This is a genomic window from Natronococcus sp. A-GB7, from assembly GCF_029688865.1.
Taxonomy (GTDB): Archaea; Halobacteriota; Halobacteria; order Halobacteriales; family Natrialbaceae; genus Natronococcus.
Genome location: NZ_JARUKV010000008.1, coordinates 1 through 110,427, shown reverse-complemented (window position 1 = coordinate 110,427; position 110,427 = coordinate 1). Strand labels below are relative to the sequence as shown.

117 protein-coding genes, 1 tRNA gene and 1 pseudogene (1 of these 119 only partly in view) are annotated in these 110,427 nt (G+C 66.0%); 53 read left to right on the top strand and 66 right to left on the bottom strand.

Going from position 1 to position 110,427, the window contains the following annotated elements:
* The 3 genes from acnA to QA609_RS09240 all read left to right on the top strand — a co-directional run.
* Positions 1-772: the 3' end of an aconitate hydratase AcnA gene (gene acnA / locus QA609_RS09250; protein ID WP_278302312.1), read on the top strand. It extends 1,991 nt beyond the left edge of the window; 772 of the gene's 2,763 nt are visible here — the last part of the coding sequence; the start codon falls outside the window, past its left edge; it ends in the stop codon at positions 770-772.
* 125 nt (positions 773-897) lie between these two features.
* On the top strand, positions 898-1,626 hold the full coding sequence (locus QA609_RS09245) for an alanyl-tRNA editing protein (RefSeq protein WP_278302311.1): 729 nt from the start codon (positions 898-900) through the stop codon (positions 1,624-1,626).
* 112 nt (positions 1,627-1,738) lie between these two features.
* Positions 1,739-3,952: a thioredoxin domain-containing protein gene (locus QA609_RS09240; protein WP_278302310.1), complete on the top strand. Its 2,214-nt coding sequence runs from the start codon at positions 1,739-1,741 to the stop codon at positions 3,950-3,952.
* 4 nt (positions 3,953-3,956) lie between these two features.
* Here the strand turns inward: QA609_RS09240 and QA609_RS09235 are convergent, their stop codons facing one another.
* Positions 3,957-4,343 carry a thioredoxin family protein gene (locus QA609_RS09235; RefSeq protein ID WP_278302309.1) on the bottom strand — a complete coding sequence of 129 codons (387 nt, stop codon included), beginning with the start codon at positions 4,341-4,343 and terminating at the stop codon, positions 3,957-3,959.
* 90 nt (positions 4,344-4,433) lie between these two features.
* Between QA609_RS09235 and QA609_RS09230 the strand changes: the two genes are divergently transcribed.
* The 3 genes from QA609_RS09230 (at position 4,434) to QA609_RS09220 (ending at position 7,307) form a co-directional block, all read left to right on the top strand.
* Positions 4,434-5,492: a Glu/Leu/Phe/Val dehydrogenase dimerization domain-containing protein gene (locus QA609_RS09230; RefSeq protein ID WP_278302308.1), complete on the top strand. Its 1,059-nt coding sequence runs from the start codon at positions 4,434-4,436 to the stop codon at positions 5,490-5,492.
* Between the two features lie 94 nt (positions 5,493-5,586).
* Entirely contained in the window at positions 5,587-6,564 is a 978-nt protein-coding gene (locus tag QA609_RS09225) for a pyridoxal-phosphate dependent enzyme (protein WP_278302307.1), read from the top strand.
* 62 nt (positions 6,565-6,626) lie between these two features.
* Positions 6,627-7,307: a hypothetical protein gene (locus QA609_RS09220; protein WP_278302306.1), complete on the top strand. Its 681-nt coding sequence runs from the start codon at positions 6,627-6,629 to the stop codon at positions 7,305-7,307.
* A gap of 30 nt (positions 7,308-7,337) precedes the next feature.
* Here the strand turns inward: QA609_RS09220 and QA609_RS09215 are convergent, their stop codons facing one another.
* The 8 genes from QA609_RS09215 to QA609_RS09180 form a co-directional block, all read right to left on the bottom strand.
* Complete coding sequence (locus QA609_RS09215; protein WP_278302305.1) at positions 7,338-7,859, bottom strand: DUF5804 family protein; 522 nt, start codon at positions 7,857-7,859, stop codon at positions 7,338-7,340.
* Between the two features lie 107 nt (positions 7,860-7,966).
* The gene (locus QA609_RS09210) at positions 7,967-9,202 is read right to left on the bottom strand and encodes a hypothetical protein (RefSeq protein WP_278302304.1); all 1,236 of its coding nucleotides are present in this window, start codon (positions 9,200-9,202) and stop codon (positions 7,967-7,969) included.
* Positions 9,203-9,437: 235 nt separating this feature from the next.
* Positions 9,438-10,616 (bottom strand): tRNA sulfurtransferase, encoded by a 1,179-nt coding sequence (locus QA609_RS09205; protein ID WP_278302303.1) that lies wholly within the window; start codon positions 10,614-10,616, stop codon positions 9,438-9,440.
* Positions 10,617-10,665: 49 nt separating this feature from the next.
* Complete coding sequence (locus QA609_RS09200; RefSeq protein WP_278302302.1) at positions 10,666-11,556, bottom strand: dihydrodipicolinate synthase family protein; 891 nt, start codon at positions 11,554-11,556, stop codon at positions 10,666-10,668.
* 58 nt (positions 11,557-11,614) lie between these two features.
* Positions 11,615-12,919 carry an MFS transporter gene (locus tag QA609_RS09195; RefSeq protein ID WP_278302301.1) on the bottom strand — a complete coding sequence of 435 codons (1,305 nt, stop codon included), beginning with the start codon at positions 12,917-12,919 and terminating at the stop codon, positions 11,615-11,617.
* Positions 12,920-13,032: 113 nt separating this feature from the next.
* Positions 13,033-14,238: a methionine adenosyltransferase gene (locus QA609_RS09190; RefSeq protein ID WP_278302300.1), complete on the bottom strand. Its 1,206-nt coding sequence runs from the start codon at positions 14,236-14,238 to the stop codon at positions 13,033-13,035.
* A gap of 98 nt (positions 14,239-14,336) precedes the next feature.
* On the bottom strand, positions 14,337-15,068 hold the full coding sequence (locus tag QA609_RS09185) for a DUF547 domain-containing protein (protein ID WP_278302299.1): 732 nt from the start codon (positions 15,066-15,068) through the stop codon (positions 14,337-14,339).
* 70 nt (positions 15,069-15,138) lie between these two features.
* Positions 15,139-16,089, bottom strand: a complete 951-nt coding sequence (locus tag QA609_RS09180) for a prenyltransferase (RefSeq protein WP_278302298.1) — start codon at positions 16,087-16,089, stop codon at positions 15,139-15,141.
* Positions 16,090-16,169: 80 nt separating this feature from the next.
* On the opposite strand from QA609_RS09180, the gene QA609_RS09175 reads away from it, so the two are divergent.
* Entirely contained in the window at positions 16,170-16,871 is a 702-nt protein-coding gene (locus tag QA609_RS09175) for a hypothetical protein (protein ID WP_278302297.1), read from the top strand.
* 56 nt (positions 16,872-16,927) lie between these two features.
* Positions 16,928-17,449 (top strand): peroxiredoxin family protein, encoded by a 522-nt coding sequence (locus QA609_RS09170; protein ID WP_278302296.1) that lies wholly within the window; start codon positions 16,928-16,930, stop codon positions 17,447-17,449.
* A 15-nt stretch (positions 17,450-17,464) separates the two neighbouring features.
* Here QA609_RS09170 and cyaB read toward each other — a convergent pair whose 3' ends face one another.
* Positions 17,465-18,013 carry a class IV adenylate cyclase gene (gene cyaB, locus QA609_RS09165; RefSeq protein WP_278302295.1) on the bottom strand — a complete coding sequence of 183 codons (549 nt, stop codon included), beginning with the start codon at positions 18,011-18,013 and terminating at the stop codon, positions 17,465-17,467.
* A gap of 88 nt (positions 18,014-18,101) precedes the next feature.
* Here cyaB and QA609_RS09160 point away from each other — a divergent pair, with 88 nt between their 5' ends.
* Positions 18,102-19,082 carry an FKBP-type peptidyl-prolyl cis-trans isomerase gene (locus QA609_RS09160; RefSeq protein ID WP_278302294.1) on the top strand — a complete coding sequence of 327 codons (981 nt, stop codon included), beginning with the start codon at positions 18,102-18,104 and terminating at the stop codon, positions 19,080-19,082.
* Positions 19,083-19,408: 326 nt separating this feature from the next.
* On the opposite strand, the gene QA609_RS09155 is transcribed toward QA609_RS09160, so the two are convergent.
* A complete protein-coding gene (locus QA609_RS09155) occupies positions 19,409-20,239 on the bottom strand; it encodes an alpha/beta hydrolase (RefSeq protein WP_278302293.1) in 831 nt (276 codons plus the stop codon).
* Between the two features lie 343 nt (positions 20,240-20,582).
* On the opposite strand from QA609_RS09155, the gene QA609_RS09150 reads away from it, so the two are divergent.
* Positions 20,583-21,356 carry an SDR family oxidoreductase gene (locus QA609_RS09150; protein ID WP_278302292.1) on the top strand — a complete coding sequence of 258 codons (774 nt, stop codon included), beginning with the start codon at positions 20,583-20,585 and terminating at the stop codon, positions 21,354-21,356.
* A 261-nt stretch (positions 21,357-21,617) separates the two neighbouring features.
* Here the strand turns inward: QA609_RS09150 and QA609_RS09145 are convergent, their stop codons facing one another.
* Both QA609_RS09145 and QA609_RS09140 read right to left on the bottom strand, forming a co-directional pair.
* Positions 21,618-22,613: a linear amide C-N hydrolase gene (locus QA609_RS09145; protein ID WP_278302291.1), complete on the bottom strand. Its 996-nt coding sequence runs from the start codon at positions 22,611-22,613 to the stop codon at positions 21,618-21,620.
* A 315-nt stretch (positions 22,614-22,928) separates the two neighbouring features.
* Complete coding sequence (locus QA609_RS09140) at positions 22,929-23,765, bottom strand: alpha/beta hydrolase (RefSeq protein ID WP_278302290.1); 837 nt, start codon at positions 23,763-23,765, stop codon at positions 22,929-22,931.
* Positions 23,766-24,201: 436 nt separating this feature from the next.
* Here QA609_RS09140 and QA609_RS09135 point away from each other — a divergent pair, with 436 nt between their 5' ends.
* The 6 genes from QA609_RS09135 to QA609_RS09110 all read left to right on the top strand — a co-directional run bounded on the left by QA609_RS09135 (position 24,202) and on the right by QA609_RS09110 (position 27,611).
* Positions 24,202-25,161 (top strand): CPBP family intramembrane glutamic endopeptidase, encoded by a 960-nt coding sequence (locus tag QA609_RS09135; RefSeq protein ID WP_278302289.1) that lies wholly within the window; start codon positions 24,202-24,204, stop codon positions 25,159-25,161.
* A gap of 272 nt (positions 25,162-25,433) precedes the next feature.
* A complete protein-coding gene (locus QA609_RS09130) occupies positions 25,434-25,607 on the top strand; it encodes a hypothetical protein (protein ID WP_278302288.1) in 174 nt (57 codons plus the stop codon).
* Between the two features lie 78 nt (positions 25,608-25,685).
* A complete protein-coding gene (locus tag QA609_RS09125; protein ID WP_278302287.1) occupies positions 25,686-25,913 on the top strand; it encodes a hypothetical protein in 228 nt (75 codons plus the stop codon).
* Between the two features lie 66 nt (positions 25,914-25,979).
* Positions 25,980-26,645 (top strand): DUF3267 domain-containing protein, encoded by a 666-nt coding sequence (locus QA609_RS09120; RefSeq protein ID WP_278302286.1) that lies wholly within the window; start codon positions 25,980-25,982, stop codon positions 26,643-26,645.
* 346 nt (positions 26,646-26,991) lie between these two features.
* Complete coding sequence (locus tag QA609_RS09115) at positions 26,992-27,396, top strand: DUF2178 domain-containing protein (protein ID WP_278302285.1); 405 nt, start codon at positions 26,992-26,994, stop codon at positions 27,394-27,396.
* Positions 27,397-27,398: 2 nt separating this feature from the next.
* Positions 27,399-27,611, top strand: a complete 213-nt coding sequence (locus QA609_RS09110; protein ID WP_278302284.1) for a helix-turn-helix transcriptional regulator — start codon at positions 27,399-27,401, stop codon at positions 27,609-27,611.
* 150 nt (positions 27,612-27,761) lie between these two features.
* Here QA609_RS09110 and QA609_RS09105 read toward each other — a convergent pair whose 3' ends face one another.
* The 4 genes from QA609_RS09105 to QA609_RS09090 all read right to left on the bottom strand — a co-directional run bounded on the left by QA609_RS09105 (position 27,762) and on the right by QA609_RS09090 (position 33,098).
* Positions 27,762-28,031, bottom strand: a complete 270-nt coding sequence (locus QA609_RS09105; protein ID WP_278302282.1) for a hypothetical protein — start codon at positions 28,029-28,031, stop codon at positions 27,762-27,764.
* A 240-nt stretch (positions 28,032-28,271) separates the two neighbouring features.
* Positions 28,272-31,148, bottom strand: coding sequence for an ATP-binding cassette domain-containing protein (locus QA609_RS09100; protein WP_278302281.1), 2,877 nt, complete (start codon positions 31,146-31,148; stop codon positions 28,272-28,274).
* A gap of 18 nt (positions 31,149-31,166) precedes the next feature.
* Positions 31,167-32,267 carry an extracellular solute-binding protein gene (locus QA609_RS09095; RefSeq protein ID WP_278302280.1) on the bottom strand — a complete coding sequence of 367 codons (1,101 nt, stop codon included), beginning with the start codon at positions 32,265-32,267 and terminating at the stop codon, positions 31,167-31,169.
* A 210-nt stretch (positions 32,268-32,477) separates the two neighbouring features.
* Positions 32,478-33,098, bottom strand: a complete 621-nt coding sequence (locus tag QA609_RS09090) for a transcriptional regulator (protein WP_278302279.1) — start codon at positions 33,096-33,098, stop codon at positions 32,478-32,480.
* A 90-nt stretch (positions 33,099-33,188) separates the two neighbouring features.
* On the opposite strand from QA609_RS09090, the gene pyrB reads away from it, so the two are divergent.
* From pyrB to QA609_RS09070, 4 genes are all read left to right on the top strand, one after another.
* Positions 33,189-34,127, top strand: a complete 939-nt coding sequence (pyrB, locus tag QA609_RS09085) for an aspartate carbamoyltransferase (RefSeq protein ID WP_278302278.1) — start codon at positions 33,189-33,191, stop codon at positions 34,125-34,127.
* Positions 34,120-34,599, top strand: coding sequence for an aspartate carbamoyltransferase regulatory subunit (pyrI, locus tag QA609_RS09080; protein ID WP_278302277.1), 480 nt, complete (start codon positions 34,120-34,122; stop codon positions 34,597-34,599). The genes pyrB and pyrI overlap by 8 nt, the downstream gene beginning before the upstream one ends.
* A 227-nt stretch (positions 34,600-34,826) precedes the next feature.
* Positions 34,827-35,663, top strand: coding sequence for a hypothetical protein (locus QA609_RS09075; RefSeq protein ID WP_278302276.1), 837 nt, complete (start codon positions 34,827-34,829; stop codon positions 35,661-35,663).
* Between the two features lie 67 nt (positions 35,664-35,730).
* Positions 35,731-36,213 (top strand): universal stress protein, encoded by a 483-nt coding sequence (locus tag QA609_RS09070; protein WP_278302275.1) that lies wholly within the window; start codon positions 35,731-35,733, stop codon positions 36,211-36,213.
* A 209-nt stretch (positions 36,214-36,422) separates the two neighbouring features.
* Here the strand turns inward: QA609_RS09070 and QA609_RS09065 are convergent, their stop codons facing one another.
* From QA609_RS09065 to QA609_RS09040, 6 genes and pseudogenes are all read right to left on the bottom strand, one after another.
* Positions 36,423-37,031 carry a PRC-barrel domain containing protein gene (locus QA609_RS09065; RefSeq protein ID WP_278302274.1) on the bottom strand — a complete coding sequence of 203 codons (609 nt, stop codon included), beginning with the start codon at positions 37,029-37,031 and terminating at the stop codon, positions 36,423-36,425.
* 95 nt (positions 37,032-37,126) lie between these two features.
* A complete protein-coding gene (locus QA609_RS09060; protein WP_278302273.1) occupies positions 37,127-37,894 on the bottom strand; it encodes an enoyl-CoA hydratase/isomerase family protein in 768 nt (255 codons plus the stop codon).
* Between the two features lie 134 nt (positions 37,895-38,028).
* Positions 38,029-38,697 (bottom strand): helix-turn-helix domain-containing protein, encoded by a 669-nt coding sequence (locus QA609_RS09055; RefSeq protein WP_278302272.1) that lies wholly within the window; start codon positions 38,695-38,697, stop codon positions 38,029-38,031.
* A 168-nt stretch (positions 38,698-38,865) separates the two neighbouring features.
* Positions 38,866-39,378, bottom strand: coding sequence for a molybdopterin-guanine dinucleotide biosynthesis protein B (gene mobB / locus QA609_RS09050; protein ID WP_278302271.1), 513 nt, complete (start codon positions 39,376-39,378; stop codon positions 38,866-38,868).
* Positions 39,379-39,538: 160 nt separating this feature from the next.
* Positions 39,539-40,231 (bottom strand): annotated as a pseudogene (locus QA609_RS09045) (ATP-binding protein); the annotation flags it as partial.
* Positions 40,232-40,842: 611 nt separating this feature from the next.
* On the bottom strand, positions 40,843-41,505 hold the full coding sequence (locus tag QA609_RS09040; protein WP_278302270.1) for a helix-turn-helix domain-containing protein: 663 nt from the start codon (positions 41,503-41,505) through the stop codon (positions 40,843-40,845).
* A gap of 538 nt (positions 41,506-42,043) precedes the next feature.
* On the opposite strand from QA609_RS09040, the gene QA609_RS09035 reads away from it, so the two are divergent.
* Positions 42,044-42,544 (top strand): hypothetical protein, encoded by a 501-nt coding sequence (locus QA609_RS09035; RefSeq protein WP_278302269.1) that lies wholly within the window; start codon positions 42,044-42,046, stop codon positions 42,542-42,544.
* 325 nt (positions 42,545-42,869) lie between these two features.
* On the opposite strand, the gene QA609_RS09030 is transcribed toward QA609_RS09035, so the two are convergent.
* A tRNA-Lys gene (locus QA609_RS09030) sits at positions 42,870-42,943 on the bottom strand.
* 147 nt (positions 42,944-43,090) lie between these two features.
* Here QA609_RS09030 and QA609_RS09025 point away from each other — a divergent pair.
* Positions 43,091-44,542 carry a DHH family phosphoesterase gene (locus tag QA609_RS09025; RefSeq protein ID WP_278302268.1) on the top strand — a complete coding sequence of 484 codons (1,452 nt, stop codon included), beginning with the start codon at positions 43,091-43,093 and terminating at the stop codon, positions 44,540-44,542.
* On the opposite strand, the gene QA609_RS09020 is transcribed toward QA609_RS09025, so the two are convergent.
* The 11 genes from QA609_RS09020 to QA609_RS08970 all read right to left on the bottom strand — a co-directional run bounded on the left by QA609_RS09020 (position 44,543) and on the right by QA609_RS08970 (position 55,254).
* Complete coding sequence (locus QA609_RS09020; RefSeq protein ID WP_278302267.1) at positions 44,543-44,839, bottom strand: PRC-barrel domain-containing protein; 297 nt, start codon at positions 44,837-44,839, stop codon at positions 44,543-44,545.
* Between the two features lie 78 nt (positions 44,840-44,917).
* A complete protein-coding gene (locus QA609_RS09015; protein ID WP_278302266.1) occupies positions 44,918-46,033 on the bottom strand; it encodes a phosphotransacetylase family protein in 1,116 nt (371 codons plus the stop codon).
* Positions 46,030-48,126 (bottom strand): acetate--CoA ligase, encoded by a 2,097-nt coding sequence (locus QA609_RS09010; protein WP_278302265.1) that lies wholly within the window; start codon positions 48,124-48,126, stop codon positions 46,030-46,032. Before QA609_RS09010 ends, QA609_RS09015 begins: the two co-directional genes overlap by 4 nt.
* Positions 48,127-48,186: 60 nt before the next feature.
* Positions 48,187-49,203 (bottom strand): metal ABC transporter permease, encoded by a 1,017-nt coding sequence (locus QA609_RS09005; RefSeq protein WP_278302264.1) that lies wholly within the window; start codon positions 49,201-49,203, stop codon positions 48,187-48,189.
* Positions 49,203-49,943, bottom strand: coding sequence for a metal ABC transporter ATP-binding protein (locus QA609_RS09000; RefSeq protein WP_278302263.1), 741 nt, complete (start codon positions 49,941-49,943; stop codon positions 49,203-49,205). The genes QA609_RS09005 and QA609_RS09000 overlap by 1 nt, the downstream gene beginning before the upstream one ends.
* A 55-nt stretch (positions 49,944-49,998) precedes the next feature.
* Positions 49,999-51,387, bottom strand: a complete 1,389-nt coding sequence (locus QA609_RS08995) for a zinc ABC transporter substrate-binding protein (RefSeq protein ID WP_278302262.1) — start codon at positions 51,385-51,387, stop codon at positions 49,999-50,001.
* A 192-nt stretch (positions 51,388-51,579) separates the two neighbouring features.
* The gene (locus QA609_RS08990) at positions 51,580-52,329 is read right to left on the bottom strand and encodes a hypothetical protein (protein ID WP_278302261.1); all 750 of its coding nucleotides are present in this window, start codon (positions 52,327-52,329) and stop codon (positions 51,580-51,582) included.
* A 181-nt stretch (positions 52,330-52,510) separates the two neighbouring features.
* Positions 52,511-53,005 carry a hypothetical protein gene (locus QA609_RS08985; RefSeq protein ID WP_278302260.1) on the bottom strand — a complete coding sequence of 165 codons (495 nt, stop codon included), beginning with the start codon at positions 53,003-53,005 and terminating at the stop codon, positions 52,511-52,513.
* Positions 53,006-53,150: 145 nt separating this feature from the next.
* Positions 53,151-53,627, bottom strand: coding sequence for a YbaK/EbsC family protein (locus QA609_RS08980; protein WP_278302259.1), 477 nt, complete (start codon positions 53,625-53,627; stop codon positions 53,151-53,153).
* Positions 53,628-53,676: 49 nt separating this feature from the next.
* Complete coding sequence (locus QA609_RS08975; RefSeq protein ID WP_278302258.1) at positions 53,677-54,087, bottom strand: hypothetical protein; 411 nt, start codon at positions 54,085-54,087, stop codon at positions 53,677-53,679.
* 48 nt (positions 54,088-54,135) lie between these two features.
* Positions 54,136-55,254, bottom strand: coding sequence for a YhjD/YihY/BrkB family envelope integrity protein (locus QA609_RS08970; protein ID WP_278302257.1), 1,119 nt, complete (start codon positions 55,252-55,254; stop codon positions 54,136-54,138).
* 212 nt (positions 55,255-55,466) lie between these two features.
* Between QA609_RS08970 and dpsA the strand changes: the two genes are divergently transcribed.
* Positions 55,467-56,012, top strand: coding sequence for a DNA starvation/stationary phase protection protein DpsA (gene dpsA, locus QA609_RS08965; protein ID WP_278291614.1), 546 nt, complete (start codon positions 55,467-55,469; stop codon positions 56,010-56,012).
* Positions 56,013-56,123: 111 nt separating this feature from the next.
* On the opposite strand, the gene QA609_RS08960 is transcribed toward dpsA, so the two are convergent.
* Positions 56,124-56,291 (bottom strand): hypothetical protein, encoded by a 168-nt coding sequence (locus tag QA609_RS08960; RefSeq protein ID WP_278302256.1) that lies wholly within the window; start codon positions 56,289-56,291, stop codon positions 56,124-56,126.
* A gap of 129 nt (positions 56,292-56,420) precedes the next feature.
* Between QA609_RS08960 and QA609_RS08955 the strand changes: the two genes are divergently transcribed.
* Both QA609_RS08955 and QA609_RS08950 read left to right on the top strand, forming a co-directional pair.
* Positions 56,421-56,915: a macro domain-containing protein gene (locus tag QA609_RS08955; protein ID WP_278302255.1), complete on the top strand. Its 495-nt coding sequence runs from the start codon at positions 56,421-56,423 to the stop codon at positions 56,913-56,915.
* Between the two features lie 118 nt (positions 56,916-57,033).
* The gene (locus QA609_RS08950) at positions 57,034-57,456 is read left to right on the top strand and encodes a universal stress protein (RefSeq protein ID WP_343233794.1); all 423 of its coding nucleotides are present in this window, start codon (positions 57,034-57,036) and stop codon (positions 57,454-57,456) included.
* Positions 57,457-57,528: 72 nt separating this feature from the next.
* Here QA609_RS08950 and purM read toward each other — a convergent pair whose 3' ends face one another.
* Genes purM through QA609_RS08935 form a run of 3 tightly spaced genes read right to left on the bottom strand, consistent with a single transcriptional unit; the run spans position 57,529 to position 60,965 of the window.
* Positions 57,529-58,524, bottom strand: a complete 996-nt coding sequence (gene purM, locus QA609_RS08945) for a phosphoribosylformylglycinamidine cyclo-ligase (protein WP_278302253.1) — start codon at positions 58,522-58,524, stop codon at positions 57,529-57,531.
* A gap of 45 nt (positions 58,525-58,569) precedes the next feature.
* Complete coding sequence (locus tag QA609_RS08940; protein WP_278302252.1) at positions 58,570-59,196, bottom strand: metalloprotease; 627 nt, start codon at positions 59,194-59,196, stop codon at positions 58,570-58,572.
* Positions 59,193-60,965, bottom strand: a complete 1,773-nt coding sequence (locus tag QA609_RS08935; RefSeq protein ID WP_278302251.1) for a TraB/GumN family protein — start codon at positions 60,963-60,965, stop codon at positions 59,193-59,195. The genes QA609_RS08940 and QA609_RS08935 overlap by 4 nt, the downstream gene beginning before the upstream one ends.
* Before the next feature lie 117 nt (positions 60,966-61,082).
* On the opposite strand from QA609_RS08935, the gene QA609_RS08930 reads away from it, so the two are divergent.
* Positions 61,083-61,541, top strand: a complete 459-nt coding sequence (locus tag QA609_RS08930) for an acyl-CoA thioesterase (protein WP_278302250.1) — start codon at positions 61,083-61,085, stop codon at positions 61,539-61,541.
* 24 nt (positions 61,542-61,565) lie between these two features.
* The gene (locus tag QA609_RS08925; protein WP_278302249.1) at positions 61,566-61,898 is read left to right on the top strand and encodes a hypothetical protein; all 333 of its coding nucleotides are present in this window, start codon (positions 61,566-61,568) and stop codon (positions 61,896-61,898) included.
* A gap of 1 nt (position 61,899) precedes the next feature.
* Here QA609_RS08925 and QA609_RS08920 read toward each other — a convergent pair whose 3' ends face one another.
* Positions 61,900-62,679, bottom strand: a complete 780-nt coding sequence (locus QA609_RS08920; protein ID WP_278302248.1) for an HAD-IIA family hydrolase — start codon at positions 62,677-62,679, stop codon at positions 61,900-61,902.
* Positions 62,680-62,823: 144 nt separating this feature from the next.
* On the opposite strand from QA609_RS08920, the gene QA609_RS08915 reads away from it, so the two are divergent.
* Both QA609_RS08915 and QA609_RS08910 read left to right on the top strand, forming a co-directional pair.
* Positions 62,824-63,318, top strand: a complete 495-nt coding sequence (locus tag QA609_RS08915; RefSeq protein ID WP_278302247.1) for a small multi-drug export protein — start codon at positions 62,824-62,826, stop codon at positions 63,316-63,318.
* Positions 63,319-63,362: 44 nt separating this feature from the next.
* Positions 63,363-63,833 (top strand): hypothetical protein, encoded by a 471-nt coding sequence (locus QA609_RS08910; protein ID WP_278302246.1) that lies wholly within the window; start codon positions 63,363-63,365, stop codon positions 63,831-63,833.
* Between the two features lie 6 nt (positions 63,834-63,839).
* Here QA609_RS08910 and QA609_RS08905 read toward each other — a convergent pair whose 3' ends face one another.
* From QA609_RS08905 to QA609_RS08895, 3 genes are all read right to left on the bottom strand, one after another.
* Positions 63,840-63,977, bottom strand: coding sequence for a rubrerythrin-like domain-containing protein (locus QA609_RS08905; RefSeq protein ID WP_278302245.1), 138 nt, complete (start codon positions 63,975-63,977; stop codon positions 63,840-63,842).
* A 132-nt stretch (positions 63,978-64,109) separates the two neighbouring features.
* Positions 64,110-64,685 (bottom strand): class I SAM-dependent methyltransferase, encoded by a 576-nt coding sequence (locus QA609_RS08900; RefSeq protein ID WP_278302244.1) that lies wholly within the window; start codon positions 64,683-64,685, stop codon positions 64,110-64,112.
* A gap of 46 nt (positions 64,686-64,731) precedes the next feature.
* A complete protein-coding gene (locus QA609_RS08895; RefSeq protein WP_278302243.1) occupies positions 64,732-64,968 on the bottom strand; it encodes a hypothetical protein in 237 nt (78 codons plus the stop codon).
* Positions 64,969-65,121: 153 nt separating this feature from the next.
* On the opposite strand from QA609_RS08895, the gene QA609_RS08890 reads away from it, so the two are divergent.
* The 6 genes from QA609_RS08890 (at position 65,122) to QA609_RS08865 (ending at position 70,625) form a co-directional block, all read left to right on the top strand.
* On the top strand, positions 65,122-65,487 hold the full coding sequence (locus QA609_RS08890; protein ID WP_278302242.1) for a cupin domain-containing protein: 366 nt from the start codon (positions 65,122-65,124) through the stop codon (positions 65,485-65,487).
* Between the two features lie 295 nt (positions 65,488-65,782).
* Positions 65,783-67,294 (top strand): phosphoenolpyruvate carboxykinase (ATP), encoded by a 1,512-nt coding sequence (locus tag QA609_RS08885; protein WP_278302241.1) that lies wholly within the window; start codon positions 65,783-65,785, stop codon positions 67,292-67,294.
* Between the two features lie 301 nt (positions 67,295-67,595).
* Positions 67,596-69,293, top strand: coding sequence for a hypothetical protein (locus QA609_RS08880; RefSeq protein WP_278302240.1), 1,698 nt, complete (start codon positions 67,596-67,598; stop codon positions 69,291-69,293).
* A gap of 207 nt (positions 69,294-69,500) precedes the next feature.
* Positions 69,501-69,695 (top strand): HEWD family protein, encoded by a 195-nt coding sequence (locus QA609_RS08875; protein ID WP_278302239.1) that lies wholly within the window; start codon positions 69,501-69,503, stop codon positions 69,693-69,695.
* Positions 69,696-69,771: 76 nt separating this feature from the next.
* A complete protein-coding gene (gene cutA, locus QA609_RS08870; protein WP_278302238.1) occupies positions 69,772-70,074 on the top strand; it encodes a divalent-cation tolerance protein CutA in 303 nt (100 codons plus the stop codon).
* Positions 70,075-70,148: 74 nt separating this feature from the next.
* A complete protein-coding gene (locus tag QA609_RS08865) occupies positions 70,149-70,625 on the top strand; it encodes a 50S ribosomal protein L11 (protein WP_278302237.1) in 477 nt (158 codons plus the stop codon).
* Between the two features lie 58 nt (positions 70,626-70,683).
* On the opposite strand, the gene QA609_RS08860 is transcribed toward QA609_RS08865, so the two are convergent.
* The 7 genes from QA609_RS08860 to QA609_RS08830 all read right to left on the bottom strand — a co-directional run bounded on the left by QA609_RS08860 (position 70,684) and on the right by QA609_RS08830 (position 75,603).
* Positions 70,684-71,637: a class I SAM-dependent methyltransferase gene (locus QA609_RS08860; RefSeq protein ID WP_278302236.1), complete on the bottom strand. Its 954-nt coding sequence runs from the start codon at positions 71,635-71,637 to the stop codon at positions 70,684-70,686.
* Positions 71,634-72,710, bottom strand: coding sequence for a glycosyltransferase family 4 protein (locus tag QA609_RS08855; RefSeq protein ID WP_278302235.1), 1,077 nt, complete (start codon positions 72,708-72,710; stop codon positions 71,634-71,636). Before QA609_RS08855 ends, QA609_RS08860 begins: the two co-directional genes overlap by 4 nt.
* Complete coding sequence (locus tag QA609_RS08850; protein WP_278302234.1) at positions 72,711-73,088, bottom strand: 6-carboxytetrahydropterin synthase; 378 nt, start codon at positions 73,086-73,088, stop codon at positions 72,711-72,713. It abuts the gene before it with no gap.
* A 45-nt stretch (positions 73,089-73,133) separates the two neighbouring features.
* Complete coding sequence (locus QA609_RS08845; RefSeq protein WP_278302233.1) at positions 73,134-73,283, bottom strand: hypothetical protein; 150 nt, start codon at positions 73,281-73,283, stop codon at positions 73,134-73,136.
* Positions 73,284-73,359: 76 nt separating this feature from the next.
* Positions 73,360-74,373 carry a zinc-binding alcohol dehydrogenase gene (locus QA609_RS08840; RefSeq protein WP_278302232.1) on the bottom strand — a complete coding sequence of 338 codons (1,014 nt, stop codon included), beginning with the start codon at positions 74,371-74,373 and terminating at the stop codon, positions 73,360-73,362.
* A gap of 103 nt (positions 74,374-74,476) precedes the next feature.
* Entirely contained in the window at positions 74,477-75,226 is a 750-nt protein-coding gene (locus tag QA609_RS08835; protein WP_278302231.1) for a CDP-alcohol phosphatidyltransferase family protein, read from the bottom strand.
* Positions 75,223-75,603 carry a hypothetical protein gene (locus QA609_RS08830; RefSeq protein WP_278302230.1) on the bottom strand — a complete coding sequence of 127 codons (381 nt, stop codon included), beginning with the start codon at positions 75,601-75,603 and terminating at the stop codon, positions 75,223-75,225. Before QA609_RS08830 ends, QA609_RS08835 begins: the two co-directional genes overlap by 4 nt.
* A gap of 189 nt (positions 75,604-75,792) precedes the next feature.
* Here QA609_RS08830 and QA609_RS08825 point away from each other — a divergent pair, with 189 nt between their 5' ends.
* The 6 genes from QA609_RS08825 (at position 75,793) to QA609_RS08800 (ending at position 81,411) form a co-directional block, all read left to right on the top strand.
* Positions 75,793-76,425, top strand: a complete 633-nt coding sequence (locus tag QA609_RS08825; protein WP_278302229.1) for a 50S ribosomal protein L1 — start codon at positions 75,793-75,795, stop codon at positions 76,423-76,425.
* A 1-nt stretch (position 76,426) separates the two neighbouring features.
* Complete coding sequence (locus tag QA609_RS08820; RefSeq protein WP_278302228.1) at positions 76,427-77,470, top strand: 50S ribosomal protein L10; 1,044 nt, start codon at positions 76,427-76,429, stop codon at positions 77,468-77,470.
* Positions 77,471-77,489: 19 nt separating this feature from the next.
* A complete protein-coding gene (gene rpl12p / locus QA609_RS08815) occupies positions 77,490-77,831 on the top strand; it encodes a 50S ribosomal protein P1 (RefSeq protein ID WP_005555396.1) in 342 nt (113 codons plus the stop codon).
* Between the two features lie 118 nt (positions 77,832-77,949).
* Positions 77,950-79,179 carry a tripartite tricarboxylate transporter permease gene (locus QA609_RS08810; protein ID WP_278302227.1) on the top strand — a complete coding sequence of 410 codons (1,230 nt, stop codon included), beginning with the start codon at positions 77,950-77,952 and terminating at the stop codon, positions 79,177-79,179.
* A 103-nt stretch (positions 79,180-79,282) separates the two neighbouring features.
* Positions 79,283-80,089, top strand: a complete 807-nt coding sequence (locus tag QA609_RS08805; protein WP_278302226.1) for an N-acyl homoserine lactonase family protein — start codon at positions 79,283-79,285, stop codon at positions 80,087-80,089.
* Positions 80,086-81,411 carry a hydroxyacid-oxoacid transhydrogenase gene (locus tag QA609_RS08800; protein ID WP_278302225.1) on the top strand — a complete coding sequence of 442 codons (1,326 nt, stop codon included), beginning with the start codon at positions 80,086-80,088 and terminating at the stop codon, positions 81,409-81,411. The genes QA609_RS08805 and QA609_RS08800 overlap by 4 nt, the downstream gene beginning before the upstream one ends.
* Before the next feature lie 15 nt (positions 81,412-81,426).
* On the opposite strand, the gene QA609_RS08795 is transcribed toward QA609_RS08800, so the two are convergent.
* Entirely contained in the window at positions 81,427-82,257 is an 831-nt protein-coding gene (locus QA609_RS08795; RefSeq protein WP_278302224.1) for a BtpA/SgcQ family protein, read from the bottom strand.
* A 108-nt stretch (positions 82,258-82,365) separates the two neighbouring features.
* Between QA609_RS08795 and QA609_RS08790 the strand changes: the two genes are divergently transcribed.
* Positions 82,366-83,457, top strand: a complete 1,092-nt coding sequence (locus QA609_RS08790) for an NADH:flavin oxidoreductase/NADH oxidase (protein ID WP_278302223.1) — start codon at positions 82,366-82,368, stop codon at positions 83,455-83,457.
* 94 nt (positions 83,458-83,551) lie between these two features.
* Positions 83,552-84,016 (top strand): hypothetical protein, encoded by a 465-nt coding sequence (locus QA609_RS08785; RefSeq protein ID WP_278302222.1) that lies wholly within the window; start codon positions 83,552-83,554, stop codon positions 84,014-84,016.
* A 116-nt stretch (positions 84,017-84,132) separates the two neighbouring features.
* Here the strand turns inward: QA609_RS08785 and QA609_RS08780 are convergent, their stop codons facing one another.
* Complete coding sequence (locus tag QA609_RS08780) at positions 84,133-85,299, bottom strand: mechanosensitive ion channel domain-containing protein (RefSeq protein WP_278302221.1); 1,167 nt, start codon at positions 85,297-85,299, stop codon at positions 84,133-84,135.
* A gap of 99 nt (positions 85,300-85,398) precedes the next feature.
* Positions 85,399-85,962: a thioredoxin family protein gene (locus QA609_RS08775; RefSeq protein ID WP_278302220.1), complete on the bottom strand. Its 564-nt coding sequence runs from the start codon at positions 85,960-85,962 to the stop codon at positions 85,399-85,401.
* 169 nt (positions 85,963-86,131) lie between these two features.
* Here QA609_RS08775 and QA609_RS08770 point away from each other — a divergent pair, with 169 nt between their 5' ends.
* The 4 genes from QA609_RS08770 to QA609_RS08755 all read left to right on the top strand — a co-directional run bounded on the left by QA609_RS08770 (position 86,132) and on the right by QA609_RS08755 (position 89,897).
* A complete protein-coding gene (locus QA609_RS08770) occupies positions 86,132-86,806 on the top strand; it encodes a hypothetical protein (RefSeq protein ID WP_278302219.1) in 675 nt (224 codons plus the stop codon).
* 195 nt (positions 86,807-87,001) lie between these two features.
* Positions 87,002-87,487 (top strand): Lrp/AsnC family transcriptional regulator, encoded by a 486-nt coding sequence (locus QA609_RS08765; RefSeq protein ID WP_278302218.1) that lies wholly within the window; start codon positions 87,002-87,004, stop codon positions 87,485-87,487.
* Positions 87,484-88,659 carry an aminotransferase class I/II-fold pyridoxal phosphate-dependent enzyme gene (locus QA609_RS08760; protein WP_278302216.1) on the top strand — a complete coding sequence of 392 codons (1,176 nt, stop codon included), beginning with the start codon at positions 87,484-87,486 and terminating at the stop codon, positions 88,657-88,659. The genes QA609_RS08765 and QA609_RS08760 overlap by 4 nt, the downstream gene beginning before the upstream one ends.
* A gap of 41 nt (positions 88,660-88,700) precedes the next feature.
* Positions 88,701-89,897 (top strand): GNAT family N-acetyltransferase, encoded by a 1,197-nt coding sequence (locus tag QA609_RS08755; protein WP_278302214.1) that lies wholly within the window; start codon positions 88,701-88,703, stop codon positions 89,895-89,897.
* Here the strand turns inward: QA609_RS08755 and QA609_RS08750 are convergent.
* From QA609_RS08750 to QA609_RS08740, 3 genes are all read right to left on the bottom strand, one after another.
* Entirely contained in the window at positions 89,894-90,226 is a 333-nt protein-coding gene (locus QA609_RS08750) for a 2Fe-2S iron-sulfur cluster binding domain-containing protein (RefSeq protein WP_278302212.1), read from the bottom strand. The genes QA609_RS08755 and QA609_RS08750 overlap by 4 nt on opposite strands.
* Before the next feature lie 377 nt (positions 90,227-90,603).
* Positions 90,604-91,758, bottom strand: a complete 1,155-nt coding sequence (locus QA609_RS08745) for an FAD-dependent oxidoreductase (RefSeq protein WP_278302211.1) — start codon at positions 91,756-91,758, stop codon at positions 90,604-90,606.
* Positions 91,759-91,797: 39 nt separating this feature from the next.
* Entirely contained in the window at positions 91,798-92,889 is a 1,092-nt protein-coding gene (locus QA609_RS08740) for an FAD-dependent oxidoreductase (protein WP_278302210.1), read from the bottom strand.
* A gap of 165 nt (positions 92,890-93,054) precedes the next feature.
* On the opposite strand from QA609_RS08740, the gene QA609_RS08735 reads away from it, so the two are divergent.
* Complete coding sequence (locus QA609_RS08735) at positions 93,055-94,041, top strand: ornithine cyclodeaminase family protein (RefSeq protein ID WP_278302209.1); 987 nt, start codon at positions 93,055-93,057, stop codon at positions 94,039-94,041.
* A 133-nt stretch (positions 94,042-94,174) separates the two neighbouring features.
* Positions 94,175-96,013, top strand: a complete 1,839-nt coding sequence (locus QA609_RS08730) for a PAS domain S-box protein (protein WP_278302208.1) — start codon at positions 94,175-94,177, stop codon at positions 96,011-96,013.
* On the opposite strand, the gene QA609_RS08725 is transcribed toward QA609_RS08730, so the two are convergent.
* Entirely contained in the window at positions 95,983-96,564 is a 582-nt protein-coding gene (locus tag QA609_RS08725; protein WP_278302207.1) for a HalX domain-containing protein, read from the bottom strand. The genes QA609_RS08730 and QA609_RS08725 overlap by 31 nt on opposite strands.
* Before the next feature lie 131 nt (positions 96,565-96,695).
* The gene (gene purL, locus QA609_RS08720; RefSeq protein WP_278302206.1) at positions 96,696-98,903 is read right to left on the bottom strand and encodes a phosphoribosylformylglycinamidine synthase subunit PurL; all 2,208 of its coding nucleotides are present in this window, start codon (positions 98,901-98,903) and stop codon (positions 96,696-96,698) included.
* Positions 98,904-99,177: 274 nt separating this feature from the next.
* Here purL and QA609_RS08715 point away from each other — a divergent pair, with 274 nt between their 5' ends.
* The 3 genes from QA609_RS08715 (at position 99,178) to QA609_RS08705 (ending at position 101,222) form a co-directional block, all read left to right on the top strand.
* Positions 99,178-99,864, top strand: a complete 687-nt coding sequence (locus QA609_RS08715) for a PHP domain-containing protein (protein WP_278302370.1) — start codon at positions 99,178-99,180, stop codon at positions 99,862-99,864.
* Positions 99,861-100,943 carry an asparagine synthetase B gene (locus QA609_RS08710; RefSeq protein ID WP_278302205.1) on the top strand — a complete coding sequence of 361 codons (1,083 nt, stop codon included), beginning with the start codon at positions 99,861-99,863 and terminating at the stop codon, positions 100,941-100,943. The genes QA609_RS08715 and QA609_RS08710 overlap by 4 nt, the downstream gene beginning before the upstream one ends.
* 84 nt (positions 100,944-101,027) lie before the next feature.
* Positions 101,028-101,222, top strand: a complete 195-nt coding sequence (locus QA609_RS08705) for a cold shock domain-containing protein (RefSeq protein ID WP_005555336.1) — start codon at positions 101,028-101,030, stop codon at positions 101,220-101,222.
* A gap of 148 nt (positions 101,223-101,370) precedes the next feature.
* On the opposite strand, the gene QA609_RS08700 is transcribed toward QA609_RS08705, so the two are convergent.
* The 7 genes from QA609_RS08700 to QA609_RS08670 form a co-directional block, all read right to left on the bottom strand.
* Entirely contained in the window at positions 101,371-101,700 is a 330-nt protein-coding gene (locus QA609_RS08700; RefSeq protein WP_278302204.1) for a cupin domain-containing protein, read from the bottom strand.
* Between the two features lie 132 nt (positions 101,701-101,832).
* Entirely contained in the window at positions 101,833-102,924 is a 1,092-nt protein-coding gene (locus QA609_RS08695) for a P-loop NTPase (RefSeq protein WP_278302203.1), read from the bottom strand.
* 167 nt (positions 102,925-103,091) lie between these two features.
* Positions 103,092-103,406 (bottom strand): hypothetical protein, encoded by a 315-nt coding sequence (locus QA609_RS08690; RefSeq protein ID WP_278302202.1) that lies wholly within the window; start codon positions 103,404-103,406, stop codon positions 103,092-103,094.
* On the bottom strand, positions 103,403-104,782 hold the full coding sequence (nrfD, locus tag QA609_RS08685) for an NrfD/PsrC family molybdoenzyme membrane anchor subunit (RefSeq protein ID WP_278302201.1): 1,380 nt from the start codon (positions 104,780-104,782) through the stop codon (positions 103,403-103,405). Before nrfD ends, QA609_RS08690 begins: the two co-directional genes overlap by 4 nt.
* Positions 104,779-106,596, bottom strand: a complete 1,818-nt coding sequence (locus QA609_RS08680; RefSeq protein WP_278302200.1) for a 4Fe-4S ferredoxin N-terminal domain-containing protein — start codon at positions 106,594-106,596, stop codon at positions 104,779-104,781. The genes nrfD and QA609_RS08680 overlap by 4 nt, the downstream gene beginning before the upstream one ends.
* A gap of 268 nt (positions 106,597-106,864) precedes the next feature.
* Positions 106,865-107,536, bottom strand: coding sequence for a helix-turn-helix domain-containing protein (locus QA609_RS08675; protein ID WP_278302199.1), 672 nt, complete (start codon positions 107,534-107,536; stop codon positions 106,865-106,867).
* Between the two features lie 137 nt (positions 107,537-107,673).
* Positions 107,674-108,588 (bottom strand): alpha/beta hydrolase, encoded by a 915-nt coding sequence (locus tag QA609_RS08670; RefSeq protein WP_278302198.1) that lies wholly within the window; start codon positions 108,586-108,588, stop codon positions 107,674-107,676.
* A gap of 165 nt (positions 108,589-108,753) precedes the next feature.
* Between QA609_RS08670 and nirK the strand changes: the two genes are divergently transcribed.
* Entirely contained in the window at positions 108,754-109,863 is a 1,110-nt protein-coding gene (gene nirK / locus QA609_RS08665) for a copper-containing nitrite reductase (RefSeq protein ID WP_278302197.1), read from the top strand.
* Positions 109,864-109,910: 47 nt separating this feature from the next.
* On the opposite strand, the gene QA609_RS08660 is transcribed toward nirK, so the two are convergent.
* Positions 109,911-110,427, bottom strand: a 517-nt coding sequence (locus QA609_RS08660) for a transcription initiation factor IIB family protein (protein WP_278302196.1), incomplete at its 5' end; no start/stop codon positions are given.

Here is a 110,427-nt window from a genome sequence, read left to right as displayed (position 1 = left end):
CCGCGAGCCGCCGTTCTTCCAGGAGTTCCCGCTCGAGAAACCCGGCGTCGGTAACGTCGACGGTGCTCGCGCGCTGTTGACCCTCGGCGACACTGTCACGACCGACCACATCAGCCCCGCCGGCCCGTTCAGCGAGGGACTGCCCGCGGGCCGCTGGCTCGCCGCACAGGGCGTCGAACCCTACGAGTTCAACACCTACGGCTCTCGCCGCGGGAACCACGAGGTCATGATGCGGGGGACGTTCGCCAACGTCCGGATCGAAAACGAGATGCTCGACGGAAAGGAGGGCGGGTACACGATCCACCACCCGACCGGCGAGGAAACCACGGTCTTCGAGGCCTCCGAACGCTACCGCGAGGAGGACACCCCGCTGATCGTCATGGCCGGGATCGAACTCGGCACCGGCTCGAGCCGGGACTGGGCTGCGAAAGGCACGGACCTGCTCGGAATCCGCGCGACCATCGGCAAGAGCTACGAGCGGATCTACCGCGACAACCTCATCGGGATGGGCGTCCTCCCGCTGCAGTTCGACGACGGCGAGGGCTGGGAAGAGCTCGGCCTCGCAGGCGACGAACAGTACACGATCGAGGGGCTCGAGGACGGTCTCGAGCCCAACGCCGAGCTGACCGTCACCGCCACCGACGACGACGGCGAGACGACGGAGTTTACGGTGACCGCGCAGGTCGACACGCCGATGGCGGTCGAGTACGTCGAGAACGGCGGCGTCTTGCATCTCGTGTTGCGGCGGCTGCTACAGGACGAGATGAACTGAGCTCGACCGACACCGATTCTTTTGGCGGCTCGCCCGAACCCGACGAGCGCGAGGGAGAGGGGCGTCCCGTCGGAGAGTGAGCGTGAGCGTCAGCGTCTTTGGCGTTCCGTGCACAACGTCGATCGATGACCGATCTGCGATACCTCCCCGACGCGGACGACGTGACAGCGTTCACCGCGACGATCACGGAGACGGGCCAGGACAGCGTCTTCCTCGACGGAACCTACTTCTATCCCGAGGGCGGCGGCCAGCCCGCCGACCGCGGCGTCCTCGAGTGGGACGGCGGCCGCGCGGACGTGGTCGACGTCCGGAAGGATCACGGCGACGTGCGCCACGACGTCGAGCTTCGAGCGGGCGAACTCCCGCCCGAGGGAACGACGGTCGAGGGTCGGATCGACGAGGACCGTCGCCGCAAACTGAGCCGGATGCACACCGCCCAACACGTCGTCTCCCGCGTCGTCCTCGAGGAGTACGGGGCGGGCACCGCCGGCAACCAGGTCTATCCGGACCGGTCGCGGATCGACTTCGAGCCCGCGTCGTTCGACAAGGAGGATCTCGAGCGCATCGAACGACGGTCGAACGAGGCGATCGAGCGCGACCACCCAGTTACCAAGGAGAACCGTCCGCGGCCGGCCGTCGAGGAGGCGGTCGACGAGGGTCGCGCGCTGCTGGATCTGATCCCGGACTCCGTCGACCCGCTCCGCGTGGTCGAGATCGAGGCGTTCGACCTCTGTCCCTGCGGCGGTACCCACGTCTCGCGACTCGGCGAGATCGGCCGAATAACCGTTACCGACCACGTGTCGAAGGGCGAGGACGTAGCGCGGATCGAGTTCGAACTCGAGGAGCCGGCCTGAACGACGGGCCGCGTCCCAGTTACGAGGAGCGCGGGCTCGAGCGCGCCGTCACGCCTGTGGTCGCGTTCGCGGGTACGTCGGGCTTTTCCGGTGTCCGGCCGTAGGGCGTCCCATGACCACCCCGACCGAGCGCAATCGGCTCGACGAGGAGGAGAGCCCCTACCTGCGCCAGCACGCGGACAACCCCGTCAACTGGCAGCCCTGGGACGAGCGGGCCCTCGAGACCGCGCGCGAACAGGACAAACCGATCTTCCTCTCGATCGGCTACTCGGCGTGTCACTGGTGTCACGTCATGGAGGAGGAGAGCTTCGCGGACGAGGAGGTCGCCGAACTCCTCAACGAGGAGTTCGTCCCGATCAAGGTCGACCGCGAGGAGCGACCCGACGTCGACAGCATCTACATGACCGTCTGTCAGCTGGTCAGCGGCGGGGGCGGCTGGCCGCTGTCGGCCTGGCTCACCCCCGAAGGAAAGCCGTTCTACGTCGGCACGTACTTCCCGAAGCACTCGAAGCGGGGCCAGCCGGGCTTTCTGGACCTGCTCGAGGGACTGGCCGACTCCTGGGAGACCGACCGCGAGGAGATCGAGAACCGGGCCGACGAGTGGACCGCGGCCGCGAGGGATCAACTCGAGGAGACGCCCGACTCGGTCGGCGCCGCCGAACCGCCCTCGAGCGACGTCCTCGAGCGGGCGGCCGACGCCGCCCTCCGGAGCGCGGACCGCCAGAACGGCGGGTTCGGCTCGGGCGGGCCGAAGTTCCCCCAGCCCGCCCGGCTGCGAGTCCTCGCCCGGGCGTACGACCGCACCGGACGCGACAAGTACCGCGAGGTCCTCGAGGGGTCGCTCACCGCGATGATCGAGAGCGGGCTCTACGACCACGTCGGCGGCGGCTTCCACCGGTACTGCGTCGACGCCGACTGGACGGTCCCTCACTTCGAGAAGATGCTGTACGACAACGCCGAGATTCCTCGGGCGCTGCTCGCGGGCTACCGGCTCACCGGCGACGAACGGTACGCCGACGCCGTCCGGGAGACCCTCGAGTTCGTCTCCCGGGAGCTGACCCACGACGAGGGCGGCTTCTTCTCGACGCTGGACGCCCAGAGCGAGGACCCCGAAACCGGCGAGCGCGAGGAGGGCGCCTTCTTCGTCTGGACGCCCGACGAAGTGCGGGCGGCCGTCGAAGACGATCTCGACGCCGACCTCTTCTGTGCCCGCTACGATATCACGGAGTCGGGCAACTTCGAGGGGCAGAGCCAGCCCAACCTCGCGGCCTCGATTTCCGAACTCGCCGATCGGTTCGATCTCGAGGAACGCGAGGTCGAAGAGCGGCTCGAGAGCGCACGCGAGAAACTGTTCGAGGCTCGCGAGGAGCGCCCGCGTCCCAACCGCGACGAGAAGGTGCTCGCAGGGTGGAACGGTCTGATGATCTCGACCTGCGCCGAGGCCGCCCTCGCGCTGGGCGAGGATCGCTATACGGGGATGGCGGTCGACGCCCTCGAGTTCGTCCGGGATCGGCTCTGGGACGCCGACAAGGGACGGCTCTCGCGGCGGTACAAGGACGTCTCCGAGCCACGCTCGGAGGCTCGTGAGACGGAGTCTCACGGTGGGGACGTGGCGGTCGATGGCTACCTCGAGGACTACGCCTTCCTCGCGCGCGGCGCGCTCGGCTGTTACGAGGCCACCGGCGAGGTCGACCACCTCGCCTTCGCGCTCGAGCTGGCCCGCGGCATCGAGGCCGAGTTCTACGACGCCGAGCGCGAGACGCTGTACTTCACGCCGGAAAGCGGCGAGTCGCTCGTGACTCGGCCCCAGGAATTAACCGACCAGTCGACGCCCGCCGCTGCGGGCGTCGCGGTCGAGACCCTGCTCGCGCTCGAGGGCTTTGCCGGCGAGGACGACGAGTTCGAGGGGATCGCCGCGTCGGTCCTGGGGACCCACGCCGGCCGCCTCGAGTCGAATTCGCTCCAGCATGTGACGCTGTGTCTCGCCGCCGACCGCCTCGAGTCGGGCGCCCTCGAGATCACGGTCGCGGCCGACGAACTGCCCGACGAGTGGCGCGAGGCGTTCGGCTCGCGGTACCTGCCCGATCGGCAGTTCGCGCTCCGACCGCCGACGGCCGAGGGGCTCGAGGAATGGCTCGACCGCCTGGGACTCGCGGACGCACCACCGATCTGGGCCGGACGCGAGGCTCGCGACGGCGAGCCGACGCTGTACGTCTGCAGAAATCGAACCTGCTCGCCGCCGACCCACGACGTCGAGGAGGCCCTCGACTGGCTCGCGGAGCCGGAGACGGGCGGAGAGCTGGACGACGGGGACGTTCCCTTCTAGAAGCTCAGGCCGTTTCGGTCCCGAGTTCCTGCTCGAGCTGGCCCGCGATCCAGACGGCCGGTGGGACGCGTTCTTCCTCGACGAATCGGGTGATCTCCTCGCCGTCGTCGTCCTCGACGACGATCGTCGGGATGTACTCGACGTCGTAGGCGTCGACCTTCGGTCCCTCCTTGTTCTCGTCGAGGCCGATCTCCTCGATTCGCTCGTCGGGTATCTCGGCCGCCTCGAGCGCCGCACCGAAATCGGGCAGTAGGGCGCGACAGTCCTTACACCAGTCGCCGCCCCAGATCCTGTAGGTCAGCTCGTCGCGGTGGGCCGCGAGCGTGTCGACGGCGTCTTCGTAGGAGGCGGCGTCCCACGTCGGGTTCGGTCGCATGGTTTCGAGACTCATACCCGCGAGTTTCAGGCGCGGCGGCTTAACGGCCGCGCTTCGCCGAGCAGACCGGTGGTATTTTTACGGGAAACAAAACCATTATTATGCATGGTATTCGACGCGATCGGCGACGCCGGCCACGAACAGGTATCGTACGTCACCGACCCCGAGACGGGGCTGCAAGCGATCGTCGCGATCCACGACACGACGCTCGGTCCCTCGCTGGGCGGCACGCGAATCCTCGACTACGACTCCGAGGACGCGGCCCTCGAGGACGTGCTCCGGCTCTCGAAGGCGATGACGTACAAGGCGGCCGCAGCCGACCTCCCGCTGGGTGGCGGGAAGGCGGTGATCCTCGGCGACCCTGACGAGGTCAAAACTGAGGCGACCCTCGAGGCCTACGGCCGCGCGGTCGACCGCCTGGGCGGACGGTACATCACGTCGGTCGATATCAACTCGAGCGCCGCGGAGATGGACGTCGTCGCCCGTCAGACCGACCACGTCGTCGGCGCGAGCGACGGGTTAGAGAACCCGTCGGGAGTGACCGCACACGGGGTGTTCTGCGGGATCCGGGCCTGCGTCGATCACGTCCACGGCGATGACGACCTCGAGGGCCTCGAGGTCGTCGTCCAGGGGCTGGGGAAGGTCGGGCGGGCGCTGGCCGAGGAGCTGCTCGAGGCCGGGGCCGAAGTGACGGTCTCGGACGTAAGCCGGGAGGCCCTCGAGGCGTTCGCGACCGAGCACGGCGCCGACACCGTCGAACCCGACGCGGTGTACGCCCAGTCCTGTGACGTCTTCGCGCCGTGTGCAATCGGCGGGATTCTCGACGACGAGACGATCCCCACGCTCGAGTGTGACATCGTCGCGGGCGCCGCGAACAACGTGCTGGCCGAACGCCGCCACGCCGAGGCGCTTCGCGAGCGCGGGATCCTGTACGCGCCCGACTACGTGATCAACGCTGGCGGCCTGATCACCGTCGCCAAGGACCACTTCGGCGGCAGCTACGAGGAGGCCTACGCGGAAGCCGAGACGATCGAGGGACGGCTGCGCGGAATGATCGAGCGCGCCGACGACGAGGGAACGACCGTCCTCGAGGCGGCCGAGGCTTACGCCAAAGAGCGGATCGCGGGCGCGGACGGCGAGTCGCAGTCGCTGCCACAGCCGTAGTCCGTCGAGCCCGTTCGCTCGCTCCGGCCGCCGACACCGGCACGTCCTGCGAGGGCCAGTACGGGTTTACGTCTCCGCTTCCTACGCGCTCGCAATGAAGGGAAGCATCCTGGACACGATCGGCTCGCCGCTCGTCCAGGTCGACTCGCCGGAGGGAGCGACCGTCGCCGCCAAGGTCGAATCCTTCAACCCCGGAGGGTCGGCCAAGGATCGGCCGGCCCTCGAGATGATCCGAACGGCCGAGCAGGAGGGGCTGATCGAGCCCGGCGACTGGCTCGTCGAGCCCACCAGCGGCAACACCGGGATCGGTCTCTCGCTGGTCGCGGCCGCTCGCGGCTACGACCTCACGATCGTGATGCCGGCCTCGAAGTCCGAGGAGCGACGGCGGATCATGGCCGCCTACGGCGCCGAACTCGAACTTGTCGAGGGCGAGATGACGGAAGCCCGCGAGCGCGCCGACGAGCTCGAGGAACAAGGGGCGGTCCAGCTCGGCCAGTTCGAGAACCCCGCCAACCCGCAGGCCCACTACCGGACGACCGGCGAGGAGATCGTCGAGCAGGTCGGCGACCGCGAGGTCGACGCCTTCGTCGCCGGCGTCGGCACCGGCGGCACCCTCTCCGGGACGGGGCGACGACTCCGCGAGGAGTTTCCCGAGATGGATATCATCGCCGTCGAGCCGGCCGAGAACGCAGTCCTCTCGACGGGCGAACCCGGCAACGACGGCTTTCAGGGGATGGGGCCCGGTTTCGTCAGCGACAACCTCGATGTCGATCTGATCGACCGCGTCGAGACGGTTCGCCTCGAGGACGCCGAAGACGAGTGTCGCCGACTCGCCCGCGAGGAGGGGATCCTCGTCGGCCAGTCCAGCGGCGCGACGAGCCTCGTCTCGAACCTGATCGCCGAGGAGATCGCCGAGCCCGAGGCCGACTGCCCGGAGGTGCCGGACGTCTTCGACCGACAGCCCCAGGCGACCCCCGAGCCCGACGGCGGGACCCTCGAGGACTGCCCGCTGGTCGTCACCGTCTTCTGGGACAGCGGCGAGCGCTACCTCTCGACCGGGCTGTTCGACTGAGGCTACAGTCGCTCTTTCACCTTGGCGAACCCTCTTTATCTCACGCATCATCGGTCGGATGTATGAAACGTCGATCCAGACGTGAGTTGTTGACCGGGACGGCCGGCGCAATCGCCCTCCTCGCCGGCTGTATCGGGGACGATCCGTCGGGCGCTGACGATGGGACGAACGACGACGGAACCGCTGACGACGGGACGTCGACCAACGACGACGACCGAGAGGACGAGGACGATGCGGACGACGGCGAGAACGACGATACCGAGGCGGACGACGGCAAAGAAACCGACGACGACGAGAACGGGGACGGGGATGAGGACGGGAGTCCGTCGATCGAGGACGCGGCGTTTACCACCACCGAGCCGCGCTCGGAGCCGGCGGCGGTGCTGCTGACCAACCGAGAGGACGCCGACGCGTGGCTCGCCGAGCGGGACGTCGATGAGGATGCCGCGGCGTTCCTCGAGGAGACCGCGTTCGACGAGGCCTCGCTCGTCGCGCTCGAGGCTCGCGGGCCGAACCTGTGTTACGAACTCGGTCTCGAGGCGGCGGAACTCGAAGCGGGAGCGATCCGACTCGAGGCGGTCGCCGACGACGGCGACGACGTCGGTGGCTGCGCACAACAGGAGGTAACTATGGGGCGGCTGGTACGCGTCTCCGAGGGCGGCGACCCGGTCGATGAGGGCTCAGTAACGATCGTCGACCACGACGGCGACATCCACGAGTTCGACCTCGCTGCCGACGAGTAGCGTCGACCGGGCGGCGAGCGAGACCGTCGGCTACGGCGAGTACTCCGATTCGGTCAGTCGGACGACCAGCGTGTCCGCGACGTCCCGGAGGTCGTACTCGGGGAGTTCGCCGTCCGTGCGGCGAACGTACAGCGGCTCGACGAGCCGCGGTCTCGTCGGACGGTCCTCGAGGTCGCTTCCCTCCTCGCCGTCGTCGTGGTCCGCCTCGGGTTCGTCGGAGCGCTCGAGTCCGTAGATCTTGCAGAACTCCCCGGTGTCGTCGGCCTCGAGGGCGCCGTTTCGCAGCTCGGCGGCCAGCGACCGCGAGAGCCACTCCGTCTCGCTGACGGAGGGCTCCTGGACGAGCGCCTCGTCGACGAACCGGGTGAGGTACCAGTCCAGGTCGTTCAGCAACGAGACCGCCGCGCCGACGCTGACCGTACGAACGGCGAGGGCGTTCTCGAACGGTCGCTCGAGGTCGTAGGTCGCAAGCGCCTCGCGGGAGGTCTCCCTCGAGAGCAGTTCGTACTGGAGGTTCACCTCGGAGTCGCCGACGAGACAGACGCGAGTCACTGTTCGGAGGTGGGCGAGTCGGAATAATGGGCGTTTCCCTTCCGCTCGAGCGGAACTACCGGTGTGTCCGGACGTCGAAACCCCGAACGGGCGACGGTCCGGTGTCGTCAGTATCCCTCGAGCTCGAGGACGTAGAATCCGGTGGTGGCGTCAGCCGCGTAGACGCGCCCGCTGTCTCCCGCGAGCTGACTTTCCGCACCCCAGGTGAACGGGACGTGATCGAGCAGGTCCGAACGGACAGGATCTTCTCGTCGGACCTCGCCGACGCCCTCGGTCGGCATGTACTGGGAAATACGCACCGGGTCTTCAGGATCGGAGACGTCGAACGCCTGGACGCCGGCCTTGTAGTCGCCGCTGAAAACGACGTCCTCCTGATCGCCGACGCCCCAGTCCGAGAAGTGACCGGTCCACCAGTACGTCGTGGAGTCGGTCTGGGTTGCGTGCTGGGGGAACTGGAACGAGGAGAGTAGTTCGGTCTCGCCGGTATCGAGATCGAACTCGACGGTGTGCTTGTACCCGGGCTCTTCGCTTCCGACCTCCTCGCCGAGTAAAACGATATCCTTCGAGGGGTGGGGAACGGCGTGGTGGCAGTTTCGGAGCGGGACGTCGGCCTCTTCCTCCCGATAATCGAACCTGGCGACTTCCTCCGGATTTTCAGGATCGCTCATGTCGAGGACGTAGAGACCCGCGTTCCAGTGGGCGAGGAAGACGTGCTCGCCATGGACGTGTGCGGCGTGGACCATGTGGTCGTCGACCTGGAACTCCGAAACCTCCTCAGGATCTTCGGGATCGGTGATGTCGTAGACGACGATCCCACGGTCTCCGTGGTGGAGCGCACAGATGAGATAGTCCTCGCCGAAGGTCTGGACGTTGTGAACGCCGGCGCTGGCGCCCTCGACGCTGACATGGGTGACGAGTTCCGGGTTCTCCTTGTCGCTGGCGTCGACGATCGCCCAGCCGGCATCCGAGCCGCCCTCGTTGGCGGTGAACACCCATGGCTCCGTGGGGTGAATGTCAGCGTTCCGGATGTCACCGCCCGGCCCCGTCTCGACCCATCCTGTCATCTCCGGGTTCGTGTGGTCCGAGATGTCCACGATTCGAACTTCAGGATCGACTGAGACGAACGATCCGACCGCTGCGAGGTCGAGGTCCTCGTTCACCGCGGCGTGGGTGTTCGCTCCGTCGCGCGGACCGAGCGTCGAATGACCGACCAACTCCAGTTTCGGACTGCGATTGCCCCGTCCGTTCGCCGAGGCGACGCCGCTCGCGCTCCCGATCACACCGACCGCACCGATCGTTTTCAGTACCGTTCGCCGTCGAACTGCCTCTCTGTTGACCACCATGACAGTAATCCAGATCGATGCGTTCTGTATTGGTTCTTGTGATCGCTTGCATTAGTTGAAAGATTATAGATTCTAAAATAGAATCTCGAGGCGCAGCAGCGAATCGGGGATCGACCTCTCCAGTTCGGCAATCGTCTCCCAGCGGAGAACTGTTCGGCTCGGAAACGCTCGAAGCAGCCGTAACGACGCTGGAGCGGGATCAACCGTCCCTTCGAGCAAACGCGCTGGCAAACGGCTACGGCTCGACCAGTTCCGCGTTCCGCGCGGCCTCCTCGGCCCGTTCGAAGAGGTCGTCCGGTTCCGCCTTGAGCAGAGGTTTCAGTCGGGCGTTGGTTTCTGCCCTGTCAGGTGCGACGCGGTTGCAGCCGGCGTCGATCGTCGACTCCGCGAACGTGCCGATCTCGCGGGCTTGGGCCACGATCTCGTTTTTGTCCCGGGTCAGGAGCGGCCGGTGGACCGGCAGGCGGGTCGCGCGGCTCGTGACGCCGAGGTTCTGGACCGTCTGGCTCGACTTCTGGCCGGCAGCCTCCCCGGTGACGATCCCGTGGGCGTCGACGCGCTCGGCCAGCACCTCCGCAGCCCGGTAGAAAAACCGCCGCATCGAGAGCATCCGTCCTTCCTCCATCTCCTCGACGAGGACCGAGAGGGCCTCTCCGCCGGGAACCCTGTAGACCTGCATGTCGAAGTTCGGGGCGTACCGGGAGAGAACCCGAACCGTCTCCATCGCACGGGCCTCGTGGTCGACCCCGCCGAACTGACCCAGATCGACGTACGCCGGAACGATCGGGCTCCCGCGTTTCATCATCTCGTAGGCGGCGACGGGCGAGTCGATCCCGCCGCTGACCATCGCGATGACCGGCTCCTGGGCGCCGAGCGGGAGCCCGCCCGGGCCGGACCGCTCCTCGAGGGAGAGGAACGCCCCCTCCCGGCGAACCTCGACGCCGAAGGTGAGGTCGGGATCGTCGAGGTCGACCTCGGGTTCGAACTCGTCGGCGACGGCCGCCCAGATCGTCGATCCGCCCTCCCGGGCGAGGTCCTCGCTGTCGTAAGGGAGCTCCTTGTCGGCCCGTCGCGCGTCGACGGCGAAGCTGCCGCCGTCGTAGCGGGCGCGTGCGATCTCCTCGAGCGCCTCGAGGATCGCCGCCTGCTCGGTACTGACCGTCAGACACGGGCTGGCGGAGACGACCCCGAACGTGTCGGCCGCGGCCGCCGTCGCGTCCGCGACGGCCTCCTCGGTCGTGTGAATCAGCAGTCGGCTCCACCGGCGTTCGACCGAACCGGGAATCGAGCGGTCCTCGAGGATCGCCCGGAGGTTCTCCGCGAGGAGCTCCTCCATGTACCGCCTGACGGTATTGCTCTTGGTGTTGATGTCCCCGTGGCGGACGAGGACGGTGTCGGCTCCCGGCGGGTGCATACCGAACCGTAGCCGGGTGCGAGTATAAGGGGATTACGAGCCGGGCGCGTCAGCGCTCGGCGACCGTGAGCGCCCGCTCGAGGGCCGTTCGAATCTCGTCGGCCGCCGCCTCGTCGGTCGAGACCAGCGGGGGTCGGACCTCGTCGGAGGGGAGTACGTCGCGCTGGACCAGTCCGGTCTTCGTCGCCTGGGCGAACCCGTGGCTCGCGCAGGTCTCGAACAGCGGAGCGATCGCCTCCGACTGCAGTTCCTGCCCGCGGTCGGTTTCGGCTGCGTCGACCGTCTCGCTGAACGTTCGCGGAACGACGTTCGACAGCGCGTTGATCCCGCCGTCCCCGCCCAGCCGGATCGACGGCACGAGCAGGGAGTCGTAGCCCATCAGACACAGGAACTCCGCGGGGGTCTCGCGGACGAGCGACTGGAAGTAGGTCAGATCCCCGCTCGAGTCCTTGATTCCGACGAACGCCTCCCGTTCGGCGAGGGCCGCGACCGTCTCGGGCTCGATCCGCTGGCCCGTGTACTGGGGAATGTTGTAGAGGACGATCGGCAGGGTCGTCTCCTCGGCGACCCGCTCGAAGAACCGCTCGTTTCCGCTGGGGGCGTTCGCCGGGGTGAAATAGGGTGGCACCAGCGCGGCCGCGTCCGCGCCGGCGTCGGCGGCGTTACCGACGTGGGTGACGGCCTCGTCGACGCTGGTCGCGCCCGCACAGGCGATCACCGGGCCGTCGGCGTGGTCGACGGTCAGCTCGATCACGCGACGGCGTTCCTCGGGGCCGAGACTCGGGAACTCCCCGGAGGTGCCACAGGCGAAGACGCTATCGATCCCGCCCTCCCGAAGGTGTGCGAGCAGGTCGAGGAGCGCGGCTTCGTCGATCTCGCCGCCGTCGAACGGCGTGACGGTCGGACAGGTGATCCCGCTGAGTGCGTCGTGAAGGTCCATAGAGGAGGCAGTATCGCTCGCGTGAAAATCGTTGCTCTCGCGGCGATACCGCGGGCAATCAGGCCGCCGACTCCTCGACGGTCGGGCTCAGGCTCCCGGTGTGGCTGTAGACGCCGGCGACGAGGACGACGCCGGCCAGCAGAGGAACGACGGTGCTCACCGCGTACATCACCTCGAACCCGATCGTCTCCGCGAACGGCACCGCGATCATCGGGCCGAGTCCGCCGCCGACGTCGCCGAGAACGTTGTTCGTCCCCATCGCTCGTCCCATCCGATCCTCTTCCGTGAGATCCGCCAGTAAGGCGGTCAGCGGACCGCCGACGCCACCCTGTCCCGCCCCGATCAGCGCACAGGCGAGCACGACGGCGGGTAGCGAGGGCGCCACCGTCAGGACCGCGAAGCCGACGCAGGCCGTAACCAGAAAGAGGACGAGAATCGGAACCCGTGCGCCGACGGAGTCGCTCAGCGCACCCCCGACGATCGTAAACACCGCACCCGCCAGCACCGAAACCGCCATCAGCATCCCCGACGTTCCCTGCGCGCCGTACTCGAGATCGTAGCCGAACGCCGTCGCCGAGATCGTCAGCGCCTCGACCTGCAGGTAGATCACGAGCGTCGAGAACAGGACGCCGACGTACGCGAAGTAGAGCCCGAAGTTGACCAGGCCGACGGTGAGCGCGGGGACGGTTAGCTCGAGGTCCCACGGTTTGACCGAGGAGTCGTGCTCCTCGACGTGGGTTTCGGGGACAACGAAGTAGGCGATGATACTCGCCAGCCCGGCGAAGGCGGCCGCGAGGACGAACGCCTCGGCGTTGCCGTAGGTCTCGCTGACGACTCCGCCGAGCACGAGTCCCGCGGGGAAGCCGAAGGTGATCCCCGCGCGGACGATCCCCATGCTCGTTCCCCGGGAGCCGGAGTCGCTGACGTCGGCGGTAATCGTGTACGCCGTCGCGAACACGAGCGCGCTACCGATCCCCCAGAGGATCCGAGCGATCATGAACCAGGCCTCGGGGACGTCCGGGAGGAACCACAGCGACGGATGGGCGGCGAGCAGGGCGACGACGTAGCCGAAGGTTGCGACGCCTTCGATCGCCAGCCCCGCGATGAACGGTTTCCGGGTGCCGATCCGGTCGACGAGTACGCCAGCGGGCGCGTTCGCGACCAGCCTGGTCCAGCGGTTGGCCGCGAGGATCGCTCCGACCATGAACGCGGAGATGCCCAGGACTTCCCCCAGGTTCGGCAGAATCGGGAAGATGACGCCGCCGCCGAAGCCGACGAAGAAGGTACTCGCGACGACGGCGAGGACGACCGATCGGGGGGAGACGTCGAGCGGCTCGCTCGAGTCTGGGGACGGTTCGGGCATGCCAGTGTTTCGATTCGTAACCCGATAGGCCGGACCGGTTCTTGACTATTCCGAAGCCCGGAGCTCGTGCCGGTATCGGATCGCCGAGAACGGAGACCGAACGCGAAGCGGCGCTAGAAGGTGGTCAACTCGCCGTCGATCACCTGGCGGGTGATCTCGGTGACGTCGCCGAGTTCGGCGTCGACGATGGCCTCGACGTCGCCCCGGACGTCCTCGAGGGCGACATCTTCCTCGGTGACGACGTGGACGTCGGCGACGTGGGGCTGGTCGATCGGACGACCGATCTGGGAGAGCAGCCGAACGCGCAGGTCGCGGATCCCGTCGACGTCGTCGACGACCGATTCGGCGATCGACGTCGAGAGCAGGTTGTAGATCTTCCCGATGTGGTTGACGGGGTTCTTTCCGCTGGTGGCCTCCATCGACATCGACCGGTTGGGGGTGATGAGGCCGTTCGCGCGGTTGCCCCGACCGACGGAGCCGTCGTCGCCCTGCTCGGCGGAGGTGCCAGTCACGGTGAGGTAGATCGAGCCCTCCTCGTAGTCGTCGGCGGTGTTGACGTGGACGTCGACCTCGCGGTCGGTGTGGTCGTCCGCGACCTCGCCGACGAACTCCCGGACCGACTCGACCGCGTCGGCGTACTCGTCGATGTCGGCGATGTACTCGTCGACCATCGCCGCCGCGACGGTGACGTCGATCCGATCACCCTCCCGTTTGCCCATGATCTTCACGTCGGGGCCGAGCTCGGGGTGGGTGCTCGCGTACTCGCCGTTAAGCCGCCGTTCGGCCTCGAGGACGATCTGCTCGGTCTCTGTGAGGGGTGCGTGGCCGACGCCGAAGCTGGTGTCGTTGGCCATCGGGACGCTGACCTCGTCCTCGCCGAAGACCTCCTGGAGGTCGCCGCTGCCCTCGCCGAGCTTGACGTCGACGACGATGTCCTCGCCGTAGGTGAGCTGAGGGATCGTCTCCTCGAGATACTCGCGGGCGGCCCGCAGCGCGATCGTTTCGGCGGGGATCGCCTGGCCCTCGTAGCGTTTGGTCGCGCGGCCGACGATCAGCAGATAGATGGGGTCGACGACCTCGCCGCCGCCGAAGGCTGGCGCGGCCTCGCCGGCGACCAGCTGGGTCTCGTCGGTGTTGAAGTGGAGCACCTCGCCGACGCGGTCGATATACTCGCGGGCGAGCGCCCCGGCGACGCTCTCGGCGACGCCGTCACAGATCGAGTCGGGGTGACCGATCCCCTTTCGCTCGACGATTTCGACCTCCTGGTCCTCTACTGCCTGGCGGTCGATCGGCTCGACCCGGATATTCCGCTGACTCATTACTTCGAGTTGTCCGAGCGTGGTTCTATAACTTGCGGAAACAGCCCGGGGTGAGAAAATGCGCCACGGTAATCTAGAACGGAGCTGATCGCTCCGGACTACGTGGCGAACTTGCGAGACGCTCTGGTCCAGTCGTACGACCGGAATCGGAGCGACGGTGACGCCCCCGGTGGGATCTGCTCGAACGCCCGGAGGAACGACCGGAGCCCGGAACGGCCGCCGAAGTCACCGACGAACCAGAGACAGACTCGCGGGAGCTGGACTCGGTTTCGCTCGGCGTCGTAGGTGACGGTTCGGTCCAGATAATTCTTCGTCGCCCGGTCGAGCGTCTCGTCGATCGTGTCGGGCTCGTAGGCGAGGACGGCCGGACAGCTCGCGGCGCCGCAGTTGAGGGCGAAGTGAATCCGAGGGTCGGGCTCGAGCCGGTACGCCTTCGGAAGTCCAGCAGTCGAAAGCCGAGGAAGGTAGCCGAGTCCGTACTTCGAGCGTCGACCGCGGAGCACGCCGTGCTCGATGTCGTCCAGGCTCAGCTCGGCCCCGGCGACGGTGATCGACGGCACGCGAAAGAACCGCCACCGGGAGTCGAACAGCTCGGGACGAGCCTCGAGCAGCAGCTGGGCCGCCGCGTTGTAGACGTTGAGCCAGAAGGCCAGTCCATGGTGGCGATCCTCCCGTACCGACTCGAGCGAGCCGTGGGAGGCGTCAGCGAGCGTTCGGAGCGGGTCCGTCGGCAGTTCCTGGCGTCTGACTCGCTCGAGGAGGCCGCGAGCCGCAGCCACGGGGTCCGGAGCGGACGTACCGTCACCGACGTCCGACGCGGGATCGCTCATCGTCTTCCCCCAGGGAGCCCCGATACTAAAAGGGCCCGCGGCCGGAGACGGTCCGTGCAGGGCCGGCGGCTCACGGGCCGAGGCCGACCCACCACCACGCGACCGTCGATGCGACGGCGAGGACGACCATCGCCACCACCGAGGGAGACGGGTCACGTTGGCGCGTCAGAGTCGTCCACCCCCACACGAGAATCGACAGCGAAGCGAGCGTGGCGACCCCGACGGCGGTCGGAACCGCGGCCGCAGCCCACAGGCCGGTCGTGACCGCGACGGCCCCGAGCCCGAGGACGGCGTAGGCCCGTCGGATCCCGCGTGGTGACCACCGGACGACGAGCGTCCGCTTCCCGACGGCCGCGTCGGCCTCCCGGTCCGGCCAGTGGGTCGCAAACAGGTTACAGCCGACGACGAGCACGAACGGGACGACTGCGAGCCCGGCGATTCCGGTCGGGGTCGCCACGACGGTGACACCGTACAGCGGGAGCAACAGTCCGCCGAGGACCGCGTTGACGAACTCTCCCAATCCGCGCCGGATCAACGCGACGGGCGGGAGCGAGTAGCCGAGCCCCGCGAGCAGGATCGCGACGAGCACCCCGACGGCGTCGAGCGGGAGCGTCGCGGCCGCGAGGACGACGCCACAGCCCGAGACGACGGTGACGCCGACCGTCGCCCGCCGGAGAAACCCCGCCGACAATCCCGTGGCCTCGAGTGCTCCGCTCCCGCTCGAGAAGGGGGTGCGCTCGGTCAGGGCGTCGGTCTCGATGTCCGCGTACTCGTTGGCGTAGTGGATCGCGACCGCGACCGGGAGCACGGCGAGCGCGCCCGCGAGGGCCGACAGCCGAAACGACGTCGAGCCGACGTCGGCCCCGTCGACGACGACCGGGGGGCCCGCCGTCGCCATCCCGACTCCGAGCGCGTAGACGAGCAAAATGAGCGCGAGCTGGCTCGGTCGGCTCGCCGCCCACAGCGTCCAGAGTCGGGGCGTGCGCTCCCGGAGTCGAACCCGGATCGGCTCTCCGATCACGCCGTTCGGTCATCGTCCGCCGATGGTAGCTCTGTCGATGCCCGAAGGTTCATCGCCACCGAGCGCCGAGAACGCGAGGTATGAGTCGTGAAGCCGCCAGAGCCGGGTTCGAGACGTTCGTCGACCGAACGATCGACGCGACCCGCCGGGAGTTCAGCGTCGGCCGAGCGCTGCGGGGTAGCGGGCTCGGGCTCGGCGGGACGGCCGTCGATCTGCTCCGGAAAAACGCCGACGGCCTCGAGCGGGCGGTCGTCGAACCGGAGCTCGCGACGTACCGCCGACGCTCGCTCGAGCAGTTCGACATCGTCCTTGAGTACGTCGACGGCGACGCGCCGATCGAGGAGTTCGCGGACGAGCTGCTCGCGCGCGATAGCTACGTCGAGGCGCTCCGTCCGGACGTTCCGCCGGCCAGGCGACGGGCCGTCCGCGAGGAGGTTCTCGAGCGACTGGCGCGTCTCGGCGACGGGATCGAACCCATCGTCGAGCGACCGGAGACGGGGTTCTGGCCGGCGGTTCGGGCTGCGTTCGATCGCGACGACGCGCTCGAACTCGTCGAGGAGGCGTTCCCGTTTACCGGCCCGCTCGGGCGACACCGGGACGCGTTCGTCTTCGCGGTCGAGCTCGATCCCGGCGAGTTCGTCGGCGGGCCGTTCGCCGCCGGGCTGCCGACGGGATCGATCGAGTACACCGACGAGGCGATCCGGGCGATGGAGGCCGCGGAGCGCCGAATCGTGCGCGAGACGAGAGCCGAGGTCGGGCGGCGATTCGACGGCGCCCCGTAGCCGACGAGACCGACTGTCGGAGTAATGCCTTTGCGGCGGGAGCGGAAACGATTCGTATGGCTCCCGACGCTCCCGATGCACCCGATTTCTCGCTCCCGAACACGGCCGCCGGTCCCGACCCGTTCTCGCTCGCCGCGCTCCCCGACGACGTCGCCTTCGTCGTCCTGTTCTTCCAGCGTGATCACTACTGTACGAACTGTCGGGATCAGGTTCGATCGCTCGCCGAGCACGTCGAGGCGTTCAGAGAGCGCAACGCGGAGATCGTCTCGATCGTTCCGGAACCCCTCGAGCGCGTCGAGGAGTGGCAATCGGCCTACGAGCTGCCGTACCCGCTGCTTGCGGATCCGGAGACTCGGGTCGGCGACGCCTACGACCAGCCCGTCCGGTTCGGCGTGCTCGGCAACGTCAGCGACTTCTTCGGTCGGATGCCGTCGGTCGTCGTCGTCGACCGCCGCGGCGATCGGCCGACGGTCGGGGCCGTCTACAAGGGCAACTCGACGTTCGATCGGCCGGAGATCGACGACCTGCTCGAGAAGGTAGACGAGGTGGCCGCCGAGAGCGAGACGGCCGAGCGGTGAGTCGCCGACGATCGCTTACGAGTCGGACTCGAGCAACAGTTCGAGATACGAGGTCCGGAGCTGCTCGTCCGGATCGAGCCCGAGTTCCTCGAGGACGTCGAACGCGCCCTCGCGGGCGGGCTCGAGGTCGGTCTCGTCGTCGACTTCCGTCTCGACCTCGACGTACTCGCCGACGTCCGCGACCGAGTCGAGGGTGACCGTGTACCCCTCGAGTTCGAATCGGTCGCGCTCTTTGCGGACCGTCGCGGCGGGCTCGAACCCCAACTTCGTCAGGACGGTGTCGACCTTCTCGCCGCTGCCGATCGCGGTCTCGACCTCCTCGCGGCTCTTCGAGGCGTCGTCGACGAGGGGTCCCTTGTACGTGAGGCGGGTCTCGTCGGGGTCGTCCTCGGGCCGCTCGGTACGGATGCGCAGCGCCTCGTCGGTCTCGGGAAACGATCGGTGAGGCGCGTCGTAGTAGGTGTCCTCCTGGACGACGGCGCCGATCGGCGTTGCCTCGAGTTCGTCCAGTCGAGCGCGGACAACCTCGAGATCGGCGGGCACTTTGACCTCGACCTCGTACATGCCTCGGAAAAGGTCGACGGGTCCTAAGTAACAGTCGCTCTCGGGAGAAAACGTCGTACTTAAATGTAGACGGGCGGACGTACAACGTATGACCGAGGAAGAGGAAGCCGAAGCCGAAGCGCAGGCCGATGACGTCGACGAGAACGAAGACGCCGATGAAGCCGAGGGGCTTCAGGCCGGCGACTTCGTAACGCTCGCCTACACCGCCTACACCACCGAGGACGACCAGCTGGTCGACACGACCGACCCCGAGGTCGCCGAGGAGGAGGGCGTCGCCGACCAGGCCGAGGAGTTCGAGCCGCGCACGCTCGTCCTCGGCGAGGGCCACATCTTCGACGAGGTCGAGGAGGCCATCATCGGCGGCGAGGTCGGCGACTCCGGCACCGTCACGATCGAGGCCGCGGAGGCCTTCGGCGAGTACGATCCGGACGACGTCCAGACCGTCAGCGCCGAGAAGATCGACGAGGACGACCGCTACCCCGGCGCGAACGTCCAGATCGACGGCAAGCAGGGCTACATCAGCACGATCGTCGGCGGCCGCGCCCGCGTCGACTTCAACCACCCGCTCGCGGGTGAGGACGTCGAGTACGAGTACGAGGTCGTCGAGGAGGTCGACGACGTCGAACAGCAGGCCGCCGGCCTGTTCGAGATGTACCTCGGGATGGAGCCCGACCTCTGGATCGAGACCGACGAGGTCGAGGAGGAGGTCCCCGTCGAGTCCGACGAGGACGACGAGGACGACGAGGACGACGAGGATGCCGAGCCCGAGTTCGAGACCGAGGTCGTCGAGAAGGAGACGCTCTACCTCGAGGCCACGCCCCAGATGACGATGAACCAGCAGTGGATGATGGGCAAACAGCAGATCGGTCAGGACGTCATCGACAAGCTGGGCGTCGACCGCGTTATCGTCCAGGAGGTCATCGACGGCATGGGCGGCATGGGCATGCCCGGCATGATGGGCGGCATGGGCGGCGGCGCAGGCGGCGAGGCCGACATCGAGGAAGCCCTCGAGGAGGCCGACGTCGACGCCGACGAGATCGTCGAGGAGCTCGAAGGCGCCGAGGAGTAACGGTTCCGCTTTTGCGGTTTTCGTAAACCCCGTCCAGACACGTCGCTGTCCGTCCGCTTCGGACGCCTCGAGCCGTCTCTACCAGTAGATAGTAGCACGATTTCGTTATTGAGAGTGGGGAGTGAAACTCGCGCTACGTGCAGGTCAAGTGGATAACGGCACAGCAATCGATCCCTCCGATAGCTGCCAAGAGAAGGCCGCTGAATATAGAGGATGTATGCAGCACGACGGCTTTGTTTGTTTCTCCCTCGGATTCAATGAACCGGCTGTTCAGTAGATCTGCATACTGAACAGGTCCTGGGCTGTCGGAGCTAGCCGCTGATCCATTAGTTCGATTCACGGACGACTGCGAGTACTTCATCGATGAACCGATCTTGTGTGGTGACCATTGCAAAGTGGCCGTGTCCATCGAAGGTCACGGTTCGGCAATTCGGGACCGCGTTGCTGACCGCTTCCTTCGTATCGTTATGAATTTCGGAACTCTCACTCCCGGACAACAACAGCGTCGGCGTGGTCATCCCAGCGAACCGGGGCGCATCGAAATCGTTCTCGGTGATCGCTTGCAACTCGCGGAGGATCGTATCGGCGGCATCCACGAGTTCTCGCCAGTTCGGAGTCGAACGAGCCTCGTCGATGAGCGGTTGTGGGACCCCCGCCGCTTGCCAGATGAACACCAACGCCTGCTCGGGTTGGCCATCGGCTAGTAGCGATGTTAGTTCACCAACTAATGCGTCGCCGTCGGGATAGTCGTCGCCAACGGGTATGACTGGATCGTTGAGAATGAGGTCAGAGAGATGATTAGTTTGCCGGGCAGCCTCCAGCGATATATTAGCGCCATAGGAATGTCCAAGCAGGGTTACTGGGTCGTCAATCGGCTCGACGACTGCGAGCACGTCCTTGACCTCCCGTTCCAGCTTGTATTCCTCGGCGTCGCCACTCTCGCCGCGCCCACGACGGTTGATTGCGTAGACCGTGCAATGGTCTGCAAGTGCAGGACTAACTCCGGAGAGGTCCCACCACGTATAATCAACGCCAGTACCGTGGACGAACACGAGCGGCGGCCCACTCCCTGTTCGCTCGAACGCGATCTCGGTTCCATCTGCGGACGTGACGGTTTCCATCATCTCGCCTTCGTCCGGTGAGGATGCTTCAGCCATGTGTTCGCTCACCGTTATTCGACTGTGTTGGGCCGTCACATAGCGTCAACGGGTACCAAATCTGCACTGCCCGAAGAGAGTGCAGTCGGTGACCGATTCGCGCTCTGTATTCAGCAGGAGCTGAATGTCTTATTCCGATCCTGTCAGAAAGTGTCTACTGAATATAGAGCATGAGTTCAGCACATTAAACCCGATTCATTCGTTGGGATATTAATAAAATATGTTCGCTGGTGGGAGGGAGAGAACAGACTCCTGTACGCTACTCAGCCAAACATTGGTCACTGCGCCTGGGGTATGTCACTCGCGCTAAAGCTATATCCTCACCCGACCTAGATTGTGTGTCATGTCTCCATTACTCACGGACGACGTAGCAGTTGTTACGGGTGGTTCAAGCGGAAACGGACGCGCGATCGCTCGTCGGTTCGCTGCAGAGGGGGCCGACATCGTTGTCGCGGACATTCAGGAGTCGCCTCGAGAGGGCGGGAAACCAACGCACGAACTGATCGAGGCCGAAACGGACGCGAAGGCGACGTTCGTCGAGTGTGACGTCACAAAGGTCGCTGACCTCGAAGCGGCGGTCGAGGCTGCCGAGGAGTTCGGCGGCGTCACCGTAATGGTGAACAACGCGGGCATCTTCCACGGCGAGGAATTCCTCGAAGTCGACGAGGACGCGTTCGGCCGAATGATGGACATCAACGTCAAAGGTGTCTTTTTCGGCGCGCAAGCGGCGGCAAAGCGGATGGTCGAAGGCGATGGTGGTCGGATCATCAACCTCGCGTCGGTCGCCGGTCTCGAGGGGTCGGGTGAGTTCGTCACCTACTGCGGGACGAAAGGTGCTGTGCGGCTGTTCACATACGCCATGGCAGGGAAACTGGGGCCAGATGGCATTCGAGTAAACGCGATCCATCCGGGGCTGATCGAGACGGCGATGACGACCGACGACTACCCGATCATGGGCACAGATGCCGAAGCGGACTTCTTGCAGGCGATCCCGTCCCGGCGGGCGGGCCAACCTGAAGACGTTGCGGATGCGGCGCTGTACCTCGCAAGCGATCTCTCGGACTACGTAACCGGTGAATCGCTCGTCGTTGACGGCGGGATGACGAACACCCAGTAGGTACCGAACGGCGGTCACAGGAGAAGTCACGGTCGGACTCTCTTTCATATTGTATCGGCCACATAGCGCTCTTTACATTGACAACGTGTATCGCCGGTCGCTGCTTGCCGTCGATCGACAGATTTTGATCGGCCATCGCTGGTCGGAACCCAGTGACTGATACGCGCTGTCTATTCAGCAATGGCTGAACGTTCTACCCAGATTCTGTCAAAAACTGTGTGCTGAATATAGAGCGTGAGCCTTGTTTAGACGCAGCGGAGATTAGCTCGCAGGTTCGGGGATGCCGAGAAATTCGAACGGTTCGGTTTCGACGAGGTCATCGGCGACGTCCCCAGCGAAAATGTTTGCCTGGTTCTCGCCGAGTGACAACGATCGAACACCAGCATCGGGGGCGAAGTCGATGCCGTCGAGATCTAGCCAGAAGACGTTCGGTGACAGTGCCGACTCGAAGTAGTAGCGTCGGCTCTCGTGATCGGCGACCGTCCGCCAGCGCGTCGAGGAAATCTCTGGCTGGTCCGGCGTACTGATCCCGTACGGTACGGAGACGTTACGAATCGCACCGAAGACACTCGCCGTCGCAATACGACGATCCTGCGTCTGCGGGATCGCGTCCACGAAGAAACTCGCTCGGACGAATCGGTCGGATGGTCGGTTCGTTCCCGGCAACATGACGGTGCCGCCGATCTCCGACCAGTACTCGGCGAGTGCGAGTTGTCGGTCGAACGGCGGGGAGTTCGTCATGACCTGATACTCCCGATCATGGTGGATCGTCAACTCGCCGTCGAGGTATTCGAAGATCGCGCTGTCACCCGTCGCATCCGACAGCGATAGGTGTAGCGTGGCGAATCGGTCCTCTGTCGGGATTTCGTCGGAGACGACGACGAACTCCTCGTTCCGGTGGTGATCGACTGCTTCGGCGACCGTCGCGAAGTTGTCGAGGACGTACTGCGTCCACACCGAAATCGAGAGCCCGGGCGTCTCGCCGTCCCACTCGGGATAGTCGGATTCGGTGAGCCACAGGAGGTTCGTGACCAGCCCCGCCTCGTTCATCCCGTCGCTCGTCGCGATGTCGTACGCGGAGGCGGTGACGCTGCCGTACTCGGCGGTCCACTCCATCGAGTTCGGACCGACTTCGCCCGATCGTTCCATCCCTCGTGGAAATACCCAGAGGTTCGTGCCGATCTCGCCGTGCCAGTCCATCGATCGGCCGGTGAGAACGAGATTCTCGGGCCCGATGTAGACCAACCGCGTACACATTTAGGCTCTCCCTCTCTCTATCGGCAGTCGTTTATTCATTTCCAAACACGAATTCACGATCCCTCGAGCAAGAGAATAAATCTCATACGGTCTGGACCAAACGATCACTGCTTTTTGTAGATCGAGTCAGATGACATGCCACGTTCGCGCTGTCTATTCAGCAGTGGCTGAACGTTCTACCCAGATTCTGTTAAAAACTGTGTGCTGGATATAGAGCATATATTCAGCACGGGGAGATGACTATCTCTATCGAGCTGTCTGCTCGGTTTTGATGCCCATCGAAGGACTGCCAGAGATGGTGTGAGTGATCGCCGGTCAGATCGATACCTGCTCGTCGGCGAGAAACTCGTCTATCTGGTCGGCCAGGGGCTCCGGCGCGACCGTGGCGGCCTCATGCCCGACATCGGCGATCTCGCGTACGTGGGCCTCAGCGACATGCTCGGCCACGTAGGTCACACCGGCATGTAGTAAGGGCCTCGACCGGTCCCCTTTTAAGAGAAGGACTGGCACGGTGATCGTGGCAAGGCTCGACGGGTCGGTTGGGCGGTTTTCGGTCTGCTCGACACCTTTGAAGAGCAGCGGGACGGTCGGTGCCAGTTTCTCGAACTCGTCTGATTCCTCCATGGCGGCCATTTCCTCGTCGGTCGCGACGCCCTCGAGGAACGTCCGGGCCGCATCGGACAGGTTACCTTCTGCAGCAACCGTGGCCATCCGTTCGAACAGTTCGTCAAACTCTGCGGTCTCCTCCTCGTCGAGTGCCCCGTACGTGAACGGCTCGTGGACGATGACGGAGTTGACCGCTGTGGTGTGCTGTGCCGCACCGAGTACCAGTATACCGCTGCCAGACACTCCCACGAGGCTCACGGGTTCACCGATGCTCTCGGCGAACGCGACGACGTCCTGTACGTGCCGTTCGGTCGATTGATTGGGGTGGTCCCCGCTCGGCCCGCGACCTCGAAGGCTCATCGTATAACAGGTGAACTGATCGCTCAAGAACGGCACGATGGGCTCCCAGTTTGCCTCGACGCCCAGCGGACTGGGCACGAACACCAACGCCGGCCCCGCTCCGTACACGTGGCCGGCGATCTCGGTGCCGTCGTCGGACGTGACTCGGTGAATACGCTCCTCGTTCGTCGGGGTTTCTGTACTCATTGGGCTATTCTCTCTATCCAAATTCGATTGCAATTTTAGTTCTATCTGCCGGCGTGACAGTTTCCATTTCAGTCGCTTCATCTGGTGGTGTTGCTTCAGGCATGCCTGAGTTCCCCGGTGGTTCCGTATTCGTCCCAGTTGCATGACAGCAACCACTGCGAGATCTGCAGACGTCGAAAGAGACGCAACGGGTGACGAATCAGGCGTGACCGATTTGCGCCCTGTATTCAGCACAGCCTCTGAAACCTATCACCGTCTGAGGGTTTCAACGAGGCCGTCAGGCTACATCTCTATGCTCTATCCTGACGCGAGCCCCGTCCCACCTGCCTTCCGATCGAGAAGGTGGCCTTCCATCACAACAAACAGTCACTATGATTACCGCCAATAACATGTGAGCCCCTCAACTACTATCAGCCTGCTCATCCCGAAGCTATATATGAGATTTCTGACCAGAATAACGCGAGGCAACGGCGATGATCCACGACCACGGGCTACATGGCGCGTTCTCTTCCCAATTCTGTTTACGATTCTTCTTGGCGGTATGCTCTTCCCGCTAATAGCGTTGCAAGTGACCCCTTTGGGAGAGTTTGGACTTCAGATCCTAACAGACGTTCTATTATTAATCGGATTCGCTCTCGTCCTCTATGTGTCTGCCAAATACCTCGACCGTCGCCCGGTCAGCGCGTATGGATTTCATCTATCACGTGACTGGGCTATTGATTTTGCCGGTGGAGCCTTGCTCGGGATTGTACTCGTCGGCACCACATTCGGGATTGGGTACGCGGCCGGGTTGATTGAAATCACTGCAGTCTGGTCCGCTGGCGATGCGCCTTCTGTACTCGCCTGGCTCCTGTTATTTGGCGTTGGTTGGTTCACAGTCGGGATATGGGAGGAAGGATTATTTCGCGGCGTATTCATCCTGAACGGGATTGAAGGACTCGCCGCACGACTTGCGTCACCACAACAGGTGTTCATCGGTGCGTGGGCGGTGAGCACGATCACGTTTGGAGTGATTCACGTGCCCCTCAGCAGGGTTCCAGAAGGTGTGTCTCTGTTGGGGTTACTTGCCGTATGGACGTTACTGGGCGGCGTGCTCGGCCTTTCCTACCTCTTCTCAGGGGAGTTAGCGTTCCCGATTGGCCTTCACTTCACATTTAATTTCGCCGTGAACAACGTGTTCCTAGGGATTGCCGAACCCGGACAGATAGCACTGCCGACCGTGATCCGCCCTGAACTAACCGCCTCCGAACTCTGGTATCCGTTAGCCGGTCTTCCGATGATTCTGACGGTTCTTGCCGGGTATCCCCTCGTGGTTGGCTGGTTTTATTTCCGTCATGGAGAACTCACGGTCGCAAACTCCCTTGCCACCATCACAGATTACGGTACAGAGCAGTAGCACGGAACCGACACTCTGCGGTCGCTCGCACTGGAATCGTTCGCAGTCTATTCGTCCATCTGTTAGCAAGACTCTCGTGGCACAGTCGCGCTGTGGGTTCAGCAGGAGTTGGACGAACTACTCATCATCTGTCAGGAATAGGGTGACCGACTCAGAGGTTCTATGCAGCACGGTGATCTCGTTCATTCCGGCTCTGATCTACTGAACCAGCCGTGCTATCTGATGTGCATATTGGTCGAGAATACTATATGACGGGGTTACGATGATGTACTATGCGAGAGAACAAGGTAATTGCTGGCTTCGTAGTCGTAGCAATAGGCCTTTATTTCGCTCTGCTATCTTTCACGGCGCTTCAATTTGAGATCGTGCTGGGGATCTCCATGCTGATCGGTGTAATCGCACCGATGATGGTAAATAACTACCTCGACAATCAAAGCGAACAGTAAGCCCTGCGAGTTCCTTGAGATGAAATATGGGATGCTGTATGTCGGAAAAGTTATTGAGGAAATCACCTAACGCGGCCTATGGAGAACCTGAACGCGTATCACTACGCTGGACTCGCACTCATGGGTGCAGGCGTTGGACACTATGCCGTGAACGCGACCTCACTGGGAATCTTCGCCGAACAAGACCCAGCCGTCGCATTCGCAATCATTGCTGGCGAGTTGCTCCAGTTAGCGGTGTTTCTCGGGGTGGGGTTCTACGCCTATCGCCGGGGAACGCGACTTGCAGAAGCGACCCACGCAGAGTAGTTCCTACGTTGCATTTGTCGTTGATCCACAAAGAGTAATGAGTAACTGGTTCACAAGTGAGACACGTTGACCGACAAAGACCCCATTGAAGCGGCTGAAGCGAAGGCCCGAGGGGTTTCTCCACCACCGACGCCAGAGGGGTACAGCGAACCCTATCAATTTGAGTACCCCAAACTGCTCGTGACAGTAGCTGCGATGGCAGTCACAGTTGTCTCCACCGTCGTCTACGGCTGGCTGTTAGTGCAGTTGCAGGGTCCGGAGATTCTCCCCGTCGTGTTCGAAGTCGGCGCAGAGGAGGAAATCACGATTCTGTTCAATCTTACGGGAACGGCGATTCCCTTATTGTTCGCGTTTCTGACCGTTGCCGTCGTCCACGAACTGCTCCACGGCGTTGTCTACCAGCGGTACGGCTACGAGGTGAGTTATGGCGTGTACTGGAGGTTCGGGGCGGTATACGCGGCGGTGTTTCATCAGTTCCACTCTCGGGAGCATAACCTTCGGGTCGGCATCGCACCGTTAGCGATTATTACGCTTATTTGTCTGCCGTTGCTTGCGGTCCCCCAGCCGGTGATCGCCACGACCGCGTTTTTTGTTCTCGTGTTGAATACGGGCGGAGCGATGGGAGATGCCTACGCGCTCTGGCGGTTCTACCGTATGCCCCGCGGAACAGTCTTCTATGATATTAATGCGGATAACATGTACGTGTTCGAACCGATGGATCGACCCGAGTAGCTGGCTTTCTGTAAGCCTCCCGTGGAAGATACGCGCGCCATATCCAGCAGCGACTAACGAAACTACCAGATCTCGAGAAAGAAGGTCGTGCTGAATATAAAGCATTAGTGCAGCACGACGACTCTGTTTGTTTCGCACCGGGAGCCGTGAACCATCCGTTCACTACATCTGCATAATCAGCAGGGGCTGAACGTTCTACTCAGATTCTGTCAGAAACCCCCGTGCTGAATCGAGAGGGCGTAGTCAATGGATGGTTCGCACGAACTGAACCCGGAGTTTTATGTAAGTGTATAAAGTACGCTTTACTGTAAAGCAGACTTTACGGAAAGCGAGGTTGACACTAGTCATGTCAGAACTAGCATCCACCAACATACAATCCCGACCGCCGGAAGCGTACAAACGACTGATGGTAGCCTGTTTCGTGTTTGCAGGAATTGCCCTTGGTGTAGGAACCGCGCTCGAGTTCCCGCTAGTTGCCGTTGGGCTCTACGTTCTCGGAATGGCTGGGGGCATGATGATCCCCTATACAACGAACTACACCTTGTTCGACGAGCGAGACGACACGATCCATCAGCGTGCGAGCGGCGTCACGCTCGCCGTGTTCGGGTGGCTTGCAGCCATCGTGTTCCCATCGCTGGTGGCGCTATCGACGACCCCGCACTTCGAGTGGGGGCCAGTGACGATGACTCTCTCGATCACGACCGCAGTCGTGTACATCACCTACGGGCTTCTCCTCGGGTACTACCGATAGCGATGGACTCGAAGATCCGCGAGAAACGGCAAGCACGCGACGAGAGCCAGGCAAACCTCGCAGAGGCTGTTGGCGTCTCTCGTCAAACGATCAACGCCATCGAACGTGACCGGTACGATCCCTCGTTGGAACTCGCGTTCAAACTCGCAGATCACTTCGATTGTACAATCGAAGACCTGTTCGATCCCGACCTCACCGACACCAAAGAGTGCTGAATACCGCACCCAGTAGCGACTGTCGAGCCATTGCGCTTTGACTCGTCGTCGTGCAAGACATGCGCCTTGTATCTTGCACGACTCACTCAATCTATTCATCAAATGTTACAAACGGTGTGCGAGAGACAGAAGACGACCGTCGCAAATGCGCTACGGTTTTAACGGGAGGCTCGTTCTGCCGTTTGAGCGCATGACTTCTCTGTTGCGGTCGGGCCATTCCAGTAACCGATCACGTAGTAACTCCCCATCGGCTGTCTTCGGATCATAGCCACTGATTTTGGCGGTGAACGTCAACACAATCCAACCACCGTATCCAAGAATAACAGTCACGCCAGTCAGTATAACGATTGAGACGCACACCCTCGCAAGTCGCTTCCTGAACTGCACATCTGCATTATTCGATTCTTCTAGTGGTGCCATATTTGCAACCACTATGGTTGGTGTCAAAAAGCTAATGTCACTTCTCTCGATGACATAGTGCTGCATTCGCGCGCTGTATTCAGCATGACTTCCTCAAAAACTCTATTAGTTGATGAAAGAGACGGTATTTACGTAACGATTCGCGCGGTTCAGATACACAGACCGGACTGAATAACGAAACCGTATTACCGACTACTGACACGGTCGCCGGTTCTCCGATCGGGTCGTCCGATACTGTGGCTACGCCCTGGGAAACGCCGGCAGCGCGTGGGTCGCCGTCACCGAGACGTCGACCGACGTCCCCACGTCGTACCAGTCGTCGTGAGACTGGCGACTCGAGACGCGCTCGCCGCCCTCGAGTTCGATCCGGTAGCGGACCGTCTCCCCGTTGAACTGGCGGCCGACGATCCGTCCGTCGCCGGTCGCCGACGGCGTTATCGCGACGTCGTCGGGGCGGACGAGGACCTCGACCGCCCGTTCGGTCTCGGGCAGGGAGACGCGGTCGGCGTCGAACGCTCCGAGGGGCGTCTCGACGGCTCCCCCCTCGAGACGGCCGGGGAGGTAGTCGCCCCGGCCGAGGAAGTCGGCGACCATCCGCGAGTCGGGCTCCATGTACAGCGCCCGCGGCGACGCGAGCTGTTCGATTCGCCCGGCGTTCATCACCGCCGTGCGATCGCCAACCGAGAGCGCCTCCTCCTGATTGTGCGTGACCCAGACGGCGGTGACGTCGACCTCCTCTAAGATCCGCTGGACGCTGTTTCGCATTCGGGCCCGGAGCCCGGCGTCGAGGTTCGAGAGCGGCTCGTCGAGCAGCAGTACCTCGGGACGGGGCGCGAGCGACCGAGCCAGCGCGACCCGCTGTTTCTGTCCGCCCGAGAGCTCGTCGGGGTAGCTGTCGCGGTACGCCGAGAGGCCGACCAGCTCGAGCAGCTCCGCGACCACGTCGGCTCGCTCCTCGTCGTCGTCGTCATCGAGCCCGAAGGCGACGTTCTCGGCGACCGTCTTGTGGGGAAAGAGCGCGAACTCCTGGAAGACGATGCCGACGTCGCGCTCCTCGGCGGGACGGTAGGTCTCCCCGTCCGCGAGCGTCTCCCCGTCGATCCGGATCGTCCCGCCATCGGGACGGTCGAGCCCGTCGATCAGCCGCAGCGTCGTCGTCTTCCCGCAGCCCGACGGCCCGAGGAGGGTGAGGATCTCGCCGCGGCGCACCGACAGCGAGATCCCGTCGACCGCTGGTCGACCCTCGTAGCGCTTCCGAACGTCCTCGAGTTCGAGGACGACCTCTCGCTCCCCGGAGTCGGCCTCGTCGTCCGCACTGCCTGCGCTCGAGCCGATTCTCGAGGCGTCCACGGTCGTCCCGCCGTCCATCACGGCTCGGTCTCCCGTCCCGTCGGGACCGGGAGACGGCTCCTCTCCGACGTCCGTGGCGTCGCTGCGGTTCCGGCGCCACTTCCGGAGGGCCGCCAGCGCCTCGGGGTACTCCCGGGAGACCACCGCGAGGATCGAGAGCCCGGAGATGAAGACGAGCACCAGCGCCGGCACGGCGGCGTAGCCGTAGTAGGCGTTTCGCTCGGCGGCCCAGATGAATGTGGCGAGCGTGTCGAATCCGATCGGCCGGAGCAACAGCGTCGCCGGCAGCTCCTTCATCCCGTGTAAGAAGACGAGCGCCGCGCCGGCGACCACCCCCGGAAACACGAGCGGGAGCGTGATCCGGCGAAACGCCTGGAACGGCGTGTTGCCAAGCGAGCGAGCCGCCTCGACGAACTGCGGGTTGACGTAGAGGATCGCCGCTCGAGTCGAGCCGACGGCCAGTGGCAGGTAGAGCACGACGTAGGCGAAGACCACGAGCGGCACCGTCTGGTAGGCCGCAGGGAGGTAGCGGGTGGCGAAGTAGACGAGGCTGAGGCCGATGACGACCCCGGGAACGGCGAAGCCGATGTAGGTCGCCCGCTCGAGGGTCCCCGAAAGTGGCGAACGGTGTCGCGCGGCGAGATAGGCTACCGGGAGCGCGAGGCAGGCGGCGACGACCGCGGCCAGCGCGGAGACGTAGACGGAGTTGATCGCGTACCCCGGCTCGAACCCGAAGCTGCCGGCGTAGGCGTCCGGCCCCGTGAGCAGCCAGGAGAAGAGAAAGCCGATCGGTACGAGGATCGCGAGCGCGACGATCGCGGCGGGGACGATAAGCGCGGGCCAGCGCCAGCGACCGAGCCGAATCGTGTACGGTCCCGAGTTCCCCCGGGCGCTGCCGTGGATCCGCTCGTGGCTGCGGACCTGGGACTCGACGAGGAGGATCACGAGCGTGATCGCGACCAGGTGCAGGGAGAGCATCGCGGCGTAGTCGTGGGCGAGGGCGTTGTACTCGAGGTAGATCTGCCGGGTGAACACGCTGAGCCGGAGGATCGCGGGGACGCCGAAGTCACCGGCGGTCTCGAGGGCGGTGAGCAACGCCCCGGCCGCGACGGCCGGTTTCACCATCGGGAGGACGATACGGAGGAACACGCCCCGAATCCCGGTCTCGAGGCTCCGGGCGGCGTCGACGTAGGTCTTGTCCAGCGCCCGAAGGCCCGCGATCGTCGTGAGGTAGACGAACGGGTAGTTGTACAGCGTGAGGACGAACACGGTCCCCGGCATGCCGTAGATCTCGGGGAGGGAGTCGACGCCGAGGGGTGCGAGTACCGACTGTAATCGGCCCTGGGGCCCCCAGACGGAGACGAAGGAGAACGCGGAGACGAAGCTGGGGACGACGAGCGGCAGGGAGAGCGCGACGATCCAGAACCGTTTGAACGGGAGGTCGGTGAGGACGGTGAGGAAGGCAAGCGGCACCGCGATCAGAACCGACAGCGTCGTCACCGCGACGATCAGGACGACCGTGTTGAGCAACACGTCGAGCATTCCCCGCCGAAGGACGATGGAGGCGGCCCGATCGAAGTCGACGCTGAGCGCGACGACGCCGATCCAGACCACCGGAATTACGACCGTCGCGGCGACCGCACCGGCCAGAAGCGTGAGGCCGACCGGCATCCGCTCGTCGCCGTCGTCGTCCGCGTCGTCCTCGCGGCGCTGGCGCTTCTCGTCCGGATAGTCGTCGACGGCCTCGAAGGGTGGAAGCGAGGACATTGGTGTGGACGGAGCCGCTCAGAACGGCACGCCCACGTCCCGCAGGATCTCCTGGGCCGGTTCGGGGTCGGCCAGCTCGTTGAGGTCGAACTCCGGAGGCTCGAACTCGTCGGTCCCCGGCACCTCCTCGATGGGGTCGACGCCGTCGATCGTCGGATACTCCCAGGTCGTCGTCGCGAAGTACTCCTGGGCCTCCGCCGAGACGAGGTGTTCGACGAACGCCTCCGCCGTCGACCGGTCGTCGCTGTCGGCCATGACCGTCCCGCCGGTAACGTTGTACATCGCACCGGCGTCGTCGCTCGTGAACGTGATGTCGTAGGTATCACCGGGGCCGTCGGCGAGCGTGTAGTGGTTGGTGAGTCCGACGCTGACCTCGCCGTCGGTGACCGCCTGCGCCAGCCCGCTGTCTCCGCCCGGAGAGATCTCGGCGTCCTGGCCGTTCGTCAGCGTCTCGACCCACTCCCGGGCCTCGTCCTCGCCGTGAATGGCGATCATCGCAGTCAGGAACGCCTGCGTCGAGCCCTGGTCCGGAGGCCACATGATGTCGCCGGCGAAGCGGTCGTCCTCGGCGTAGGCGAAGATGTCTTCGGGCAGGTCGTCGGCGTCGTAGGCCTCGGTATTGTACGCGACCGCACGGTACCGCCTCGTGAACCCGACCCAGTGGCCGTCCGAATCTCGGGACCCCTCGTCGACGCGGTCGAGAACGTCCCCCGAGAGTTCGACCGTGTGTCCGTCGTCCTTGAGGTCGGTCATCGACTGGCTTTCGCTCCCGTAGAAGACGTCCGCCGGCGTCTCGTCCTCGGCCTCGATCGCGCCGACGAGGTCGGCGGTGTCGTCGTAACGCACCTCGAGCGAGAACTCGTCGTACTCCGACTCGATGTACTCCATCAGTTCCCCGATTCGGGGCTCGCTCCGCCCGGAGTACACCGTGAGCTCCCCGCTCAGGTCGGGTAGTTCCTCCATCGAGACACCACCGGGGTCCGAACGCCCCTCCACGTACTCCGGATCCCCGAGAACGTCCTCGTCGTCGGTTCCGCCGAGACAGCCGGCCGTCAGTCCGATCGCGGTTCCCCCGATCGTCGCGAGTGTGGCGCGTCGAGTGACCACCCTTCGATCCATGTTACCGTGCCTGTATGAGAGGGGTAATAAACCCACGTTTCCGGGTACGTTGGTTCGTTGAACAACCGTACACGCGTGACCGTTCTCCGAACGGACGGATCCCGCGCTCGTCTCGACCCGACTGCGCCACCCCGAGGAGGAGCGCGAACTCCGACCGGCCGCGGCGACGGCCCTGCCTCGAAAGTGAGGAGCGGGCGCGTTAGCGGGCGGTCAGGCGATATCTCGACTGGTGTCGATCGCGACCCCCTCTGTCAGCTCGAGGGTGATCGACTCGGTAGGCTGGCCGCCGTACCTGAACGTCGGCACCGTGAGGACGGTCTCGAGGCGACCCCCGACGCGGTCGGTGTGGAGCTCGAAGACGGCGTCGGCGGCGTGGAGGGTTCGGGCCCGGTTACGGGGTTCCGCGCCGCGCAGACAGTGGAGGACGGCGACGCTGTCGGTCTCGAGCAGCGCCCCCTTCAGCTCGTTCAAAAAGGCGACGTAGTCGTCCGGATCGGATCGCTCGAGTCGATCGGCCGTGTCGACGATCAGGAGCGTCTGTTCGGACAGGTCGGCAACGGTCCGGGTCGCGTCCTCGAGCCCGTCCGCCGGGAGCCGTTCGACCGCCGGTTCGCCGACCGCCGCGGGGGCGGCCTCGAGTGCCGACCGGACGGCCCGGACCGACCGCTCGGTAGAGAGGTACTGCGTCTCGCGTGCGGCCGTCAGCTCGTACAGCAGGCGTTCGGACTGGCTGGCCGGTTCGGCCGTGTAGGCGACGAGCGCCCCCGTCGGCAGGCCGCCCTCGAGCTTGCGATCCAGCGCGTCGATCCCGGTCGGGAGCCGATCGGCCATGCGGTCGGCGAGGTTGTGACAGCGACGGTATAGCTTTTCTCCCCGCGAACAGGGAGATTCAAGGGGTTCGCAGGCCCCCTATCCAACGAGATGCGCCACGACCACGTGATCACGAGCAAACACCTCTCGCGAGCGGACGTCGAGACCGTCCTCGACCGGGCGGCCGAGATCGCCGCCGATCCGTCAGCCGTCGCGGATCGCCACGCCGGGGCGTTGCTCGGGCTGCTCTTTTTCGAACCGAGCACGCGAACGAAGATGAGCTTCGAGACGGCGATGAAACGCCTCGGCGGAGACGTCGTCGACATGGGATCGGTCGAGTCCTCGAGCGTCACGAAGGGCGAGACGCTCGCCGACACCGTCCGAGTGATCGAGGGGTACACCGACGCGCTCGTCCTGCGCCACCCCAAGGAGGGCGCCGCGACGATGGCCAGCGAGTTCGTCGACGTGCCGCTACTGAACGCCGGCGACGGGGCCGGACAGCACCCGACACAGACCCTGCTCGATCTGTACACGATCCGGGAGAACGCCGGGCTCGACGATATCACGATCGGGATCATGGGCGATCTGAAGTACGGCCGAACCGTCCACTCGCTGGCTTACGCGCTGTCGAACTTCGACACCCGCCAGCACTTCATCAGTCCGGAGAGCCTGCAGCTCCCCCGGGAGGTCGTCTACGACCTCCACCAGCAACAGGGCGGCCGGACGGGGATTCGCGAACACGAGAGCCTCGAGGCGGTGCTTGGCGATCTGGACGTCCTCTACGTGACCCGGATCCAGCGCGAGCGGTTCCCCGACGAGTCGGAGTATCGGGAGGTCGCGGGGGAGTACCAGATCGACGCGGAGACGCTCGAGGCTGCGAGCGACGAGCTGACGGTGATGCACCCGCTGCCGCGGGTCGACGAGATCGCGCCCGAGGTCGACGACACCGAGTACGCCGCGTACTTCGAGCAGGCCCACAACGGGGTGCCGGTTCGGATGGCGCTGCTCGATCTCCTGTTGAGCGAGGACGGAGGTGGAAGCGATGAGTAACGGGGGCGACGACCGCAGCGAGCACGAGCTGCGGGTTAGCAAGATTCGGAACGGCACCGTCATCGACCACATCAACGGCGGGCAGGCGCTGAACGTCCTTGCGATCCTCGGCATCGACGGCAGCCAGGGCGAGGAGATCTCGGTCGGGATGAACGTTCCCTCCGATCGGCTCGCGCGCAAGGACATCGTCAAGGTCGAGGGTCGGGAGCTGAGCCAGGACGAGGTCGACGTGCTCTCGCTGATCGCGCCCGACGCGACGATCAACATCGTCCGGGAGTACGACGTCATCGAGAAACACCGCGTCGAGCGCCCCGATGTCGTCGTGGGCGTCCTCTCCTGTCCCAACGACGGCTGCATCTCGACCGGCGAAGAGCCCGTCGACTCGCGGTTCGAGGTCGTCGACGACGGGGTTCGGTGTTCGTACTGCGGGACGATCGTCCGTGAGGGGATCGCGTCGCTGATCGAGACCTGATCGGCCGACTGATACGGACTTCCGAAAGAGCCCATAATTGATAAGTACGAGCCACGCGACGTCTCGAGCGGACATGTCCCGCGTACGCACCATCCTGATCGCTACGTTCGTCATCGCGCTCGTCTGGAAGGTTACCCTCGGTGGCTCCTCGGACGTCGAGTACGAGTACGAACCGGAGCAGTAGTCGATCCGAACGGCTTACGGCCCCGTAGCCGTACACCGTTCGTATGTACGGCGTCGTCACCCGAAACGAGGACGAGGTACGGTGGCCGGAGTTCGACCGCGGCTTCTACGAGGTCAAAGACGTCACCGGCAGATCCGCCGAACCGATCGAAGACGCGGTGAACATGGTCTCCTGTTTCGGCGACAACGCCGCGGCCGACGCCGATCCGTCGCTGGTCCCGGTCGACGATCTGGGTCGGCCCGCCACGCGGGATCGGAAGTACTTCGACTGGGCGTACGTCTGTCCCTCTCGCGAGGACTACCGCGATGGACTGTTCGAAATCATCGACGACTGCGCCGAGGCGAACGCGGACGTCCGTCTCGACGATATCGGCTTCCCCCGCGAGGAGTACTGTCGCTGTGGCGTCTGCGAGCAGAACTTCCAGGAGAGCGAGTACGACGACCGCCTCGAGTGGCGCGCCAGCGTCATCACCGAGTTCGTCGCGGAGGCGGTCGAACACATCCCCGGTCGGGTCTACATGACGCTGTATCCGGACCCCTACCCCGGCCATCTCTACGAGCGGGCCGGGATCGATCTCGAGGCCCTCGAGGAGTACGTCGACGAGTTCGTCGTCCCGCTGTACGACACGGCCTACGAGACGACCTACTGGCTCGAGACGATCGCGAAGGGCTTCGAGAGCGCGCTCGAGACGCCCTTCAGTATCGAGCTGTACGCCGTCGACGTCGACGTCGACAACCTGATCCACGCGACGGAGGTCGCGGAAGCCTACGGGACGAACGTCTTCTTTGGCTACCAGGCGTCGAACGCCCGGGCCGCGTTGCGCCGCCGCAGCGCGGACGAGCGCGACGGCGTCACCCACGGGGATCCCGACGGCGCCTGAGCGGGATCGGGCGCGAAGTCGCCGCCCGGCGTCGGTAACCGACGTTCGGTTCCACCGTTGCACAGTGGTGACAGCTGACACACAACTTTTGGTCCTCGGGGTCGAACCCGAGTTCGTGTACGAGCGCGTGCTGTTCCCGACCGACGTTGGCGACCCCCCGGAGCGGGCGCTCGAGACCGCGCTCGACCTCGCCGAGCAGTACGACGCGGAACTCCACGTCCTCACCGTCGTCGACACGACGAGGGTCGCCACGGACGTCGAAACCGGACCCGCGCTCGAGCAGGCCGAGCGAACGGGATCGGCGACCGTCGAGAACCTCGTCGAACGACTCCGCGAGCGGGGCCACGAGCGGGCCGTCGGCACGGTCGTCCACGGCCGGCCCCACGACGGCATTCTCTCCTACGCGGAGAACCACGACGTCGACCTGATCGTAATGGGGACGCACGGTCGAACCGGGCTGGACCGGTATCTGGTCGGGAGTGTCACTGAGAAAGTCGTTCGGCTCTCGGACGTTCCGGTGTTGACGGTTCGACACCGTCTCGAGGCGTGACACGGATTACTGTCAGTCATTTCCGGAGCGACCGCGAGCGGTCCTGCAGTCGCTTCGGGAAATCATTACAGCAGGCCGTACGAGACGGCCCTCCGTCCTCGGAACGCGGTTCTCGAGTTCGAAACGTCCCCTGTGGTGCTGGTCGGTTATCCGAACGGCGATAGATCGGGAAGGCGTGCTTCGCTCGGACGAGGATCGTGGCTGCGACGTTATCGCGTGTCGTGACGATCGTCGTCATCGCCGATCAGGTCGTCGTCATCGTCGTCACCGATCAGGTCATCGTCATCGTCGCCGACGAGGTCATCATCGTCGTCGCCGATCAGGTCGTCATCGTCGTCGTCACCGATCAGGTCGTCATCGTCATCGTCGCCGATGAGGTCGTCGTCATCATCGTCGCCAATGAGGTCATCGTCATCGTCGCCGATCAGGTCGTCGTCGTCGTCGACGAACTCGTCATCGTCGTCACCGATGAGGTCGTCGTCGCCTCGATCCGCCGTGTCGGTGGCGCCGGTCGCCGATTCGGCACCCGCCGTCGTCCCGGCACCGGCCGCGCCGGTGTCCGCTCCGGAGCCGGAGTCGAGGTCGCGCTCGAGGTGAATCTCGTCGTCGGTTACCTCGGCGACCGCTGGCTCCTGTAGGGGGTAGGCGTCCCCGTCGGAGTCCCCCCAGCCGAGTTTGGCCTTGATCGTGTCCGTGATTCCGGGGTCCGGCTCCACGTGTGCGGTGCCGTGTTCGACGTCGGCGACGAGACCGACCTCCTCGCCGTCGGCGTTGATCACTGTCTTTCCGATGTCGTCGTCGGTAAACTCTGGGGACATTGCGATTTGAAACACGACGGAGAACCGTACAATGGTGTTGCTTGCGGTGGCTTGCGACTCGAGTGTTCTCGCGGGCGATATCGGACGTCCGTCAACTACTCATTGAACTCCGGTTCACGCCCCTCGAGGAAGGCCGCGACCCCCTCCTCGTGAGAGTCAGAGCCGCGCGCCTGGACCTGCAGCGTGTTCTCGTAGTCGGCGGCCTCCCGCCAGTGGCGGGCCATGTTCTCGTGGAGGGCCTGCTTGGTCATCCCGATCACGTCCGTCGGTCGGCGTCCGAGTCGCTCGACCGTCTCTCGGACCCGATCGTCGAGTTCGTCCGCGGGAACGGCCTCGTTGACCAGCTCGAGGTCGGCCGCCCGATCGGCGTCGAAGAACTCCCCGGTAAACGCGAGCTTCTTTGCGGCCCGCAGGCCGACGATGTGGGGAAGCATGAACGTCCCACCGGTGTCGGGGATGAGCCCGACCCTGACGAACGCACAGGAGAAGGTGGCGTCCGCGCTAGCGTAGGCGATATCGGAGAGGGCGACGACGGCCAGCCCCGCCCCGATGGCGTCACCGTTTACCTTCGCGACGATCGGAACCGGCGACTCGAGCATCGCCTCGACCACCCGGCCGAACGTCTCGGTGACCTCCTCGTAGGACTCGCGGGGCGGGCTGGGCGGTTCGGCCATCGCCTCGATGTCGCCGCCGGCGCTGAACGCGTCGCCTTCTCCTGAGACGACGATCGCGTGGTGGTCGTCGGGGTCGGCCCGCTCGATCGTCTCGGCCAGCTCCGTCGCGACCGCCTGGCTCATCGCGTTGAGAACGCCCGGTCGATCGAACCTGATCTCGAGAACGCCGTCGTCGGTATCGACGTGCATACGCCAACACGTCGCGGACGGCTAATAACAGTACGCGGTGTGGTCGGTTCAGTAGGCAGCGTGGTCAGTTGCGCGGCCGTTACGGCAAAACGCGAGGAGTAGAACTCGAGAGCGGGCTGGGGACGGAGCTGTCGTCAGTCGGACGGGACCGGCGGGGCGGTCGCCTCCTCCTCGGCGACGTTGAGTTCGGAGGTGACCAGCGCCCGGTAGGCCCGGCGCAGGCGCTCGGAGAGCGCCTGGTGGGAGATGTCGAGCTCCTCGGAGAGCTCCTGCATCGAGACCTCGCGGGGGATCTCGAAGTAGCCGTGGTCGATCGCTGCGACCAGCGTCTCGTACTGGCGCTGCGTGAGACCGCACTGGGAGTGACTCTCGTCGGCGACGTCGAACAGGCGCACGATCGTCGGCGTCACGTCGTTGTCGACGAGACGATCGTACAGCGAGCTGACGTCCTCGCGCTCGAGGACGCGCACGCTCAGGAGCCAGGAGCCGCCCGAGGCCGACGCGCTGAGGACGGTGCCACCCTCCTCGAGGACGAGCTCGAGGGGGTCGACCGTCTCGGGGTCGAACTCGATGTCGTACAGCCAGCGGTCGTCGTCGCTGCTGATCAGCGAGTAGTCCTCGATCGCGGCGGCGTCCGCCATCGCGGCTTCGATCTCCTCCTTCGACGGCCCGGACAGCCACAGTCCGTGGCCGCTCGAGGCGATGACCTGCTCCATCTCGCAGGTGAGCGATGGGACGGCGTCGAACAGCTCGGCCAGTCCGGTTCCGTCGCCCGGAATCTCGAGGTCTGCAATGGATGTCATTGTTCTCACTCACGAATACAGGAGGAAACACAATAACCGCACTTCCAAACTGATCAGAACCCACTGACCTGAAAATCAATCATTCTTTACACTCAATTAAAATTATATTATTTGTAGCGGAGGATATCCGGGTGTCAGCCCGAGAAACGGCCGAAACGGGCCGTGCGATCAGTTCTCGTCCGCCATCGACGTCGGGAACGGCTCGAGTTCCAGTATCGTTTCGACGAGATCGGCGGGATCCTCGCTTCCCCTGCCGACGATCTCACCGCTGACCGTCTCGGGATCGCGATCGCCGACGAGGATTGTCGGCAGCGGCGCCTCGGAGAACCCCTCGACGACGACGACGTCGTAACCGCGGCGCTCGAGGCGGGCGAGGGGACTCGAGAGCGCCCGGAGCTCGGGGTCGTCCGTCCGGAAGAACTCGTCGTCGGGCTCGTCGGGCGGATCGCGCTTCCCGCAGGCGGTGATGTCGAAGGTGAGCTCGGGCGTGACGCCGACGACCGTTTCGGCGCCCGCGGTTCGGTGACGGTGGGTGTCGGCGCCCGGAGTGTCGATCTCGATATCGTGGTGGATCGACTTGACGGTCGCGACTCGCCCCTCCTCGGCCAGTCGTGGGACGAGCTCCTCGACGAGCGTCGTCTTGCCCGAGTCGCTCGGCCCCGCGAGAGAGACGACTCTCATAGCGGTCTCGTCGGCGCGGGTCGTTCGAGAGCACTCACGGTGTTCACGCGCGGACGTGGACCCCGTTCGACAATAGCCGTTCGGGTTCGGTCCCGCCGCGCGGTCGACTCGAGGGCGGTCGGTTCGATCTCACGCGATCACGACTCGGCCGAGAACCCGGTCACGGACGGTTCCCCAGTGTCGGCAGCGTCAGCACGAACGCCGATCCCTCGCCGGGCTCGGAGTCGACTCGAATCTCGCCGCCGTGGCGCTCGACGATCCGCTCGCAGATCGCGAGTCCGATCCCCGTCCCCCGCCGTTCGTGGTAGCCGTGAAGCCGCTCAAAGACGTCGAAGATCCGCTTCTGGTTCTGCGGTTCGATCCCGATTCCCTCGTCACGAACCGAGACGTGCCACTCCGAACCCTTGCGTTCGGCCTCGACTCGAACGACCGGGCGTTCGTCGCCGCCGTACTCGAGGGCGTTCGAGAGGAGGTTCTGAAAGAGCTGTCGCAGCTGCGTCTCGTCGCCCTCGACGCGGGGCAGCGGTTCGATCGTCACGTCCGCGTCCGTCTCCTCGATCCGAACCTCCAGGTCCTTGCACACGTCCTCGAGCACCGCTTCGAGCGCGACCGGTTCGAACGGGGTTCCCTGCGTCTCGACCCTCGAGTACGCGAGCAGCCCGTCGATCATCGCTCGCATCCGGTCGGCGCCGTCGACCGCGTACGCCAGGAACTCCTCTCCGTCGGCGTCGAGTTCGTCCCCGTAGCGCCCCTCGATCAGCCGGAGGTAGCTCGAGACCATCCGCAGGGGCTCCTGGAGGTCGTGACTGGCGGCGTAGGCGAACTGCTCTAAGCGCTCGTTCGAGGCCTCGAGCGCCCGTTCACGATCGTTTCGGTCACCGGAACCGGGCCGGCTCGGTTCGGAACCGCCGGACCGCCTTTCGGGTCGCCACTCGAGCGGGAGCGTCTCATTACGTCCGCAGTCGTGACACTCGAGTTCGAGGCCGGCTCCGACGCGAACGCGAGTCACGTCGCGGCGGCCACAGTTCGGACAGCACAGCCACGCCTCGAACTGCTGCCCGTCGCGGGACCGACCGTGGTTTCGATCCGTGTCGTCCCCGTCGTCGTCACACTCTCGAGGATCCGCCGCCCGGACTATCCGACGTTCGCGATCCCACTCCACGCGCCCGGAATCCGCCAGCTTCGGGAGGTGAACGTGAACGAGGGCGACTCGCACTCGCTCGCACGTTCCGTTCTCGAGTTCGCGCGACGACTCCTTCGCGGCGAGACGCGTCGCGAGGTCGGCCACGGACAGCGGTTCGTCACTCGAGCGAAGGAGTCGGAGTATCCGTCGGCGAGAGCGGGAGACGGACGGTTCGACGCCGACATCGGCGGGGTGGGTGCCACTCATTCCGTACGAAGGCGTCCGGCACAAATCGAAATAGTATGTGGGGTAGTCCGAACAACGGAATTATATCCGGGCGGCTATCTCGGCGCTCGCTCGACCGAATCGAGCAACACCGTCGTGAGGACCTGCTTGGTCCCGCCCCGAATCCGTTTGGACATCGCCTGCTGGGTAATTCCGAGTTCGGCGCCGAGCTCCGACAGGGAGGCCTCGCTCGGCGTATCGAAGTAGCCCCGGTTGAGCGCCAGTACGAGCGCCGTTCGCTGTTCCGGCGTCAGCCCCAGCTGTCGCCCCGAGTTGACGTGTTCGGACAGCGAGTAGACCCGCTCGAGGTGAACCGAGATCTCGTGGTCCGTACAGAAGTTGTAAAACTCCGCGAGCGCGTCGTGGTTCGGAAACCGCAGCCGAAAGAACCAGCTGTCGGTGCTGTAGGCCTCGAGGATCACCCCGTCGGCCTCGCCGATTCCGTACAGCAGGTCGTGGACGTCGCCGTCCCAGGTCGCCCGGTAGAGGGCGTAGTCGTTGACCGAATCCAGACGCATCAGATCGTGAACCGCCGGATGCGCTCGGATCGCCCGTTCGACCTCCTCCGGGTCGTCACACCGAACCCAGAAGTACGGCATCATCGACCCCGTCGCCGGGACGATGCGCTCGAGTTCGATGGTGGTGTCTGGCGCCTCGGTGAAGACGTCGCCGAAAACGAACTCCGAGGACGGGACGGTAAACTCCGCGATGATACTCATTCGTCCGTTACTCCGCCGGAACCGATATCGATCTTGCGGAGCGCTCGAGGGATAGTTCTCGAGGGTAGCGGGTCGGACACGGTTGTGAACTACGCCCAGAAACGCTCGCTACGCTGGGCCTTTCTGGTCCAGTGGAGCACCCGGTAGTAGTCCCTCAAATCGCGCTGGCCGGTTTGCTCCGCACGAAGTTGTTCGTCGTAAAAGCGCGCCGGGCGCGATAGGCGCTCTGCGCGGTGGCGCAGCGCGGTCCGCGGATCCCAGCAGGAGTTCGCTCCGAGTTGCCCAAGACCACAGGAATAGGTCTTGACAACGATAGCGCGCTCTGTGAACGGATCAACGAATTCGGGGCCCACGATATCATTGAGAAGTGTTTCGATTGTAATAGAAGAGGTGATTCATGAGCTCAGATAATGGCCATTACATATATTTGAATTAGATAGAAAGTCTTTCGTGGTGATAGCAATTGGTTTACTGCAGTGAATGCGGTGCTGAAGCAGATGTTAGCGCAAAATTCTGCCGAGAGTGCGGGACTGAACTCTTGGATAGAAGCCAATCGGAATCGACTACCATTCCAGATGAAACAGAATCGCTTGATGAAGAATCTGAATTACCTCCTAGGGGTGAGCCAGACTCAAGTATCAAGAACGATGAGGACGGAATCGACACGATATTAGCGGTAGTTTCCGTCGGAATGGGACTAATCGTTGGAATGTTGGTTGCACTCGCATTTGCCGAGATTGGTGGATTTGCCTTCTGGTTTCTCGTAACTATTGTAGGGGTGAGTTATTATTTGTACTCACGAAAGGAGTCCCCACGTAGTGCGATTGGAAGCGGATTGTATATTACTGCAATCTGGCTCATTCTCGCACCGTTGTTATTCTACATGGGACTAGCAGGAGGGGCAGATCCTGATACGGCTGCAGGAACGGGACAAGCCGTGGGCAGTATCCTTGGTATGGTTGTCTGGGGATTCATCGGACTATTACTTGCGATCGTTGTCGGGGCTGTTGGATACTTCGTAAATAGGAGTACAGATTAGTCTTCCAACAACTAAGGAAAACTGGCTTCTAAAATCATCTATACGTTTCTAACCCTGCTGCCTCGAGTGCTCGACCCCACGTCCCCCATCGACTTTATGTGAACTTTTAGCTGTAATCAAATAACGAGAGGTCATCTTTGACGGGAGAGGTGGATGGTAACAACCAACAGAATGAAGGCTGCGCGCGAGAACTACGGTGTAGATGCCAGACGTCGTCGGGTGCCGCTCACTGAGTGACTCAAATCAAGCTGAGATAACATCGGCGCGGAGCCTATCGCCTCGCCGTCTGCTGGTTAGCATGACTCAAAGTCGTGAAAGAAGGAAGCGGGCCGGGCGCGATTTGAACACGCGACCGTCTGATTAAGAGTCAGACGCTCTGCCGGACTGAGCTACCGGCCCTGTACCTCCGACTTTCGGACCTGGATAAATATACGTTTCCCTTGGGAGGCGCCGTGTCAGGCGTCTCCAAACGGCTTCTCCTCGAGCGTACGCCGACGTTCCAATCTTCGGGACCGTTAAGTACGGTCGGTTCGACCACACTCTCACATGAGCACGGGGGTTACTATCTCGTCGATCTCGGACTATGCGATTCTCGGCTGCGGGAGCGTCGGCTACGCCGTCGCCGAGGAACTCGTCGAGCAGGGGAAAGACGTCGTGATCATCGATCGCGACGAGAGCCGCGTCGAATCCCTGCGCGACCAGGATCTGGATGCCCGAACCGCCGACATCCGCGAACCCGAGGCCGCCGACCTCGTTGCCGAGCGGGACGTCGTCCTGATTCTCGCCTCCGACGTCGAAGCGAACAAGGCCGCCGTCGAGCACATCCGCACGAAAAACGACGAGAGTCAGTTCCTCGTCGCGCGCGCGAGCGACCCCGTCTCGGGCGACGAGCTCTCCGATCTCGGCGCCGACATCGTTATCAACCCCTCCTCGGTGATCGCCGAGTCCGCCCTGCGGGCGCTCGAGTCGGGCGAACTCGAGTACAACGCGGGCAAACTCGCTCGGCTGGTCGAGGAGACCGACTCGCGGATGGCGATCCTCACTCAGGACAGCCCGGATCCGGACTCGATCGCCAGCGCCGCGGCCCTGCAGGCGATCGCCGATCACCTCGAGGTCGAGGCCGACATCATCTACCTGGGTGACGTCGGTCACCAGGAAAACAGGGCGTTCGTCAACCTGTTGGGGATCGATCTGGTTCAGTGGGACGAGATCGAGGACCCCAGCGAGTACGACACCGTCGCGCTGGTCGATCACGCCACCTCCTCCGAGATGAGCCTCGATATCGATATCGTCATCGACCACCACGAGGCCGAGGAGACCTACGACCCCGGGTTCGTCGACATCCGCCCGAACATGTCCTCGACGTCGACGATCATGACGAAGTACATCCAGGAGTTCGACATGAACGTCTCCGAGGAGGTGGCCACCGCCTTGCTGTACGGGATCCGCGCGGAGACCCTGGATTTCAAACGCGACACGACCCCCGCCGACCTCACCGCCGCCGCCTACCTCTACCCCTTCGCGAACCACGACACCTTAGAGCAGGTGGAGTCGCCGTCGATGTCACCCGAGACGCTCGACGTCCTCGCCGAAGCGATCACCAACCGGGACGTCCAGGGCAGCCATCTCGTCTCGAACGCCGGCTTCGTTCGGGACCGCGAGGCGCTGACCCAGGCTGCGGGCCACCTGCTCGACCTTGAGGGCGTGACGACGACCGCCGTGTTCGGTATCGCCGACGAGACGATCTTCCTCGCGGGCCGCTCGAAGGATATCCGTATCAACATCGGAAAGGTCCTCGACGACGCCTACGGCGAGATGGGCGAGACCGCGGGCCACTCGACGCAGGCCAGCGCGGAGATCCCGCTGGGCATCTTCACCGGGATCGAAATCTCGGAGGGGACTCGAGACACCCTGCTTCAGCTCACCGAAGAAGCGGTCAAGCGGACGCTGTTCGACGCGATGGGCGTCGACGGCAGCGAGGGATCGAACGGAAACTGATCAGGCGACGATCTCGTCCTCTTCCTCGTCGTCGGGGTCGCGGACGCGCTCGACGACGTCGTTGATCAGGATGACGTCGCCGACCGACCGAACCCAGCGGTAGGGGACGATGACGCCCTTCCTGGCGCGAGCCTCCTCCCGGAACAGCTCCTCGTTCAGGTTGCCAAGCGCGAGTCCTTCGATCGTCTCCTCGCTGATGTTGAGCTGGAGATCCTCGACCTCGCCGACGAAAACGCCGTTGTTCGAGTACACCTCGCGACCGACGAGCGAGGTGACCTCCTGGTGCGTGTCGTCCATGGTAGGTGGCATGCAGGGGTGACTCTTAACTCTTGGTCAGACGGGGCGGGCGACGCCGATCGGCTCCGACCGAGCGCGTTACTCTTCGAGGAGTTCGTCGACGGTCGCGTGATCGGCCAGCAGCTCCGCCATCCGCTCGACCGTCCCGGCGTCGCGGGTGCGCCCGCTCCTGACGACGTCCTCGGCTCGTTCGACCGTCGTCAGCGTGTCCGTCTGGACCGAGAGGATCGGCATCCCCTTCTCGGTCGCCTGACCGACGATCGCGCCCGAGGGGCGGTGCCCGCCCGTGAGGATGAGACAGCGGACGCCGGGCGCCTCGAGCGCGGCCGTGTGGATCTCGGCTCGGTCACCGCCGGTGATGACCGCGGCGTCTTTCGTCCGGCGGAAGTGTCGCAGGGCGCTGTCGGCACCCATCGCGCCGACGGTGAAGCGCTCGACGTAGGCGTCGTCGCCCGCATCGACCAGCGTCGACGCCCCGAGTTCGTTCGCCAGTTCAGCGACGGTCACGCCCGCGAGCGTCTGCTCGCTTGGGATTACGCCGTGGACCGGGATCCCTCGGCCCTCGAGGAAGGGGACGACGTCGGTCTCGAGCCCGTCGTAGGCCGCGTCGGAAACGTTGTTGAAGACGACGCCTGCGAGGCGGTCGCCGAACGTCCGGGCCGCCGCGAGCACGTCGTCGGCGTCGCCGGGGACCTCGTAGGAGGCGACCAGCAACACTCGGGCGTCGAGCAGCGCCGCCAGATCGGCGTCGGCGAGTTCGACGATCTCGCCCACGTCGTAGCTGCCGCCACCCTCGAGGATCATTCGATCGTGGTCGGCCGCGAGCGCGTCGAACGCCTCCCGGACGCGCTCGCGGATCTCCTCCGGTTGTTCGCGGCCGCGGATCGCCTGCTCGACGAACGTCGGCGAGTAGACCACGGGTTCGAGGTCGTGGATCTCGGCCTCGAGCTCGAGCAGCTCCTTGGCGAGCATCGGATCCTCGTCCAGGGTCTTCCCGACGTTGCTCTGCAGGCGGGTGCCCTTAGGTTTCATGTAGCCGACGCCCTCGCCGCGCTCGCGAGCGAGGCTGGCGAGCGCCAGCGCGATCGCCGTCTTCCCGGTGCTCTCCTCGAGCGAGGCGACGAGGATCGGTTGCGGTGAGCTGTCGGCGGTCGGTTCGCTGTCCGTGTCGGTGTCGGTGTCGGTGTCAGTCATAGTTCGTCGGTGTCGACGGTGAGTCGGAGGTCGATCGCCTGTACGCCATCGGGGCCGGCCACGAGCGGATTCACGTCGAGTTCGAGGATCGACGGGAACTCTGTCACGAGCTGGGAGAGCCGCTGGATCGTCTCGACGACGGCGTCGACGTCGGCCGGCTCGCGCCCGCGGGCGCCGCGCAACAGCGGCGCCGCCCGGATCCCGTCGACCATCTCGCGGGCCTGGCCGTCACCGATCGGGGCGACCCGGACCGAGGTGTCCTCCAGGATCTCGACGAAGATTCCGCCCAGGCCAAAGAGCAGCAGGGGACCGAACTGCGGATCGCGGTTCATGCCGACGATCGTTTCGGTCGACTCGTCGAGATCGAGCAGTTCCTGGACCTGGACGCCGAGAATCGTCGCGTCGGGCTGGTAGTTACGAGCCCGGGCGACGACGTCCTCGTAGGCGTCGTAGACGTCGTCGTCGCTGACCCCGACCTTCACGCCACCGATGTCGGACTTGTGGGAGATGTCGGGGCTGACGATCTTCATCACGACGTCGCCCTCGATCGATTCGGCGACGTCGCGGGCCCGGTCGGGGCCGTCGACGATCTCTCCCTCCGGCGTCGGGATCCCGTAGGCTTCGAGTAGATCCATCGACTCGACGCCGAGGCGGTTGTCGTCGCGGTCGCGGGCCCGCTCCAGGATCTTCCGGGCGCGCTCGCGGTCGACGTCGAACTCGGTCGGCTCGTCGATCGGCCGATCGCTGATGTCGCGGTGGCGAGCCAGCGCGTCGAGTCCCGCGACCGCGCGGGAGGGGTCGAAGTAGTTCGGAATGCCGAACTCCCGCAGGACCTCTTCGGCGGCCCGCGCGCGGTCGCCACCCATCATGCAGGTGACGACCGGCTTGCCGTGTTCCTCCCGTTTTTCGATCACGACCTCGGCGAGCTTGTCGTAGGCGAGCACTGCGGTCGGCGCGCTGACGACGACCGCGCTTCCGACGTTCGGATCCTCGAGCGCGATGTCCAGCGCCTCGCGGAAGCGCTCGATGTCGGCGTCGCCGATGGCGTCGATCGGGTTGTAGACGTTGGCCTCGTCGGGCATCGCCTCGGCGAGCGCGCCGATCGTCTCGTCGGTGAAGTCGGCCATCCGGAGCGAGGAGTCCCCGACCGCGTCGGTCGTGAGCACGCCGGGGCCGCCGGCGTTGGTGACGACGGCGACGCCGTCGGTCTCGGGCTCGGGCAGCCCCGACAGCGCTCGAGCGTAGTCGAACAGCTCTTGGACCGACGTCGCCCGTACGACGCCCGCCTGCTCGAGGCCGGCCTCGTAGGCGCGTTCGCTGCCGGCGATCGCCCCGGTGTGCGAGGAGGCGGCCTGCGCGCCAGCGTCGGTGCGGCCGGACTTGACGAGCACGATCGGGGTGTCGTCGGTCACCTCGCGGGCCGCCCGGACGAACCCCTGTCCGTCGTCGATATCCTCGAGGTAGCCGATGATGACGTCCGTGTCGGGGTCCTGGCCCCACTCGCGGACGAAGTCGGTCTCGTCGAGGACCGTCTTGTTGCCCAGCGAGACGACGTCCTGGAAGCCGATCCCCTGCTCGTTGGCCCAGTCGAGTACGGCCGTGATGAACGCCCCCGACTGGCTCATAAAGGAGATCGAGCCCTCGAGGGCGCTCTCGGGGCCGAAGGTCGCGTTCATCCCGTTCGGGGTCGACATCACGCCGAGGCTGTTCGGGCCGACGACGTTGAGGTCGTGCTTCGCGGCGAGTTCGCGGAGGCGCCGTTCGCGCTCGGCGCCCTCACCCCCGGTCTCCGAGAACCCGGCGGTGATGACGACGACGTCGTCGGTACCCGCCTCGGCGACGTCCTCGATGGCGTCGATCACGACCGTCGGCGGAACGACGACCACCGCCAGATCGATCGACGGTGCGTCCTGTACGTCGCGGTAACACTCGAGTCCGAGGACCTCGTCGCGGTTGGGGTTGATCGGGATCACCTCGCCTGCGAACTCGTCTCGCAGGTTCTCGAGGATCGCCCGACCGACGGCGCCCTCGCGGTCGGTGGCGCCGACCACGGCGACGGTCTCGGGTGCAAAGAGGTCGGATAACCGTCCCATCACTCGAGTGTTTGCCGGGCAGCGGGTTAAACGTGTAGCGTGCTCCCGCAGTCCGGGAACCTAATGCATCGAAATCGCACTGCCGGCCCTGCTCGAGGCGAGGATCGCCAGCGCGTAGATCGCGATCGCGACGACGACGATCGAACCGCCGGGAGGGAGCCCCTGCGAGATCGCGAAGCCAAAGCCGCCGAGCACCGAGGCCTGCCCGAACAGGATCGACAGCGAGAGCGTCTCGCGGAACCCGTGGGCGACCTGGGAGGCCGCCGCGACCGGGATGACGAGCATCGCGGCGACGAGGATCACGCCCATGATCTGCATGGCGCCGACGACGACGACGGCGGTCATCACGATCAACAGCGTGTTGTACCAGGTGACGTTGAGGCGGGCGACCCGGGCGGCCTGCTCGTCGAACGTAATGAAGAGCAGCTGCTTGTAGGTGAGCGCGACGACGGCGACGACCGCGACGGTCAGGATCGCGACCAGCCGTGCGCCCTCGGCAGGGATGACGGCCGCGCTCCCGAACAGGTAGTCCTCGATGCTGACTCCCGAGAAACCGCCCCGACCGTAGCTGATAATCAGCGTCCCGACGGCGAAGCTCCCGGTGAGCATGATCGCGATCGGCACGTCGCCGTAGGTGTTCGTCCGCTCGGACAGAAACTGGACGAGTAACGCACCGACCACGGCGACGACGAGTGCGGAGACGAGCAGGGAGCCGTCCCAGTCCGTCGTTGCGCTAAACAGCAGCCCGATAGCGACCCCCGCGAACGCGGTGTGGGCGAGCGTCTCCCCGATCAGGGCCATCTCCCGGTGGACGAGGTAGGTGCCGACCAGCGGGGCGGCGATCCCGACGAGCACGCCCGTCGCGATCGACCGCAACATAAACGAGTAGCCGAAGACGCTCGTGCCGAGGTAGTAGTCGAGCCACATTCCGGCGACCGTATACTGCTCGTACAGCGTCCCCGCGTAGGGGTACTCCTGGAGCCACTCGAGGGCCAGAAAGCCCATCATCACGACCGCGAACACCCCTGTGAGCGCGATTCCGATCCGCTCGAGGTGGCGTCTGGTTGTCCGCTCCATCAGTGGTGGTGGTGGACGACTTGCCCGGTCGTTCCGTACGCCTGCTCTAAGGCGTCGCTCTCGACGAACGATTCCGTGTCCCCGTGGTGGAACAGCTCCGTGTTGATGCAAGCGATCCGATCGGCGCGATCGGTGACGACGCCGATGTCGTGTTCGATCAGGACGATCGTGATTCCGGCGTTGTTGAGCGAGTCCAGCAGCTTGTAGAACGCGTCTCGGGATTCGGCGTCGACTCCGACGGTGGGTTCGTCCAGCGCCAGCAGGTCGGCCTCGGAGGCCAGCGCTCGCGCGATGTAGGCGCGCTGGCGCTGTCCGCCCGAGAGTGCGTTGATCCGTCGGTCGGAGAGGTCGGTAATACCGACCGTCTCGAGGGCGTCGTCGACGATTTCGCGGTCGGCGTCGGTCAGCCGCGAGTGGCCGGCATGGGCGAACCGTCCCATCGTCACCGCCTCGCGGACGGTGACGGGCATCGTTCCGCCCCGGCTGGTGGCCTTCTGGGAGACGTAGCCGATGCGCCCGCCCTGGTCGAACTCGTCGACGGGCTGGCCGAAGAGTTCGATCCGTCCGCTGTCGGGGCTGTGCAGGCCGAGCATCAGGTGCAACAGGGTCGTCTTCCCCGACCCGTTCGGCCCGACCAGCCCGAGGAAGTCTCCCGCGTCGATCGTCAGCGAGACGTCTCTAACGGCGACGGTTTCGCCGTAGGAAAACGTCACGTGCTCCATGTCGACGATCGAACTCACGGGACTCTCACTCGCGTATCGAACGCGGATATTCTTATGTCTTCCATTTCGCCGTCTACTCGGCACCGAGTGCTTTCGCGAGCGATGGGATAGTGATCTCTTCTAACTGCTCGGCCCAGCCGTACCCCTGCTCGTTCCACTCCTCGGTCGTCCCCTCCGCGGGCGTGACGGGTTCGGCGTCCGTCGCGTCGGTCTCGTCGAGCAACACCTCGACCATCTGTGGGACGTCCTCGTCTGGATCGGGCGTCTCGAATGGATCGTAGAGGATCGTATCGATGTCCTCGTCCTCGATCACCTCGATCAGCTCGGAGACGTCCTCGCTCGATTCGACGGCGTCGGGCGAGACGCCGACGGGGGTTCGGATCTCGAAGTCGTAGCGCTCCTCGAGGTAGCCGAACGACTGGTGGCCTGCGAGGACCGCCACCTCGCGGGAGGCGTTCTCGGCGACCTCCTCGAACCCTTGATGGACCTCGTCCATCCGTTCGGCGTAGTCGGCGGCGTTCTCCTCGTACAGCTCCGCGTTGTCCGGGTCGATCTCGCCCAGCTCGGCGGCGATCGCCTCGACCATCTCCTGGGCGAGGACGGGATCGACCCAGACGTGGGGATCGGCGAACTCCGTCGATTCCTCGTCGTCGCTATCCTCGACGACTGCGACCGAGAGATTGTCCGCGCTCGTATCCCAGACGACCTCGCCGTCCGCGACGAGTTCGAAGACGACCATCGTCCGTCCCTCCTCGAGACCGTGGAACTCGACGCGATCGCCCTGCGGTTCGATCTCGATAGCGTCGGCGTCAGCGCCGTCGGGAACCTTGGCCTCGAGCGCGAACGGTTCGTCCTCGCCCAGCGGAAGGACGCGTCCCTCCGCGTCCTCGAAGACGCCCTCGATCGTGATCTGTCCGTCGAGCGGAACGTCGGGAACGCCGCCGTGCCAGTGGTCGTCGTGCCAGTAGGCGACCTCTTCGCCGGTGCGCCCGTCGTAGAGTTCGAACTCGGCGACCTCGACGGCCGTCGGATCGTCGTCGTACTCCTCGACGGGGTCGCGATCCTCGTCGGTCTCGCGGTCCATCGGGATTAACTGTCCCTCGACGGCCTCGAGCGCGTCGATCAGCTCGACGTCCTCGGACTCGAGGTCGGCGGCGACGTCCTGGGCCCAGGCGAACTCGGGGCTGTCGAGGTAGACGAAAAACGCCGACTCCGTGATCTCGCGCTGGAGGTCGACCGGCGGCTCCCAGCCGTGGCCCATCTCTCCGGTTTCGATCGGGTTCTCGATCGCCAGCTCGTCGCCGACGACCTGTTCCGTCCAGTCGGCGAGCGTGAAGAAGGCGGCGTACCCCTCGTCCGCGTCCCCGCCCTCGCCGTCGGGCTCGCTCAGACAGCCCGCGAGAACGCCGAGGGAGAGCGCGCCGGCGCTCGACCGCAACACTGCGCGGCGTGATCGTGTCATACGGAGAGATACGAGCGGGTGGGTAAAAGGGTTATTATGTAGGTGTGGTTAGTTAATAACTCGTTGCAGCAATCGGCTGTGTGATAACAACGAACGACGGCCTCGAGCACAGCCGGCAAAAGGGGACCGTCGGCGGGCGGAACGGGGAGACACGAGAGTCGGGTACGGGTGTGGAAGGGCGGAGCCGAGTCGCTAGTGGCCGTCGTCGTGGTCGTGGTCGTCGTCGTGGTCGTGATCGTCGTCGTGGTCGTGATCGTCGTCGTGGTCGTCGTGATCGTGGTCGTGATCGTCGTGATTGTGGTCGTGATCGTCGTCGTGGTAGTCGCCGTCGGCGTAGTTCTCTTCGGCGTCGAAGTCCTCGACGACTTCGACCTCGAGCTCCGGCGAATCCCAGTCGGAGTGGTCGTCGTGCCAGACCTGGAAGATGACCTCGGTGATCCCCTCCGCCTCGCCGGTTAGCTCGACGTGGTCGCCGTGGGACTCGATCTCGACGTTCTCCTCGGCACCCTCGACGACTTCGGCCTCGAGCTGGTACTCCTCGTCCTCGCCGAAGGCGATCTCCTCGCCGTCGGCGTCCTCGGCGTGGGCCTCGACGGCGATGGCGTCCTCGAGCGGAACGTACAGCGGGCCGTGATCCCAGTGGTCATCGTGGACGTACGCGAGCTGTTCGCCAGACTCGTGGTCGATCAGCTCGAACTCCTCGACGTCCATGTGGTGATCATCGTCGTCGTGATCGTCATCATGGTCGTCGTCGTGATCGTCATCATGGTCGTCGTCGTGATCGTCATCATGGCCGTCATCGTGGTCGTCGTCGCCGTCATCAGCGCCTGCCTCGTCGTCCTCGTCGTCGTCGCCGACACAGCCGGCGAGACCGAGTGCCGCGAGGGAACCGGACGCCGCGAGCAACTTCCGACGGGTCGAGCTGGTTCGATCGATCGTCATTGTTAGATACCACTCGTAGAGTACGAGTGGTTAGTAATGAAGCTGACGATGTTATTAATCGTTGCGGCGACGATCGAACGATAGTGGTAGAGCGGAGTAAAAGACGTAACGGGTCCACGGAGCGGGACGGGACGCCCTTCGGTCGGTCTCGAGGGGGAGACGGCGCCGATAAGCTGAATCGCTAGTCGCTGGTGTGGTTCACCGGTCCCTCGAAGTCGTCGACGACCTCGACCTCGAGCGGCGGGGAGTCCCACCCGAACCGATCGCCGTCCCAGAGCTCGAGGGCGATCTCGGTGGTTCCCGCCGAGCGACCGACCAGACCGACGCGGTCGCCGTCGGGTTCGATCGCGACGGTCTCGTCTCCCTCCTCGACGGCGACGGCACCGAGGTGGTAGCCTCCGTCCTCGCCGAGCGGCAGCTCGCCGTCGGCGTCCTCGACCCGAGCACCGACGGAGAGCCGTCCCTCGAGCGGAACGAGGAGCGGCCCGACCTCCCACCCGTCCCCGTCGACCGTCGTGAGCGACTCCCCGGTCTCGGGATCCGTGAGGCCGAACGCCTCGACGGTCACGTACTCTTCGGACTCCTCGTCGTCGTCGCCGAAACAGCCGGCGAGGCCGAACGTCGCGAGAGAGCCGGACGCCGCGAGCACCGCTCGTCGGGTCCGTTCAGTCGCCATCGCTCGAGGGGTCCCGAAGCGGGCGATCGAGAGGACGATCAACGAGCGACGAATCCAGATACATTACTAGATCTCTGAACTACCAGAATAAAGTGCTTTTGGGCGCGGCGGCTTCGAAAACCGCCGGAGTCGACCGATCGACGGCTCAGTCGGCGACGGCGGCCGGCTCGGCGTCGGCGTACCGGTGCAGTCGGTCGGGATCGATCGGGAAGACCGCCGTCGGCGTCCCCGCTGCCGCCCAGACGGTGTCGAACTCGAGCAGCGTCTCGTCTACGACGACCGGGACCACGGTGTCGTGACAGAAGGGCGGGACGCCGCCGATCGACCAGCCGAGGGTCTCCCTGATCCGTTCGGGGTCGGCCATCTCGACGTCCTCGGCCGATGCGTCGAAGGCGGCGCCGAGGGCCGACTCGTTGACGCGGTTCGCGCCGCTGGTGACGCAGACGACCAGCGAGCCGTCGACGTCGAAAGCCAGCGAGCTGGCGATCTGGGCGACGTCACAGCCGACGGCGTCGGCCGCGTCCTCCGCAGTCTTCGTCCCTTCCGGAAACTCCTCGACGTCGGGCTCGAACCCATAAGCCTCGCGAGCCCGTTCGGCGAACGTCGCTGCGCGCGGGTGCATGGACTACACCACCGAGACGCGCGACAAAAAGTCGTCGGACGGGGACCCGCTACTCGAGCGAGACGTCGAGGCGAACGCCGTCGAGCCGTCGGTAGGCGGGACCCGGGTCGCGGACGACCTCGAACGCGTCGAACCGGATCACGAGGCGTCCAGGATCGATCGTCGCCCGGAGGATCGGGCCCCGACTGGTGACGGTGACGTAGGGCGGGGCGGGAACCGGGCTCGCGCCGAGTTCGCAGCCAGCCGCGTCGACGGCGTCGACCAGCAGGGCCGACAGCTGCTCGAGCAGCCCGGCCGACTCGAGGGCGGCTCGCAGCGGAACGACGACCCGGTCGGCGTTCGTCGTCCGGGAGGTATCCCAGGGTTCGGCGACCAGATCCGCACAGTGATCGACGCCTTCGACGACGGCTCCCCACTCGCGCTGGATCCGGCGTCGCGTCGCCCGGACGGGGTGAGACACGACCGTCACTGCCACGGGCTTCCACTAAGCTCTCACGACTTTCGTGTGCTACCGTCGTCGCTCGCGAACCGTTCCGACGTTGATCGTCTCGATTTGGGACGCCGCCGCCCGAACCGCCTGCTTCCACTCGGGCTCCTCGCGCACTTCGAGCTCCGCCCGGAGCCGCTCGTTCTCGTCCTCGAGCGTCCGACTACGGCTCTCGAGGTCGTCGACCCGATCCTCGAGGTCGTACCGTCGGCTCCGGTGGGCCTCGAGGTCCTGGCGGAGCTTGTTTCGTTCGCGACGGAGCTCCTCGAGCTCCGCTCGGAGCCGCTCGTTGGTGCGTTGGCTCCGGTCGAACTTCCGCTTCTGGACGGTGACCTCGTCGTCGTCTTCGGCGAGGGCGACCTCGTTCGATCGGGTCGCGTTGACGACGGCGCCCACGAGCAGGATCATGCCCCCGAAGTACAGCCAGGTGAGCAACAGCAGGATGGCGCCGATCGCGCCCGCCGACTCGGAGTCGGCCGCCAGCGAGACGTACACCTGAAAGAGCGACTGGAGCGCGGCCCAGCCGACCGCGGCGACGGCGACCCCGGGGAGGATCTCGCGGACGGTGACCTCCATCTTGGGGAAGAAGTAGTACATCGGCATGAACGCGATCGAGAGCCCCACGATCAACAGGAGCGGGTTTATGAGCCCGAGAAACGGCACGTCCGGCAGGATCGCGAAGGCGATCGTCGCCGCCGACGCGGCCACCAGCGCCAGGGTGATCGCACCGAGGACGATGATCCCGTCACGAACCTCGCCGAGCAGGGAGCTCTCCGCAGTCGTCCCGTAGATCTCTGAGAACGCGGTGTCGAGCCCGCGGAAGATCTTCAGCGACCCCCAGACGAGCGTGACGAGCCCGATGATCGACGCGCCGGCCGTCGCCGGCGACTCCGTGAGGGCGTCCTCGAGCATGATCTGGCCGCTCTCGGGGAGGACGCCCTCGGTCGTCGCGGCGACGTCGGCCGCGAGCTGTTCGTCGCCGAGCAGCGAAACGAGAAAGAACAGGAGGACGAGCAGCGGAATCAACGAGATGAACGCGTGGTACGCGATGCTCGCGGCCATGAACGGAACGTTTTTCTCCTGGATTCCCGCCACGACCGATTTCGCGAACGGGACGGCACCCTGAGTGTCGCCGGACATACGGAACGAATTCGCTCGAGGGGTGAAAGATCACCCGCTTGCACTGACCGCTCGCGGTGTACGTAAGAGCCGCACACACCCTCACCGACTCGACCCGGGCCGTTCGGACCCTCCGTATGGAGGGGGAATTGGGAAGTTATCTTTCCTCATTCGCAAAAAATATTTTTGCATGGGAAAGGTTTAAGAGCGAGGCGCCTGTATCGTGTAGTACGATGAGCACCCAGAAGACCGTCCGTCAGCAGGCAGACGTCGTCGAGGAGAACGAGCTTCGGCTCGACCAGGAGAAGGCCGAGCAGGTCGTCGAGGCGCTGAACACGGAGCTGGCGAACGCGTACGTACTGTACCACCAGCTCAAAAAGCACCACTGGGTCGTCGAGGGTGCAGAGTTCCTCCCGCTCCACGAGTTCCTCGAGGAAGCCTACGAACACGTCGAGGAGGGCGCCGACGTCATCGCCGAGCGCGCACAGGCGCTGGGCGGCGTCCCCGTCTCTGGACCGTCGAACCAGGAGGCCCGCGCGACCGTCGAGTTCGAGGGCGAGGACGTCTACGACGTTCGGACGATGTTCCAGAACGACCTCGAGATGTACGGTGACATCATCGAGTCGATGCGCGACAGCATCGAACTCGCCGAGAACCTCGGCGACTACGCGACCGCCGAGATCCTCCGGGAGATTCTCGTGACCCTGGAGGACGACGGCCACCACTTCGAGCACTACCTCGAGGACGACACGCTCGTCCTCGAAGAGGCGACGAAGTAACGGTCGACCGACGGCACGGCGGCGGTACTCGCGCTCGCTTTGGCTTTTTTGTGCCCGTCAGAAGGAGAGAGCCCGCTCTCGACAGCTCGGTCGACGAGGGAGTCGGAGCCGTTACGGTTCGAGATCGACGGCGCAGTCGGTCGCGATCCAGCCGTCCTTGTTGTCGCGTTCGGTGATTACGAGCTTGCCTGGGCGGGGTTCGTGACTGGAAACGACTGCGGCCGGCTCTTCGGTCGGTTCCTCGGTGTCCGTCTCCTCCCTACGGGCGGGTACGTCCATTACGAGGGATTAGGTAGACCTAAATATAAAAGGTTTTGGTCGACCTAAGACCCTGGGAACGACGACGATTGGGAGGGGTTCTCCCCCGTCGGGCGTACTTTCAAGCCCGGTACCGTCGTAACCGCGCGTATGGAGTTCGACGTCGTTCAGGGCGACATCGCCGAACAGTCCGCCGACGCGCTCGTCAACGCCGCCGGCACGAGCCTCGAGATGGGCTCGGGCGTCGCCGGGGCGCTCCGACGCGGAGCCGGCCGAGAGATCAACGAGGAGGCGACCGAGAAGGGCCCGGTCGACCTCGGGGAAGCCGCGGTCACCGACGCCTACGACCTCGACGCCGAGTACGTGATCCACGCGGCGGCGATGCCCCACTACGGTGACGGCCAGGCGACCGCCGAGAGCATCCGCGACGCCACGCGGAACGCCCTCGAGACGGCCGACGAGCTGGGCTGTCGGTCGCTCGTGATGCCGGCGCTGGGCTGTGGCGTCGCCGGCTTCGACCTCGAGGACGGCGCCGAGATCATCGGCGAGGAGATCGACGGCTACGATCCCGAGTCGCTCGAGGACGTTCGACTCATCGGTTACAGCGACGAGGAGTACGACGCGATCCGGGCAGCGACCGGGTAGGCGATCGAGTCGCAGCAGGGTGAGAGCGAAGCCGACTGGTGACCGGATTCCTCCTCGCTGAGAACCGTTGTCAGTCTTTACCTGACAGGCCGTCGGAGTCGTACACGGGTGAATGGAGATGTACGACACGATCCTCGTTCCGACGGATGGTAGTGAACAGGCGTCCCGTGGCGTTGATCACGGGCTGAACCTCGCCGAGCAGTACAACGCATCGGTAGTGTGTCTCTACGTCGTCGACGAACGGCGTCACGGACGACCGCCGGCGCTCGGCAGCGTCGAGGCCGAACACGAGAAAGTCGAGGACGAGGCCGTCGAGATGCTCGAGGAGATCGCCGACCGCGCCCGCGAGGTCGGGCTCGAAGCGGAGTGTGAGTGTTGCCGCGGGCTACCCTGGGAGGAGATCGTCGACTACGCGGAGCGGGATAACGCCGACCTGATCGTGATGGGACGGCGAGGGGCGACCAACGATCGTCGAACGCCGCTTGGCAGCGTCACTGAACGAGTCGTGCGCCAGACCGAGATCCCAGTACAGGCGGTCTGAGAGATCGACGCGATCGTATCGCGGCCGACTCGGTATCTCAAGCCTCGAAGCGCCCGTCGAGAGCGGTTGTGTTCAGGACAGCGAGAGGCCACGGATCTCGACAGTGTCGCCCTCTTCGACGCGTCCGATGAGCTGCCCGTCGGTTTCGGCGACCAGCGATTCGGCTCGTTCTTCGGGGAGCGCGACGACGAACCCCGTACCCATATTGAACGTGCGATGCATCTCCTCGTCGGAGACGTCACCCTCCGACTGGACGAACTCGAAGATCGGCTGGGCCGGCAGCGGATCGTCGACCACGTACCGGCGCTCGCCCATCCGCGAGAGGTTGGTCCAGCCGCCGCCGGTGACGTGGGCCGCCGCGCGAGCGTCGTGGGCGCGCATCGGCTCGAGCAGGTCGGTGTAGATCCGTGTCGGTCGCAACAGCTCCTCGCCGATCGAGACCTCGGGGTTCAGTGGGAACGGGTCCGTATACTCGTGGTCTCGGGTGACGGCCTCCCGAGCGAGGGTCAGCCCGTTCGAATGGATCCCGTTCGAGGGGAAGCCGACGAGCGCGTCGCCGACCTGCGCCTCGCCCGCGAGGATCTCGTCTTTCCCGGCGAGGCCAGCGCACGTGCCGGCGAGGTCGAAGCCGGTGACGACCTCGGGCATCACGGCCGTCTCACCGCCCAGCAGGGTGAGGTCGGCCTCCTCGAGGCCGACGGCCAGCCCCTCGCCGATCTCGTTGGTCAGCGCGTCGTCGGGCTCGTCGACCGCGAGGTAGTCGACGAAGGCGACGGGCTCGACCCCCGCCGCGACCAGATCGTTGACGTTCATCGCGATGCAGTCGATCCCGATCGTCGAGAAGTCCTCGATCGCCTCGGCGACCAGCAGCTTGGTGCCGACGCCGTCGGTCGCGAGTGCGAGGTAGCGGTCGCCGATGTCCAGCAGGCCGGCGTACTCGGTCGTCAGGTCGCTGCCGAACGCCTCGAGCAGAGCGGCGGTGGCGTCCTCGCTGGCCTCGATGTCGACGCCGGTGTCGGCGTAGGTCAGTCCCTCTTCGTCGGTCCCCTCGTCCGCGTGGTCTGGCATACCTCAACGACTGCCAGGGCCGAGCAAAAGGTCACCGGTCGGCGTTCAGAACGGGAAGCCGAAGACGACGTAAAACCCGATCAGCAGGACCAGGCTCAGTCCGAAGACGGCCCCGAAGAGCGGCTTACTCCACTCGAGGACCGACTTCCCGTCGAGCGGGCCGAAGGGGATCATGTTGAACGCGGCCAGGAAGAGGTTGATCAACACGCCGAGGTGGCCGACGAGGCCGATAAGTCCCGGAAACAGCATTAGTGGGAAGAACAACAGCGCGAGCAGGTGGTTGGTCACCGGCCCCGCGAGCGCGATCAGGCCGTTCTCCCGGACCGTGATCCGGCCGCGGTGGTAGACCGCACCCGGCGCGGCGAAGAGGAAGCCGACCAGGGCGCTCATGATCGCCAGGAACAGCATCTGGTAGTCCGCCCGGAACTCCGCGGTCTGACCGTGCTCGATCGCGACGACCTTGTGGGCGAGTTCGTGCAACAGGAAGGCGACGCCGACGGTGACGAAGCTCAGCCCGATCATCGTGAGGAACCAGCCGAGTTCGATATCGAAGCGGTGGATCGGCGCCAGCAACAGCGCGAACGCGACGCTCAGAGCGACCCACGCCACGGCGAGGTCGAACAGCTCCTTGTCGCTGAACGTGAGCTCCGACGTTCGACTCGAGTAGCTCACGCCACCACCCCCCTGATCAGCTCAAGGCTGTTCTCGGCGCCCCGGATCAGCTCGCTCATCAGGGCGTCGACGCCGCCGATCTCGGGTGCGAGCCACGGGATGACGACGATGAAAAACAGGAACGTAGCGATCATGCTCCCGATGTTCGTCAGCGCGACGATCATGATCAGCCGGAACAGCGGGACGTCGAACATCTCCTCGATCGCCTCGCCCATCGGGCGGTCGGCGTCGCCGATGATCTCGTTGAGCTGCTGGACGTCCCGGACGTTGACCGGGCGGTACTTGAGCTCGACGTAGCCGGCGAACCAGCCCGGCGCCAGTAGCGGGTTGATGCTCGTGAGCCAGGCGACCGACCCCCCGACGCCGGCGCTGATCCAGCGCGCGCCTGCCAGCCGGGCCAGCGCGAACGCGAAGATCCCGTTGAACGCGAACCACGCCAGGAACAGCTGCAGGAGGAACGTGTTCTGGACCCCCGCCATGATCAGCAGGAAGAAGAAGCCGACGAAGGCGACCATCGCCAGGTAGCCGACGATCTTCACCGGCGAGAACCGCCGTCCCGACGCGGTGCCGGTCAGCGACTCCATCGGCGGCAGTTCCCCGGGACGTTCGAGGTAGCGTTCGATGCCGGCCTTGTGGCCCGCGCCGACGACGGCGACGACGTGGTACCCCTGCTCGCGGAGCCCGTGGAGCTTGTGGGCGATGTAGGCGTCCCGTTCGTCGATCAGGGCTTCGGCCCCGCGGGGACTGAACCGGCGGAACTCCTCCATCATCGCGGCGACGACGTCGCCGTCGGTCATCTCCTCGATGTCGATCTCGTCTAACTCCTCGGTGTCCTCGGCGAGGCCGTCGAGGACGAAGCCGACGACGGCGCCGAGAGAGACGCCGATTCCCAGTCCCGCAACCGCGCCGACGCCGCCGCGAACGGCGTAGCCGCCCCAGTTCTCGAAACTCCCCGGTGAGAGCGGGCCGATCCCGGTTCCGGTCGCGACCAGCGCGAGACAGCCGACGAGCCCGAGGACGGCTCCGGCGAGCAAGCGAAGCGAAAAGCCGCTGAGGAGCCCGCCGGCGGAGCGGCCGGCCGACTCGAGCGAGGGCAGGAAGATCAGCCCGACGAGCAGTCCGCCGAGGATCCCGACCCCGCCCGCGCCGACGTACTGCAGGGTCGCGGAATCGGTGATACCCAGGGCTAGCAGGTCACCGAGACCGAAAATCGGTGCGAGAAAGGCTCCGAAAACCAGTCCGAAGAAGGCGCCGAGCGCCGCGCCGAAGGTGAGCCCGATCGTCCGCGGATCGGTGACACCGAGCGCGAGTCCGCCGACCATCTTGAGCTTCTCGGCGAACGACAGGCGCGTCCAGAACCGCTGGATCGTGATCTGGATGTCCCGATCGACCAGCGCGACGCCGCTGCCGTTCCGTTCGGCGGCCTCGATCGCGGCCCGCATGTCCGCGCCGGGCTCGATATCGAACCGGCTACCGAGCCGCGACTGAACGTACGACAGCATCCAGTAGGCCAGAAACTGAAAAACGGTGTTGCCCGAGAGCAGATCCTTCGCCTCGATATCGTCGGGGGCGCCGCCCTGCATCTGGCGATACCGGTTCTCGTCCAGTTCGACGGCAACGACGTCCGGCTCCCGCTCGTCGACGGTCTCGTGGACCTCGTCGACGCTCGCCTTCGAGACGTGAGCGGTCCCGAGGACGTCGACGGAGCCACGACCCTCGCCGCCGGGGGTAGGTGGCTCCGGGACGTCGGCGTCGCCTGCATCACTCATTAGGAGTGCCAACTCGTCGCCGACTTTTACCAGTATCGAAGGCTCGAACGGGGCGCGTTCACAGCCGGCGCAACGCTCCCGGCACCCCTAACTGCGGACGCGGATAACCCCTCGTCGATGACCGATCTACTGGAGACGCTGATCGAGAACCGCGAGATGGTCCAGCCCAACCACGCGAACATGCTCGAGGTCGCCCACGGAGGCAACGTGATGAAGTGGATGGACGAGGTGGGCGCGATGTCGGCGATGCGCTTTTCGGGCGAGACCTGCGTCACGGCCCGGGTCGATCGGATGAACTTCGAGCGACCGATCCCGGTCGGCGACACTGCCTACATTACCGCCTACGTCTACGACGCCGGCACCTCGAGCGTGAAGGTCCGACTGGTCACCGAGCGTGAGGATCTGCGAACCCGCGAGCGCGAGAAGACCACCGAATCGTACTTCGTCTACGTCGCCATCGACGACGAGAACCGACCGACGACCGTCCCGGAGCTAACCGTCGATAGCGAGGCGGGCGAACGTCTCCGTCAGGAGGCTCTCCAGGGAGAAACCGACGGAAATAGCGAGAAGAGCTAAATCGCTACTGCGCCAACAGATCCCATGGTCGAGCTGGAGACGGTCTTCGAGCTTCTGCAGGAGGAACGCCGCAGGTACGCGCTGTATTACCTCTACGAACGGAACGGCCCCGTCTCGGTCGCCGAGGTCGTCGAAACCATCGAGAAGTGGGAAGACGATACCGCGGAGACGAGTCCCGAGCTCGGTTCTCTCGACGAGATCGCCCTGGAGCTCCAGCACGTCCACCTGCCGAAGTCGGCGGAGGTGGAGTTCATCCAGTACGACCCCTCCCGAGACGTCGTTCAGATCACCGGCTCACCCCCCGAGTTCGACGCGTTCGTCACGGTCGCGAAGCTCCTCGAGAGCCCGGAGGAGTAGGTTACAGCAGCCGTTCGACCTCGGCGAGCGACTCGAGGACGTGGTCGGGTTCGACGGTCGCGGATTCGACGGTCGCCTCGTCGGTGATTCCGGTGAGCACGAGCGCGGTCTCCATCCCGGCGCGCTCGCCCAGCGCGATGTCGGTGTCGAGGCGATCGCCCACGACGAGCACGTCCGCCGGGTCGACGCCGAGCCGGTCGATCGCCGCCTCGGCCGCGACGCTCGAGGGCTTGCCCAGGATCGCGTCCGGTTTGCGGCCGGCGACGGCGCCCATCGCCGCGAGGATCGCCCCCGAGCCCGGCATCAGCCCGTCGTCGACCGGGATCGTCGTGTCCGGATCGGTCCCGTAGAAGTCGATTCCGTCCTCGAGGGCCCGCAGCGACTCCCAGAGCGTCCCGTAGGAGAAGTCGCTGTCGAACGAGCCCACGACGACGTCTGCCGACTCGGGATCGTCGGCGAGCGCGACGTTCGCGTCGGCCAGGATCGACTCGAGGCGGTCGTCGCCGACCAGGTACACCGTCGCGTCGGGGTGGGTCGCGGCGAGGTACTCCGCCGAGACCGTCGCCGACGTCAGGACGTTTTCGGGTTCGACCGCGATTCCGTGTGGCTCGAGTTTCTCCCGGTAGTGGGCGCTGCCCCGCGTCGGGTTGTTCGAGAACAGCAGTCGGTCGCAGCCGGCCCGGTCGAGGGCCGCCAGCCCGTCGGTCGCGCCCGGAAGGAGCCGTTCCCCCCGAACGATCGTCCCGTCGACGTCGAGGATCGCCGCCTCGTAGCCTGTCATCACCGGGCGTACGGGAAGAGTGGGGTTGAGTGTTCGGATCCGCGACCCGTAGTAGCCACCGAACGTCGGTGGGTATCGTTTCGATTGGTCCTCTAACGGCAGGTATTTGATCGAAACCGGCCTACCTCCAAGGAGAGACGCTCGATGACCGTTACACCGCTGCTCGTCGACGTCGGGACGGCCCTCGAGGAAGCGACGGGTATCGTCCAGTACGCGCTCGTGTTCCTGTTCGCGGCGATCCCGGTGGTCGAAATCCTCGTCGTCGTCCCGGTCGCCGTCGGGCTCGGGCTCAACCCGGTGACGACCGCTATCGTCGCGTTCGCGGGCAACGTCGGCTCGGTGTACGCGCTGATCCTGGGCTACCGACGGCTGCTGGAGTGGTGGCAGAGCCGTACCGAGAGCGACGGACCCAGCGACCGCTACGCGCGAGCCCGTCGGCTCTGGGATCGGTACGGGCTGCCCGGCGTCTCCCTCGCTGGTCCGGTGATGACCGGGGTCCACATCGCCGCGCTCGTGGCCCTGCTCGCCGGCAGTCGGGGTCGGCTCGTCGCGGTCTGGATGACCGCGGGGATCGCCGTCTGGACCGTCGTGCTGACGGTCGCCTCGGTCGCCGGCTTCTCGGCGCTCGGCATCGTCTGACCGCTGTGGGAATCCTTATCCGAGGACCGGCCGTACGACCCGCTATGGGACTCGAGGTCGACCCGCCGAAGCCGCCGGAGCTGTCGTTCGTCGATCCAAACGAGTACGACGACGCGACCATCAGCGCTGACGATCCGACCGAGATCGATTACCGACGCGAGGAGCTACAGGACTTCCTCCACGAGGGCGCCTGGGAGGAGGCCTTCGAGGAGTGGCTCGAGGACACGGACCTCGACGATCGCGAGTACGGGATCGCCCGGGATCTCGACCTCTTCGCCGAGTTCGACTTCTTCTGGGACGACTTCGCCGACCGGGTCGGTTACCACGCTCCCGGCATCCCCGAGGACTGGCAGGAGCGGGAGTACCACCCCGAGCTCGACACCTGGGGCACCGTCTCGGCCATCAACGCCGAGCTGACCGAGTTCGGCCAGATCGTCTCGGTGATCCTCAAGGAGGAGTACATCGACTGGGAGGCCGAGTACGAACCCCCCGAGGACCTGCCGGACTTCGACTGAACCGCGCTACTCCCGGGCGACCGCGATGTTTCTGAGCTGGCCGCCGCAGTCGGGACACAGCTCGCTCGAGTCGGGGCTGCCCCTGTAGCCACAGCCGGCACATTCGTAGTGCGGTTCGTCCGGGGTGTACGGATCTACGACCATACGGTCATGCCAGCAAGTGACACGAAAGGCTGTTTCGTATGAACACTCGAAGGCGATATTCGAACACTGTTATCGGAGCGATACCCTTTAATTCTGGATGATCGTCCAGATTGGGTGGTGGTAACGTCCGGGCTACCGGACCGCGACCAGCGCGAACGTCTCGGGGCGGTCCCGAGCGATCTCGACCGCGAATCCGGCGGCCTCGAGCCCGTCGACGGCCTCCTCGACCGAGAACCGCTCCTCGAGGGACGGGCCGTCCTCGCCGTCGCCGTCACCCGACCAGTCGACGATGACGAGGCGACCGCCGGGCCGGAGGACCCGCGCGAGTTCCTCGAGCGCGTCGTCGGACGACGCCGATCCGGGCGGGGTCGCGTACTCGTGGTGGGTCATCGTCGAGAACGCGCCGTCGAGTTCGTCCTCGGCGAACGGCAGCGTCGACACCCCGCTGGTCACGAACTCGACGTTCTCGGGTGCGCCCTTCTCTCGGTACCGGTCGTGCATCGCCGACTGGACGTCGACCGCGTACACCGTTCCGGCAAACGGCGCGACGTCGTCGGTGTAGAAGCCGGTCCCCGATCCGAGATCCGCGAGGACGTCGTCGTCGGACGGATCGAGCAACTCGAGCAGCTCCTCGCGCGAGCAGTACCGGTACCGCGAGGGATCCTCGAGTTCGTCGGCGCGTTCGAGCGGAAACGTGTGAAAACCCATAGGCGGTCGTTTGCGCCGCCGGCACTTCCCGGTTCCCCCTTTCCGGTCAGTCGTAGAGAACGTCACGGACGTCGGCCTCGTGTGTGACGTCCGGGTGGATCGGCTCCTCGTTCATCACGGCGACACAGCAGGACAGACACAGCAGCTGGTAGTAGTTCGGCCCCTGCCACTGTCGGCGCTCGAGCCACCACCCCTCCGTTTCGTCGCCGTCGACGCGCGTCTCACACCGCTGGCACGGCTTCGGGGCGCAGGGTGGGTTCGGACTGGGGAAGTACGGGTCCATACTCGGTCTTCGACCCGAGAGGATATTGGTAACGTGGTCGCTACTCGAGCGGAGCTTCGACTCGGCCCTCGGGGGAACCGTCGACCCGAACGGCACAGGCACGCGTCTTCCGCCGGCATCGGTTTTTTGCGGTCAGTTCCCGAACCGACGGCCATGTACTCGCTGGTCGACATCGAGAACGCCGACGCTCGCGAACTCGACGGAGAGGCGCCGACGCTGCTCGACATCGGGTCCGAACTCGCCACCGAGCGGATGCGGCCGAGTGTCTGGCACTACGAGAAGGGCGAGGAGAACGCCTACCACCGCCAGGACGAACAGGAGGAGCTGTACGTCGTCCTCGAGGGAACTGTCGACGTCACAGTCGAGCGCGACGACCGACGCGACGTCGTCGAACTCACTTCCGGCGAGGTCCTCGTCGTTCCGCCGGAATCGTGGCGACAGCTCAGAGCCGCCGAGGAGAGCCGAGTGCTGGTCGTCGCCGCACCGAACGTCGAGGACGACGGGATCCTCGAGGAGTAGCCGAACGGCGACCTCGCAGTCACCGACCGACGGGATCTTTCGACCGTCACTCCGCCGAGCCGTCGCTCTCGTCTCCGCGAGAGTACCCCGTTCGGAATCGAATCAGAATTACTTCTGATGCGAGTTTACTTCTACAATTGTCTGGAGTGTGACTAGTATCCGGACACACGTTATCCGGCGTATCGGCCAGCAATGCGTAGGTTTTGCCTATCCCACTCAGGCGTACGATAGAAACTGACACGCTCGAATCAAAGGCCACCATGTTTATACATAAGGAAGATGATGACCGAACCGTATGTCCGAAACCGGGGCGGAGCCGCGTCCGCCGAGCCGAGCGCTTCCCGACCCAGCGACCGCATCGAACGTCCGGTACGATCCGTCGCTCGAGGAGCTGCGCGAGCTCGCCGACCACGAGGAGACGACGACGGAGTTCGGCTCCCCGTCGTACGTCAGCGACGTTCGCTCGCGCAGCTCCGATCGAACGAAAAACGCCGTCGACCACGGGTTCGGCGAGCGCGACCACGAACTGGTCGAGACCGCGGTCGAAGCCACCGAAACCCGCGAGCTGCTCTGCGTGGACCGCCTGATGGGACGCCACCCTGAGGCGACCTTCTGCTGCCGACTCTACGTTCCCGTCGAACACGCCCGGATCGCGTTCGCCTGGGCGAGCCTGTTCGAGCCAAGTGACGGCCGCGAGCCGGACCTCCAGACGGTACAGCTGCCCGACCACGACGAGACCGCGATCCGGATCCTCCCCGAGGAGGGGTTCACTGCGGTGCTCGGCAGCGACTACACCGGCGAGGCCAAGAAGTCGTTCCTCCGGCTGTTCATGTACCGGATCAAACAGCAGGGCGGACTCGGACTCCACGCCGGGAGCAAACGCGTCCGCGTTCGAGACGCCGACGGCGACCTGCGCGACGTCGGCCAGCTGTTTATGGGACTGTCGGCGACCGGCAAGTCGACGCTGACCGCCCACGGCTGCTGGCTCGAGGACGAGGAGGGCGCGACCATGCTCCAGGACGACGTCTGCGCGCTGCTGCCCGACGGGACGGTTCCCGGCAGCGAGGGACAGGGACTGTTCATCAAGACGATCGGACTCGACGAGGACGAACAGCCCGCCCTCTACGACGCCGCGACTGACGAGTCGGCGATCCTCGAGAACGTCGCGGTCGACGACGACGGAACCGTCGACTTCGACGAGCCTCGGTACACATCGAACGCGCGTGCGACCGTCCAGCGCGACGAGCTCTCGAGTGCGGCCGACGAGATCGACCTCGACCGAGTCGACCAGGTGTTTTTCATCACGCGGAACCCGCTGATGCCGCCCGTCTCGAAGCTCTCGACCGCACAGGCCGCTGCGGCGTTCATGCTCGGCGAGTCCATCGAGACCAGCGCCGGCGATCCCTCGCGGGCCGGCGAGTCGATCCGCGTCGTCGGAACGAACCCCTTCATCGTCGGTCCCGAGGGCGAGGAGGGGAACCTGTTCAAGGACCTCATCGAGGCACTCGACGTCGACTGCTACCTGCTCAACACGGGCTCACTCGGCGACGACGCGAAGGACGTCGGCGTCACCGAGTCGGTGACGATCCTCACCGAAACCGCTCGTGGAACCGTCGAGTGGACCGACGACGCCGCGACCGGACTGACGATTCCCGAGTCGGTTCCCGGTATCGACGTCGAGGACTACTACGTTCCCGACTACGTCGACGACTACGACGCGGCCCTGGCGGAACTCCGACGGGAGCGCCGGGACTACCTCGCCCAGTTCGACGAACTCCGCGCGGAGATCCTCGAGTCGGTGTACTGAGCGCCGAGCCGTCGTTCAGTATCCGTTATCTATGTGGATAGTGATCGACGCGAATCGATGAAGGAAACGGGATCTGAGAGGCCCGCCGGAACGGTCGGCGAGGCGAGACTAGGGACGCCGTTCGACGGTCTACTGCCGAGCAGTCGATCGAATCCGAGCGAGCGAGAAGGGTAATCGTAATTGGTATTTTCTGCCGTCGATGGCGACTAGCGCCCGGGTTACCCTGCGGAACGGAATATTTATCACTGAAATGGCAGTCCCAGTTTAAGCGCCACGACTCCCCGTATCACGAACGCGGGACATGAGCGTACGTAACATACTCGTCGTAGTCGTCGCGCTGATGGTGCTGGGCTCGGGCGGAGCCGCAGCCGTTGCAGCGGGTCCCGCTGTAACCAGCGTCGACGACTACGAGAACGACGAAGCCGACGAGGAACCGACAGACGCTCCTGACGACGGAGCGTTGCAGGTGACGATCGAACAGGCAACTATCTTCGTCCTGATCGAGGACGCCGACGACCTCCCCGACGAGCCGGTTGACGAGGAACCGGTTGACGAGGAGGACGAGCTCGATGAGGACGTCGACGAGACCGACGAAGAGACTGACGCCGTCGACGAGGACGACGACGAACTCGAGGACGACTACGCCGACGACGAGGCCGACGAGAACGATGACGACTACGCCGATGACGAGGCCGACGAGAACGACGAACTCGACGAGAACGACCTCGAGGACAACGGCATCGACGACGCCCACGAGATCTCGATCGGCCAGGCGACCGCGCTCGTCCTCCTCGAGGAGGAACCGGTCATGGATCCGGTTGAGGAGGAACCGGTCGATGAGGAGGACGAACTCGAGGACGAACCGGTTGACGAAGCCGACGACTACGAGAACGACGAAGCCGACGACTACGAGGACGACGAGGCTGACGACTACGAGGACGACGAGGCCGACGACTACGAGAACGACGAGGCTGAGGACGAACTCGAGGACGATGTCGATGAAGAAGACGAACTCGAGGACGAACCTGTCGACGCGCCTGACGACCAGCAGGTGACGATCGATCAGGCGACCATCTTCGTTATCGTCGAAGACGTCGACGAACTCCCCGACGAGATCGACGAGAACGACGTCGAGAACGACTACGCCGACGAGAACGACGTCGAAGACGACGAACTCGAGGACAACGGTGTCGAGGACGACTACGCTGACGAGACCGACGTCGAGGACGACGAACTCGAGGACAACGGTGTCGAGGACGACGACGCCGACGAGAACGACGTCGAAGACGACGAACTCGAGGACAACGGCGTCGAGGACGATTACGCTGACGACGAACACGCCGACGACGGCATGTTCGTCTACCAGGGAACGATCGAAGTGACCATCGAGCAGGCGACCATCGTCGATCTCGGCGTCCACCAGGAGGCACCGATCGAGGAGGAACCGGTTGACGAAGCCGACGACTACGAGAACGACGAGGCTGACGACTACGAGAACGACGAGGCCGACGACTACGAGAACGACGAGGCCGACGACTACGAGAACGACGAGGCCGACGACTACGAGAACGACGAGGCCGTAGAGGAACCGGCTGAGCCCGAAGAACCGGTCGATCCGGAGGAGCCGATGGATGACGATGCCGTCGAGGAACCGACCGACGAGAACGACGTCGATGCGCCCGACGACGACGTGCTACAGGTAACGATCGAGGAGGCGACCATCTTCGTCATGATCGTCGACGCCGACGAACTCCCGGACGAGGAACCGGTCGATGAGGAAGAACCCGTAGAGGAGGAGCCGGTTGAGGAAGAGCCAGTAGAGGAGGAGCCGGTGAATGACGATGCCGTCGAGGAGCCGGTCGATCCGGAGGAACCGGTCAACGATGAGCCCGTAGAGGAGCCGGTGAACGACGACGCCGAGGAACCGATCGACGAGAACGACGACCTCGAGGAGCCCGTCGACGCGGACGACGACGAGAAGGCGGCGGTCGCCTGCTGACAGCACTCGAGATCTATTTTTTCGACAAGACCGGGCTCGAGCTGCGGCTGTTCGCGACCCGCTCGCACTATCCCGTGTTGACTTGCCTCAGTCGTATAGTTACGCGCCTCGTACCGTCACGGCGCCGGTACCGTTCGAGTTCGAAGCAAGTGGCAGCAATTGCCGCGCAGAGACACCGTTATGTGCGTCGAGTTCGCACACCCGGTAATGAACGCACAGGTACGGAAACCGACGATGCGAGTATGCGAGGCGTGCGAACGAGCAGAACGATGGGACGAAGACCTCGGAGCGTGGCAGCTGGGTCTCGAGGACGGGGAAAAACTGGTCGGCAACCCCCACTGTATTCACGAGTGGGATATCACCGGAACGTTCAATCCGGTCGTCGGAAACGGCGACAGCTGAGGGCGCCTCGATCCCCCTCGTCCGGCCGTCTCGCCGATCGACCACGCTTTTGTCCGTCACCGACGTACTCGCGAGCATGCCGACCGTCTACGTTACGGCGCCGCCCGAGGCGGCCGACGAAATCGCCGAAACGCTGCTCGAGGAACGACTAGCCGCCTGCGTCAACGAGCTGTCGACGACCTCCACGTATCGGTGGGAGGGCGAGATCCACCGCGACGAAGAAGCAGTGTTGCTCGCCAAGACGACCGACGACGCCTACGACGACCTCGTCGACCGCGTTCGGGAGTTGCATCCCTACGACGTCCCCTGTATCGAGCGGTTCGACGAGGCCGACGTCCTCGAGTCGTTCGCCGAGTGGCGCGCCGACAGCGTCGAGTAGCGTGCGCCAGTCGGTGACAGGCTCGACTACCCGAAAAAGCAATCCTTAAAACTCGCGCACGGGTTGTGACGGGTATGGCTGGAACCATCGAAGTGCTCGTTCCGGGTGGCCAGGCCAACCCTGGCCCACCGCTCGGTCCCGAGCTCGGACCGACCCCCGTCGACGTGCAGGCGGTCGTACAGGAGATCAACGACCAGACCGAAGCGTTCGACGGCACCGAAGTACCCGTCACCGTCGACTACGACGACGACGGCTCCTTCGAGATCGACGTCGGCGTCCCGCCGACGGCCGCGCTGGTCAAAGACGAGGCCGGCTTCGACACCGGCAGCGGCGAACCCCAGAAGGACTTCGTCGCCGACCTCTCGATCGATCAGGTGAAGACGATCGCCGAGCAGAAACACCCCGACCTGCTCGCCTACGACACGCGAAACGCCGCGAAAGAGGTCGTCGGCACCTGTGCCTCGATGGGTGTCACCATCGAGGGCGACGACGCCCGCGAGTTCAAGGAGAAGGTCGACGCCGGCGAGTACGACGACGCGCTGTCGGCGTAAGTCGCTCGGATTCGTTTTGCGGTTCTTCGTGGACGCTCCGTAGCGTCGGCTCCGTTCGTTACTCGGGCGGACGCGCGAGGACGTCCAGGTTGTGCGCCACGAACACCAGTTCTCCGCTCTCGAGTTCGTTCCGACGCCGCTCGAGCCACCGTCGTCGCTCGGCAGGCTCGAGGTCGCCGATCCCGGATTCGCGCTCGTCGGTCTCGAGTTCGGCGAGCGCGCCGTCGATCGTCTCGAGCAGACCCTCGAGGAACGACCGTTCTCCGTCGGGATACTCCATCTCTGTCTCTGTCTCCGTCCCTGCTCTCGCTCCCTCGGCGCGGGGCCGAACCACCCAGTCCGAGCCGCCGGCCTCAAGCACTGACCAGCCGGCGTCGGGAAGTCGCCACAGCAGCTCGCGGCCGACCCGACTTCCGCCCGCCGATCGCACGGCGTCCATGTGGTGGTGGTAGCGGCGCTCGATCCGGTCGTCGGCCGGGTCCGGCGGCGCGAACGTCGTCCCGCCGTCGAACGTGATCGGGGCGTACAGCAGCCCGTCGGGCTCGAGCAGCGCCTCGATCGCCGGGACCGCCCGCTCGAGGTCGACGATATCCAGCACCGCCGACGCGATCACGGCGTCGGCCCGGTCCTCGATCTCGAATCCGTCGGCGACCTCGAGCGTGACCTCGAGTCGCTGCCCGCCCGATCGAGCGAGCAGCGTCGTCCCTCCCCGATCGTCCTCGAGTCGTTCGACCGCGTAGCCCGCGTCTTCGAGCCACTCAGGGACGCGCTCGCGTGCGTATCGAACGCTTTCGGCGTCCCGGTCGACGGCGCGGTAGGCGACCTCGTCCGGAAGGCAGTCCCACGCCGCCAGCCGGGCGATCATCGTGCCGATCCCGGCGCCGATCTCGACGATCCGGACCGGACTCGAGCGCGCGTCGAGCCCCTCGACGAACCGCTCGAGCACCCGTCGGTTCAGCGCCCGATCGTCGACGGTTCGCTTCACCTCGAGATACGTTCGCTGGTCGGTCACGGGCTCGCCTCCCCGCTCTCGGCACCGGTCGACTCGAACTCCTCCTCGAGCCCGCGTCGCAGGAACGACCGAACCGTCGTCGCCGTCTCGGTCCACCAGGGGTGGGCGTCCGCGGTCTCGAGCGCTCGGGCACCGAGACTCGCGAGCCGGTCCCGGTCGGCGGCGAGTTCCTCGAGACGGGCCGCGATTCGGTCGGGGGCTTCGGGCGCGACGAGAAAGCCGTTCTCACCGTCGGCGACGAACTCGCTCGAACCCCCGTTCCGGCTGGCGATCGGGACGGCGCCGTACTCCATTCCCTCGAGGTAGACCATGCCGAACGCCTCGTGTCGGGAGGGGACCGCGAGCACGTGGCTCCGTTCGTAGATCGACTCGAGAGCATTCTCTGGAACGCGGCCAGCGAACTCGACCCGGTCGTCGACCTCGAGCGATTCGACCCGGTCGCGTATCCGCGTCGCGTACTCCGGATCGGCCTCGCCGCCGACCACGGTCAGCTCCCAATCACCCTCGAGCCGGGAAACCGCCTCGAGCAGTGCCTCGAGACCCTTTCGGGGAACGAGGTTTCCGACGAACGCGATCCGCAGCGGACCCTCTCTCACGCGGGCGACGACCGCCGAGCGATCGACCGGGAGCGTCTCGTGGCGACCCGCCGGAGGGGCGACCGTCGTCGGCAGGTCGACCGACTCGGCGACCCGGTTCCGGGTGTGGGCGCTCGTACAGACGGCCGCGTCGACGGTCTCGAGGTAGCGTCGCTCGCGCTCGCGGATCCGTTCTCGCTTCCGACTTGCGAGCGAGGGGTCGTCGGACTGGAGGTTGTGGACGAGCGAGACGACGAGTTCGGGCGACTCGGGACTCGAACTGCAGTCGACGAGTTGGTCGTAGCAGAGTTCGTCCTGTAACAGAACGTCGAACGGACGGTCGAGTCGGGCGCGAACGTCGTCGTCGGGCACGGTCGAGAGGACGATCACCTCGACGTCGTCTCCCAGAGCCCGGAGTTCGGCGACGAGCCGGCGATCGTACCGGTAGCCGCCGGAGGTCGTCTCGAGGTCGTCGGGGACGACGAGTCCGACCTCCATCTACAGCGACCGCTCGTGGGCGACGCGGGCCACGTCGTCCTCGGCGATTTCGATACGGAGCTCGGTCGCGCCCTCGGGCTCGAGCTCGTCGAGCAGACGGTCCCCGAACGCGCGGGCGAACCGCTCGGCGCTCGGGTTCGCGTCCTCGAACTCCGGTAGGTCGTTGAGCAGCTCGTCACGGTAGCGGTCGGCGACCGCGTCCATCGCGGCCGTCACCGCGTCGATGTCGACGAGGTATTCGAAGCGGTTCAGCTCCGGCCCCCGAAAGGTCGCCTCGACCCTAAAGTGATGGGAGTGGGGCTCTCCCTCCGGACCCGGATCGGGGACGGTCAGGTAGTGTTGGGCGACGAGCGACCGGTCGACGGAGACGGCGTACATGCCACGACCTACGAGCGGGGTCGTGTAAACTGCTGTGCCGGACGCCTACTCGCGCCGCAGGCTTCTCGACCACTCGTTCCCGCAGTCGGCACAGGTCATCGTCGCCGTCACCTGCGCTCCGTTCCGGTGTTTCTCGATCTCACCCGCTGTTCCGGACTCGCAGCTCGGACAGCTTGCTCTGATCTCTCGGTCCATACGCCGTTCTCGTAACCCATCAAGATCAACTACAGGCTTGCGTACATACACGTTCGCGTAGAATTGAACGGAGCGCTCACTCGTACGTCAACAGCACTTGGATCGTCGACCCGGGACAGTTCTCGAGGCGCTCGTAGGCCTCGTCGGCGTCCTCGAGCGGAAACTCGTGAGTTATCAGTCCGGAGAGCTCGAGCTCCCGGAGGCGGTCCCAGGTCGTCTCGTGGCGGCGGTCTCGGTCCCATCGTCCGGAGAGATCGGGCGCGATGGTGCTCACCTGGCTGCTCCGGAGGTCGATCCGGTTGCGGTGGAAACGGCCGCCGAGATCGACCGTCGCCGGCTTCGTCCCGTACCACGACCCGACGAGGACCCGGCCGTCGAACCCCGTCGTCGAGATCGCGTCGTCGAGCGCGTCGGGGTTGCCCGACAGCTCGTAGGTGAGATCCGCCCGTCCGCCGGCGAGCTCGGCGAACCGCTCGGCGACATCGTCTTCATCCGGGTCGAGCGCTCGATCCGCGCCGAGCGCCGTCGCGAGCTCGCGCCGTCGCTCGTACCGGTCGAAGACGACGAGTTCCTCGAGGGGGAAGCGGGCGAGCAGCGCCGTCGTCAGGAGGCCGACGACCCCCTGTCCGAACACGGCCACCCGCTCGCCCAGCAGCGGCCGGCCGTCGAGGACGAATGTGGCCGCCGTCTCGAGGGTCGCAAAGAGCGCGGCCTCGCGGGAGTCGACCGTCTCGGGTACCGGAAGTAGTTCGTCGGGGGAGCGACAGAAGTGGCTCTCGTGGGGGTTGTACGCGAACACCTGGCGATCGAGCCAGTCATCGTCGACGCGGTCGCCGACGGCAGTCACGGTGCCGACGGCGGCGTAGCCGTACGAGAGGGGGTAGGAGAGATCACCGTCGAGGGCGTCGAGTTCGGCGTCGGCCTCGAGATCGGACGGGGCCTCGCCCCGGTAGAGCAGCCCCTCGGTGCCGGCGCTGATCGCCGAGACGGTCGTCCGGACCCGCACCTCCTCGGGGCCGGGTTCCGGAACCGGCTCGGTTCGGACGGCGACCGATCGGGGTGCAGTAAAGCGGAGCCGACGCGCGTTCATCCGGCCCTCCCGTCGTCGGCCCAGACGACGGCGTCCGGTCTGTCGGGGAGAGAGATCACTGTACGGAACGGTTCCGCGGGGAGGTACTTGGTCGTTGTCCGTGCTACGGCACGTCGTAGCCACAGACGGCGAGCCAGTCCCGACAGAAATTCGCGAGGAACGGCACCGTTACGACCGCGGCGACCGTGTAAGAGATCGTTCGGCCGGGAACCGGTGCCAGCGCGAGCGAGACGGTCGCCATCGCCAGCGCCCCGAGCGGGCGCCGCACCCGGCTGGGCGGTAACTCGAGAACCCGCCGACCGCGTCGCCGTCGCCACCACGAGCCCAGTACGAACAGGTACCGGGCCGCACCTACGGCGAGGAACGCGATCGGAACCGCGTCGGCGACGACGGCGACGACCGAGCCGACGAGGACGACCAGTCCGTCCATCTCGACGTCGAGTCGCGCCCCGAGTTCGGTCGTCGAGTCGGTCGCCCGCGCGATGAGACCGTCGACGGCGTCGAGCCCGGCCGCCAGCGCGAAGAGGACCGCCGGCGCCCACGCGACGGGGCCGTCGGGTATCGGGACGACGAGGAAGCCGGCCAGAACCGCGACCGCCCCGCCGCGTGCCAGGGTCACCCACGTCGCGGATGTAAGCGACCGGGCGCTGGCGCGGTCGATCGTCCGGAACAACAGTGCGGACTCGAGGACGAGAACGCCCGCGACGACCCCCAGAAAGGCGATCGTCGGCCCGCCGGGCCAGACCGTCTCGAGGGCGAACAGCGCGAGGAGCGCGGACGTGACACAGCCTGCCGTGGCCCGTCCCCACTGGGGGACCGTCGGGCGTCGTCGCTCGAGGGGATCGGTCGTCACGGCTCTCGGTCCCCGCGGATCAGCAGAACGACGAGCGCGACGATCAACAGCGCCTGTGCGACCTTGTCGACCGCGCCGGCGACCGTGACGTCGGCGAGCCCGGTCGGCTCGTTGAGGACGTACCAGAGGACGATCTGAGCGCCGATGAACGGGATCCCGACGAGATAGACGAGACGCCGTCGGTGGTCGGCGAGGACGAGCCAGATACCCAGCAGGAACCCCGCGGTCGCGACCAGGAAGGCCACACCCATCCAGTGGGGCAGAAAGGAGAGACCGAGGAGCAGGTGGACCGCGGCGGTGACCGCCGCCAGCCCGATCGCCGCCCAGTGGGTCGGCGTGAGCGACTCGAACTCGAGGTCGGCGGCGGGGTCGGCCATACCGAACGTACCGGAAGCGGAGAAAAACCCCTTTCGGCACGCGGGCTCGTCGCCCGGCTACGGGCCGGAGACACACGGGCAAGACAGTTCGACGGGTTTAAGTCCGACATCCCACTTCGTTCAACAGAGACAGGCGCAGCCTGTTTCACTGACCCGTAGGAGCACTCCTGCGTACTACGGAGGTGAACGATGGCAGATTCGGATATTCAAACAGCAGTCACTCGCGCACTCGAGGACGCACCCGATCGGAACTTCACCGAGACGGTCGACCTCGCGATTAACCTGCGCGATCTCGACCTGAACGAACCGTCGAACCGTGTCGATGAGTCGGTCGTCCTGCCGTCCGGAACCGGCCAAGAGACCAAGATCGTCGTCATCGCCGAGGGCGAGACCGCAGTCCGCGCCGAGGAGGTCGCGGACGAGGTACTCTCGGAGAGCGACGTGGCCGATCTGGACGACGACGAGGCCAAAGACCTCGCGGACGAGACTCAGTTCTTCATCGCCGAGGAAGCGATGATGCAAGATATCGCTCGACACCTGGGTACCGTCCTGGGTCCTCGAGGGAAGATGCCGGACCCGCTCGGTCCCGACGACGACGTCGTCGAGACCGTCAACCGGCTCAAAAACACCGTGCAGATCCGTTCCCGGGACCGCCGCACGTTCCACACGCGTGTCGGTGCCGAGGATATGGACGCCGAGGACATCTCGGACAACATCGACGTGATCCTCCGGCGCCTGCACGCCGACCTCGAGAAGGGTCCCCAGAACATCGACTCCGTCTTCGTGAAGACGACGATGGGCCCGTCCGTGGAGGTGGCCTAAAATGAGCGCGGAGGCCGAACGCAAGACCCAGAACCTTCCCCAGTGGAAGAAAGAGGAAGTCGGCGAGCTCAGCGACCTCATCGAGAGCTACGAGAGCGTCGGCATCGTCGGCATCGCCGGCATCCCGAGCAAGCAGCTCCAGGACATGCGCCGTGACCTGCACGGCACCGCCGAGTTGCGGGTGAGCCGTAACACCCTGCAGGTCCGCGCGCTCGAGGAGGCCGACCTCGATGACCTCGTCGAACACATCGAGGGACAGGTCGGACTCGTCGGCACGAACGACAACCCGTTCGCGCTCTACAAGGAGCTCGAGGCGTCGAAGACCCCCGCCCCGATCAACGAGGGCGAGGTCGCGCCCAACGACATCGTGATCCCCGAAGGGGACACCGGTGTCGATCCGGGGCCGTTCGTCGGCGAGCTCCAGAGCGTCGGCGCAAACGCCCGGATCCAGGACGGCTCGATCAAGGTCATGGAGGACTCGACCGTCCTCGAGGCCGGCGAGGAGGTTACCGCCGACCTCGCGAACGTCCTCAACGAGCTGGGTATCGAGCCCAAGGAAGTCGGGCTCGACCTTCGCGCCGTCGTGGCCGAGGGTACCCTCTTCGACCCCGAGGACCTCGACATCGACGTCGAGGCCTACGAGAGCGACATCCAGGCGGCGGCCGCCGGCGCCCGGAACCTCTCGATCAACGCGAGCTACCCGACCGAGGCGACGGCGCCGACCCTCATCGCCAAGGCCACGGGCGAGGCCAAGAGCCTCGGCCTGCAGGCCGCGATCGAGGACGAAGCGCTCATGCCCGACCTCGTCGGCAAGGCCGACGCGCAGCTTCGCGCGCTCGCGGCCCAGATCGACGACGAGGAGGCCCTGCCCGAGGAACTGCAGGGCGTCGAGGCACCCGCCGAGTCCGCGTCGGCTGACGACGCGGACGAGGACGACGAATCGGCAGACGACCAGGAAGCCGAGGCCGACGAGGCCGACACCGACGACGATGACAACGACGAGGACGGCGGTGGCGGCGAAGGGCTCGGCGCGATGTTCGGATAACTAACTCGAGGTAACTACAATGGAATACGTTTACGCTGCACTCATCCTGAACGAGACGGACGAAGAGATCAACGAAGACAACCTGACGAACGTGCTCGACGCCGCCGGCGTCGACGTCGAGGAGTCCCGTGTCAAGGCGCTCGTCGCCGCGCTCGAGGACGTCGACATCGACGACGCGGTTTCGGAAGCCGCTGCCGTCCCCGCCGCTGGCGGCGCCGCCGCGGGTGGCGCTGCAGCCGACGAGGGCGCAGCCGACGAGGAAGCCGACGAGGCCGACGAGGCCGAAGCGGAAGAAGAAGACGACGACGACGACGAAGACGAGGAAGCCGGCGGCGAGGGCCTCGGCGAGCTCTTCGGCTAAGTCGCGACGCGACGATTTCGACCGATCCCGTATTTTTTGCGCGACCAACGTACAGCGGTAGCTCCGCGTATCCGATCGATACTCGAGTTTAAATCCGAAGCCGGGGCCAACGACGGCGATGGTCGAGCTCGTCGGAGATCCGGGGCTGGCGCTACACCTGCTCGCCTGGATCCTCGCCGGCTCGGCGCTGGGCACGCTGAGCGGGCTCGTGCCCGGACTCCACGCCAACAACTTCGCGCTGTTGCTCGCCGGGATCGCCCCCGCGGTTCCCGGGCCGCCGCTGTTCGTCGGCGCGGGGATGCTCGCGGCCGGCGTCGTCCACACCTTTCTGAACGCCGTGCCCGCGATGGCGCTCGGCGTTCCCGACGCCGAGATGGCCGTCACCGCGCTGCCGGGCCACCGGATGGTGCTCGCGGGGCGAGGGTACGAGGCGATCCGCCTCTCGGCGCTGGGGAGTCTGCTCGCCGTGCTCGTCGCGATTCCGCTCGCGGTACCGATCACCTGGGGCGTGACCGCGGCGTACCCGACGATCAGGAGCAACCTCTCGGTGCTGCTCGCGGCGATCGTCGTCGCGCTGATCGCCTCCGAGCGAACCTGGCGCGGACGAGCCGGCGGCGCGCTCTCCTTTACGCTCGCGGCGCTCCTCGGGGCGGCGACGCTCGACCTCTCGCCGGACGCACCCCTCGAGGCTGGAGGCACACTCGCGCCGCTGTTCGCGGGGCTGTTCGGCGCGCCCGTGCTGATCGACGCGATCCGGGGCAGCGGGATCCCGCCCCAGGAGTCGGCGACGATCGCGATGCCGCGCTGGCTCGTCGGCGCGACCGCGGTCGCCGGCGCCGTCGCGGGCGCAGTCGTCGGCTACCTGCCGGGGATCTCCGCCGCGATCGCCGCCGTCGCAGTGCTCGTGTTCGTCCCCGGCGACGCGGGCGATCGGGGGTACATCGTCGCCACCAGCGGAGTCGACACCGCGAACACGATCTTCGCACTGTTTGCCCTGCTCGCGATCGGTCAGCCCCGAACTGGCGTGATGGTCGCCTTCGAGAATGTCGGCGCGCCCCTCGAGCTTCCCGTCCTGCTGTCGGGGGTGCTCATCGCCGGCGTGATCGGCTTCGTCGTCGTGATCACGGCCGGTGATGCCTATCTCGAGCTCGTCGGCCAGACGGAGTACTGGAAGATCTCGGCGGCGGTTCTCGGCCTGCTGGTCGTTCTCTCCTATCTCTTCACCGGCCTTCTCGGGATCCTGGTCTTCGTCGTCGCAGCGGCGATCGGGATGGTCCCCGTTCGGCTCCGGGCCAGACGGGTCCACCTGATGGGGGTGCTGATCGGTCCGCTGATGCTCGGCGTCTAACGGTCAGCAACGGTGCGACGTAACGTCGAACCGTCGACCAGGTACGTTTCCGGCTATGTAAGTTATTAATAGTTAGGTATGGTGTCGTACGACTCGAACGCTCATGGTTGATGCTACTATCGACGTCCTGTACCGCGGTGGACTCGAGTGCGACCAGAACTACATGATCGAGGGACAGACGCTCGCCAGTCACGACGAGCCGAACCCGGACCTCGACTACGATGAGATTCCGGTCTGGAACCTCGTCATCGACCATCCGGAGGGGACGATCCTCTGGGACACCGGCTCACACCACGACGCGCTGAACGGCCACTGGCCCGAGGGGCTCACACAGGCGTTTTACCCCTACGACGCACACGAGCACCGCCTCGACGACGACCTCGAGGAGGCCGGCTACGACCTCGACGACATCGACGCAGTCTTCCAGACCCACCTGCACCTGGACCACGCCGGGGGCCTCGAGTTCTTCGACGGTACCGACGTCCCGGTCTACGTCCACGAGCGGGAGCTCAAGTTCGCCTACTACAGCGCCAAAACGGACGAGGGCAGCAGCGCGTACATCCTCGAGGACTTCGATCACGACCTGAACTGGCAGGTCCTCCACCGCGACAGCGAGCAGCACTTCGAGGACGTCGAGTTCGTCCGGCTCCCGGGTCATACGCCGGGGCTGACCGGAACCGTGATCCACCTCGACGACGAGGGAACGATCGTCTTCACCGGCGATCAGGTGTACCAGGCGCCGAACTACGAGGACGAGGCGCCGCTGGGCGCCGGCCTGCTCTGGGGGAAGACCGAGTGGTTCGACAGCCTCCAGCGGATCAAGGAGATCGAGCGCCGTCACGACGCGGCGGTCGTCTACGGGCACGACTCGGATCAGTTCGCCGAGATCGAGGACGGCTGGGGACGATGACGACGGGTTATGAGCGCTCGGTCTCCGCTCCCGAGCACGAACTCCGGCCGGAAACCGTCTGGCACCTCCAGATGCCACAGATTCGGTGTGGTCGCGACGCAATCGAGGAGCTGGCGTTCCAGCTGACGGATCTCGGCGTCGACACCGACGACGATCCCCACGGTCTCGTCGTCACCGACGAGGACCTGGTCGAGATCGGCCACGTCGATCGAGTGACGGATCACCTCGAGGACGCGGGTTACGACGTCACCGTCTGGGACGGCGCGGAACGCGAGCCCTCGATCGAGAACGTCGACGGCTGTATCGAGTTCGTCCGCGAGAACGAGGGCGAGGCGGGGTACGACTTCTACGTCGGCTTCGGCGGCGGGAGCTGTATCGACGTGGCGAAGGCGACCCGGGCGGTGATCGCCAACGGCGGCCAGGTACTCGATTACATCGCCGAACCGACGGGCGAGGGAGAGGCGCTGACCGACTCGGGGCCGCCGCTGGTGCTCGTGCCGACGACGGCCGGGACGGGAGCGGAGATCTCACCCGTCGCCATCCTCTCCGTCGAGGAGAAGGAGATCAAGGAGGGGATCTCGAGCAACCACGTGCGGGCCGACGCGGCGCTCCTCGATCCGACGTTCACGACGACGCTGCCGCCGGACGTTACGGGAAAGACGGCGATGGACGCGCTGGGCCACGCCATCGAGGGGTACACGACCCATCCGTTCGACGGGCTCCTGCGAGCCTCGGATCCCGACTCCCGGCCCGTCTACGCCGGCCGAACCGAACTCACCGAGATGTTCTCGGAGAAGGCGATCGAACTGCTGTCGAGCAACGTCCGGACGGCCGTCCACAACGGGGACGATCTCGAGGCCCGGGAGGCGATGCTCAGGGGAGCCCTGTTCGGCGCGATCGCGGGACTGACCGCCGGCGCGAGCCTCTGTCACGCGATGGCCTACCCCGTCGGAAACCGGTACCACACCTATCACGGCGAGACGATCGCCGTGCTAACGCCCGCGAGCACGCTCGGCTACAACGCCGCGAGCGATCCCGAACGGTTCGCCGAGGTCGCCGACATGCTCGGCGCCGACACCGACGGCGTCGGGACGCGGGAGGCGGCCGATCTGGCCAGATCGGAGTACGTCCGGCTCCAGCAGGACCTGAACGTCATCCCGAGCGGGCTCGCCGAACTCGCCGACGTTACGGAGGACGATGTCGATTGGCTGGCGAATCAGACGGTCGAAACCCAACAGCGGCTGTTGCGGTGTAACCCCCGACCAGTGACGAAAGACGACGCCGCCGACATCTTCCGGGACGCGCTGCACAACTGGGAGTGACGTCTCCGATCTGCCTCACGGTTCCCACGACACTCGAGCCGCGACGAGTTCCTCGACCCGTTCGCTCGAGACCCGGTTCGTCGTCTCCCCGCCCTCCTTGAGCGCCGTACCGACGACGACGCCGTCGGCGCCGGCTGCGAGACAGTCGCCGACCGTCTCCGGGTTCACGCCGCTGCCGACGAGGACCGGTACCTCGATCTCGCGTTCTGAAAGCGTCTCGGCGACTCGCTCGACGTCCTCGAGGGCCGTCTCCGTGCCCGTCCCGGATCCTGAGACGATCACGCCGTCGGCACAGCCCCGCTCGGCGGTCTCGAGAGCGGCCCGTCGGATGTCGTCCTCGCCAACTGGGACTGCGTGTTTGACGTGGACGTCCGCGAGGACGGCGACGTCGGCGTCGATCCGCTCGCGGAGACGCACGGTCTCGTGAGCTCGGCCCTCGAGGACGCCCTGATCCGTGGCGGCGGTTCCGACGTGGACGTTGACCCGGACGAAGTCGGCGCCGACGGCAGCAGCGACCGACAGCGCGGCGTCGGCGTCGTTGCGGAGCACGTTGATCCCCACCGGGACGTCGACCGCGTCGGTCAGCGCTGCGGCGATAGCGGTCAGCTCCGCCACGGTGTGAGTCGGCACGTCCTCGGGGTAGAACGGGGCGTCCCCGAAGTTCTCGACGACGATCCCGTCGATCCCGCCGGCCTCGAGCCGTCGGGCGTCCTCGAGCGCTCGCTCGCGGATCGCCTCGCGTCCGGCGTCCGCGTCGTACCCCGGTGCGCCGGGTAGCGGAAGGAGGTGCACCATCCCGAGGGCGGGACGGGAGGCGTCGAACCGCTCGAGGAAGTCGCTGGTCATACCGAAACTGGTCTCGCGATCGGAATAAGCGGTCCGTTCTCCCGTCTCACACCGGCAAGCGCGTCGGCCTCCGGGGCGGTTAACCCTCGAGAGGCGTAACTCCAGCCGATGTCAGAGCTGTTCTCGACGCTGTCGCTGCGCGATCTGGAGGTACCGAACCGGCTCGCCGTCTCGCCGATGTGCCAGTACTCCTGTGAGCCCGACGGGCTGGCGACCGAGTGGCACCGGGTCCACCTCGGCAGCCGCGCCGTCGGCGGCGCGGGAATCGTGATGACCGAGGCGACGGCCGTCGAACCCCGCGGGCGGATCACGCCCGCCGACCTGGGGATCTGGAGCGACGAGCACGCCGAGGCGCTCGAGCCGATCACCGAGTTCGTCCGCTCGCAGGGTGGCGTGCCTGCGATCCAGCTCGCCCACGCGGGCCACAAGGCGAGCAAGACCCGGCCCTGGGAGGGCAACGTTCCGATCCGACCCGAGGAGGACGACGAGGCCTGGGAGGTGCTCTCGCCCTCTCCCTCGGGCTACCCGCCGTTCGATGGCGACGACCCCTCAATTCGGAGGGCGACCCACGACGATATCGAGGACGTGATCGACGCCTACCGAACTGCGGCCGAGCGCTCGCTGTCGGCCGGCTTCGAGATCGCCGAGGTCCACGCGGCCCACGGCTATCTGCTCCACGAGTTCCTCTCGCCGGCGACGAACCGCCGCGAGGACGAGTACGGCGGGAGCTTCGAGAACCGCACGCGGCTCGTCCGCGAGGTGACCGCGGCCGTCCGGGAGGTCTGGCCCGACGACAAGCCCGTGTTCGTTCGGATCTCGGGCACCGACTGGCTCGACGATCGGCCGTCGTGGGATCTCGAGCAATCCGTTCGGCTGGCCGGGGAACTCGAGGAGCTCGGCGCCGACCTGATCGACGTCAGTTCGGGCGGGCTCCATCCCGACCAGAACCCGTCCGGCGGGCCGAACTTCCAGGTCCCCCTCGCCGAACGGATTCGGGCGGAGACCGGGATCGCCGTCGGCGCGGTCGGCGGAATCACCGAACCCGAGCAGGCCGATGCGATCGTTCGGAACGGCCGCGCGGATCTCGCCCTCGTCGGTCGGGAGTTCCTGCGCGATCCGTACTTCGGGCTCCGGGCCGCCGACGAACTGGCGGACGAGCCCGAGTCCTGGCCGATCCAGTACCGGCGGGCCGTCGAGTAGTTCGAGCCGGCTCGAGTTCCGACCCCGATCGGACCGTTCCCGATTTCCGGGCGCCACCGACAACGTTCTGTTTCTCCGATACCAAGGAGGTGTTATGACGCGAGCGACACGGCGAACGGTGCTGAAGGCTGCAGGTGCATCCCTTCTCGTAACGACGACTGCCGGCTGTTTCGGGGGAAACGGCGACGACGACGATGACGACGGCGGCGCTGAGGAGACCGACGACGGCTACGAGATCGAGCCCGGGACGACGATCCTGTTCGAGGGACGAACGAGCGGCTGGGTCGGTCTCGAGCCCGAGGCGATCGCGGAGGAACAGAACCCGACGTTGATCCTTCAGGAAGGCGAGGAGTACGAAATCGGCTGGCCGGAGGGTGACGGGAGCCGACACAACATCGAGATCTGGGACGAGGACGGCGACGTCGTCGAGGACTACGAGACCGACCTCACTGACGATCCCGGTGACGACCAGATCCTCGCGATCACGGCCACTGAAGAGATGGCGGCCTACCGCTGTCGTCCCCACGGTAGTATGGAAGGCGAGATCCGCGTCGAGTAATCCACCACGGACGAAACACGGCGCTCGTTCTATTCGATCGTTCCGAGCGAATCGACCGGTCCGGACGTGGACGGTTCGAGACAGTCGGCTCCCGCCGACGGCGAGCGGATGAGATCTCAGTCGTCGGTCGTCGAAAGCCCCGTTTCCTCGCGAGGGCCGCTCTCGATCCGGAACCCGTCCTCGCGGGGCGAGTGAACGCGATGGGGGTAGGGGATCGAGATGTCTTCCCGATCGAACGCGTCCGCAACGGCCTCGATGACCGCGGTACGGGCGTCGTGGGTGCGGCGTTTCGTCGGATTGCTGATCCAGACGTGACACTCGAGCAGGATCGAGGAGTCGCCGAACGCCTTCGTGACGACCTGGGGGTTCGGCGAGTCCTTGACGATCTCGCAGTCCTCGACGGCCTCGACGATGATCCCTCGAGCCCGCGAGACGTCGGTGTCGTAGTCGACGCCGACCTCGACCTCGACCCGGAGCTGGTTGTTCCGCGAGTAGTTCGTTAGCTGGCTGCTCGTGACCTCGTCGTTGGGGACGAGGACGTGTTTGTCGTCGAACGTCTGGATCTTGGTGGTGAAGATGGTGACGTCGGTGACGATCCCGGTCGTCTCGTTGACTTCGATCCAGTCGCCGACGTGGAACGGCCGGGAGAACAGCAGGACGAAGCCCGCGAGCATCGCCGCCAGCGTCTCGCGGGCGGTCAGTGCGACGATCGCCGTGATCGCGCCCGCACCGAGGAAGATGTTCGTGAGGTTGATCCCCCACAGCGAGAGGATCACCGTCGCCGCCGCGGCGATGATCGCGACGTCGGCGACGTGGTGGGCGACCTCGCTCTGGTGTTTCGTGACCGCGCTCTTCTCGGCGAGCGCGTCGATCGACCGGTTGACGAAGCGGATCGCCAGATACGCCGTGGCCGCGATCCCGAGCGTGGTGATCTGCTGGGCGGCCTCCCACCGGTCGATCGTCGCCGACTCGAGGGTGAACTCGAGGACGAACAGCACCTCCCAGATCGCACTGAAGCTGTAGACGACGATCGCGACGACGAGTCCCAGAATAAGAAGCGACACTACCTCGCCGAGCTTCGGCCCGTACCGACGACGGAGCGAGTCGTAGACACGGGAGGCGCTCGCGGCGCCGAACAGGATCAGGATGACGAGCAGGGTCGTTGCGAGCAGCTTCGGACCGAGCGTATCGAGGTACGTCTCCTGAATCCACTCGACGGCGTCGGGCTGGAGCACCAGCTCGAGCGGAAACGACGACGGGAAGCTGGTGGGATCGACGGGCATGCGAACGGAGTCTGTCAGACGAACGGTGATCCGGGCAAGAAGCTCTTGTGGTCCGACGGCGATCGAATCGTCCCGTGTCGTTCGCCGACGGGTTCGGTCCTACTCGTCGTCGGTCCACTTGATCGAGCAACCCTGGGAGGGCTGCCACTCGAGGTCGACGTCCTCGTCGGCGAGGACGCTCTCGATGGCCTCGCGGATATGGAATCGAGTCGGCTCGTCCTCGGGGTTCAACGCGTCGTCGAGTCGACCCTGGTAGACCAGCCGGAAGGCGCCATCCTCGTGACTGAACAGGAACGGATCCGGCGTACAGACCGCGCCGTACTCGCGAGCGACGTCCTGGCTCTCGTCCCGCAGGTAAGCGTCGTACGCGATCCGGCCGTCGTCGACGTACTCGCGCATCTTCTCGAGGGAGTCCTCGGGGTACTCCTCGGCGTCGTTGGGGTTGATCCCGACGACCGAGACCGCGTCGTACTCGTCGGCCAGCTCGTTCAGCAGGTCGAACTTCGCCTCCGCGTACGGACAGTGGTTGCAGGTGAAGACGACCAGCAGGGCCTCGCTATCGGCGAAATCGTCGAGGGTGTGCGTCCCGCCGTCGGCGCCCTCGAGTTCGAAGTCGGGTGCGGTGTCGCCGGCCTCGAGTTCGGAGTCGGACTGGAGTGCCATACTCGCACGTAACAGCCATTTGCCCTTATAGGATACGCCGTCTGCCGTCGAGTCGCCGTCGCCGCGCCGGAACCGACCGTCTTCTCGCGAACGCCGCGTTCCCTACGTTATAGTATTCTATACTGAACCACCAGGAATATATTTGTACCAGCGGGATGACTGGTTCGGTATGAAGACACTCGAGGTAACCGACGACCAGTACGCGATCGTCCAGCAGCTACGCGAGGAGATCGGAGACCACGTCGTCGGCAAGTACGGCCACGTCCGAGAACGCGACGCCGTGCAGTTCCTGATCGACAACCTCCACGACGAGCTCGAGCTCGAGCCCGGAACCGCGGGCGACGACGTGGAGGTAAGCGAGGACGTCACCGACGGCGACGCGGACATGCAGACGGTCTCGTACGACGAGGCGGAGTCGGTCGAGGAGGGACGCGACGCCGAATCCTCCGAGAGCCAAGAGACCTCCGCCGTCGACGCCGACGAACCGGTCGCCAACCGGGGAGCAGACAGGCCAGGTACTTCCTCTGACGACGGGCTCGCGGGAACGCCAGGCGTGCCGGCTGACGGCGAGTCCAACGACGGGCACGACTCCGACCCGCTCGACGACGGGACGGACGGTGACGACGACCCCGAACCGGTCGGCGACGGCACGGACGGCACCGCCGACGACGACGAGATGTTAGACGAGATGATGAACCTCCTCCGGACCCACGCCGACAAGTGGGAGGAGGCGTCGTCGGGCGACGCAAGGTACGCGGTTACGCTCCCGGACGGCTCCGTCGAGACGGTCCAGACGAAAGACGACGTTCGTGCGCTGCTGTTCAAGAACTATCGGAGCCGTTGAGAGTCGGTGCGTCCCGTTCGTGGATCAGCGGCCAGCGTGACCGATCCTGGCCGCTCGAGTGCGAGCGGTGAGGAACTCGTTTCGACGACGACGATTCCGGTAGAGCGACGACCCCGCCGAACCGGTCGGGATTCGCCGAACGCAAAAAACCGGGGATGGACAACGTTTTACTTCGCCCTCGCGCTTGGGAGGGATATGAGCGAACGCGAGGTGCTCGAGTTGCTCCGTGAGAACGCGCGGTACTCGGCCGACGACATCGCGCGAATGACCGATCTCGACGAGCGCGAGGTCGAGGAGACCATCCAGGTGCTCGAGGCAGCGGGCGTAGTTCGTGGCTACCAGGCCGTCGTCGATTGGGACAAACTCGAGGACGAGCGCGTGCGGGCCGAGGTCGAACTCAACGTCCACCTCGATCGCGAGACCGGCTACGGCGAGATCGCAGAGCGCCTCGCACGGTTCCCCGAGGTGACCGCCCTGCGGCTGGTCAGCGGGGACTACGACTTCGACATGGAGGTCGAGGGCGACTCGATCCGGGAGGTCTCGCAGTTCGTCAGCGAGAAGGTCGCCCCGGTCCCCGAGATCACCCAGACGGTCACCCACTACGTGATGACCTCCTACAAGGAGAACGGGATCGAGTTCGGCGACGGCGAGGAAGACGACCGGCTCTCGTTCTCGCCATGACGTTCGAACTCTCCGAGCGGGTCCAGGAGGTGCCACCCTCGGGTATCCGCCGGTTCTTCGAGATCGCCGAGGAGCGCGACGACGTCATCTCGCTCGGGGTCGGCGAGCCCGACTTCTCGACGCCGTGGGCGGCCCGCGACGCCGCCATCGCTTCCCTCGAGCGAGGGCGGACCTCCTACACCGCAAACCGCGGGACGAGGGAGCTCCGCGAGGCCATCGCCGACTACGCCGACGATCGGTTCGACCTCGAGTACGACCCCGCCGAGGAGATCCTCGTCACCGCGGGCGCGAGCGAGGCCGTCGACCTGGCGTTCCGGGCGTTCGTCGACCCTGGCGACACCGTCGCGGTCGCCCAGCCCTCCTACATCTCCTACGAGCCCGGCGTGATCTTCGCCGGCGGCGAGGTGCTGTCGGTGCCGACGACCGAGGCCGACGAGTTCCGGCTCACCGTTGACGCCCTCGACGCAGCGGGCGCTGACGAGGCCGACGTCCTCGTGCTCTGTTACCCGAACAACCCGACGGGTGCGATCATGCGTAAGGAGGATCTCGAGCCGATCGCCGAGTTCGTCCGCGAGCACGACATGACGGTCCTGTCCGACGAGATCTACGCCGAGTTGACCTACGGCGGCGACGGCGAGGACGGCGTCGATCACACGTCGATCGCGACCCTGCCCGGGATGCGCGAGCGCACCGTCGTATTCAACGGGTTCTCGAAGGCCCACGCCATGACCGGGCTCCGGCTGGGGTACGCGCTCGGCCCGAGCGAGGCGATCGGTGCGATGAACAAGATCCACCAGTACACGATGCTGTCGGCGCCGACGACCGCCCAGCACGCCGCCCTCGAGGCCCTCGAGTCCTGCGAGAGCGACGTCCGTGACATGGTCGACCAGTACGATCGTCGACGTCGGTTCGTCCTCTCCCGGTTCCGGGAGATCGGAATGGACGTCTTCGAGGCCAAGGGTGCCTTCTACTGCTTCCCCGAGGTGCCAGAGGGGTGGACCGCCGAGGAGTTCGCCGAGGGAGTCCTCCGCGAGGAAGGCGTCGCCGTCGTCCCCGGCGACGTCTTCGGGCCCGGCGGAGAGGGCCACCTGCGGATCTCGTATGCGACGGGGCTCGAGGACCTCCGGAAGGCCCTGGCCCGCATCGAGGCGTTCGTCGAGAACAACGTCTAAGCTCCAGAACCTTCTTTTCCGCCGCCGACGCGGTCGTTCGTATGGCCGACTACCGTCCGATCCCGGATGAGCGGGAGATCTTCCACGAGTACCGCAGCTACGCGTTCAGACCCGAGGGGGGCGTTCCAGCGTACGACCCCGACGAGCACGAGACGGTTCGGGACACGCGGGGCGCCCGTCGTGGCATCTTCGCCGAGGGCGACGACCGACCCCGAACCGTTTGTCGACACTACTGGCTCGAGGCCCGCGTCCGCGGCGACACTCATCCGACGGCCGGGCTGGCGTCAGTCGCGACACCCCCGGAGTTCCGCCACGAGGGAAACGTCCGCGAGCTCCTGGCTGGCTCGCTCGCGGAGTACCGCGACCGTGGCGACCGCCTCTCGATCCTCTGGCCGTTCCAGTATCGCTTCTACCGCAAGTACGGCTGGGAGACCGCCAACCGGATCGTCACCCACGCCGCGCCGCCCGGCGTCTTCTCGTTCGCCAGAGGCGCCGACGACGGCTCGTTCCGTCGCCTCGCGGCCGACGAGTATCCCGTCCTCGAGCCCGTCTACGACGCCGCCGCGGAGGGACTGGCGATCGAGAGAGACGAGGCGTGGTGGCGCCACCGGATCTTCGCGGGCCACGATACGGACCCGTTCGTTTACGTCTACGAGCGCGACGGCGAGCCTGCGGGCTACCTCGTCTACCGGATCGACCGCGAGGACGGCGTGCGGACGATGCGCGTTTCGGAGCTCGCCGCGGTCGATCGCGAAGCGCTGCTCGCGCTGTTTGCCTTCTGTGCCGACCACGACTCCCAGGTCGAGCGCATCGAGCTACGGGTCTCCGAAACCGTCCCCGTTCGGGAACTCGCGCGCGATCCCGACGAGATCGAGACGACCGTCGAGAACGGCCCGATGGTCCGGATCGTCGACGTCGCCGTGGGGCTTCCCGCGCTGACGGCGAGCGAGGCCGACGCCGAACTCGAGATTGAGGTCGCGGACCCGCTGGCCGACCCGAACGACGATCGGTTCGTCCTCGAGACGACCGACGGAGCGGCGACCTGCGAGCGAGCCGACGATCGGGACGGCGAGCCCGACGCGAGCCTGGACATCGGCGCGCTCTCGCAGCTCGCGGTCGGCGCGCGATCCGCGAGCGCGCTCGAGCGAACGGGTCGGCTCGAGGCTGCCACCGAGACGGTGGCGGCGCTCGAGGAGCTCTACCCCGAGGACGACGTCTACCTCGGCCACCACTTCTAGAACCGGCGCGGAACGACCTGTCCCCAGACGTGTTTCTCCAGGAGTCTGACCGTCATCGGCTCCTCGACTTCGATACAACAGGAGAGCCGCGGATAGCCGAATCGAACGGCGGCAGCGTCGTGCCAGTGGACCGGTTCCGGTGCGGGATCGACCTCGACGGTACACGTCGAACAGAGTCCTCGGCCGCCGCAGTTGGCGTACTGCGAGACCGTTCCGTACACCGGGAAGTCGCGCTCGAGCAACGCCCGCCGGAGGTTCATCCCGGGTTCGACCTCGATCCTCGTCTCCTCGTCTCCGGCGACGACCCGCACCGGAATTCCCTCGGCCATGAGTTTCGGTACGTTCCCACACCACGTGGTTCTACTGGACGACGAATCGAGAAGGAGGTGCTGCAGCGAGGCGTTCCGTTTTCCGTCGTTACCCCACCCACTCGCTCACGGCTGACGCCGTTCGCTCCTTGAGTAGAGCCTCCTGGTTCCAAGACGTCGTCAGACCGCGTCTGACAGCCTGTCGAGGTACCCTCGACAAACGCGCTTCGTAGGACTCGAAGTGGTTTCGGTGGGGAGGGCAGTCTTCACGGGCGTTGACGAGAGCGGCGCTCTCGTCCGCCATCAGCATCGCACGGCGATTCTGAGGACGGTGATTCGGAGCGTCCCGTCCTACGTGCTCGATACCGCAAGAGAGAGCGTTCCGATCCCTATCTGCCCTAAACGACGTTCCGTTCGATCCGCTCACGCTCGGTCCCGAACCGGTCGCTCGAGAGCGCCCCGATATCGACCAGCGAGGCCTCGCCGTCGTCGATCAGTTCGGCGACGAGCTGCCCGGTTGCCGGCGCGTGCTGGAAGCCATGGCCCGAAAAGCCCGCGGCCGTGATCAGGCCGGGGACCGTCTCCTCGAGGACGGCGTTGTCGTCGGGGGTGACGGCGTACAGCCCCGCCCATCCCTGCTTGATCCGGGAGTCGGGTCCGAAGTAGGTCGCCCACTCGGAAGCGGTCTCGAGGACGTCGGCGGCCCAGTCGAAGTCGATACCCCGGTCGTAGCCGTCCGGATCCCGGTCGGGGTCCGGTCCCCCGAGGTGGCCTCCGACCAGCGCCTCGCCGTCGCGCTCCGGTCGGAAGTAGGTGCCCGTCTCGAGGTCGACCGTCAGCGGGTCGGTCTCGGGGACCGGCGACTCGGGATCGACGACGACCATCTGGCGGCGCCTGGGCGCGATCGGCAGGTCGACGTCGGCCATCGCGGCGACCCGACGCGCCCACGGCCCCGCGGCGTTGACGACGTGCTCGGCCTCGAGACGGCCGTCGGGCGTCTCGACGCCGACGACGCGACCGTCCCCGTCCTCGCGCAGGACGTCCGTGACGGGCGTTCCCGTCCTGACGTCGACGCCCGCGTCGGCGGCCGCGCGGGCGTAGGCCTGCAACGCGAGGTGTGGATCCGCGAAGCCGTCGGTCGGGGAGTACGTCGCCGCGACGAACCTGTCGGAATCGATCCCCGGACAGCGCTCGCGGGCGGCCTCGGGCCCGAGCACCTCGCTCGGCACCCCTCGCTCGTTCTGCATCTCGACGGCCGTCTCGAGGGCCGCGGCGGTTTCGTCGGTGCGCGCGAGAAACAGGTAGCCGTTCGTCCGGTAGTCGATGTCGACCCCGAACCGGTCCTCGAACTCCCTCCAGACGGCCATGCTCGCGACCGAGAGCTCGACGTTCGTCGGGGTCGAGAACTGTGCACGGATCCCGCCTGCGGCCCGCTCCGTGCTGCCGCTCCCGATCGACCCCTTCTCGCAGACGACGACCTCGAGCCCGCGCTCGGCGAGTTCGAGCGCGCTCGAGAGCCCCACGATCCCACCACCGACGACGACAGTGCGCATACGGGGTACGTTGGCACGGGACGGGATAAGCGTTCGTCGTCAGTCTCGGAACCTGGTCGGCGAGAGCCGACTGCGGTACCCGGGGTCGGCGTCACCCTCGAGAATCTCGCAGACGACGTCGGCGACCGCGGGTGCCAGCGTGATCCCCTGCCCGCTCAGTCCGACTGCGACGAGATAGCCTCCGACCTCGGTCTCGCCGACGAGCGGTCGGCCGTCGGGCGTGACCGTCCGGTAGCCGACCCAGTCGTCGACGACCGTCGCGTCCTCGAGGCCGGGGACGAACGCCTCGAGCTCCCGCGCGGAGTCGCGAAACGACGCGGAGAGCGAGCGGTCCGCGAGGTCGTACCGCTGGCCCTCGGTGTAGTCGGTCCGGTAGGCGCCGAGCCAGGCGCCCGCCTCGGTAGGCCGGACGTACCGCTTGGACTCGAAGATCGCCGTCGGCCCCTCGAGAGGGTCGGTCGTCTCGACCGCGAGCATCGGCCCGCGAGTGTGACACAGCGGGAGTTCGAGCCCGACGGCCTCGTTCAGCTGCGGCGCCCACGGTCCGGTCGCGTTGATCACCCGATCGGCCGCGAGCCGCCCCTCGCTCGTTTCGACGGCCGTCACGGCGCCGTCACGGGTCTCGACGTCGGTGACCGAGACTCCGGTCCGGACGTTGGCACCTGCCGCTCGCGCGCGGTCGGCGAACAGGGTCGCCACGGCTGCGGGATCGCAGACCCGATCTTCGGGCGTGTAGAGCCCACCCTCGAGGCCGTCGGGCTCGATCCCCAGTCCGACGAGTTCGTCGGGCTCGAGAAACGAGGCGTCGATCCCGGCCTCGCGAAGCGTCCTCGCGGAGTCCGCGAGACGGTCGGCGAACGCCGCGCTCTCGGCGACGTAGACGATGCCGATCTGATCGGTCTCGAGACCGTCCTTGCGGAGCTCGCGGTAGCGCTCGTGGGCCCGTTCTCGGATCCGGAGATCGAACGGATCGGGGTCGACGACGGTCCGCATCAGCAGCCCTGCGGAGGCGGCCGTCGTTTCCTCGCCGATTTCGGCTCGTTCGAGCAGCGTGACCTCGCGATCGGTCGGGCCGAGGCGGGCGGCGATCGCGGTGCCGACGATCCCGCCGCCGACGATGACGGTGTGCATACGCCCTCTTGGCGGGCCGGGAATACAGTCGTTTCCCGTCGCGCTCGCGTCACTGATACGGTCTGCTGTAACGATTTGCCCGCGCAACCGCGACCCGTCCGACGGTTGTGCGGGCAACGGCCTACAGCAGTCCGTATGAAGTGGGGGCCCGACGATAGTCGACCCATGGTACGCGTGCTTTCCGATACGGACGTGGCGTCGGTGCTCGAGCTCGAGGACCTCCTGCCGGTGCTGGGCGAGGCCTTCGAGAGACAGTACGCGGGCGAGGTCGAGCGACCGGAGCGACCCCACTACCCGATCGGGACGGGGCTCGATCCCGACGCGCCGACGGAGCCCACTGGGACGGGACTGTGTATGCCCGCGTACATCCACGGCGAGCCCTACGCCGCCACGAAGCTTGCGACGGTCTGTCCGGACAACCCCGAGCGCGGGCTGCCGACGGTCACGGCCCAGCTGGCGCTCACCGACGCCGAGACCGGCCAGCCGCTGTCGTACATGGCCGCGAACCGGATCACCAGCGCCCGAACGGGCTGTATCGGCGGGCTCGCCGCCCGCGAGCTGGCGGCCGAGGGACCGATCGAGCTGGGGGTACTCGGCGCGGGGACGCAGGCCCGCTGGCAGACGCGGGCGATCGCGGCCGCCGTCGGCTCCCGGCTCGAGTCGATCCGGGTGTACTCGCCGAGCGACTCGAAGGTCGCCTGCGCCGAGGAGCTCGAGGCCGAACTCGGCGTTCCGGCGAGTGCTGTCGGGACGCCCCGCGAGGCCGTAGCGGAGTCGTCGGTCGTCGTGACGGCGACGACGAGCACCGAACCGGTGTTCCCGGGAGAGGCGCTTTCGGCGGGGACGCTGGTCGTCGCGGTGGGGGCCTACACGCCCGAGATGCGAGAGCTGGACGCGACGACGGTCGACCGCGCGGCGACGATCGTCGCCGACGTCCCCGAGGAGGCGGCCGAGACGGGCGATCTGCGCGAACACGGCGACCGGGAGCTGGTGGCTCTCGGTGGCGTCCTCGCGGGGGAGTTCGATCGGGAGTCGCCCGACGATATCGTCGTCGCCGCGAGCGTCGGCTCCGCGGTGCTCGACGCCGCGACAGCGGGGTTCGTCTACGATCGGGCGCTCGAGGACGAGCTCGGAACCGAGACCGCGCTATAGGCCCCACGTGGCAGGTGCGGCCGCGGAACTCAAATCCCCCCGTCCCTAACGGTTTTTCTGTATCGATGATCGGAATCCGAACCTGTTCGCCTTGGGACCGCGGCTGGGGGCGAGACCGACGGGGGGATCGGTCGTGACGGTTCGCTCGGTCCCGTTCGCCGATCGGATCGCCGACGGCGTCTTCGCGCTCGACCCGTCGTTCCAGTTCACGTATCTCAACGACGAGGCGGCGGCGCTGTTCGACGCCTCGAGGGAGGAGCTGCTGGGTCGGTCCGTTCGGGAGGGGATTCCCGCGACCCTCGAGAGTCAGTTCCCCGAGGCGTTCTACCAGGCGGTCGACGACGACCTCCCGACGACGTTCGAGTTCTACCACCACGAGCGCGAGGCGCGGTTCGAACTTCGAGCGTACCCCTCCGAGGAGGGGCTCTCCGCGTTCATCCTCGAGCTCGATGACCGACGGCGAAGCGTCAACCACCACGCCGCGGTCATCGAGGCGATCGACGACGGCGTCGTCACGATCGACGGAAACCGGCGGGTCGTCGCCGTCAACGAGGCCATGACCGAGTTTCTGGGTACCGACCGCGGCTCGCTCGTCGGCGAGCGCGTCGAGGCGCTGACCGAACTCGCCGGGATCCCCGAGGACGACTGCGAGGCGATCCGCCGCGGGATCGGCGACGTCGAGTCGGGGCTGGCCCGACAGCGCCGGTTCGAGCTCCCGGTCACCGACGGCGACGGGAGCGAGCGGATCGGCGAACTGCGGGTCGTCCCGGTCCGGGACGGAGCCGCAACCGTCGCGGCAGTCGTCAGGGACGTCACCGATCGCCGAGAGTACGAACGGGTCGTCGAATCCCTCCACGAGGTGACCCGGTGGCTCCTTGAGGCCGACGACCCCGAGGAGATCTGTGCCGTCGCCGTCCGCGCCGGCAGCGATCTGCTCGGCCTGCCGATCAGCGGCGTCTGGCTGCTCGAGGAGGAGCAGGGCTACCTCGAACCGGTCGCCGGGACGGCCGAGGCGTACGACGAGTTCGGCGGGTTCCCCCGGTTTCGTCCGGGCGAGGGGATCGTCTGGGACGTGTTCGAGGACGGCAGAATCGAGCGCTTCGACGATCTCCGAACCGTCGACGACCTGTACAACCCCGACACGCCGCTACGATCGGAGATCATCGCGCCGATCGGGACTCACGGCGTGCTCATGACCGGCTCGTTCGAACCGGAGGCGTTCGACGAGACCGACGTCGAGTTGCTCTCGACGCTCGTCGAGAACACTCGGGCCGCGCTCGACCGAACCGACAGGGAACGGGTGCTCCGCGAGCGAACCGAGCGAATCGAACGTCAGACCGAACGGTTAGAGGAGATCGCGCGGATCCTTTCGGGGGATCTGCAACACCAGCTCGAGCAGGTGGTCTCGATCTTCGACGCTGACGACGACCGGGAGCTCCCGCTGGCCGAATCCGAGATCGAGGCCTCCCTCGAGCGAACCGATCGGCTCGTCGACGACGTTCGCGAACTCGCCCGCGAGGCCTCCGCCGTCGGCGCGCGGTCCCGGATCGATCTGGGGGCCGCGATCGAGGCGGCGATCGCGTCCTCCGGGCTCGAGGCGGACGCGGTCACCCTCGAGGAGCCGGCGACGCTCCGGGCCGACCGCGAGCGGTTCGGCCACCTCCTCGAGTCGGCGTTCGACGAGATCGCGACACGAGCCGACGGCTCGGAGGTGACGGTCGAGATCGGACTGCTCGAGGCGGCGTCGCGCGGACTCGTCGTCCGTGACGACGCGACCGATCCCGAAGACCGGGTCGGCGACGCCCGCGGGCTCGAGCTGGCGGTCCTCGAGGCGATCGCCCGCGCTCACGGCTGGCGACCCGCGATCGATCGCGACGAGCGAGGCCGAAGACGGATCGAACTCGCGGGGATCGCGACCCTCGAGTGTAGCGAGGAACGCGATCAGTCAGGGGCCGACGAGACGTCCCGATAGAGCCGCCGGTTGTGGTCCCGCTCGAGAAGCTGCGAGCGCGTCTCGTTGACCCTGGTGCGAAGAACTGCGATCCGATCCTCGAGTTCGGCGTACTCCTGGCTCGACTGGAGTTCGGCCTCGCTGAGCCGTCCGTCGAGCGTCGCCTTCTTCGAGACGAGTTCGAAGTACGCGCCGAGCTGCTCGTCGTAGGTGCGTCGCAACAGCAGGTTCTCGACACTGCGCCGGAGGTCACCCCGCGAGACCGGTTTGAGAAGGTAGTCGTCGAACGCCGCGTCGTCGGAGTCGACGGCGGGTTCGGTCCCCGTGACGGCCACGACCTTGCTGTCGAACTCGTCGGCGCTGATCGCATCGCGCAGTTCGTCGGTCGGTCCGTTCGGCAGTCGGCGACGGTCGACGACGACGACGTCGAACTCCCCGTCGACGACCGCACGGACCGCCGACTCGTCGCGGGCCGTCTCGACGCGATAGGCGTCCTCGAGCCAGGAGGCGTACAGCTCGGCGAGGTCGGGCTCGGCCTCGACGATCAGCACGGAGGGGGTGTCGGTATCCATCTGGTGAACGCACCTGAAGCTATCAGTTTGTCGTAGCGTTCGGCCCGATCGTATATCAAGATACCGGGCCCGTCTCTCGGGCGGTACGCGGATGCAGCGCGGTCGTCCACGGCTTCAGTCGCGGGAGGTGGTCAGTGAAGTTCGCGCTCGATCGTCGCCCGCCAGTCGGCGACCGCGGCCGCGCCGACTTCGAACAGGTCGCCGTCGGCGTCCCGAACGGTGAGCCTCCCGTCGGTCGTCGCGGTACCGAGTTCGCGGACCGGGGCGACGCCGGCGAACGCCTCGCGGACGGCGTCCGGATCGTCGGTCTGGATCAGCGCGCGACCCGGCTGCTCGTGGAACAGCGCGCCGATCGGGTCGTCGCCGGGAACGACGACCTCGAGGCCCGCCGTCTCCGTGATCATCTCCGCGAGTGCGACCGCGAGTCCGCCGTGGCTGACGTCGTGCACCGCGAGCGTCGAGTCGGCGTTCGCGACGTCGGCGAGCGTCTCGACGAGTGCGGCCGGCTCCTCGGGCAGGGCGGGGAACCGATCGCTGCCGTCGAACCGTGCGAGGTACTCCGAACCGCCCAGACGGAACTCGTCGTCCTCGATCCCGCGGTCGCCGACGAGCAGGAGGGCCCCCTCGGACTCGACGGACAGCGGCGGGGCGTCGTACCCCGCCTTCGTGCCGACGAGCGCTAGCGTCGGCGTCGGCGGGATCGGCCCCGCGACGGAGTCGTTGTACAGCGAGACGTTCCCGCCGACCACGGGGGTCGACAGCTCGGCACACATTTCGGCGAGCCCGTCGACGATTCCCGTAAAGCCGCCGTAGACGTCCGGCTTCTCGGGGTTGCCGCCGTTCAGGCAGTCGACCGCCGCGAGGGGGGTCGCGCCCTTGGCCGCGACGTTGGTCGCGTTCTCGAGGGCGATCGCTCGAGCCCCCTCGTAGGGTGCCGTCGCGGTCCAGTTCGGGGCGGCGCCCGAGGAGATCGCGAGCCCCGTTCCGATCTCGCGGTTACCACCGCTCGACTCGTCCGCGGACCGTGGCTCCGCGCTCGCCTCCCTAACTGCGACGACCGCCGCGTCGTCGCCCGGCCCAAGGGCCGTCCGAACGCCGACCTCGTGGTCGTACTGGCGGTAGACCCACCGCTTCGACGCCGTGTTCGGGCTCGAGACGACGGTCTCGAGGGCGTCCTCGAGGTCGACGTCGGGCAGGTCGGTTTCCGGCACCTCGGGCTCCTCGGCGGGCAGGTCGTTCATCGGGGCGCCCTCGCCGAGGAACTCGGCGCCGACGTCGACGACGGTTTCGCCGTTGAACGTACACGTGTAGTTCCCGTCGACGACCTCGCCGATGACCGAACAACCCAGATCGAACCGTTCCGCGATCTCGCGGACGCGGTCGACGTTCTCGGGCGTGACCTCGTAGCACATCCGCTCCTGGGACTCCGCGAGCAGGATCTCGAGGGCGTTCATGTTCGGCTCGCGCTGGTGGACCCGCTCGAGTTCGATCTCGGCGCCGAGTCCGCCCTTGGCGACGAGTTCGCTCGAGGCCCCGCCGAGGCCGGCCGCGCCGAGGTCCCGTGCGGACTCGATCAGGTTCTCCTCGACGAGCACCTCGTTGGCCTCGATCAGTAGCTTCTCCGCGTAGGGGTCGCCGACCTGGACCGCGGGTCGGTCCTCGGTTTCCGCGTCCTCCGCCAAGTCCTCGCTGGCGAAGCTCGCGCCGCCCAGGCCGTCCCGTCCCGTGGCGTTGCCAACGAGGACGAGCTTGTTGCCCGGCTCCTGGGCTACGGCGGTGACGAGTCGGTCCTCGTCGGTGAGGCCGACGCAGGCGACGTTCACCAGCGGATTCCCCTCGTAGTCGGGATGGAAGTCGACGCTACCCGCGACGGTGGGGACGCCGATGCAGTTGCCGTAGTGGCTGATCCCCTCGACGACGCCCTCGAGCAGGTACTTCGAGTGTTCGCGGTCGAAGCTCCCGAAGTACAGCGAGTCCGCGAGCGCGATCGGGTAGGCACCCATCGAGAGCGTGTCCCGGACGATCCCGCCGACGCCGGTCGCGGCGCCGTCGAACGGGTCGACGTAGGAGGGGTGGTTGTGGCTCTCGATCCCCAGCGTGACGTAGGTGTCGCCGTTCTCGCCCGTCTCGGGGTCCGGCAGTGCGACGACCGCCGCGTCGTCGCCCGGCCCGACGACGACCTGCTCGCCCTCGCTGTCGAACGCCGACAGCAAGGGTCTCGAGGAGCGGTACGCGCAGTGTTCGCTCCAGAGGTTCTCGAACAGCGCCGCCTCGGCCGGCGTCGGCTCCCGTCCGAGCTCCTCGACGACGAGTTCGCGGTCCGAATCGGCAAGGCTCATTCATCTAGGTGGTGAAAGTCGGGCAGTATATGGGTTTCTATATGCACGTTCGTGATCACCGGGTGGCTCGAGGGGACCCCCGACTGCGGGTTCGCGACGGACCCGCAGGAACGGGACCGTTTGCGTATCCGTTTACGTTTCCGTTTTCGTCCCTTCCTCGAAGCGGAATCGCTCCGCTCGGGTCCGACCCGTCGATCGCCGAACCGCGGCTTCGGCCGACGGGCTCGAACCGCCGATCGGGGTGTTTTTGACCGACCGGTGGAAAGACGTACTCGTGCTGTCGGTCGAACTTCACGCTCACTCGTCGCTGTCCTACGACGGCCGGGACTCCGTCGAACTCATCCTCGAGCAAGCGGAGGCCGTCGGCCTCGACGCGATCGCGATCACGGACCACGACGAGATCGACGCGAGCCTCGAGGCTGCAGAGCGCGCCCCCGAGTACGGACTCGTCGGCGTTCCGGCGATCGAAATCTCGAGCGCGGCCGGACACGTCCTCGGGCTAGGCATCGAGGAGGCCGTGCCGCCGGGGCTGTCCTACGAGACGACCCTCGAGCGAATCCGCGAGCAGGGGGGGCTGGCGGTGATCCCCCACCCGTTCCAGCAGTCGCGCCACGGCGTAACCGCCCGCATCGCGTCGGCGGAGCTCACGAAGGCGGACGCGATCGAGGTATACAACTCGCGGCTGCTGACCGGACGGGCCAATCGCCAGGCCAGGCGGTTCGCCCGGGACCACGGGATGCCGATGACCGCGGGGAGCGACGCCCACATCAGCGAGATGGTCGGGCAGGCGGTCACCCGCGTCGACGCCGACGAGCGCTCGGCCGAAGCGATCCTCGAGGCGATCCACGAGGGAAAAACCTCCGTCGAGGGGAAACGAACGCCGTGGCACATCAGCTTCCGCCAGTTCGGTGGGGGCGTCACGCGCCGTATCAGAAACACCGCACTCGGGCTCCTTCGATGACGCTTCGCGGGACCGATCCCGACACCGTTCGCGAGGTCCTCGAGACCGGAGAGCCGCTGCCAGGAACCTTCGGCTTCGCCGGCGAGGTCGACGGCCGACTCGTTCGGGACGTCCTCGGACGGGTGCCGCTGTTCGTCGACCGCGCCGACCCCGATCGGTGGGCCTTCGAACCCGGCCCGCTCGAGGATCCCGCGCTCTTTCCCGCGGGCTCGGTCGGAGTTCCCGGCGAGTCGCCCTCGGGCGTCTGGTCGCTCCCGGAGCCGACGCCCGACGAGCCCGAGCCCGCCCTCGAGACCCTCGACTGCGCGCTTCGGACGGCGATCGACCGCGTCCGCGAGCGCGACCTCGAGGTCGCTGTCGCCTTCTCCGGCGGCGTCGACTCGGCGCTGGTCGCCGAGCTCCTCGACGCCCCCATCTACGTCGTCGGCTTTCCCGATAGCCACGACGTCGAGGCCGCCCGAACCGCCGCGGACGCGATGGGCCGCGAGCTCACCGTCGTCGAACTCGAGCCCGCCGACCTCGAGCGAGCGGTCCCCGACGTCGCCCGGGCGACCGGGCGGACCAACGCGATGGACGTTCAGATCGCCCTTCCACTCTACTTAGTCGGCGAGCGCGTCGCCGCGGATGGGTTCGACGCGCTGGCGGTCGGCCAGGGCGCGGACGAACTGTTCGGCGGCTACGAGAAGGTCGTCCACCTCGACCACCGGGTCGAAGCCGAAACGGTTCGGGAAGCCGTTCGCGAACAGATCCGCAGCCTCCCCGAGCAGCTTCCCCGTGACGTCCGCGCCATCGAAGCGGCTGGCCTCGAGCCCGTCGCGCCCCTGCTCCACGACGGCGTCGTCGACGCCGCGCTCCGCTTACCCGACGAACTGCTCGCCGACGAAGCGGGCAGAAAGCGCGGTTTCCGACGGGTGGCAAGCGATTCCCTGCCCGAGTCGGTGGCGATGCGGGACAAGAAGGCGGTCCAGTACGGGAGCCTCGTCGCCCGCGAACTCGACCGACTCGCCCGCCAGGCGGGGTACAAACGGCGGATGGACGACCACGTCACGAAGTACGTCGAGTCGCTGCTCGAGACCTGAGAAAACGTGGGAACCGCAGGCGGCGGTCGTGATACCGCGACCCTCGGAACCCTTATCCGCGTACTGGCCCAACAATTGTTTGTAATGGCGAAAGGCAACGTTGACTTCTTCAACGACACAGGCGGCTACGGTTTCATTTCCACGGACGACGCGGACGAGGACGTTTTCTTCCACATGGAAGACGTCGGCGGCCCGGACCTCGAGGAAGGCGAAGAGATCGAATTCGACATCGACCAGGCCCCCAAGGGCCCCCGCGCGACGAACGTCGTCCGCAACTAATCTCGCTTCTCTCCGTTGTGAAACGGTGAACGGCGATTCGCTTTTTTGAGAACTCACACGACAGCCGACGCTGTCGGCAGCGACGCCCGTTCGAGCGTCGAGACGCATCTCTCGAGGAGCGTCGCGATCGAACCGCAAAAGCCGTCCGTCAGGACGGCAGCGGGCAGAGACTCGCGGTGAAGATTACGGTCTCGGCGGTCTCGTTCTCCGCCCCGTGTTCGACGCCCCGCTCGTTGAGCACCACGCCCGGCGCCTCGATCTCCTCGCGCTCGTCGTCCCGCAGCACCGTCACCGTCCCCTCGAGGACGTGGAAAACGTTCGTGCTGTCGCCGTGTTCGTGGGGCTCGAGGGTGGCGCCCGGCCCGAGGGCGAACGCCTTCACGAGAACGTCGTCCTCGACGACCAGTTCCGTGCTCTCGACCTCGCCGTCTGCGGGCTCGAGGTCGGCGACCGCGTCGGTGTAGCTATCGAGCGTCATCGGGTTCAGGTTCGGGTTCCGCGGGCAAAAGTGTCGGCCATTGCTCGGCGCTGGACAGTTCCGGACCGTTTCTGAGAGCCCGCGCATCGGGACTCCTTCGTGGTCGCACGGCGAAACCGTCCGATAGTCCGCTTAGTCCTCGAGTTCGGTCGGCAGGGCGTCGTCGGGCGTATCGGAGGTGTTCTCCGAGACGGTCCGTCGGTTGGACTCGCTGACGCGGTCGGCGACGGTGGCGACCATCTCCTCGAGCGTCTCCTGGACCTCGCTGTCGTCGTCCTTGACGAGCGTCCCCTTGCTGCCGTCTGCGCCGAAGTCGGGGTGGATCGGGATCTGGCCGATCAGCGGGACGTCGTACTTGTCGACGATCTGCTGGGCGCCTTCGGTGCCGAACAGCCCGTACTCCTTGCCGGTGTCGGGCGCGATGAACGTGCTCATGTTCTCGACGACGCCCAGCACTGGCGTGTCGTGTTTGTTGAACATCTGGATCCCCTTTCGGGTGTCGTCTAAGGCCATCTCCTGGGGCGTGGTGACGACGACGGCTCCCGTGACGGGCATCGACTGCAGCAGGTTCAGCGTGGCGTCGCCGGTGCCCGGCGGGAGGTCGACGATGAGGTAGTCGAGTCGGCCCCACTCGACGCCGTCCAGGAACTTCATCATGAACTTGTTGACCATCGGCCCCCGGAGGATCGCCGGGTCGTCCTCCTCTTCCATCATGAAGCCCATACTGATCACGCGGACGCCGTCCGAACGCGGCGGGACGATGTCCTCGTTGGGCGTGACGCCGGGGTCGCTCTCGACGGGCAAGATGCGGGGGATGTTCGGCCCGTGGATGTCAGCGTCGAGGATGCCGACCATCGCGCCGCGTTTCTCGAGGCCAGCTGCGAGGTTGGCCGCGACGGTCGTCTTGCCGACGCCGCCTTTCCCCGAGGAGACCGCGATGACGTTACGAACCCGCGGCAGGACCTCGTCGTCGAACCCGTGCTCGGCGCCGGCGTGGGCCCGCAGGTCGGGCTCGAGGCCGGCCTCCTGGACGACCTCGCGGATCCGGTTGCCGATCTCCATCTCGGCGGGAGCGTAGGGCGTGTTGAACGCGAGCGAGATCCGGGCGGTCTCGTCGTCGATCGTGACGTCGTTGACCAGGCCGAGCGTGACGATGTCCTCGTCGATGTCCGGGTCTTCGATGCCCTCGAGTTCGATCTTGAGTTCGTATTCTGTGATGCTCATACTGGGTGGAGGCGTGTTCGAAGATCGGTAGGGTGTGCAACGGGATACGTGTGATGGTTCGGGGCCCGAAACGGTGGCCGAGGACGACTAACGGGGACGAACGCGGGGCTCGGTCGGTATCTCCACGAAGAAAGGAAACGTCGGTTCGGTCGGCTCGAGCGACCGGGTTACGGACCCGGTGACGCGAGCGGTTCCGGCAGTCCGCCGTAGAACACGACCCCGATGATCATGGTCAGGATGAACATCCCGATCCACATCTGGGCCGTGATTCCGACGAGGTAGCCGACACCGAGCAGTCCGGTGCTCGTGTTGCGCGGTTCGCCGAGGAACCACGCGGCGACCATCACGTAGACGGGGACGAGGATGACGCCGAAGATCAGGTAGGTTCCGATGTTCGGAAACCCGGTTAGCCCTTCGGTCCCGTCGTACCCGTGGTACATGATTTGCGAGAGGGCGTTTGCGACAGCCGGTGCCGAAATCATGCTTCAACCTCCGGCTGCTTCGTACTTTCCTCTACCGGTTCGTGTTCGGGTTCGTGACCGTGTCCGTGATCACCACGAAGGTGTTCGATCGCGTGGAGCTCGACCACGGGGATCACCTTCGCGACGGCCAGGAAGAACAACACGACCAGCCCGATCGTCCCCAGCAGCGAGGAGATCTCGATCGCGCTCGGGAAGTAGTCGCCCGGCGTCGCCTCGTAGATGCTGAACGTCGGGTACCAGAAGCCCGAGAGGACGAAGTAGAGCTTCTCGAGCAGCGTCGCCGTCAGCACGATCACACCGGCGATCATCGCCCGAAGCTTCGTGAACAGCGACGGACGGATCGTCGTCGCGAAGATGAATCCGAGGACGCCGAGGACGCCCAGGATCGGACCGACGTACAGCGGGTGCGAGAACTTCGAGGCGGTCGCCGCACCGTGGTCGACCGTCGGGTGGAAGCTCCCGGCGGTGAGCTGCTGGAGCTGGAGCCAGAGGAAGAGCAGACAGAAGAACCCGAGCCACAGCAGGAGCCCGCGGAAGATGTCGTCCGTGATGATGTGGTCCCAGTCGTAGGCCCACCGGAAGGCGGCCGACAGCAGGATGACGCCGCTGATAGCGGAGGTCAGCGCGATGGTGAGGAACTGCGGACCCTGCACCGCGCCGAACCAGCCGGGGTAGTTCGGTAGCACTGCGAACAGCCACGGAATGACACCGCCGTGAAGCAGGAGCGGGGCCATAATGATGATCGCGAGGGCGACCCACCAGACCATCCGATCGATGATCTGGTCCTCCTTCTCGGAGTAGCCAAGCGTCAGCCCGTCGTAGACCGGATCGAAGCGGTCCGGCAGCTGATCGCGCAGTCGCGTGACGTCGTAGCGGATCGTCAGCGCGAGGTAGGTCGCCGTCAGCACGAAGTACGCCGTAATGACGGTAACGTCCCACACCAGCGGCGAGTTGTTGACCGTGATGTGGTAGTGACCGAGGACGCTCGTGACCATCCGGTCCGGACGGCCCATGTGGACCAGGATGTAGAAGCCAGCCGCCGAGAGCCCGGCCAGCGTCAGCAGTTCGGCCAGGCGGGCGACGGGCATGTAGCGGTCCATCCCGAGGAGTCTGACCGCCGCAGAGAGGATGATTCCCCCGTGGGCGATCCCGACCCACCAGATGAACGCGCCGATGTACAGCCCCCAGGTGACGCCGCCACCGCTCCCCCAGTCGGAGAGGCCGGTGACGACGAGTCCCTGCTGAAGCTGGTAGGCCCAGCCGATCAGGAACGCGCCGAGCGCCAGCGCGGCGACGGCGAACATGATGAAGTACGTCTTCGAGACGTTCTGAATCGGACGGAGGATGTCCGCCTCGGTCGGCGATTTGGTGCTCATAGGGACACCCCTGCGTCACCGACCGTCCCCTCGTCGAGGACGTCCTTGCGGTTGTCGACGGCTTCGACGGACTCGCCGTCGGCGCGCTCGTAGCTGATGTCCTCGTAGTTGACACCCGTTCCCGTCGGCTCGGTCTGTTCAGCCTGCGGGCCGGGCTCGTTGCCGAGGTAGATGATGTTGGGGTTCGTTCCCTGCTCCTCGAGGAGCTTGAAGTTCGAGGCCGGCGTGCCGGCGAACTGCTCGAGCAGGAACTGCGCGGCCTCCTCGTCGGGTTCGAACGCCTCGTCGTCCTCGTCTTCCTCTTCTTCGTCGTCGCCGTTCTCCTCTTCGTCGTCGTCGTTTTCTTCCTCGTCCTCGCCCTCTTCGTCTTCTGCCTCGTCGTCGGCGTCGGCGTCCTCGTCGTCGACGTCGACACCCTCCTCGTCGCCGTCGGCCGGCTCGTCGAGGTCGGGTTCGTCGGCGAGGTCGAGCTCCGCGAGAACCTCCTGGTTCGCGAGGCCGAGACCGTGGCTCTCGATCGCAGCCAGCGCCTCGGTGACGTCGTTTTCGAGGTCGGCGACGTCGCCGTCGCCGTCGCCCATCTCGTCGCCGCCGGTGATCTGCACCGCGATCATCAGCGCGAGTTCCTCCTCGTCGAGGTCGGCCGCCTCGAGGACGGATTCGAGATCCTCGTCGGCGCCCTCGAGGTCCTCCTCGAGTTCGTCGGCCGACGGCGGGTTGATCTGTGCGAGCGTGCGACCGCGGGCCGGGTTGTCGGCGTACTTCTGCGGGTCGCTCGACTCGTTGTGCATGTTGCCGAACTGGATCGCGTCCGGCGGACAGGCCTCCTCACAGGCGGTCGTCCCGACCATCTCGTCGCCCATCTGGCCGTCCTGACGGGTCGGACACATGGTACACTTGCTCATGACGCCTCGCGGCGCGCGGCTGTCGACCCAGCGCTCGCTACCGTAGCCGTCGTCGGTCGTCATGTGATCGCCGTCCATGTCCTCGTGGAACTCCGCGATCTCGTCGGTCGAGATGTCGGGTTCGTCCCACTGGAAGTAGTTGACGCCGTAGGGACAGGCGACCTGGCAGTATCGGCAGCCGATACAGACGTCGTAGTCGGTCAACACGAGGCCGTCCGAGTCCCGCGTGTGGCGGGCCGTCGTCGGACAGACCTTCTCACACGGCGCGTCGGTGCAGTGCTGACACGGGCGGACGAGTCGGTTCCGGCTCGTCGAACTCGACGCGCCGGGATCCTCGAACTCGAGGACGTACATCCAGTTGACGCCCTGGTCGAGGTTGTTCTCCGATGAACAGGCGGTCACACAGGAGAGACAGCCGTCACAGCGCTCGAGGTCGATGGCCATCCCCCACTGGACGTCGCCCTCGCCGCCCTCGGGCGCGCCGGACTCGTCGTCCTCCTCGTCCTGGGCGGCGACGGCTTCCTGGCCGCCGTCGTCGACGGTCGCCCAGGCGCCGAGACCGACCGCGGCTGCACCAGCGCCCATCTTCTTCATCACGTCGCGGCGGGGTTCCTCGCCGTCGCCGTCGAAGCGAGAGAGCATCCTGCCGACGGTTCCCTTCGCCTCCTCCTGGGCCTTCTCGTAGGCTTCCTGGGTTGGACGGTTGTCCTCGCCGAACTCCTCGAGAACCTCCTCGTGGTACTTCTCGTGGAAATCTGCCTCCGAGAGTTCGCCGCGAGTGACCCGCATGGCGTCCTCGGCCATCGCCATCCCGAGATCGGTGTCGTACTCGGTGTCGTCGAGCATCCCCTCGAGGTCGTTCTCCCACTCCTCGCCGAGCGGGTGGAACGACTCGTCGTCCGCACTCATTCCCCGAGAACACCTCTCGTCGGAACGGTTCGATTACACGTCGGTACGAAGTTGAATACAGCCATATCTGTAGCCTCTATCCCGCACTCGCAACTAGATGGTGTTGAACCATCGAGCCGATTTCCAACTTCTGAGAACGGGTGCGAACATGTTCGCTAGTACATAAACGGACGGAACCGAAATCTATTAAATACCGTGCGGCGCGGTACCGCGATTCGCGACGTCGCTCGCCGGGACGGATCGAATCCGGACCGAAGTCGAGTCTCGGTCAGTCTCCCGCGAGCTGTCTCTCGAGCGTCTCGTCGTCGAGCGTCGGCAGCTCCTCGACGAACCGTTTGATGATCCCCTCCTCCGCGCGGTGGAGGGTCTCGCTGCAGGTGGATTTGGCGATCCCGAGATGGTCGGCCAGCTCGGTCAGCGAACAGCGCCGCGGCGTGTCGTAGTACCCCTCGTCGACGGCGGCCGCGACGACCTCGAGCTGGCGCTCGGAGAGCAGCTGGCTCTGGTGGAGTCGCTCCTGGACCCGTTCGATGCGGTACTGGAGCCCGAACTGCTCGAGCTGTTCGGCCAGTTCGGCGAGGCGCTCGCGCGACCCGGTGACCTCGATGGTCGCCTCGCCGTCCCGGATCTCGACGGGGAGCTCGATCGGGATGCCGGACTCCCGCGAGGAGAACAACAGCAGGGGTGCGGTCGTCTCGAAGTGGATCGTCGCCTCCCGTTCGCTGCGCTGGACGACCGTGATCTCGAGGACCTGCGGGTGGGCCTTGATCTCGTCGATCATCTCGGGAACCCCCGACCCCGCGAGGCGGACGAGCGCGAACCCGGATTCGTTGCCGGGAACGGCGGCGAGTACGCGAAACGTCGCCTCCGGGTACGCCGTCGACACCTGCTGGATCCAGACCTGTTCGGGCAGCGTGATGGTGAGTGTTGCCTGGGCCATGCGAACCTGTTCGGTTCGAAGCTATGTGATACGACGGCAAGATACCCCCCACGATTCCTATCGGGTGGGAATGGCACGTTCGGGGGCACTCCCGCAAAGTATCGGGACGTACGATCGGTACCACGGACCGTCGAAAGTCAGTCGCCGCTCCCGTCGAGGTGCTCGCACAGCAGTTCGGTCGTCCGCGTCGGCCGCTCGTGGGGCACCCAGTGGCTCGTTTCGGGCAGGCGCTCGAGGCGTCCCCGCTCACAGAAGCGAACGCTCGCCGGGCCGAGTTCAGGCACGAGCGCGTCGTCGGCCTCGCCCCAGATCACGAGCGTCGGCTGCTCGATCAGATCCCGCGACGCGTCGGGCGGATATCGCGCGATTGCCCGGTACCAGTTCAGCGAGCCCGTCAGCGCGCCCTCGCGGGCCCAGGCCCGCCGGTAGTGGGTTAGCTCGCGTTCGGTGAACGTCCCCTCAGCCGCGGTGTCCCGGAGGGCCCGCTCGAGGAGGCGAAAGTCGTCGTACCGGCAGAGTCGCTCGGGCAGCCAGGGGAGCTGGAACGCCACCGCGTACCAGCTGCGTCCGAGCTGCTCGAGGTTCGATCGGAGCTGTCGGCGGTAGGCAGTGGGGTGGGGCGCGTTGATGATCCCGAGGCGGTCGACCCGGTCGGGGTAGCGACGCGCGAGGTCCCAGGCGACGACGCCGCCCCAGTCGTGTCCGACGACGTGAGCGCTCTCCCGACCCTCGGTGGCGATCAGATCGGCGACGTCCCGCGAGAGATCCCGGAGCCGATACGCCCGGGGCTTTTTGGGTTTCTCGCTCAGGTTGTACCCTCGCTGGTCGGGCACCACGACCCGGTAGCCCGCCTCGACCAGCGGCTCGATCTGCTCGCGCCACTCGTACCAGAACTCCGGGAACCCGTGTAACAGGACGACCAGCGGATCGTCCGCCTCGCCGGCGACGACGACGTGTTGTCTGATTCCGTTGACGACCCGCGAGGTCGATCGCGCGCCGTCGAACGCGAGCAGCGAGGCGTCCGTCTCGAGCGGCGATGGTGTCGTGGTCACGTCGAGACGTCGGGGCCGGACTTCTATCTGCGTACCGGTCGGCGAACCCTCCCCGGCGAGGATATCAACCGGGATACGAACATATTCGCCCCGGTTTCCCTTTTCGGAGGAATCGTCGGAACTGTGAGGGCCTTGACACTCGTCTCTACAACCGAGGAGCGGATAATGACCATAGCAGCCACCCAACCTACGACGAACCGCCGCACAGTCATCCAGACCATCGGTGCAGCCGGTGTGGTCGCCCTCGCGGGCTGCCTCGCCGACGACCGACCACCCGTGGACGAGCCCGTCGACTCCGACGCGGACGCCGCGGACGAGGAGTCGCTCCCGCCGGCAGAACCAGTCGACGTCGACCGCATCGCGGCCGACCCGATGGACATTCCGCCACCGGTCGACTGGGACGAGCCCCGGACCCACGAGATCACCCTCGAGTCGATCGAGGTGACCGCCGAGGTCGAACCCGGCGTCACGGTCGACTTCATGACCTACGAGGGACAGATTCCCGGCCCGATGATCAGGGTCCGGGAGGGCGACACCGTCGAGCTCACCTTCGCGGTGCCCGACGAGCACAACGTCGCCGCCCACAACGTCGACCTTCACGCCGTCTACGGCCCCGGCGGCGGCGCCGTGGCGACCACGATCGGACCCGGCGACGAGCCCGCCCGACTCACGTTCCGGGCGGAGTTCCCCGGCGTCCACATCTACCACTGTGCGGTCCCGGATATGGACCAGCACATCAGCCTGGGGATGTTCGGCGCGATCCTCGTCGAACCCGCCGAGGGTCTCCCCGAGGTCGACCGGGAGTTCTACGTCGGCCAGCACGAACTCTACACGGACGGTCGTGCGGGCGAGGAAGGGCACCACAGCTACGACTTCCACGCGACGGCCGACGAGGACCCGACCTACGTCCTCCTGAACGGCGAGGTCGGCGCGCTTACCGAGGATGGCCACGGCTCGATGCACGCGGAAGTCAGCGAGACGGTCCGGGTGTACTTCGCCAACGGCGGGCCGAACCTGACGAGCGCGCTCCACCCGATCGGAAACGTCTGGAGCCGCTACTACCGGGACGGCGACCTGCTCTCGGAGCCCGCACGGAACGTCGAGACGAGCCCGGTCGCCCCTGGAACCGTCGTCGCGGGCGAGATGGAACTGCCCGTCCCCGGTCCTGTCAAGCTGGTCGACCACGCGCTCTCGCGGGTCGTCCGCAAGGGGATGATCGGCGTCATCGACGTCGAGGGCGAGCCGAACCCCGACGTGTACGACGACGGATCGTGATCGGGTCGATCGCTCTCCGTCCTCGTTTTCCTCCCGACGGCAGAAACTCAGACCGCAGGGCCGCCCTCGGCCTCGAGCAGCTCGTGGTACCGGTTGCGGATGGTGACCTCGGAGATGCTGGCGACCTCGCTGACGTCGTTCTGGGTGACCTTCTCGTTGGTGAGCAGGGCGGCGGCGTAGACAGCGGCGGCCGCGAGCCCGACGGGCGACTTCCCCGAGTGGACGCCCTCCTCCTTGGCCGTCTGGAGGAGCTGTCTGGCGCGCCGTTCGGTCTCGTCGGAGAGCTCCAGCTCGCTCGCGAACCGCGGCACGTAGCTCTCGGGATCGGCGGGCTGAACCTCGAGACCGAGTTCGCGGATCACGTAGCGGTACGTGCGGGCGATCTCGTCCTTCTCGACGCGGCTGACCGCGGCGATCTCGTCTAAGCTACGGGGGGTGCCGGCCTGGCGAGCCGCGGCGTACAGCGCCGAGGTGGCGACGCCCTCGATCGAGCGCCCTGGCAGGAGGTCCTCCTCGAGCGCCCGACGGTAGATGACGCTCGCAGTCTCGCGGACGTTCTCGGGG

What these genes read in the sequence shown, in the direction of transcription:
- QA609_RS08785 (WP_278302222.1), top strand. Translation starts at nt 83,552, where the DNA reads ATGACGCGAGCGACACGGCGAACGGTGCTGAAGGCTGCAGGTGCATCC.
- mobB (WP_278302271.1), bottom strand. Translation starts at nt 39,378, where the DNA reads ATGAGAGTCGTCTCTCTCGCGGGGCCGAGCGACTCGGGCAAGACGACG.
- QA609_RS09115 (WP_278302285.1), top strand. Translation starts at nt 26,992, where the DNA reads ATGTCAGAACTAGCATCCACCAACATACAATCCCGACCGCCGGAAGCG.
- QA609_RS08990 (WP_278302261.1), bottom strand. Translation starts at nt 52,329, where the DNA reads ATGACGATCGATCGAACCAGCTCGACCCGTCGGAAGTTGCTCGCGGCG.
- QA609_RS08805 (WP_278302226.1), top strand. Translation starts at nt 79,283, where the DNA reads ATGGTTGATGCTACTATCGACGTCCTGTACCGCGGTGGACTCGAGTGC.
- QA609_RS09100 (WP_278302281.1), bottom strand. Translation starts at nt 31,148, where the DNA reads ATGTCCTCGCTTCCACCCTTCGAGGCCGTCGACGACTATCCGGACGAG.
- QA609_RS09200 (WP_278302302.1), bottom strand. Translation starts at nt 11,556, where the DNA reads ATGGACCTTCACGACGCACTCAGCGGGATCACCTGTCCGACCGTCACG.
- pyrI (WP_278302277.1), top strand. Translation starts at nt 34,120, where the DNA reads ATGAGTAACGGGGGCGACGACCGCAGCGAGCACGAGCTGCGGGTTAGC.
- QA609_RS08795 (WP_278302224.1), bottom strand. Translation starts at nt 82,257, where the DNA reads ATGACCAGCGACTTCCTCGAGCGGTTCGACGCCTCCCGTCCCGCCCTC.
- QA609_RS08830 (WP_278302230.1), bottom strand. Translation starts at nt 75,603, where the DNA reads ATGGCCGACCCCGCCGCCGACCTCGAGTTCGAGTCGCTCACGCCGACC.
- QA609_RS08905 (WP_278302245.1), bottom strand. Translation starts at nt 63,977, where the DNA reads ATGGTCGTAGATCCGTACACCCCGGACGAACCGCACTACGAATGTGCC.
- QA609_RS08985 (WP_278302260.1), bottom strand. Translation starts at nt 53,005, where the DNA reads ATGGCGACTGAACGGACCCGACGAGCGGTGCTCGCGGCGTCCGGCTCT.
- QA609_RS08780 (WP_278302221.1), bottom strand. Translation starts at nt 85,299, where the DNA reads ATGCCCGTCGATCCCACCAGCTTCCCGTCGTCGTTTCCGCTCGAGCTG.
- QA609_RS09240 (WP_278302310.1), top strand. Translation starts at nt 1,739, where the DNA reads ATGACCACCCCGACCGAGCGCAATCGGCTCGACGAGGAGGAGAGCCCC.
- QA609_RS08960 (WP_278302256.1), bottom strand. Translation starts at nt 56,291, where the DNA reads ATGGACGTACCCGCCCGTAGGGAGGAGACGGACACCGAGGAACCGACC.
- QA609_RS09235 (WP_278302309.1), bottom strand. Translation starts at nt 4,343, where the DNA reads ATGAGTCTCGAAACCATGCGACCGAACCCGACGTGGGACGCCGCCTCC.
- QA609_RS09015 (WP_278302266.1), bottom strand. Translation starts at nt 46,033, where the DNA reads ATGACTGACACCGACACCGACACCGACACGGACAGCGAACCGACCGCC.
- QA609_RS08845 (WP_278302233.1), bottom strand. Translation starts at nt 73,283, where the DNA reads ATGGACCGAGAGATCAGAGCAAGCTGTCCGAGCTGCGAGTCCGGAACA.
- QA609_RS09160 (WP_278302294.1), top strand. Translation starts at nt 18,102, where the DNA reads ATGACCGAGGAAGAGGAAGCCGAAGCCGAAGCGCAGGCCGATGACGTC.
- QA609_RS09130 (WP_278302288.1), top strand. Translation starts at nt 25,434, where the DNA reads ATGCGAGAGAACAAGGTAATTGCTGGCTTCGTAGTCGTAGCAATAGGC.
- nrfD (WP_278302201.1), bottom strand. Translation starts at nt 104,782, where the DNA reads ATGAGCACCAAATCGCCGACCGAGGCGGACATCCTCCGTCCGATTCAG.
- QA609_RS09140 (WP_278302290.1), bottom strand. Translation starts at nt 23,765, where the DNA reads ATGAGTACAGAAACCCCGACGAACGAGGAGCGTATTCACCGAGTCACG.
- QA609_RS08735 (WP_278302209.1), top strand. Translation starts at nt 93,055, where the DNA reads ATGGTACGCGTGCTTTCCGATACGGACGTGGCGTCGGTGCTCGAGCTC.
- QA609_RS08920 (WP_278302248.1), bottom strand. Translation starts at nt 62,679, where the DNA reads ATGACAGGCTACGAGGCGGCGATCCTCGACGTCGACGGGACGATCGTT.
- cyaB (WP_278302295.1), bottom strand. Translation starts at nt 18,013, where the DNA reads ATGTACGAGGTCGAGGTCAAAGTGCCCGCCGATCTCGAGGTTGTCCGC.
- QA609_RS09185 (WP_278302299.1), bottom strand. Translation starts at nt 15,068, where the DNA reads ATGAGCGATCCCGCGTCGGACGTCGGTGACGGTACGTCCGCTCCGGAC.
- QA609_RS09170 (WP_278302296.1), top strand. Translation starts at nt 16,928, where the DNA reads ATGGCTCCCGACGCTCCCGATGCACCCGATTTCTCGCTCCCGAACACG.
- QA609_RS09010 (WP_278302265.1), bottom strand. Translation starts at nt 48,126, where the DNA reads ATGGGACGGTTATCCGACCTCTTTGCACCCGAGACCGTCGCCGTGGTC.
- QA609_RS08700 (WP_278302204.1), bottom strand. Translation starts at nt 101,700, where the DNA reads ATGACGCTCGATAGCTACACCGACGCGGTCGCCGACCTCGAGCCCGCA.
- QA609_RS08790 (WP_278302223.1), top strand. Translation starts at nt 82,366, where the DNA reads ATGTCAGAGCTGTTCTCGACGCTGTCGCTGCGCGATCTGGAGGTACCG.
- QA609_RS08800 (WP_278302225.1), top strand. Translation starts at nt 80,086, where the DNA reads ATGACGACGGGTTATGAGCGCTCGGTCTCCGCTCCCGAGCACGAACTC.
- QA609_RS09060 (WP_278302273.1), bottom strand. Translation starts at nt 37,894, where the DNA reads ATGCACGTCGATACCGACGACGGCGTTCTCGAGATCAGGTTCGATCGA.
- QA609_RS08770 (WP_278302219.1), top strand. Translation starts at nt 86,132, where the DNA reads ATGAAGACACTCGAGGTAACCGACGACCAGTACGCGATCGTCCAGCAG.
- QA609_RS09225 (WP_278302307.1), top strand. Translation starts at nt 5,587, where the DNA reads ATGAAGGGAAGCATCCTGGACACGATCGGCTCGCCGCTCGTCCAGGTC.
- QA609_RS08775 (WP_278302220.1), bottom strand. Translation starts at nt 85,962, where the DNA reads ATGGCACTCCAGTCCGACTCCGAACTCGAGGCCGGCGACACCGCACCC.
- QA609_RS08950 (WP_343233794.1), top strand. Translation starts at nt 57,034, where the DNA reads ATGTACGACACGATCCTCGTTCCGACGGATGGTAGTGAACAGGCGTCC.
- QA609_RS09090 (WP_278302279.1), bottom strand. Translation starts at nt 33,098, where the DNA reads ATGGCCGATCGGCTCCCGACCGGGATCGACGCGCTGGATCGCAAGCTC.
- QA609_RS08820 (WP_278302228.1), top strand. Translation starts at nt 76,427, where the DNA reads ATGAGCGCGGAGGCCGAACGCAAGACCCAGAACCTTCCCCAGTGGAAG.
- QA609_RS09110 (WP_278302284.1), top strand. Translation starts at nt 27,399, where the DNA reads ATGGACTCGAAGATCCGCGAGAAACGGCAAGCACGCGACGAGAGCCAG.
- QA609_RS09190 (WP_278302300.1), bottom strand. Translation starts at nt 14,238, where the DNA reads ATGAGTCAGCGGAATATCCGGGTCGAGCCGATCGACCGCCAGGCAGTA.
- QA609_RS08900 (WP_278302244.1), bottom strand. Translation starts at nt 64,685, where the DNA reads ATGGGTTTTCACACGTTTCCGCTCGAACGCGCCGACGAACTCGAGGAT.
- rpl12p (WP_005555396.1), top strand. Translation starts at nt 77,490, where the DNA reads ATGGAATACGTTTACGCTGCACTCATCCTGAACGAGACGGACGAAGAG.
- QA609_RS08885 (WP_278302241.1), top strand. Translation starts at nt 65,783, where the DNA reads ATGTCCGAAACCGGGGCGGAGCCGCGTCCGCCGAGCCGAGCGCTTCCC.
- QA609_RS08925 (WP_278302249.1), top strand. Translation starts at nt 61,566, where the DNA reads ATGGTCGAGCTGGAGACGGTCTTCGAGCTTCTGCAGGAGGAACGCCGC.
- QA609_RS08915 (WP_278302247.1), top strand. Translation starts at nt 62,824, where the DNA reads ATGACCGTTACACCGCTGCTCGTCGACGTCGGGACGGCCCTCGAGGAA.
- QA609_RS08980 (WP_278302259.1), bottom strand. Translation starts at nt 53,627, where the DNA reads ATGCACCCGCGCGCAGCGACGTTCGCCGAACGGGCTCGCGAGGCTTAT.
- QA609_RS09055 (WP_278302272.1), bottom strand. Translation starts at nt 38,697, where the DNA reads ATGACATCCATTGCAGACCTCGAGATTCCGGGCGACGGAACCGGACTG.
- QA609_RS08955 (WP_278302255.1), top strand. Translation starts at nt 56,421, where the DNA reads ATGGAGTTCGACGTCGTTCAGGGCGACATCGCCGAACAGTCCGCCGAC.
- QA609_RS09175 (WP_278302297.1), top strand. Translation starts at nt 16,170, where the DNA reads ATGAGTCGTGAAGCCGCCAGAGCCGGGTTCGAGACGTTCGTCGACCGA.
- purM (WP_278302253.1), bottom strand. Translation starts at nt 58,524, where the DNA reads ATGCCAGACCACGCGGACGAGGGGACCGACGAAGAGGGACTGACCTAC.
- QA609_RS08840 (WP_278302232.1), bottom strand. Translation starts at nt 74,373, where the DNA reads ATGAACGCGCGTCGGCTCCGCTTTACTGCACCCCGATCGGTCGCCGTC.
- QA609_RS09230 (WP_278302308.1), top strand. Translation starts at nt 4,434, where the DNA reads ATGGTATTCGACGCGATCGGCGACGCCGGCCACGAACAGGTATCGTAC.
- QA609_RS08865 (WP_278302237.1), top strand. Translation starts at nt 70,149, where the DNA reads ATGGCTGGAACCATCGAAGTGCTCGTTCCGGGTGGCCAGGCCAACCCT.
- QA609_RS09020 (WP_278302267.1), bottom strand. Translation starts at nt 44,839, where the DNA reads ATGGACGACACGCACCAGGAGGTCACCTCGCTCGTCGGTCGCGAGGTG.
- QA609_RS08740 (WP_278302210.1), bottom strand. Translation starts at nt 92,889, where the DNA reads ATGCACACCGTCATCGTCGGCGGCGGGATCGTCGGCACCGCGATCGCC.
- QA609_RS08935 (WP_278302251.1), bottom strand. Translation starts at nt 60,965, where the DNA reads ATGAGTGATGCAGGCGACGCCGACGTCCCGGAGCCACCTACCCCCGGC.
- QA609_RS08810 (WP_278302227.1), top strand. Translation starts at nt 77,950, where the DNA reads ATGGTCGAGCTCGTCGGAGATCCGGGGCTGGCGCTACACCTGCTCGCC.
- purL (WP_278302206.1), bottom strand. Translation starts at nt 98,903, where the DNA reads ATGAGCCTTGCCGATTCGGACCGCGAACTCGTCGTCGAGGAGCTCGGA.
- QA609_RS09145 (WP_278302291.1), bottom strand. Translation starts at nt 22,613, where the DNA reads ATGTGTACGCGGTTGGTCTACATCGGGCCCGAGAATCTCGTTCTCACC.
- QA609_RS09025 (WP_278302268.1), top strand. Translation starts at nt 43,091, where the DNA reads ATGAGCACGGGGGTTACTATCTCGTCGATCTCGGACTATGCGATTCTC.
- QA609_RS08825 (WP_278302229.1), top strand. Translation starts at nt 75,793, where the DNA reads ATGGCAGATTCGGATATTCAAACAGCAGTCACTCGCGCACTCGAGGAC.
- QA609_RS09205 (WP_278302303.1), bottom strand. Translation starts at nt 10,616, where the DNA reads ATGCACCCGCCGGGAGCCGACACCGTCCTCGTCCGCCACGGGGACATC.
- QA609_RS08765 (WP_278302218.1), top strand. Translation starts at nt 87,002, where the DNA reads ATGAGCGAACGCGAGGTGCTCGAGTTGCTCCGTGAGAACGCGCGGTAC.
- QA609_RS09125 (WP_278302287.1), top strand. Translation starts at nt 25,686, where the DNA reads ATGGAGAACCTGAACGCGTATCACTACGCTGGACTCGCACTCATGGGT.
- QA609_RS08995 (WP_278302262.1), bottom strand. Translation starts at nt 51,387, where the DNA reads ATGACACGATCACGCCGCGCAGTGTTGCGGTCGAGCGCCGGCGCGCTC.
- QA609_RS08695 (WP_278302203.1), bottom strand. Translation starts at nt 102,924, where the DNA reads ATGAGCATCACAGAATACGAACTCAAGATCGAACTCGAGGGCATCGAA.
- QA609_RS08875 (WP_278302239.1), top strand. Translation starts at nt 69,501, where the DNA reads ATGAACGCACAGGTACGGAAACCGACGATGCGAGTATGCGAGGCGTGC.
- QA609_RS08710 (WP_278302205.1), top strand. Translation starts at nt 99,861, where the DNA reads ATGACGCTTCGCGGGACCGATCCCGACACCGTTCGCGAGGTCCTCGAG.
- QA609_RS08760 (WP_278302216.1), top strand. Translation starts at nt 87,484, where the DNA reads ATGACGTTCGAACTCTCCGAGCGGGTCCAGGAGGTGCCACCCTCGGGT.
- QA609_RS09040 (WP_278302270.1), bottom strand. Translation starts at nt 41,505, where the DNA reads ATGAGTATCATCGCGGAGTTTACCGTCCCGTCCTCGGAGTTCGTTTTC.
- QA609_RS09245 (WP_278302311.1), top strand. Translation starts at nt 898, where the DNA reads ATGACCGATCTGCGATACCTCCCCGACGCGGACGACGTGACAGCGTTC.
- QA609_RS09135 (WP_278302289.1), top strand. Translation starts at nt 24,202, where the DNA reads ATGAGATTTCTGACCAGAATAACGCGAGGCAACGGCGATGATCCACGA.
- QA609_RS09150 (WP_278302292.1), top strand. Translation starts at nt 20,583, where the DNA reads ATGTCTCCATTACTCACGGACGACGTAGCAGTTGTTACGGGTGGTTCA.
- QA609_RS08675 (WP_278302199.1), bottom strand. Translation starts at nt 107,536, where the DNA reads ATGGCCCAGGCAACACTCACCATCACGCTGCCCGAACAGGTCTGGATC.
- dpsA (WP_278291614.1), top strand. Translation starts at nt 55,467, where the DNA reads ATGAGCACCCAGAAGACCGTCCGTCAGCAGGCAGACGTCGTCGAGGAG.
- QA609_RS08895 (WP_278302243.1), bottom strand. Translation starts at nt 64,968, where the DNA reads ATGGACCCGTACTTCCCCAGTCCGAACCCACCCTGCGCCCCGAAGCCG.
- QA609_RS08680 (WP_278302200.1), bottom strand. Translation starts at nt 106,596, where the DNA reads ATGAGTGCGGACGACGAGTCGTTCCACCCGCTCGGCGAGGAGTGGGAG.
- cutA (WP_278302238.1), top strand. Translation starts at nt 69,772, where the DNA reads ATGCCGACCGTCTACGTTACGGCGCCGCCCGAGGCGGCCGACGAAATC.
- QA609_RS09065 (WP_278302274.1), bottom strand. Translation starts at nt 37,031, where the DNA reads ATGTCCCCAGAGTTTACCGACGACGACATCGGAAAGACAGTGATCAAC.
- nirK (WP_278302197.1), top strand. Translation starts at nt 108,754, where the DNA reads ATGACCATAGCAGCCACCCAACCTACGACGAACCGCCGCACAGTCATC.
- QA609_RS09075 (WP_278302276.1), top strand. Translation starts at nt 34,827, where the DNA reads ATGTACGGCGTCGTCACCCGAAACGAGGACGAGGTACGGTGGCCGGAG.
- QA609_RS09005 (WP_278302264.1), bottom strand. Translation starts at nt 49,203, where the DNA reads ATGGAGCGGACAACCAGACGCCACCTCGAGCGGATCGGAATCGCGCTC.
- QA609_RS08755 (WP_278302214.1), top strand. Translation starts at nt 88,701, where the DNA reads ATGGCCGACTACCGTCCGATCCCGGATGAGCGGGAGATCTTCCACGAG.
- QA609_RS09195 (WP_278302301.1), bottom strand. Translation starts at nt 12,919, where the DNA reads ATGCCCGAACCGTCCCCAGACTCGAGCGAGCCGCTCGACGTCTCCCCC.
- QA609_RS08970 (WP_278302257.1), bottom strand. Translation starts at nt 55,254, where the DNA reads ATGTCCGGCGACACTCAGGGTGCCGTCCCGTTCGCGAAATCGGTCGTG.
- QA609_RS08750 (WP_278302212.1), bottom strand. Translation starts at nt 90,226, where the DNA reads ATGGCCGAGGGAATTCCGGTGCGGGTCGTCGCCGGAGACGAGGAGACG.
- QA609_RS08725 (WP_278302207.1), bottom strand. Translation starts at nt 96,564, where the DNA reads ATGGATACCGACACCCCCTCCGTGCTGATCGTCGAGGCCGAGCCCGAC.
- QA609_RS08855 (WP_278302235.1), bottom strand. Translation starts at nt 72,710, where the DNA reads ATGGAGGTCGGACTCGTCGTCCCCGACGACCTCGAGACGACCTCCGGC.
- QA609_RS08705 (WP_005555336.1), top strand. Translation starts at nt 101,028, where the DNA reads ATGGCGAAAGGCAACGTTGACTTCTTCAACGACACAGGCGGCTACGGT.
- QA609_RS09220 (WP_278302306.1), top strand. Translation starts at nt 6,627, where the DNA reads ATGAAACGTCGATCCAGACGTGAGTTGTTGACCGGGACGGCCGGCGCA.
- QA609_RS09210 (WP_278302304.1), bottom strand. Translation starts at nt 9,202, where the DNA reads ATGGTGGTCAACAGAGAGGCAGTTCGACGGCGAACGGTACTGAAAACG.
- QA609_RS09105 (WP_278302282.1), bottom strand. Translation starts at nt 28,031, where the DNA reads ATGGCACCACTAGAAGAATCGAATAATGCAGATGTGCAGTTCAGGAAG.
- QA609_RS09155 (WP_278302293.1), bottom strand. Translation starts at nt 20,239, where the DNA reads ATGGCTGAAGCATCCTCACCGGACGAAGGCGAGATGATGGAAACCGTC.
- QA609_RS08880 (WP_278302240.1), top strand. Translation starts at nt 67,596, where the DNA reads ATGAGCGTACGTAACATACTCGTCGTAGTCGTCGCGCTGATGGTGCTG.
- QA609_RS08910 (WP_278302246.1), top strand. Translation starts at nt 63,363, where the DNA reads ATGGGACTCGAGGTCGACCCGCCGAAGCCGCCGGAGCTGTCGTTCGTC.
- QA609_RS08745 (WP_278302211.1), bottom strand. Translation starts at nt 91,758, where the DNA reads ATGCGCACTGTCGTCGTCGGTGGTGGGATCGTGGGGCTCTCGAGCGCG.
- QA609_RS08930 (WP_278302250.1), top strand. Translation starts at nt 61,083, where the DNA reads ATGACCGATCTACTGGAGACGCTGATCGAGAACCGCGAGATGGTCCAG.
- pyrB (WP_278302278.1), top strand. Translation starts at nt 33,189, where the DNA reads ATGCGCCACGACCACGTGATCACGAGCAAACACCTCTCGCGAGCGGAC.
- QA609_RS08690 (WP_278302202.1), bottom strand. Translation starts at nt 103,406, where the DNA reads ATGATTTCGGCACCGGCTGTCGCAAACGCCCTCTCGCAAATCATGTAC.
- QA609_RS09095 (WP_278302280.1), bottom strand. Translation starts at nt 32,267, where the DNA reads ATGGATCGAAGGGTGGTCACTCGACGCGCCACACTCGCGACGATCGGG.
- QA609_RS08850 (WP_278302234.1), bottom strand. Translation starts at nt 73,088, where the DNA reads ATGTACGCCGTCTCCGTCGACCGGTCGCTCGTCGCCCAACACTACCTG.
- QA609_RS08890 (WP_278302242.1), top strand. Translation starts at nt 65,122, where the DNA reads ATGTACTCGCTGGTCGACATCGAGAACGCCGACGCTCGCGAACTCGAC.